This is a genomic window from Pseudomonas sp. GW823-FHT06B06 (genome assembly GCF_058795195.1).
The window spans coordinates 1-112814 of sequence record NZ_JBXAHO010000009.1; the positions used below are offsets into that span (position 1 = coordinate 1).

At 59.4% G+C, this 112814-nt stretch carries 108 protein-coding genes and 4 pseudogenes (1 of these 112 running past the window's edge); 55 read left to right on the top strand and 57 right to left on the bottom strand.

Annotated features, from left to right (window positions below; genetic code table 11):
• Positions 1 to 188, top strand: a pseudogene (locus tag AC1Q8Q_RS10080) (hypothetical protein); the annotation flags it as partial.
• A 988-nt stretch (positions 189 to 1176) separates the two neighbouring features.
• Here AC1Q8Q_RS10080 and AC1Q8Q_RS10085 read toward each other — a convergent pair.
• The 20 genes from AC1Q8Q_RS10085 to AC1Q8Q_RS10180 form a co-directional block, all read right to left on the bottom strand.
• A complete protein-coding gene (locus AC1Q8Q_RS10085; RefSeq protein ID WP_492615010.1) occupies positions 1177 to 2049 on the bottom strand; it encodes a CsgG/HfaB family protein in 873 nt (290 codons plus the stop codon).
• Between the two features lie 30 nt (positions 2050 to 2079).
• A complete protein-coding gene (locus AC1Q8Q_RS10090; protein ID WP_083348794.1) occupies positions 2080 to 2499 on the bottom strand; it encodes a curli assembly protein CsgF in 420 nt (139 codons plus the stop codon).
• Positions 2496 to 2885: a curli production assembly/transport protein CsgE gene (gene csgE, locus AC1Q8Q_RS10095; protein WP_020796391.1), complete on the bottom strand. Its 390-nt coding sequence runs from the start codon at positions 2883 to 2885 to the stop codon at positions 2496 to 2498. The genes AC1Q8Q_RS10090 and csgE overlap by 4 nt, the downstream gene beginning before the upstream one ends.
• Entirely contained in the window at positions 2882 to 3421 is a 540-nt protein-coding gene (locus tag AC1Q8Q_RS10100) for a type II secretion system protein (protein ID WP_020796390.1), read from the bottom strand. The genes csgE and AC1Q8Q_RS10100 overlap by 4 nt, the downstream gene beginning before the upstream one ends.
• A complete protein-coding gene (locus tag AC1Q8Q_RS10105; protein WP_033042927.1) occupies positions 3396 to 3770 on the bottom strand; it encodes a type II secretion system protein in 375 nt (124 codons plus the stop codon). The genes AC1Q8Q_RS10100 and AC1Q8Q_RS10105 overlap by 26 nt, the downstream gene beginning before the upstream one ends.
• 4 nt (positions 3771 to 3774) lie before the next feature.
• Complete coding sequence (locus tag AC1Q8Q_RS10110) at positions 3775 to 4248, bottom strand: type II secretion system protein (RefSeq protein WP_020796388.1); 474 nt, start codon at positions 4246 to 4248, stop codon at positions 3775 to 3777.
• A gap of 2 nt (positions 4249 to 4250) precedes the next feature.
• Positions 4251 to 6083, bottom strand: coding sequence for a type II secretion system protein GspD (locus AC1Q8Q_RS10115; RefSeq protein ID WP_492615011.1), 1833 nt, complete (start codon positions 6081 to 6083; stop codon positions 4251 to 4253).
• Positions 6080 to 6598 carry a hypothetical protein gene (locus tag AC1Q8Q_RS10120; protein WP_492615012.1) on the bottom strand — a complete coding sequence of 173 codons (519 nt, stop codon included), beginning with the start codon at positions 6596 to 6598 and terminating at the stop codon, positions 6080 to 6082. Before AC1Q8Q_RS10120 ends, AC1Q8Q_RS10115 begins: the two co-directional genes overlap by 4 nt.
• Positions 6598 to 7146 carry a GspMb/PilO family protein gene (locus tag AC1Q8Q_RS10125; RefSeq protein WP_020796385.1) on the bottom strand — a complete coding sequence of 183 codons (549 nt, stop codon included), beginning with the start codon at positions 7144 to 7146 and terminating at the stop codon, positions 6598 to 6600. Before AC1Q8Q_RS10125 ends, AC1Q8Q_RS10120 begins: the two co-directional genes overlap by 1 nt.
• Entirely contained in the window at positions 7133 to 7678 is a 546-nt protein-coding gene (locus tag AC1Q8Q_RS10130) for a pilus assembly protein (RefSeq protein ID WP_033042925.1), read from the bottom strand. The genes AC1Q8Q_RS10125 and AC1Q8Q_RS10130 overlap by 14 nt, the downstream gene beginning before the upstream one ends.
• Position 7679: 1 nt before the next feature.
• The gene (locus tag AC1Q8Q_RS10135) at positions 7680 to 8483 is read right to left on the bottom strand and encodes a hypothetical protein (protein WP_033042924.1); all 804 of its coding nucleotides are present in this window, start codon (positions 8481 to 8483) and stop codon (positions 7680 to 7682) included.
• The gene (locus AC1Q8Q_RS10140) at positions 8464 to 10170 is read right to left on the bottom strand and encodes a GspE/PulE family protein (protein WP_083348792.1); all 1707 of its coding nucleotides are present in this window, start codon (positions 10168 to 10170) and stop codon (positions 8464 to 8466) included. Before AC1Q8Q_RS10140 ends, AC1Q8Q_RS10135 begins: the two co-directional genes overlap by 20 nt.
• A gap of 84 nt (positions 10171 to 10254) precedes the next feature.
• Positions 10255 to 10788: a response regulator gene (locus AC1Q8Q_RS10145; protein ID WP_042955259.1), complete on the bottom strand. Its 534-nt coding sequence runs from the start codon at positions 10786 to 10788 to the stop codon at positions 10255 to 10257.
• A 222-nt stretch (positions 10789 to 11010) separates the two neighbouring features.
• Positions 11011 to 11964 (bottom strand): peptidylprolyl isomerase, encoded by a 954-nt coding sequence (locus tag AC1Q8Q_RS10150; protein WP_489328029.1) that lies wholly within the window; start codon positions 11962 to 11964, stop codon positions 11011 to 11013.
• A gap of 14 nt (positions 11965 to 11978) precedes the next feature.
• The gene (locus tag AC1Q8Q_RS10155) at positions 11979 to 13529 is read right to left on the bottom strand and encodes a cytochrome c/ABC transporter substrate-binding protein (protein WP_492615013.1); all 1551 of its coding nucleotides are present in this window, start codon (positions 13527 to 13529) and stop codon (positions 11979 to 11981) included.
• A 9-nt stretch (positions 13530 to 13538) separates the two neighbouring features.
• Entirely contained in the window at positions 13539 to 14171 is a 633-nt protein-coding gene (locus tag AC1Q8Q_RS10160) for an SCO family protein (protein ID WP_489328027.1), read from the bottom strand.
• Positions 14168 to 14824 carry an SCO family protein gene (locus tag AC1Q8Q_RS10165; RefSeq protein ID WP_489328026.1) on the bottom strand — a complete coding sequence of 219 codons (657 nt, stop codon included), beginning with the start codon at positions 14822 to 14824 and terminating at the stop codon, positions 14168 to 14170. The genes AC1Q8Q_RS10160 and AC1Q8Q_RS10165 overlap by 4 nt, the downstream gene beginning before the upstream one ends.
• Before the next feature lie 13 nt (positions 14825 to 14837).
• The gene (locus tag AC1Q8Q_RS10170; RefSeq protein ID WP_168757839.1) at positions 14838 to 16790 is read right to left on the bottom strand and encodes a YncE family protein; all 1953 of its coding nucleotides are present in this window, start codon (positions 16788 to 16790) and stop codon (positions 14838 to 14840) included.
• Positions 16791 to 16945: 155 nt separating this feature from the next.
• A complete protein-coding gene (mnxG, locus tag AC1Q8Q_RS10175) occupies positions 16946 to 22774 on the bottom strand; it encodes a manganese-oxidizing multicopper oxidase MnxG (RefSeq protein WP_492615014.1) in 5829 nt (1942 codons plus the stop codon).
• A gap of 203 nt (positions 22775 to 22977) precedes the next feature.
• The gene (locus AC1Q8Q_RS10180; RefSeq protein WP_033044659.1) at positions 22978 to 23586 is read right to left on the bottom strand and encodes a lytic transglycosylase domain-containing protein; all 609 of its coding nucleotides are present in this window, start codon (positions 23584 to 23586) and stop codon (positions 22978 to 22980) included.
• 206 nt (positions 23587 to 23792) lie between these two features.
• Here AC1Q8Q_RS10180 and gspG point away from each other — a divergent pair, with 206 nt between their 5' ends.
• The 3 genes from gspG (at position 23793) to AC1Q8Q_RS10195 (ending at position 26226) form a co-directional block, all read left to right on the top strand.
• Complete coding sequence (gspG, locus tag AC1Q8Q_RS10185) at positions 23793 to 24227, top strand: type II secretion system major pseudopilin GspG (protein ID WP_020796371.1); 435 nt, start codon at positions 23793 to 23795, stop codon at positions 24225 to 24227.
• Positions 24228 to 24242: 15 nt separating this feature from the next.
• Positions 24243 to 25430, top strand: coding sequence for a type II secretion system F family protein (locus tag AC1Q8Q_RS10190; protein ID WP_492615015.1), 1188 nt, complete (start codon positions 24243 to 24245; stop codon positions 25428 to 25430).
• Positions 25431 to 25602: 172 nt separating this feature from the next.
• Positions 25603 to 26226: a hypothetical protein gene (locus AC1Q8Q_RS10195; RefSeq protein WP_492615016.1), complete on the top strand. Its 624-nt coding sequence runs from the start codon at positions 25603 to 25605 to the stop codon at positions 26224 to 26226.
• Between the two features lie 109 nt (positions 26227 to 26335).
• Here AC1Q8Q_RS10195 and AC1Q8Q_RS10200 read toward each other — a convergent pair whose 3' ends face one another.
• The 5 genes from AC1Q8Q_RS10200 to AC1Q8Q_RS10220 form a co-directional block, all read right to left on the bottom strand.
• Complete coding sequence (locus tag AC1Q8Q_RS10200; protein WP_168757836.1) at positions 26336 to 27220, bottom strand: LysR family transcriptional regulator; 885 nt, start codon at positions 27218 to 27220, stop codon at positions 26336 to 26338.
• A 187-nt stretch (positions 27221 to 27407) separates the two neighbouring features.
• Complete coding sequence (gene ycaC, locus AC1Q8Q_RS10205) at positions 27408 to 28034, bottom strand: isochorismate family cysteine hydrolase YcaC (RefSeq protein WP_020796367.1); 627 nt, start codon at positions 28032 to 28034, stop codon at positions 27408 to 27410.
• A gap of 70 nt (positions 28035 to 28104) precedes the next feature.
• Positions 28105 to 29943 (bottom strand): amidohydrolase, encoded by a 1839-nt coding sequence (locus AC1Q8Q_RS10210; protein WP_020796366.1) that lies wholly within the window; start codon positions 29941 to 29943, stop codon positions 28105 to 28107.
• A complete protein-coding gene (locus AC1Q8Q_RS10215; RefSeq protein ID WP_110753730.1) occupies positions 29940 to 30542 on the bottom strand; it encodes an antibiotic biosynthesis monooxygenase in 603 nt (200 codons plus the stop codon). Before AC1Q8Q_RS10215 ends, AC1Q8Q_RS10210 begins: the two co-directional genes overlap by 4 nt.
• 883 nt (positions 30543 to 31425) lie before the next feature.
• Complete coding sequence (locus AC1Q8Q_RS10220; RefSeq protein WP_020800188.1) at positions 31426 to 32346, bottom strand: LysR family transcriptional regulator; 921 nt, start codon at positions 32344 to 32346, stop codon at positions 31426 to 31428.
• Positions 32347 to 32503: 157 nt separating this feature from the next.
• Between AC1Q8Q_RS10220 and AC1Q8Q_RS10225 the strand changes: the two genes are divergently transcribed.
• Entirely contained in the window at positions 32504 to 32986 is a 483-nt protein-coding gene (locus tag AC1Q8Q_RS10225; protein ID WP_020800189.1) for a helix-turn-helix domain-containing protein, read from the top strand.
• On the opposite strand, the gene AC1Q8Q_RS10230 is transcribed toward AC1Q8Q_RS10225, so the two are convergent.
• Both AC1Q8Q_RS10230 and AC1Q8Q_RS10235 read right to left on the bottom strand, forming a co-directional pair.
• A complete protein-coding gene (locus AC1Q8Q_RS10230; RefSeq protein ID WP_020800190.1) occupies positions 32976 to 33800 on the bottom strand; it encodes an alpha/beta fold hydrolase in 825 nt (274 codons plus the stop codon). The two genes, AC1Q8Q_RS10225 and AC1Q8Q_RS10230, sit on opposite strands and share 11 nt — an antisense overlap.
• Positions 33801 to 33832: 32 nt before the next feature.
• Entirely contained in the window at positions 33833 to 34408 is a 576-nt protein-coding gene (locus tag AC1Q8Q_RS10235) for a flavodoxin family protein (RefSeq protein WP_033045231.1), read from the bottom strand.
• Positions 34409 to 34698: 290 nt separating this feature from the next.
• Here AC1Q8Q_RS10235 and AC1Q8Q_RS10240 point away from each other — a divergent pair, with 290 nt between their 5' ends.
• Positions 34699 to 37503 carry an ATP-binding protein gene (locus AC1Q8Q_RS10240; protein ID WP_492615017.1) on the top strand — a complete coding sequence of 935 codons (2805 nt, stop codon included), beginning with the start codon at positions 34699 to 34701 and terminating at the stop codon, positions 37501 to 37503.
• On the opposite strand, the gene AC1Q8Q_RS10245 is transcribed toward AC1Q8Q_RS10240, so the two are convergent.
• A complete protein-coding gene (locus AC1Q8Q_RS10245) occupies positions 37468 to 38970 on the bottom strand; it encodes an ATP-binding protein (RefSeq protein WP_492615018.1) in 1503 nt (500 codons plus the stop codon). The two genes, AC1Q8Q_RS10240 and AC1Q8Q_RS10245, sit on opposite strands and share 36 nt — an antisense overlap.
• Before the next feature lie 162 nt (positions 38971 to 39132).
• Entirely contained in the window at positions 39133 to 40083 is a 951-nt protein-coding gene (locus AC1Q8Q_RS10250) for a GlxA family transcriptional regulator (protein WP_492615019.1), read from the bottom strand.
• 182 nt (positions 40084 to 40265) lie between these two features.
• Between AC1Q8Q_RS10250 and AC1Q8Q_RS10255 the strand changes: the two genes are divergently transcribed.
• Positions 40266 to 40988, top strand: coding sequence for a pirin family protein (locus tag AC1Q8Q_RS10255; RefSeq protein ID WP_020800196.1), 723 nt, complete (start codon positions 40266 to 40268; stop codon positions 40986 to 40988).
• Between the two features lie 37 nt (positions 40989 to 41025).
• On the opposite strand, the gene AC1Q8Q_RS10260 is transcribed toward AC1Q8Q_RS10255, so the two are convergent.
• Positions 41026 to 41898 carry a LysR family transcriptional regulator gene (locus AC1Q8Q_RS10260; RefSeq protein ID WP_042955783.1) on the bottom strand — a complete coding sequence of 291 codons (873 nt, stop codon included), beginning with the start codon at positions 41896 to 41898 and terminating at the stop codon, positions 41026 to 41028.
• A gap of 112 nt (positions 41899 to 42010) precedes the next feature.
• On the opposite strand from AC1Q8Q_RS10260, the gene AC1Q8Q_RS10265 reads away from it, so the two are divergent.
• The 3 genes from AC1Q8Q_RS10265 (at position 42011) to AC1Q8Q_RS10275 (ending at position 45477) form a co-directional block, all read left to right on the top strand.
• Positions 42011 to 43225, top strand: coding sequence for a YbfB/YjiJ family MFS transporter (locus AC1Q8Q_RS10265; RefSeq protein WP_033045224.1), 1215 nt, complete (start codon positions 42011 to 42013; stop codon positions 43223 to 43225).
• A 108-nt stretch (positions 43226 to 43333) separates the two neighbouring features.
• Positions 43334 to 44335: an NAD(P)H-quinone oxidoreductase gene (locus AC1Q8Q_RS10270; protein ID WP_033045222.1), complete on the top strand. Its 1002-nt coding sequence runs from the start codon at positions 43334 to 43336 to the stop codon at positions 44333 to 44335.
• Positions 44336 to 44508: 173 nt separating this feature from the next.
• Entirely contained in the window at positions 44509 to 45477 is a 969-nt protein-coding gene (locus tag AC1Q8Q_RS10275) for an alpha/beta hydrolase (protein WP_432669395.1), read from the top strand.
• A 3-nt stretch (positions 45478 to 45480) separates the two neighbouring features.
• Here AC1Q8Q_RS10275 and AC1Q8Q_RS10280 read toward each other — a convergent pair whose 3' ends face one another.
• Entirely contained in the window at positions 45481 to 47286 is a 1806-nt protein-coding gene (locus tag AC1Q8Q_RS10280; RefSeq protein WP_033045219.1) for an ABC transporter ATP-binding protein, read from the bottom strand.
• Between the two features lie 5 nt (positions 47287 to 47291).
• Positions 47292 to 48332 (bottom strand): AraC family transcriptional regulator, encoded by a 1041-nt coding sequence (locus AC1Q8Q_RS10285; RefSeq protein WP_492615020.1) that lies wholly within the window; start codon positions 48330 to 48332, stop codon positions 47292 to 47294.
• A gap of 165 nt (positions 48333 to 48497) precedes the next feature.
• On the opposite strand from AC1Q8Q_RS10285, the gene AC1Q8Q_RS10290 reads away from it, so the two are divergent.
• The 9 genes from AC1Q8Q_RS10290 to AC1Q8Q_RS10330 all read left to right on the top strand — a co-directional run bounded on the left by AC1Q8Q_RS10290 (position 48498) and on the right by AC1Q8Q_RS10330 (position 55599).
• A complete protein-coding gene (locus AC1Q8Q_RS10290; RefSeq protein WP_020800204.1) occupies positions 48498 to 49349 on the top strand; it encodes a 3-hydroxybutyryl-CoA dehydrogenase in 852 nt (283 codons plus the stop codon).
• Positions 49336 to 49995: a TetR/AcrR family transcriptional regulator gene (locus tag AC1Q8Q_RS10295; RefSeq protein WP_042955777.1), complete on the top strand. Its 660-nt coding sequence runs from the start codon at positions 49336 to 49338 to the stop codon at positions 49993 to 49995. Before AC1Q8Q_RS10290 ends, AC1Q8Q_RS10295 begins: the two co-directional genes overlap by 14 nt.
• A gap of 91 nt (positions 49996 to 50086) precedes the next feature.
• Positions 50087 to 50500: a VOC family protein gene (locus AC1Q8Q_RS10300; protein WP_033045217.1), complete on the top strand. Its 414-nt coding sequence runs from the start codon at positions 50087 to 50089 to the stop codon at positions 50498 to 50500.
• Positions 50501 to 50638: 138 nt separating this feature from the next.
• Positions 50639 to 51067 carry a hypothetical protein gene (locus AC1Q8Q_RS10305; protein ID WP_033045215.1) on the top strand — a complete coding sequence of 143 codons (429 nt, stop codon included), beginning with the start codon at positions 50639 to 50641 and terminating at the stop codon, positions 51065 to 51067.
• Between the two features lie 357 nt (positions 51068 to 51424).
• The gene (locus AC1Q8Q_RS10310; RefSeq protein WP_168757826.1) at positions 51425 to 52201 is read left to right on the top strand and encodes an ABC transporter substrate-binding protein; all 777 of its coding nucleotides are present in this window, start codon (positions 51425 to 51427) and stop codon (positions 52199 to 52201) included.
• Positions 52202 to 52292: 91 nt separating this feature from the next.
• The gene (locus tag AC1Q8Q_RS10315; RefSeq protein ID WP_020800209.1) at positions 52293 to 52982 is read left to right on the top strand and encodes an ABC transporter permease; all 690 of its coding nucleotides are present in this window, start codon (positions 52293 to 52295) and stop codon (positions 52980 to 52982) included.
• Positions 52983 to 52996: 14 nt separating this feature from the next.
• The gene (locus AC1Q8Q_RS10320; protein WP_033045212.1) at positions 52997 to 53695 is read left to right on the top strand and encodes an ABC transporter permease; all 699 of its coding nucleotides are present in this window, start codon (positions 52997 to 52999) and stop codon (positions 53693 to 53695) included.
• An 8-nt stretch (positions 53696 to 53703) separates the two neighbouring features.
• Positions 53704 to 54816, top strand: a complete 1113-nt coding sequence (locus AC1Q8Q_RS10325; RefSeq protein ID WP_168757825.1) for a succinylglutamate desuccinylase/aspartoacylase family protein — start codon at positions 53704 to 53706, stop codon at positions 54814 to 54816.
• 18 nt (positions 54817 to 54834) lie between these two features.
• Positions 54835 to 55599, top strand: a complete 765-nt coding sequence (locus tag AC1Q8Q_RS10330; protein ID WP_492615021.1) for an ABC transporter ATP-binding protein — start codon at positions 54835 to 54837, stop codon at positions 55597 to 55599.
• Between the two features lie 129 nt (positions 55600 to 55728).
• On the opposite strand, the gene AC1Q8Q_RS10335 is transcribed toward AC1Q8Q_RS10330, so the two are convergent.
• Positions 55729 to 56454, bottom strand: coding sequence for a sulfite exporter TauE/SafE family protein (locus tag AC1Q8Q_RS10335; protein WP_492615022.1), 726 nt, complete (start codon positions 56452 to 56454; stop codon positions 55729 to 55731).
• 397 nt (positions 56455 to 56851) lie between these two features.
• Between AC1Q8Q_RS10335 and AC1Q8Q_RS10340 the strand changes: the two genes are divergently transcribed.
• Both AC1Q8Q_RS10340 and AC1Q8Q_RS10345 read left to right on the top strand, forming a co-directional pair.
• Entirely contained in the window at positions 56852 to 57760 is a 909-nt protein-coding gene (locus tag AC1Q8Q_RS10340; RefSeq protein ID WP_020800213.1) for a MurR/RpiR family transcriptional regulator, read from the top strand.
• A 115-nt stretch (positions 57761 to 57875) separates the two neighbouring features.
• The gene (locus AC1Q8Q_RS10345) at positions 57876 to 58148 is read left to right on the top strand and encodes a hypothetical protein (protein WP_020800214.1); all 273 of its coding nucleotides are present in this window, start codon (positions 57876 to 57878) and stop codon (positions 58146 to 58148) included.
• A 36-nt stretch (positions 58149 to 58184) separates the two neighbouring features.
• Here AC1Q8Q_RS10345 and AC1Q8Q_RS10350 read toward each other — a convergent pair whose 3' ends face one another.
• Complete coding sequence (locus AC1Q8Q_RS10350; protein WP_020800215.1) at positions 58185 to 58409, bottom strand: hypothetical protein; 225 nt, start codon at positions 58407 to 58409, stop codon at positions 58185 to 58187.
• A gap of 545 nt (positions 58410 to 58954) precedes the next feature.
• Between AC1Q8Q_RS10350 and AC1Q8Q_RS10355 the strand changes: the two genes are divergently transcribed.
• From AC1Q8Q_RS10355 to AC1Q8Q_RS10365, 3 genes are read left to right on the top strand one after another with little or no spacing between them, the layout of a single operon-like run.
• Positions 58955 to 60253: a sialidase family protein gene (locus AC1Q8Q_RS10355; protein ID WP_492615023.1), complete on the top strand. Its 1299-nt coding sequence runs from the start codon at positions 58955 to 58957 to the stop codon at positions 60251 to 60253.
• Positions 60250 to 60843, top strand: a complete 594-nt coding sequence (locus tag AC1Q8Q_RS10360) for a hypothetical protein (RefSeq protein ID WP_492615024.1) — start codon at positions 60250 to 60252, stop codon at positions 60841 to 60843. The genes AC1Q8Q_RS10355 and AC1Q8Q_RS10360 overlap by 4 nt, the downstream gene beginning before the upstream one ends.
• Positions 60844 to 60874: 31 nt before the next feature.
• A complete protein-coding gene (locus AC1Q8Q_RS10365) occupies positions 60875 to 62908 on the top strand; it encodes an LTA synthase family protein (RefSeq protein WP_033039420.1) in 2034 nt (677 codons plus the stop codon).
• An 11-nt stretch (positions 62909 to 62919) separates the two neighbouring features.
• Here the strand turns inward: AC1Q8Q_RS10365 and AC1Q8Q_RS10370 are convergent, their stop codons facing one another.
• From AC1Q8Q_RS10370 to AC1Q8Q_RS10385, 4 genes are all read right to left on the bottom strand, one after another.
• Complete coding sequence (locus AC1Q8Q_RS10370; protein WP_033039422.1) at positions 62920 to 63399, bottom strand: DUF6130 family protein; 480 nt, start codon at positions 63397 to 63399, stop codon at positions 62920 to 62922.
• A gap of 12 nt (positions 63400 to 63411) precedes the next feature.
• Complete coding sequence (locus AC1Q8Q_RS10375) at positions 63412 to 64086, bottom strand: NADPH-dependent F420 reductase (RefSeq protein WP_020800219.1); 675 nt, start codon at positions 64084 to 64086, stop codon at positions 63412 to 63414.
• A 220-nt stretch (positions 64087 to 64306) separates the two neighbouring features.
• A complete protein-coding gene (locus AC1Q8Q_RS10380; protein WP_168757823.1) occupies positions 64307 to 64834 on the bottom strand; it encodes a hypothetical protein in 528 nt (175 codons plus the stop codon).
• Between the two features lie 93 nt (positions 64835 to 64927).
• Complete coding sequence (locus AC1Q8Q_RS10385) at positions 64928 to 65398, bottom strand: anti-virulence regulator CigR family protein (RefSeq protein ID WP_020800222.1); 471 nt, start codon at positions 65396 to 65398, stop codon at positions 64928 to 64930.
• Positions 65399 to 65563: 165 nt separating this feature from the next.
• Between AC1Q8Q_RS10385 and AC1Q8Q_RS10390 the strand changes: the two genes are divergently transcribed.
• On the top strand, positions 65564 to 66298 hold the full coding sequence (locus tag AC1Q8Q_RS10390; protein WP_033044640.1) for a metallophosphoesterase: 735 nt from the start codon (positions 65564 to 65566) through the stop codon (positions 66296 to 66298).
• 92 nt (positions 66299 to 66390) lie between these two features.
• Positions 66391 to 66660 carry a hypothetical protein gene (locus AC1Q8Q_RS10395; protein WP_033044639.1) on the top strand — a complete coding sequence of 90 codons (270 nt, stop codon included), beginning with the start codon at positions 66391 to 66393 and terminating at the stop codon, positions 66658 to 66660.
• A gap of 69 nt (positions 66661 to 66729) precedes the next feature.
• Here AC1Q8Q_RS10395 and AC1Q8Q_RS10400 read toward each other — a convergent pair whose 3' ends face one another.
• Positions 66730 to 66909: a hypothetical protein gene (locus AC1Q8Q_RS10400; RefSeq protein WP_020800225.1), complete on the bottom strand. Its 180-nt coding sequence runs from the start codon at positions 66907 to 66909 to the stop codon at positions 66730 to 66732.
• 150 nt (positions 66910 to 67059) lie between these two features.
• Here AC1Q8Q_RS10400 and AC1Q8Q_RS10405 point away from each other — a divergent pair, with 150 nt between their 5' ends.
• Positions 67060 to 67263, top strand: coding sequence for a hypothetical protein (locus AC1Q8Q_RS10405; RefSeq protein WP_042955784.1), 204 nt, complete (start codon positions 67060 to 67062; stop codon positions 67261 to 67263).
• Between the two features lie 442 nt (positions 67264 to 67705).
• Here AC1Q8Q_RS10405 and AC1Q8Q_RS10410 read toward each other — a convergent pair whose 3' ends face one another.
• Entirely contained in the window at positions 67706 to 69385 is a 1680-nt protein-coding gene (locus tag AC1Q8Q_RS10410; protein WP_492615025.1) for an arylsulfatase, read from the bottom strand.
• 281 nt (positions 69386 to 69666) lie between these two features.
• Here AC1Q8Q_RS10410 and AC1Q8Q_RS10415 point away from each other — a divergent pair, with 281 nt between their 5' ends.
• Positions 69667 to 70677: a helix-turn-helix transcriptional regulator gene (locus tag AC1Q8Q_RS10415; protein ID WP_240963542.1), complete on the top strand. Its 1011-nt coding sequence runs from the start codon at positions 69667 to 69669 to the stop codon at positions 70675 to 70677.
• Positions 70678 to 70751: 74 nt separating this feature from the next.
• Here the strand turns inward: AC1Q8Q_RS10415 and AC1Q8Q_RS10420 are convergent, their stop codons facing one another.
• Positions 70752 to 72029 carry an OprD family porin gene (locus tag AC1Q8Q_RS10420; RefSeq protein ID WP_151144049.1) on the bottom strand — a complete coding sequence of 426 codons (1278 nt, stop codon included), beginning with the start codon at positions 72027 to 72029 and terminating at the stop codon, positions 70752 to 70754.
• A gap of 125 nt (positions 72030 to 72154) precedes the next feature.
• Positions 72155 to 73342, bottom strand: a complete 1188-nt coding sequence (gene pobA / locus AC1Q8Q_RS10425) for a 4-hydroxybenzoate 3-monooxygenase (protein ID WP_020800229.1) — start codon at positions 73340 to 73342, stop codon at positions 72155 to 72157.
• Positions 73343 to 73545: 203 nt separating this feature from the next.
• Here pobA and AC1Q8Q_RS10430 point away from each other — a divergent pair, with 203 nt between their 5' ends.
• Together AC1Q8Q_RS10430 and AC1Q8Q_RS10435 are read left to right on the top strand one after the other, a co-directional pair.
• Positions 73546 to 74430, top strand: coding sequence for a helix-turn-helix domain-containing protein (locus AC1Q8Q_RS10430; protein ID WP_020800230.1), 885 nt, complete (start codon positions 73546 to 73548; stop codon positions 74428 to 74430).
• A gap of 201 nt (positions 74431 to 74631) precedes the next feature.
• Positions 74632 to 75567, top strand: a complete 936-nt coding sequence (locus tag AC1Q8Q_RS10435; protein ID WP_168757819.1) for a SphA family protein — start codon at positions 74632 to 74634, stop codon at positions 75565 to 75567.
• A gap of 64 nt (positions 75568 to 75631) precedes the next feature.
• Here AC1Q8Q_RS10435 and AC1Q8Q_RS10440 read toward each other — a convergent pair whose 3' ends face one another.
• On the bottom strand, positions 75632 to 77479 hold the full coding sequence (locus tag AC1Q8Q_RS10440) for a sigma 54-interacting transcriptional regulator (protein ID WP_492615026.1): 1848 nt from the start codon (positions 77477 to 77479) through the stop codon (positions 75632 to 75634).
• A 344-nt stretch (positions 77480 to 77823) separates the two neighbouring features.
• Between AC1Q8Q_RS10440 and pchA the strand changes: the two genes are divergently transcribed.
• From pchA to AC1Q8Q_RS10505, 13 genes and pseudogenes are all read left to right on the top strand, one after another.
• Positions 77824 to 79308 (top strand): 4-hydroxybenzaldehyde dehydrogenase, encoded by a 1485-nt coding sequence (gene pchA, locus AC1Q8Q_RS10445; RefSeq protein ID WP_083348766.1) that lies wholly within the window; start codon positions 77824 to 77826, stop codon positions 79306 to 79308.
• A 53-nt stretch (positions 79309 to 79361) separates the two neighbouring features.
• The gene (locus AC1Q8Q_RS10450) at positions 79362 to 79697 is read left to right on the top strand and encodes a c-type cytochrome (protein WP_020800235.1); all 336 of its coding nucleotides are present in this window, start codon (positions 79362 to 79364) and stop codon (positions 79695 to 79697) included.
• Positions 79698 to 79707: 10 nt separating this feature from the next.
• On the top strand, positions 79708 to 80400 hold the full coding sequence (locus AC1Q8Q_RS10455; RefSeq protein ID WP_492615027.1) for a hypothetical protein: 693 nt from the start codon (positions 79708 to 79710) through the stop codon (positions 80398 to 80400).
• Between the two features lie 13 nt (positions 80401 to 80413).
• Complete coding sequence (locus AC1Q8Q_RS10460; protein ID WP_492615028.1) at positions 80414 to 81982, top strand: FAD-binding oxidoreductase; 1569 nt, start codon at positions 80414 to 80416, stop codon at positions 81980 to 81982.
• Between the two features lie 59 nt (positions 81983 to 82041).
• Complete coding sequence (locus tag AC1Q8Q_RS10465) at positions 82042 to 82413, top strand: c-type cytochrome (RefSeq protein ID WP_020800238.1); 372 nt, start codon at positions 82042 to 82044, stop codon at positions 82411 to 82413.
• 165 nt (positions 82414 to 82578) lie between these two features.
• Positions 82579 to 82977 carry a hypothetical protein gene (locus AC1Q8Q_RS10470; protein ID WP_492615029.1) on the top strand — a complete coding sequence of 133 codons (399 nt, stop codon included), beginning with the start codon at positions 82579 to 82581 and terminating at the stop codon, positions 82975 to 82977.
• A 105-nt stretch (positions 82978 to 83082) separates the two neighbouring features.
• Positions 83083 to 83478: a hypothetical protein gene (locus tag AC1Q8Q_RS10475; protein ID WP_020800240.1), complete on the top strand. Its 396-nt coding sequence runs from the start codon at positions 83083 to 83085 to the stop codon at positions 83476 to 83478.
• Between the two features lie 111 nt (positions 83479 to 83589).
• Positions 83590 to 83658 (top strand): annotated as a pseudogene (locus AC1Q8Q_RS10480) (DUF2933 domain-containing protein); the annotation flags it as partial.
• Between the two features lie 29 nt (positions 83659 to 83687).
• Positions 83688 to 84371, top strand: coding sequence for a methyltransferase family protein (locus AC1Q8Q_RS10485; protein ID WP_492615030.1), 684 nt, complete (start codon positions 83688 to 83690; stop codon positions 84369 to 84371).
• Positions 84368 to 84637, top strand: a complete 270-nt coding sequence (locus AC1Q8Q_RS10490; protein ID WP_492615031.1) for a DUF5676 family membrane protein — start codon at positions 84368 to 84370, stop codon at positions 84635 to 84637. Before AC1Q8Q_RS10485 ends, AC1Q8Q_RS10490 begins: the two co-directional genes overlap by 4 nt.
• A 26-nt stretch (positions 84638 to 84663) precedes the next feature.
• Entirely contained in the window at positions 84664 to 86835 is a 2172-nt protein-coding gene (locus AC1Q8Q_RS10495; RefSeq protein WP_492615032.1) for a heavy metal translocating P-type ATPase, read from the top strand.
• Entirely contained in the window at positions 86835 to 87053 is a 219-nt protein-coding gene (locus AC1Q8Q_RS10500) for a hypothetical protein (RefSeq protein WP_020798990.1), read from the top strand. The genes AC1Q8Q_RS10495 and AC1Q8Q_RS10500 overlap by 1 nt, the downstream gene beginning before the upstream one ends.
• A gap of 156 nt (positions 87054 to 87209) precedes the next feature.
• Positions 87210 to 87524, top strand: a complete 315-nt coding sequence (locus AC1Q8Q_RS10505; RefSeq protein WP_080725277.1) for a DUF2933 domain-containing protein — start codon at positions 87210 to 87212, stop codon at positions 87522 to 87524.
• A 135-nt stretch (positions 87525 to 87659) separates the two neighbouring features.
• On the opposite strand, the gene AC1Q8Q_RS10510 is transcribed toward AC1Q8Q_RS10505, so the two are convergent.
• Positions 87660 to 88304 carry a DUF2268 domain-containing putative Zn-dependent protease gene (locus tag AC1Q8Q_RS10510; protein WP_248678348.1) on the bottom strand — a complete coding sequence of 215 codons (645 nt, stop codon included), beginning with the start codon at positions 88302 to 88304 and terminating at the stop codon, positions 87660 to 87662.
• A gap of 186 nt (positions 88305 to 88490) precedes the next feature.
• On the opposite strand from AC1Q8Q_RS10510, the gene AC1Q8Q_RS10515 reads away from it, so the two are divergent.
• The 3 genes from AC1Q8Q_RS10515 (at position 88491) to AC1Q8Q_RS10525 (ending at position 90107) form a co-directional block, all read left to right on the top strand.
• Positions 88491 to 88925 carry a YeeE/YedE family protein gene (locus AC1Q8Q_RS10515; protein WP_168757814.1) on the top strand — a complete coding sequence of 145 codons (435 nt, stop codon included), beginning with the start codon at positions 88491 to 88493 and terminating at the stop codon, positions 88923 to 88925.
• Positions 88926 to 88927: 2 nt separating this feature from the next.
• Positions 88928 to 89347 carry a DUF6691 family protein gene (locus AC1Q8Q_RS10520; RefSeq protein WP_168757813.1) on the top strand — a complete coding sequence of 140 codons (420 nt, stop codon included), beginning with the start codon at positions 88928 to 88930 and terminating at the stop codon, positions 89345 to 89347.
• Positions 89348 to 89603: 256 nt separating this feature from the next.
• Positions 89604 to 90107 carry a hypothetical protein gene (locus AC1Q8Q_RS10525; protein ID WP_168757812.1) on the top strand — a complete coding sequence of 168 codons (504 nt, stop codon included), beginning with the start codon at positions 89604 to 89606 and terminating at the stop codon, positions 90105 to 90107.
• Positions 90108 to 90285: 178 nt separating this feature from the next.
• Here AC1Q8Q_RS10525 and AC1Q8Q_RS10530 read toward each other — a convergent pair whose 3' ends face one another.
• Entirely contained in the window at positions 90286 to 90600 is a 315-nt protein-coding gene (locus tag AC1Q8Q_RS10530) for a hypothetical protein (protein ID WP_151141774.1), read from the bottom strand.
• Between the two features lie 224 nt (positions 90601 to 90824).
• Complete coding sequence (locus AC1Q8Q_RS10535) at positions 90825 to 91043, bottom strand: hypothetical protein (RefSeq protein ID WP_083348758.1); 219 nt, start codon at positions 91041 to 91043, stop codon at positions 90825 to 90827.
• A 596-nt stretch (positions 91044 to 91639) separates the two neighbouring features.
• On the opposite strand from AC1Q8Q_RS10535, the gene AC1Q8Q_RS10540 reads away from it, so the two are divergent.
• On the top strand, positions 91640 to 92983 hold the full coding sequence (locus AC1Q8Q_RS10540) for a site-specific integrase (RefSeq protein WP_045155632.1): 1344 nt from the start codon (positions 91640 to 91642) through the stop codon (positions 92981 to 92983).
• Between the two features lie 63 nt (positions 92984 to 93046).
• Positions 93047 to 93784, top strand: coding sequence for a hypothetical protein (locus AC1Q8Q_RS10545; protein WP_045155631.1), 738 nt, complete (start codon positions 93047 to 93049; stop codon positions 93782 to 93784).
• 15 nt (positions 93785 to 93799) lie between these two features.
• On the opposite strand, the gene AC1Q8Q_RS10550 is transcribed toward AC1Q8Q_RS10545, so the two are convergent.
• Positions 93800 to 94855 carry a YagK/YfjJ domain-containing protein gene (locus AC1Q8Q_RS10550; RefSeq protein WP_492615033.1) on the bottom strand — a complete coding sequence of 352 codons (1056 nt, stop codon included), beginning with the start codon at positions 94853 to 94855 and terminating at the stop codon, positions 93800 to 93802.
• A 240-nt stretch (positions 94856 to 95095) separates the two neighbouring features.
• Positions 95096 to 95434 carry a helix-turn-helix transcriptional regulator gene (locus AC1Q8Q_RS10555; RefSeq protein WP_492615034.1) on the bottom strand — a complete coding sequence of 113 codons (339 nt, stop codon included), beginning with the start codon at positions 95432 to 95434 and terminating at the stop codon, positions 95096 to 95098.
• 154 nt (positions 95435 to 95588) lie between these two features.
• On the opposite strand from AC1Q8Q_RS10555, the gene AC1Q8Q_RS10560 reads away from it, so the two are divergent.
• The 6 genes and pseudogenes from AC1Q8Q_RS10560 to AC1Q8Q_RS10585 all read left to right on the top strand — a co-directional run bounded on the left by AC1Q8Q_RS10560 (position 95589) and on the right by AC1Q8Q_RS10585 (position 99773).
• Positions 95589 to 96005, top strand: a complete 417-nt coding sequence (locus AC1Q8Q_RS10560; RefSeq protein ID WP_492615035.1) for a hypothetical protein — start codon at positions 95589 to 95591, stop codon at positions 96003 to 96005.
• A 5-nt stretch (positions 96006 to 96010) separates the two neighbouring features.
• A pseudogene (locus AC1Q8Q_RS10565) lies at positions 96011 to 96978 on the top strand (DUF932 domain-containing protein).
• Positions 96979 to 97597: 619 nt separating this feature from the next.
• Positions 97598 to 97897, top strand: a pseudogene (locus tag AC1Q8Q_RS10570) (recombination directionality factor); the annotation flags it as partial.
• 53 nt (positions 97898 to 97950) lie between these two features.
• Positions 97951 to 98448: a RadC family protein gene (gene radC / locus AC1Q8Q_RS10575; protein WP_045155628.1), complete on the top strand. Its 498-nt coding sequence runs from the start codon at positions 97951 to 97953 to the stop codon at positions 98446 to 98448.
• A gap of 216 nt (positions 98449 to 98664) precedes the next feature.
• Positions 98665 to 99417, top strand: a complete 753-nt coding sequence (locus tag AC1Q8Q_RS10580; RefSeq protein ID WP_492615036.1) for a hypothetical protein — start codon at positions 98665 to 98667, stop codon at positions 99415 to 99417.
• Positions 99414 to 99773, top strand: a complete 360-nt coding sequence (locus tag AC1Q8Q_RS10585) for a hypothetical protein (RefSeq protein ID WP_492615037.1) — start codon at positions 99414 to 99416, stop codon at positions 99771 to 99773. The genes AC1Q8Q_RS10580 and AC1Q8Q_RS10585 overlap by 4 nt, the downstream gene beginning before the upstream one ends.
• A gap of 23 nt (positions 99774 to 99796) precedes the next feature.
• Here the strand turns inward: AC1Q8Q_RS10585 and AC1Q8Q_RS10590 are convergent, their stop codons facing one another.
• A complete protein-coding gene (locus AC1Q8Q_RS10590) occupies positions 99797 to 99952 on the bottom strand; it encodes a hypothetical protein (protein ID WP_492615038.1) in 156 nt (51 codons plus the stop codon).
• A gap of 66 nt (positions 99953 to 100018) precedes the next feature.
• Between AC1Q8Q_RS10590 and AC1Q8Q_RS10595 the strand changes: the two genes are divergently transcribed.
• The gene (locus AC1Q8Q_RS10595; RefSeq protein WP_492615039.1) at positions 100019 to 100561 is read left to right on the top strand and encodes a hypothetical protein; all 543 of its coding nucleotides are present in this window, start codon (positions 100019 to 100021) and stop codon (positions 100559 to 100561) included.
• Between the two features lie 99 nt (positions 100562 to 100660).
• Here AC1Q8Q_RS10595 and AC1Q8Q_RS10600 read toward each other — a convergent pair whose 3' ends face one another.
• From AC1Q8Q_RS10600 to AC1Q8Q_RS10635, 8 genes are all read right to left on the bottom strand, one after another.
• Entirely contained in the window at positions 100661 to 101356 is a 696-nt protein-coding gene (locus AC1Q8Q_RS10600) for an OmpA/MotB family protein (protein ID WP_492615040.1), read from the bottom strand.
• 6 nt (positions 101357 to 101362) lie between these two features.
• On the bottom strand, positions 101363 to 103510 hold the full coding sequence (locus AC1Q8Q_RS10605) for a methyl-accepting chemotaxis protein (protein ID WP_492615041.1): 2148 nt from the start codon (positions 103508 to 103510) through the stop codon (positions 101363 to 101365).
• The gene (locus AC1Q8Q_RS10610; RefSeq protein ID WP_045155623.1) at positions 103507 to 104751 is read right to left on the bottom strand and encodes a hypothetical protein; all 1245 of its coding nucleotides are present in this window, start codon (positions 104749 to 104751) and stop codon (positions 103507 to 103509) included. The genes AC1Q8Q_RS10605 and AC1Q8Q_RS10610 overlap by 4 nt, the downstream gene beginning before the upstream one ends.
• Positions 104751 to 105818: an ATP-binding protein gene (locus AC1Q8Q_RS10615; RefSeq protein WP_492615042.1), complete on the bottom strand. Its 1068-nt coding sequence runs from the start codon at positions 105816 to 105818 to the stop codon at positions 104751 to 104753. Before AC1Q8Q_RS10615 ends, AC1Q8Q_RS10610 begins: the two co-directional genes overlap by 1 nt.
• An 82-nt stretch (positions 105819 to 105900) precedes the next feature.
• Positions 105901 to 106032, bottom strand: a complete 132-nt coding sequence (locus AC1Q8Q_RS10620) for a hypothetical protein (protein WP_280528199.1) — start codon at positions 106030 to 106032, stop codon at positions 105901 to 105903.
• 115 nt (positions 106033 to 106147) lie between these two features.
• The gene (locus tag AC1Q8Q_RS10625) at positions 106148 to 109894 is read right to left on the bottom strand and encodes a helicase-related protein (protein ID WP_492615043.1); all 3747 of its coding nucleotides are present in this window, start codon (positions 109892 to 109894) and stop codon (positions 106148 to 106150) included.
• Positions 109878 to 111872 carry a phospholipase D-like domain-containing protein gene (locus AC1Q8Q_RS10630; protein WP_492615044.1) on the bottom strand — a complete coding sequence of 665 codons (1995 nt, stop codon included), beginning with the start codon at positions 111870 to 111872 and terminating at the stop codon, positions 109878 to 109880. The genes AC1Q8Q_RS10625 and AC1Q8Q_RS10630 overlap by 17 nt, the downstream gene beginning before the upstream one ends.
• Positions 111869 to 112814, bottom strand: partial view of a hypothetical protein gene (locus AC1Q8Q_RS10635; protein ID WP_492615045.1) — the 3' portion only. 269 nt of this gene lie beyond the right edge of the window; only the last 946 of its 1215 coding nucleotides appear in the window; its start codon lies off the right edge, out of view; it ends in the stop codon at positions 111869 to 111871. The genes AC1Q8Q_RS10630 and AC1Q8Q_RS10635 overlap by 4 nt, the downstream gene beginning before the upstream one ends.

Sequence of the window (112814 nt, forward strand, 5' to 3'; positions counted from 1 at the left end):
TCGCCGCGATGGGCCATCCTTGGCCCAGCGCGGCTAAACCGGCATCCATGCCGGTTTACCCACTGCGCAGAACCTCCTTTCGGCCTCTCGATGTGGCAAGAAAATCAAAAGCCAAAGCAGAGCAAAAGCCGAAGCGAGGCGGCCTGACAGCCGACCTGATTACAGGTGTGTCCGCGATCCCACTGTAGGAGCGAGCCTGCTCGCGAAAAACGACCTGACAACGCGATCATCCAGACAGGGCGCGTCATCGTTGACGTCCATCGCCAGCAGGCTGGCTCCCACAAGGAATTGAGGGGTATCTGCAAAAGTCAGGTCGGCTGTCAGGCCGCCTCGCTTTTGCTTTGGATTTGGGTGCCCCGTTAACCACGATGGCCGAACGCAGGTATTGCGCAGTGGGGAAACCGGTAGGACGCCGGTTTAGCCGCACTGGGCCAGGGATGGCCCATCGCGGCGACCCACGGCGCATTGCCTTCGTTACGGCATGCCGAGCCCTAGCGAGGCACCGAGTGGTGGGGCCAAGCCTTTTGCTTACTTTTTGCTGGGCCGGCACTCCGGCGTTTGAAAAAGAAGAAAAAAGGGGACAGATTTATTTTCATGATTTGTTTACATTGCTCGAATATAAATCTGTCCCCTTTTTCCCTTTTTCCTTTTCCCGAATATAAATCTGTCCCCTTTTTCCCGGTCCCCTTTTTCCCTCTTTTTCCGCTCTTTTTCCGGTTGTCCCCTTTTTCCGGTTCTGCGCAGTGGCTAAATCGGCATGGATGCCGGTTTAGCCGCGCTGGGCCAAGGATGGCCCATCGCGGCGGGCCCTGTAGGAGCGAGCATGCTCGCGAAAAACGCCAGAACAACACGGGCATTCAGATAGCCCTCGTCATCGTTGACGACCATCGTCGGAACGCCGCCCGGAGCATGCTCGCTCCTACAGGCTCTTCCAAGTGACTCGCCGTAAGGACGAAACCCTAGGTGGCCGTTACCGCAGGAATGGATATGTACTCCGTCAACAAAATCCAGGTCGTTTGTCAGGTCGCCTTCGCTGGCAGGCCAGCTCCCACAGTTGATCGAGTACAGCCGTGAGAGATGGGTCGGCTGTCAGGCCGCCTTCGCCGGCAAGCCGGGCTCCTACAGTTTGGATTGGGTACATCTGCAGGAGCCTGGTCGGCTGTCGGCCGCCGGGGCTCACTCATCCTCCCCCTCTCCCTCCGGCACCACCTTGTTCTGCGTCAGGTAGCGATCCAGGGTCTCATTCTGCGCAGGCTGGGAGTTGTCCCCCGCCACCTGCCACAAACGTCGCTCGATCCCCTGCGCCAGCATATGCCCCACCGCCGCCTCGATCGCCGACAACACACACAACTGCGCCGGTTCGTTGGTGGTGTAGCCCACCTCGGCCTCAAGCAATTTCTTGAACTCGATGAACTTGAACACGCCAGCACTACGGGCCACGGAGTAGATGGTCTTGCTGGTCATGACGTTGGACAGCACCTGCCCGCTGCGCACGTCCACTGCCCGCAGGTTCACCGTGACCTGGTCGACGCGATACTCCCGGGCAATGTCGATGCCCAGGTAGCGCGCGCCTTCGCCGCCGCTGCGTACGTTGGTGTCGTAGGCGATGATCCCGCCTTCGAGCATCATGTTCGCCGCTTGCAGCGGTGGCAGCTCACCCTGGATGTTCACCGGGGTATTGGGTTTCTTCTGCGAGGCGCGGATGATCTTGCGCTCGGTCAACAGGTTCTGCAGCCCTTCACGCTCGAGCACCACGAACCAGCCGCTGGCCTGCAAGGCGTCCATCAGCATGCTCGCCGCGCCCTGGGTGACGCTGGTGGAAAACGAGCTGGCCGGGGTCGGCTTGTATTGCCCGGTCTGGTCGCGGAAGCCGTAGACCACCGCCATCAACCGGCCCTTGGGTCGTGGCATGTTGATCAAGTCATAGTAGGTCGAGGCCCTTGGGGTCAGGGTCGGGGTTTTGGAGTCCTGCTCGGCCGGCATCGGCTCGCGCAGACTGCACCCTTGTAATGCCGCCAACATCAGCCCTAGCGCTATTATTTTTTTCATGTCCTTAACTCCCCATTGTCCCGATTCCCCTCAAGGGGCCAGTCCATTCACCTGGATTTCCGAAACTTCGCCCGTGGCCCGGTCGGTCACGTTGATCGTCAGCGCACCGGAGTCGTCGACCACGTCGACGATGAAAGCGTCCGTGGACAGGCTCCCCGTGTTGCCGGTGGAGATGTTGTCCAGCAGTTGACCCAGCAAGCGCGATTGCAACTGGGCGCTGAAGCGCTCCAGGGCTGAGGTCCCGGCCGCCGAGGTACGATCCTTCAAGTCGGGATCGTCGTAGTCGTTCTGCGCCTGGGCGTTGTTGAGCAGCCAGGTGCCGTTCAACGGGTTGCCGCCAAACGAAGGGTTGACGGGCGTGTACACCAGTTCCGTGCCCTGGACCATGGCGCAAGCACCCAGGCCGAGCATGCATCCACCGGCGCGCTGCAAAAACGTTTTCGCTTTCATAGTTCGTCCCTCTCAAGGTCCGTGGTGTCCTGCAACAAGGCTTCCAGCTTGCGCTGGACAATCTGCCCGCGTACCCAGTCGGCGGCGGCATAGGCCTCGTCCTTGAGCTCCACGGTGTTCGGCGGCAGGAAGCGCCGGTAAACCAGGCGTTGTTGAAACTCCACGGTCACCAGGCTGCCCCAGCGAGCCGAAGGTCGTTCGCGTACCACCAGGTTGAAATCCATCGGGCTGGTGGCGCGCAGGCGTTCACTGAACGAGTAGTAAAATTCGTGGCCGATGTGCGAGATCGTGTCGTCGACGATGAAGCCGAGCATCTCGTCCTCTTCAGCGGCCCAGGTCACGCAGGTGCTCAACAGCAGGATCATCGCCAGGCAGAAGCGCTTCATGGCTGCAATCCCTCCGGCACTGCGGACTGGCCTTTGGCAGGGCCCGAGGTGCCATCGAGGAAGGCTTTTTCGGCCACGAATTGCCAGTCCTTGTAGCTGGCCATGCCGTTGAAGTCCGACCACTGGCTGGGGAAGTCCGCCTGCTTGAGCGGCTTGTCGGTGGACGAGCTGCTGATGCCGGTGATGCGTCCGTCGAAGCCGCGCATCAGGAACCATTCACCGCCGCCGATCGGGTCCGGGTATAGCTGGCGTATATGGTGTTTGGCGCTGGGGAAACGCTCGTCCTGCAACAGGTCGGCGAGTTCCTTGGGGTACTGGGCCAGGCCTGGCGAACTGCGGTAATAGCTGCGCAGTGCCTGGGCGTACTGGGTGCCGACCCAGAGCAATTGGCGTTCGCGGTCGCGCCGTGAAGCGGTGGACCACAACTCGCCGGCACTGGCCAGGCCCATGCCCATCACCATGATCAGGAACAGCACACCCAGGTAGGTGAAGCCGCCTTGTGCCGCAGGCTTACCACTCGGAATAAAGGCTGCCATCACGCGCCCTCCCTGTGGCACCACTCTTGATATCGGCGACACCGCCGGCCACGCCGTCAGGCGGTGCAACCAAGACCCAGGCGTCCTTGCGTTCGACAATCGGGTCCATCGGCGGATTGCGCAGGTAGCGCTGTTCAACCAGTTGCTCGATGGAGTCGGGATAGCGTCCGGTGTCACCGTAGTAGTGATCCAGTGCTTCGCGCATCGCCGACAGGCTCTGGCGCAGGGTGGTCTCCTTGGAGGCCTCCAGGCTGTTGAAATAGCGCGGCAAGGCGATGGTCATCAGGGTGGCGATGATTGCCATGACCACCATCAGTTCCAATAGGGTAAAACCCCTTTCCCGACGCATATGCTCACCACTCCCGGTAGGCGATGCCGTTGAGACCCTTGCCCCGGGCCTTGGAGTAGACGTCGAAGACGTCCTGGCCTTCCCGCGGGTTTTGAGCCGTACTGTCGTAGGAGCGCAGGCCCCAGCCACCTTCGTCGTCGCGCTTGACCGGTGCCAGCGGGTCATGGGGTACGCGGCGCAGGAAATAGAACTTGGCACCCTTGGCGCTGCGCACATCGCGCACCCCTTCCACCAGCACCTGCAGGTTCGGCGGGTAGCCGCTGCTGTTGAGCGATTTCTCGATGTACCCGGCGTCGAAAGCACGCTTGTAGGCGTCGATGGCATCGCGGATCTGGTATAGCGCGGTACGCAGTTCCTGCTCTTTGCCCCGGCGCACCACGGTCTCGGTCAGCGGCGCGGCCATGCCGGCCAGCAGGCCGATCAACGACAGCGTCACCACGACTTCAATCAAGGTAAAACCGCGTTGCGAGGCGTTCATGATCAAGGCTTCCCAACAGTAACGGTGGTAGCGATCGGTGCGCCCATGCCATTGGCCTTGACCTCTTCAACCTCGACCTTCGAGCGATCCGGCGCCTGGATGTGCATGCTGGTTTCGGTGCCCGTGGTGAATTCCATGTCCGACGGACTCTGGTACGGCAGGTTGCGCACGATCCGCGGGGTGATCGACAACACCAGCTCGGATTTGCTCACGTCGTCCTTGTTGCTGCCGAACAGGCGGCCGAGGCCAGGAATATCGCCAAGACCGGGAATCTTGTTGCCGGTGCTGCCATGGTCGTTGCGCATCAGGCCGGCGAGAATCTGCGTTTCGCCGTCATGCAGGCGCAGGGTGGTCTGCGCGTTGCGGGTATCGACCTGGACCGGAATCGTGCCCTGGCGGGTCGGTTCCAGTGGCGTGGCGTTGCTGACTTCCAGGGCCACCTTGATCGCCACTTCGTTGTTCAAGTGCACGGTGGGCTGCACTTCCAGTTTCAGACCGACGTCCAGGTAAGTCACGCTTTCGGTGATCACCGGTCCCTGGGTCGACGGCACCGACGTGGCGCTTATGATCGGCACGCGCTGGCCGATGTGGATGCGCGCCTGTTCGCGGTTGCTGACGCGGATCACCGGGCTGGCGAGGGTATTGATGTCCTTGTCCTGGGCATTGATCTTGGCCTGTGGCGAGGGCTGGATGGTGATCCGGCTGGAATTGATGCCCTTGAGCTGATCGAGCAGGGTCACCGCCGAACCGTCGCTGTTGACCACGCCGAAGGTGTTCGGCCATTGCAGGCCCAGGTCGAGAATCCGCTGGGTGGCGACCTCCATCACTTCCACTTCCAGCACCACTTCGGGGTTGGACTGATCCTGCGATTGCAGGAGCTTCTCGGCCATGCGCACGGCGTCACCGGTGTCGCGCATGGTCAGGGTGTTGAGGCGTTCGTCGACGAACACGTCGCGGGTCTTGAGCATGGTCTTGACCATGTTCAGCGCGGTATTGGCATCGATACTGGTCAGGTAGAAGGTGCGCATCACCAGCTCCTGGTAATCCTTGAGCTTCTGCGGCGAGTCCGGGTAGATCAGCAGGGTGTTTTCGTTCACCACTTTCTGGTGCAGCTGGTTCTGTTGCAACAGCAGTGCCACGGCGTCTTCGATGCGCACGTCGCGCACGAAGATGGTGGCTTTCATGTCCGGGCGCAGGTCCTTGTCGAAGATGAAGTTCAGGCCGGCGACCTGGGACAGCACTTCGAAGATGGTCTTGAGATTGGCGTCGCGAAATTCCAGGGTTACCGGCTTGTCCAGCTTGGTGCGCAGTTGCGGATAGGCCACCACGTTGCGGCTCTGCACCAGGCGGATATTGCCTTGCAGTTCCAGGGCGCCTTCGTTGTTGGGGTCCAGTTCGAGAATCTGCCTGACCTGACGCTCGGCGCCGTAGATGTCGCCACGGCGCAGGTCGCCACGGGCCAGTTCAAGTTTTTCATCGAGGTTGCGCATGTGTTCGAGCTGACGCATGGCGTCCTGGGCGCGGCGGTTGTTCGGTTCGATGGTCAACACCCGGCTGTACCCCATGCGAGCGGACGCGAAATCACGCTGGGTGCGATCCATGTCGGCCTGGGTCAGCAGCGCCGTGATCGCACGGGCACGAGCGCTATTGAGGGCAATGTGCAGTTCGGTGTCGCGAGGGTTTTCCCGCAGGCCCTCCTCGATCCGGGCCAGGCCGGCTTCGTACTGGCCCTGTTCGATCAGCTCAGAGGCTTCTTCCTTGGCCACCTGCGCCGAGCTGCAGGCAGCCAGCCCTGCACAGAGGCAGAGGCTCATCAGCAAACGGGACTTGTTCATTGCGCGCTCCCCACAGACAAGGTCTGGGACAAATGCAGAGGCAAATAGACCAGGCTCAGTTCCAGATCGGAAATGCCCTCGATCTTCCATGTTTCGTCAATCACATCCCCTTTACGCACGACGTAGATCTTTTCGCCGTTTTGCAAAAACACTTGCAGGTCGGTGCGATCGTCCATCCGGCCGATGAACTGGAACGGCATGGGCGGTGCAGTGGGGACCTGCACCACCGGTGCAACGTTGACCGGTTGTTCGGTGACGCTGGCCAGGGTGGGTGCGGCCTTCCAGCTGCGCGCGGCGAACAGGTCGCCCGCCGGGCTCAGGTCCTTGATCGCCACGGGCGCAGCAGAGGCCTGCGCGGCTGGCAAGGCGCCGCGTTGCTTGCCTTTGACGGGCGTGGCCACAGCGGCCACTTCGACGTCACTGTCGTCAGCCTGTTTTAAGTATTCGGGCACCCAGGTCAGCGCCGCGGCCACGCCGAGGAACGCCACCCAACCCACTGCACGTTTGTTGTTCATCATGACCTCGACAGGTAAAGGGTCATGCGGATCCGCCCGTTCAGGTCGGTGTCGGCGATCTTCTTGCGCGAAAGCTCCAGGTCCTCCACCACCACCGCCGGCAACTGGCCGAGCAAGGCATGCATGAAGCGCCGCAGTTGCGGGTAGCTGCCCCGCACCGGCAACAGGATCTGATAGCGCGCCAGGTGGGTCTTGGGATCGATGCCCAGCGAGTATTCGCCCCTGGACAGGGTGATGCGTTCCTGGGCGGCCAGCGCGTAGATCTTGTCGATGGCGACGGTGGCCTGGGGCTGGGTTGGCAATTTGCTGCGGAAGTCATCGAGCTGGCGTTGTGGCACGACCGGAGCGGCGATCGAGCCCTCCTCGACCTTGGCCAGGTACTCGCGGGCGTCCTGGGTCTGCTGGCTCAGGTGCTGCAGCGCCTGCCAGTCCGGCAACAAGCCGAACAGGCCGTAGGCCAGCGCCAGCACCAGCAGGGCCAGCCCTGCCAGGCCCGGCACGCCGAGGCTTTGCAGGTATTCGTGGACGATCAATCTAGGGATTTGCATCGCCAATCTCCCAGGTAGCCGACAAGTTGAATTGCACCGGGTGCTCCGGCACGTTGGCGACGATTTCGTGGCTGAGCAACGACACGTCGGAAAGCTCGTCGCAGGCTTCGAGGCGGCGGTGGAAGTCGAGCATGGCGTCCAGGTCGCGTGCCTCGGCGCTGATCCGCACCTGGCCCTTGCGGGCATCCGGGGTCAGGGTCAGCAAGGCAATGTTGTCGCGCGGCATGGCTTCCAGGGTGGCGAACAGGCGCTCCCAAGGGCGGCGCAACTGCTGCGAGACCTTGCGCATCTCGGCCAGGTTCTGCGCCTGCTCGCGGGTTTCGGCCGGGGTCAGGCTGACCTTGCTGCCGGTGTCGCCAGTAAGTACCCGTTGCGTGGTTTGCAGGTGACCTTGCTGTTGTTCGGCCTCCCCACTTACCTGTTGTTGGATGACGATGCAGGTCAGCGCCAGCACCACGCCACCGACCAGCAGGCTCCAGCCCAGGGGACTGGAGCGGCGGCGCGGCTGAAAGTCGAGCATCAGGGGGCGCATGTCAGGCCACCGTCCGGGACATGACGTACAGGCTGTCGCGTACGCTGGTCCGGCCTTCTTCGAGGGTGCGCAGCTGTACGCCTGGCACTTCAGGGTGCGAGTCGATACGCGCTGGCGCATGCAGGTAGATGTTCAGTGGCCGCTCACTGATGGACGCCTGCAATTGGCATTCGCGACCGACCAGCGCGCTCAGTGCCGCATCGCTGTCGCTGCTGCCCACCGAGCGCACTGCCGTCCAGCGACCTTCGCGCGCCAGCAGCATCACACTGCGCACCGGTTCTGCGACCACGAACAGGAAGTCGCCGGCGTCGAAGCTTTTGTCGAAGTGGTTGAACGCCGCCATCAGGTACGGTTGCACCGAACGCAGGCGCAAGCCACGGCCACTGACCAGGGCACGCAGGCGTTCGATCAGGTCTTGCGGCAGCGCGCTGGCGATCCGGTCGTAGCCGGCGGGTTCGGCCGACAGCACCAGGCTCCAGGGTTGGTTGGCTGCCCCGTAGAGGTCTTCGAAGCACAGCTGGGCAAACCCGCGCAGTTCGTCGGGGCTGCTGATCTGCTCGCTCCAGGGCACCAGGCAAAACCGGCTGAAGTGGCCGGAGACCACCACAGTCAACTCGGCACCGGCGCGGGCATGTTCGCCCAGCAGGCGGTCGAGGGTTTCCAGGGCGACCGTCCAGGCCATGAACCCTTCATCGATGAAGCCGACGCTGCCCAGCCACAGGGTGTCGCCACCCTGGCGCTGACCGAGGCCGACACCACTGGCGCCGAGCACGGCGACATAACGCTCACGAGATAAAAGTGACACGATTGATCTCCTCGAGAGTGGTACGGCCTTGTTGCACCAGTTCCAGCGCCGATTCGCGCAGCAGGCGCAAACCGCGTTTGCAGGCGTGGGCCTTGATTTTCGAAATGGGTTGGCGCTCGACGATCATTTGCCGCAGCTCGTCGTCCAGGTGCAGCAGCTCGGCAATCGCACTGCGTCCGCGGTAGCCGGTGCCACGGCAATGACCGCAACCCTTGCCATGGACGAAGTGGTAGTGCGCGACCTGTTGCGGGTCGAGGCCCGAGCTTTGCAGCTCTTCTTCGGTCGGTGCGTAGGGCGTGCTGCAAGCGCTGCACACCAGGCGGATCAGACGCTGGGCCAGCACCGCATTGAGCGCGGAGACCAGGCTGTAGGGGTCGATTTCCATCTGGGTGAAGCGGCCGATCACGTCGAACACGTTGTTGGCGTGGATAGTGGTGAACACCAGGTGCCCGGTGAGTGCCGATTGCACGGCGATCTGCGCGGTGTCGGGGTCGCGGATCTCGCCGACCATGATCTTGTCCGGGTCGTGGCGCAGGATCGAGCGCAGGCCGCGGGCGAAGGTCAGGCCTTTCTTTTCGTTGACCGGGATCTGCAGTACGCCGGGCAGCTGGTACTCCACCGGGTCTTCGATGGTGATGATCTTGTCCACGCCGTGGTTGATCTCGGTGATCATCGCGTACAGCGTGGTGGTCTTGCCGCTGCCGGTGGGGCCGGTGACCAGCACCATGCCGTAGGGTTCGGCAGCCAGGCGGCGCAGTTGACGCAGGGTTTCCTCTTCAAAGCCCAGGGCCTGCAGCTGCACGCCGCAGACCTTGTCGGCCAGGTCCTGCTTGTCGAGCACCCGCAGCACAGCGTCCTCGCCGAAAATGCTCGGCATGATCGACACCCGGAAGTCGATCTGCCGGCCGCTGATGCCGATCTTGAAGCGACCGTCCTGGGGCACGCGTTTTTCGCCGATGTCCAGTTCGGCCATGACCTTGACCCGGGAAATCACCTGTTCGGCGAACTCGCTGCCCTGGATCTTGCTGATGTTGTTGAGCACGCCATCGATGCGGTACTTGATCACCAGGCCGCTGCCGGTGGTGCCCAGGTGGATATCGCTGGCGTGCATCTTCAGCGCGTCGTAGAGGGTCGAGTTGACCAGCTTGACCACCACGCTCGAGTCTTCGCTGATACTGGTCAGGGACAGGCTCTGCAGGGTGTCGGTCTCGGTGTTGCCATCAGCCTGGGCGTTGAGCGATTCCACTGCGTGGAAGCTCTCTTCGTGGCGTGCCAGGTAGGCTTTCAGGTCGTCGGCATGCACCAGGTACAGCGGCGCGCCGTGCAGGCAGTCGTCGATCCAGGCCAGGCGAGCGCTGTCGAAGGGGTCGGCAAACACGCCGATGACCGCATCGTCGTGACGCAGCAGGATGAATTCGCGCTTGAGGCATTGGGCCAGGGTGACCCGGTCGAACACCGGGGTGGCTTGAAACAGGCTGTCGGTGTCGAGCACCGGGTAGTGCAGGGTCGCGCCCAGGCACTGGATAAAGGGCATGGGAGCCAGTTCGCAGAGCGCCCCGAGGGCTTCGAGCATGCGTTCGCCGGAACTGCCAGCCCGGGAGCGAGCCTGGGCCAATTGCTCACTGGTGAATCGAGTCGGTACACAATCGCGCGTTGGCACATCGACGACAAGGGAAAGACGGTCCATGGCTTGCTCTCCAACACCCGGGGCTTAGAGCCCTGTCGGCGCGGCGAGCAATTGCGGCGGATGCCGTAACCTCTTGTCGCGCCATTACTCCCCGGTGAGCAATCGTTCGTCGTCTGGCGCTGTGGAGGCCGTGTTACTTCGTCGGCGATCTGCAAGCACCCAACTACCGTCGTACAACTGCAGCGGGAAACTCTCGTTCCTGCTCTGGCGTCGTTCGACAAAGCCTTCGCTACTGCTCACACCCGCTTTGGGTTCGCGCTGGCGCCCCAGAAGGTCAAGTACTGCACGCGCCAGTTCCGCCAACGGAAACGGTTTGAACAGGATATGGCTGACTCCCAGTTGCCGGGCCCTTTCGCAAACCTCTGCGGTGGGGTGCCCCGTGATCAGCACAAAATGACACTTCCTGTTCTGGCGGACGGCATCGAGCACCTCAAAGCCTTCCATATCGGGCAAGCGGTAATCGAACACCATCACATCGGGTGCGAAATCGTCAGCTTCTACGATTCCTTGCGCACCGTCGTGAGCAATCCGGACTTCCAGCGCTTGCGCCTGCAGGTAACCCTGGAGGTTTTCCGCCAGCAGCTGTTCGTCATCGACAACCAGTACTTTGTTTAACAAGGTGGACTCCTTGAAACCGCAGATCCGAGTTCCGAACCTGGTGGAGTGCGCGTCCTTGATAGGACTAACGCACACTTCATGCCAGGCTGAGAGCCGGTAATTTTATGTATTCATGTCCTTGAATTTAAAAGCAATGCCTTTGCGTCCACATGCCCCACCCCCCAAAAGCGGGGAAAAGCGAACGGATGTGTATCGACGCTTTCCCCCACTTTTGGGGAAAGCTCATTCGTCGTCAATGCGTTCGATTCGATTGCTTGCGCGCAGCTGAGCCAGCGCCTGTAGACGTGCCTGGACCTGTTTCTGTCGGGTAAGGTAGACCCGAACCATTTCAAGTCCCTGCTCTTCTGGGACATCGGCAGCCTCCAATCGGTTCTGCAGCAAGATCAAATGCCAGCCAACCGTCGTGCGCACCGGCTCGCTGATGGCCCCTGGCTTGAGGGCAAAAGCCGCCGCTTCGAACTCCGGCAGCATGCGCCCACGGGTGAAGTAACCCAGATCGCCGCCGGCACTGGCCGAAGCGTCTTCGGAACCGCTACGGGCCACACTGGCAAAATCGGCGCCCTGATCAATCGAGGTACGCATTGCCTGCAATCGTAGTCTCGCGGCTTCGACTGTGGAAGCATCCGCACCCTGAGGGACTTTGATCAGGATATGCCTGACCTGGATTTCCTCGGGCCGATTCATCTCGGCGCGGTGTTCCTCATAAAACGCCCGCACCTGTGTTTCGTCCGGCTGTTGCGCCCTGGTGAGTTCGGCAAACATCTGCTGCGCCGCCAGGTCACGACGGGTGTACTCGATGTAGGCGGCCTCATCGAAACCGGCGTCTTCGAGGCGCCGGGCGAACACCTGTGCGCCCCCCATGGCCTGGCGGGTCCGGGCCACCTGGTCTTGCACCGTGGCATCGCTGACCACCACCCCGCGCTTGACCGCTTCCTGCCAGAGCAGCTCCTTGTCGATCAGGGCGTCCAGCGCCGCCTTGCGCAGCTGTTTGTAGGCGCTGGGACTGCGAATGCTGGCGACCGCCCGGCCCTGATCCTCCAGATATTCGGCGAAATAGCGCTCCAGGCGCAGCTGGGAAATTTCCTCGCCATTGACCCTTGCTACCGCCGGGCCATTACTGGAAAACGCAGCGGGCACCCATAGGATCAATAGCACCAGCACAGTCATGAGTTTCATGTTCGGCCTCCGGATCAGGGCATGGCGGCAATAGGTTTGTAGGGGGCGACCAGATAGAAGCGCTGGTCTGGCAGGTCCACGGTGACCACATGGGCGCCGTTCAGGCCCAGGCGTCGACCCGGCCCGAAACTGATCAGCGGGGTCAGGCCGGTGTCGAAGTCATGCAGGCCTTCCAGGGCACTGATCAGTTTTTCCCGGCTGGCATCGCGTCCCGCCTGTTTCATGCCCTCGCTGAGCAACAGCATTGAACTGTAGGCACCGACCTGCAGCACCGCGTGTTCGCCACCGAGCCTCTGGCGCTCGCGCAGCTGCATCAGGGCGATGCGCCCGGTCATCGTCCAGTCGCTTGGCACGAACGGATACGCCAGGAACACCCGTCGGGAAAAATCACTGGGCACCTGCAGCAGATCCCCTGCCACCTGATTCGAGGCGGCGAACAGGTACGGCACCTGCCCCGCGGTCTGCAGCCGCTCGGCCAGGCGACTGAAACCACCACTGCTGCCCATGTAGAACACCGAGCGCGAGCCCAGTGGCAACTCGTCCTGCGCCGACTCGTAGGGTTGCAGGCGCACTTTCTGCCAGTCGTTGTCCTGCAGGTACTGGGCAAGTTTCTCGGCCGCCAGGCGTTGGCCAGGTTCGTTCGGATAGGCAATCAACGTCGGGCCTTGCAGCACGCGCAGACTGGTGGCGGCATAGTTGGCCAGCGCGATCATCTGTTCGCGCAGCCCCGGCAACGGTTCGAAAATCTGCCGGCTGGCCTGGGCCGTACCTTGCAATGACAGCGCCCCGATCAGGGGCACGCCGGCCTGTTCCAGAAGCGGCGCCAGTTCGGCACCCAGCGCCGGCACCAGCGGTGCGACCAGCGCGAAAACCTGTTCCTGCTCGATCAACTGGTCCAGCGCCTGCTCGGCGCTGGCACGGTCGGGACCGGGATCCATGATGGTCAGGCGCAACTGCCGGCCATGAATCCCCCCCGCTTCGTTGATCCGCGCCACGCTGCCCCTGAGCACCGCCGCCACGGTGAGGCCCTCTTCGCCCAGCGACCCGCTGCTCGGCAGCAAGGTGCCCAGGTGCAGGCTGTCGGGGCTCAGGCCCGGATCGCGCTCATCGGCCAGGCGCTTGAGGTAGGCCGTCAGGTTGCGCTGATCGGTCATCGACAGCACGAACCGCGGCATCGCCGCGTCCAGCCGGTTGTTGCCCGGATCGCGTCCCTCCTGGACCGCACGGGCCAAAGTGCCCTCGGTATAGGCCGGGTAGGCACGCCCGTTGACCTGCTGTTGACCGTAGATACTGGTCAGCCGCGACCAGCTCAAATCCGGCGGGCGCACCCCGCCTTCCGGGCGGCCGAGGCCATCGCTGCCGTGGCAGTTGGCGCACGGCAGGCTGGTGGCCGGCAGCAGCATGCCCGCTGCCCCGATCCGGGCCATGATCGGCTCACCACTGGCCGATACTCCCTCGCGGTACAGCCGTTTGCCGGCGCTTTCACTGGGCGTCAGCGTCAACGCCTGGGTGTTCAGGCTGATGCCACCGAGAAGAAGCAGGCTGAGGATCAGGGCGTTTTTCATGGCCCGGACTCAGCGACCGGCCACGGGCATTGCCAGCAGCTGCAAGCGCTGGGCAATGGCGGCGGCCGGGGCATCGGGGCGGATCTTGCTCCAGCGCTTGTTCGCCACGTCACCGACGATCAACTGGGTGGAGTGCTGCTCGGGGGACGGTATGACTTGGCCAATGCGCCCAAGGACCAGGTCCATCTGCGCTTTGTCGCCGGTAAGAAAAAGCCAGTGGGGCTCATCGACGCCCTGCTTCAAGGTGTAAGCCTTGAGTACCGCCGGGGTGTCCCGCAGCGGATCACTGGTAAGGGAGATAAAGGTGATGCCGTCCGCCTTGTCGCCAAGCACTTCGCGCACTTGCTTGAGCTTCTGGGTGATCAACGGGCAGGCGTCCGTGCAACTGGTGAAAATCACATTGAGCAGCACCACGCGGTTGTGCAGCGCGTCGCTGTAGAAACGCAGGGTATTGCCGTTCTGGTCCTGCAACGGCGTGTCGGTGAACCAGGTCCTGGCATCGCGGGTGCCACCGGCCGGTTGCGCGGTGGCGGCCACCGTGTCGGAGGCCGGCGCCGCTTGTTCATGCCCTTCATGGGCCAAGGCCAAGGAGCTGGCGAGGCAGGCGCAGAGGCTCAGGGCGACCCAGTCGAGAAGTCTCATGGCTGATGCTCCATGGCGATGGCGGTGTGTTTGGCGTGGGCGTTGCGTTCACCGCTGAGCTTCTCCACTTGCCGGGTCAATACGGCCGGGTCGGTGAAGCCGTAGTAGCGGGTCCAGTGACGACTGTTGCCGTCCCCCACGAGGATCAGCGGTGCGTGATTCTTGAAGTCGCCACTGAAACTGCCCAGGCCCTTGAGGGTTTCGTTGACCGACTGCGTGGAGCCGGTCAGCCAGCTCCAACCCGGACCGTTCTGGAAGGAGCGGGCATAATCGTTGAGGCGCTTGGCGTCATCGCGCTGCGGATCGATGCTGATCGACACCAGCTGCACTTCGGTGCCGACCCGTGCCCCCAGCTGTTTCTGCACCTTGCCCATGATCGAGGACACCACCGGGCAGACCGTGGTGCAACTGGTGTAGATAAAGCTCATGACCACGATCTTGTCGGCCACCAGGTCTTTTTCCAGGCGCACGGTCTTGCCGTTCTGGTCCACCAGCGCGACGTCGGCGAACTTGACCTGAGCGGTCTCGGAACTGGTGCTTTTGGCGGCCATGTTGTGGCCAGCATGTTCATCGGCCGAATGGGCCAGGGCCTGGCCGATACTGGCAGTCAACAGGCAGAGCGTCAGCAGTCCGTGATGTGCGAGTCGGTTCATGTCGATGTCCTCTTCAATGAGCAATGCCGGGGGTCACCCGAACGCTGGCAAACGTCTGGTCGTCGAAATTCGCGCCCAGGGACGCCGCACGCACGTGCAGGTACCAGGCGCCTTGCTGGTCAAGGGTGACCGGGGCTTCATAGATGCCATTGCCGACGTCCAGTGCCGCGACGTACTGCGGCCGGGAACTGGGCGCCAGGAAGTAGCGCACCTGCACGTCCTTGACCCCGCTGCGCTGGACCTTCTGTTTGCCCTGGACGATGCGAAAGCGCACGACATAAGGGCTACCCAGGGCGGCCGTGGTTTTGTCGAGCATGAACTCGACTTTCGGGATGCCGGCGACGGGGCCCAGGCTTGCGTTCGGCTCAACCACGGCGCTGAAGCAGTGGATGATGTTGGGCTGGTTGAGCAGGAACGCCACGTCGAAGCGCCCCGCCGCCGGCAGCTTGATCCGCGCGCTGTACAGCCCCGGTTCGACTTCGCGCAGGCTGCGGTCGATGACCAGCGCCGCCCGCGCCACTTGCCCGCGATTGGGGTAGCCGGACATCGGCGCGTTCATGCCTTCGGCGTAGAAGTAGGTGGTGTTGTCCACCGGGTTGACCACAAACACCGCGTTGTCGTCCCGCGACACCGCCAGGCTCGAGGCCAGCGGCAAGTCACCGGCCAGGCGCGGCGGTTGCGGCCCGGCTTCAAAGCCCTGGCTGATCGGCTTGCGGCCCTCACCGAGGGACGCCAGGTTGATCATCGTGACCTTGGGCGAGGCCAGTCCGCGCACGTACGCATAGGCCTTGGTGAACACCACTTGATAGGGTTCGGCGGACACGTCCAGTTCATGGATCAGCGAATCGGTGGCGGCGTCGATCACCGCGGCCTGGTTCTCCAGGGTATTGAGCACGATGCCGAAACGGCCGTCGGCGCTGAAACCCATCGGGCCGAGGCCCTGCTTGATCTTGATCACCCGCCGCACCGACTGGTTCGCCGCGTCGACCACGGTCACCGTGCCGTCCTTGCCATCGGCCACATAGGCCGCGCCGGACAGTGTCGAGTACACCACCGACAGCGGGTGCGAACCGGTCTTGAGCTGCTTGGCGATGGTCAAGGTGGCGACATCGATGATGCTCAGGGTGCCGTCGTCGCGGTTGGTGACAAAGGCGAAGCGGCTGTCCTTGCTGAAGGCGATTTCGTGGTGGCCACTGCCAGTTGCCAGGTGCTTGAGGGTCTTGAGGCTGGCGGTGTCGATCACCGTGATCCCGGAGAGCTCGGCCGACGGGGCATTGTTGCCGACCCACAGCAGGCGCTCGTCCGGTTGCAAGGCCACGCGCACCGGATTGCTGCCCGCGGCCACCGAGTCGAGCAGCTTGAATTGCTCACTGTCGATCACCGCGACTTCACCCGCCGTGGGCATCGACACGAACACCCGTTTGTTGTCCCTGGGGGTGACCCAATCCATCGGCGGTTGCTTGATATCGATGCGGGTCATAGTGCTGGTGATGCCGCCCACCGAGACCGAGGGGTCGACCACCGAGACGCTGGCATCGCGGTTCATCACCATCAGGAAGTAGCTGTTGAGGTCGAGCAGCGGCCGTGCGCCGATACTTGATTTAAGGAACACCCCGACCCGCGCCTTGCAGCTCTGCTCGCGGCCCTGGGCCTGGTCAGCGGCGACGGTCTCTGGGTCGATCCAGGCGCCGGGGGCAACGCCCGCCAGCGGTTGGCCCGACGCCTTGTCGGTGACGTTGAAACGCACATCGGCAAATTCACCCTCGCGCAACACGCCGTCTGCAGCCAGCGGCCGCACTTCGAGGGCCACCGACACGCCGTCACGTTCAAGCGTCTGGCCGGTCCAGGTGTCGGGCAGCGCGATGTCGCCAAGCAGGGTCGGTGGCGACGTGCGCCACACCCCGAGCCAGATCAGCGCAACCCCTACGACCAGGGCAACACTGGCGATTTTGATGGTCCTGTTCATGTCACATCTCCCCTTCAGATCTAAGCCTGCTTCACCGCGTCCCCCTGTGGGAGCGAGCCTGCTCGCGAAGAGGCCAGCACATCCAGCATTGATGTGTCTGACACTCCGCCTTCGCGAGCAGGCTCGCTCCCACAGGTATTGCGTTGTTTCCCGCCCTACGGCGCCGGCTCCAGATCGTTGGTCACCCGCAACAGCCCCCACAACCCGGAGGTATTGCCGTAGGCGCCGTAGTCGCGGAACAGGTAGTCACCCGGTATCGCGTTGACACCCCCGGCGCTCGGCAGCATGAAGCTGAAGTGCGCTGCCGGCAGGACGCTCTCGCGGGCGCCGATGTACATCGACATCGGGTTGTAGCCGAACCGCACCGAACCCACCCCTGGCGTACCCATCGGATAACCACCGGTATCGCTCTTCTCTGGCTGGAACGGGTTGGTCGACCAGACGTGACCGTCAAGCTGGAAGATGGTGCCGCGACTGCCCCCGGTAGGCATCAGGATGTGCGTGCGGAACGGTTGTCCCGGTCTGGCGTACAGCACTGGCGTTTGTGGGTCACCGCCCACCAGCGCGTTGCTGTAGGCCATGTGTGCATTCACCATGTCGCCGTAGCCCGCGCCGTCGGCACGGCCGAACGGTGCATCCGGGGCCAGGCCGAAGCGGTACCACATCGGTTCGGTCTTGTAGTTGATGGCCATGCTGGAGTTGTCCTGCGGATCGTTCGGCACGCCGAACCCTTCCGCCGCAATCCCTTCCACCGGCCGACCATTGGCCCAGCGAATGTTCAAGGCTTTCTGCCAGACCATCGCAAAGTCGCGGTAGCTGGTTTGCCCAGGTGCGGTGACGGTGGCATTGACCTTGCGCGTGTCTTCCACCCAGGTGGCGCCCACCGGCAGGATGCTCATCGCCCCGGCCAGGCCCTTTTGCGACTGCTTGATCACGTCCGCCGGGGTGATGTTCAAGCCGCCGAACTCGATCGCCGTGGCGTTGATGTTGTCGACATTACGGCCCAGTTGAGTGATCGGTTTGCCTTCACGCTCCAGGTGGCCGGCGTAGTATTGGTAGGTACGGGTCGGGTAGGCCCCGCTGCTGCCGACACGCGGTGGCACGGTCTGGGTCGGGTTGGCGCCGACGTTGGTGCCGTCGGATTTGGTGATGTCGTACGCCAGCAGTTGCGCGTGCAGCCCCACGTGGCTCGACGGCCGCATCAGGTTGTTGCTGAAGGTGGTCGAACCGCTGCCGCTGTTACGATCGCGTTTGACCATGCCTTGCATCACCGCTGTCTGGGTCAGGTCCGGCATGACGCTCGGCAGCCGGTTTTCCAGGGTGATGTTGATGCAATCACCAGCCGCTGCGCGCAGCACCAGCGGTTCGACAGACACACCGGGCTTGAGCTTGCCGGTGGTTGGGTCGAGGTCGGCCTTGCGTACATACAGGATTGCGGTCGGGTCATGCAGCGGCCCGCTTTGCCCACCGATGGTGATGGTTTCACCGTCTTCAGGGTCGGTGACGGTGACCTGGGGAATGCTCACAGTCCGCGAGTTGAACACCAGGGTGCCACCGGCTGGATTCAGCGGCCCGCCCACATGCTGTCCAAGCCCCGCCGGATCACCAATGGTCAGGCCGAGCGGATTGGTCAGAATGTCGTTGGCCAGCGCCGCGACCACTTCATAATTGCGTTGCGGAGTCGGCCGGGTGCCGATGCCATTGGGGTTGGCGCCATACCTTGGGCAAACGCCGTCGAAGGCCACGGTGTTGCGCATACCCGTCGGCTTCGGATTGGTCGGCAAGGCAAACAGATCGTTGCGCTGGGTGGTGTAGTTGCGCATCACACCCCAGATCCCGCTCCAGTAGCCTTCAATCGAAGCGTCCATCGAGTACAGGTAATCCCCGGTGGTCGCAGCCGAACTGGACAGCATCGAGACCGGCGCAATGAAGCCCATCTGCTCGGAGATGCCGATCATCTGCGACGCGCGCCAGCCGGAGTTGGAGCTGTTGCCGAAACCGGAACCACTTTGCAGCCACTTCACGCCGTGCAGGGTGACGTTATGCTCCTCTTCGTGTCCGCCGGCATGCACCCGCAGCCGCACATTGTCGCCGGTGTAGGTACGCAGCATCGGGGTGAACGGATCGCCAGGTTCGGCGCCGCCCTTGTTGATGTGCGGCGGGAACAGCGTGGTGCCGCCGGTGGGGCCGGTGGCCGAGGTGATCAGGTTCGGCGCCAGGTTCATCGCCGGGATCGCACGGTCGGTACGGCTTTGCATGGCGTACGCCAGGTCGCCGCCGAGGCCGTCGGCCTGCATGCCGCGCTTGCCGTCCGGGCCGACCTTGTTCGGGTCGTATACCCGCAGGGCCAGCGGTTCGTTACGGTAGTTGACGACGAACATGCCAGGGTCATCGACCGAGATGGCTTGCGGGCATGGCCGGCTCGGGCAACCCGGAAGTATCCCGCCCTGCACTTCGATAATACCGTCCAACAGGGTACTGGCGTTGTTGCGCACTGGTGGGTTGATCGCGTAGCGGAAGCTGTCGGCGGTGGCCGGGAAGCTTTGCGCATCGGGTTTACCGTCAGGTCCGGCGCCCACGTACACGCCGGCTTCGTAGGCGTGCTGGAAGTCGCTGTATTCGAGGAAGAACTCACGGAAACTGTCGTTCTTGCCGTCGCCATCGATGTCACCGGTAGAAATCACCGCTTGCCACGAAGTCGGCCCGCCGTCCTGGCGCCCGCCGCTGTACAACGGCTCGCCGGTTTCGGCGTGGAACCAGGTGGAACCGGCAGGTTCGGCCAGCACGGTGGCGTACAGGCCAATCTGTTGGTGCGTCGATGGGCCGAGGTGGTCGTGGGTAAAGATGGTGCCCAGGCCACGGTCGACGCCTTTGGCGTTGACCACAGGGTCGACGAACCAGCGCTGCATCGCCGTACGTGCACCCACCCAATCGGCCCGTCCAAACTGGCCGAAGTACGGGTGGTTCTTGGCTTTCGGGCAAGCCGGCGTGCCATCACGCGGGTCGCTGCCCTGGCACTGGTTGAACTCGCGGATGGCCTGGATGCGTTCTTGCACCGCGCCTGGAGAGAGTACGCCGTCTTCGTAGTTCCAGCCGTTGGACGAGCCATCGGCAGCCACCAGGTCCCACTTCGGCAGGTGAATGTGCTGGCCGATCACGTCGGTCGGCGTGCGCACCTGATAGTCGTCCATCTCATAGGTGGCCGGCACCAGGTTGGTTTGCTGGTACTGCACGCAGTCGAAGGTGTTCATGCGCATCACCAAAGGTTCTGGCGGACGCTGCTTGGTGATCACCGGCCAGGCGTCTTCCCAGAGCGCCAGGATGCGCGCTTGCGGGAAGTGGTAGCCAACCTTGTTGTACACCGCGTCGAACTGGATGTTGGCCGCTTTGTAGATGCGCGGACGGTCGGCGGTGAAGCTCGAGGAGCCGATGAAAGACATGCCGTCGAGCCGCTCGCCGCTGTTGAATTCACCGGTGCCGGCGCTGCTGCTCAGGCGTTTCTGGCGGTCGTCCATGCACGGCTCGTAGAACGGCGCACCGGCCATCGGCAAGGCACCGTTGGTGCGGAAGGCCCGTGCCACGATTTGATTGCCCGGCAGCAGGGCGAAGCTTGGGTGGTCCTTCTTGGCGTGGAATGCCATGGCCGCCTGCTCGACTTCGGTGCCCTCTTCCGGCAGGTAAATCGGCTTGGCGCGGGTCACCGTCTTGGAGAAATCCAGTGACGTGGTAATGGTCTCGGCCTCGCCACCGGCAGACACGCCGTCCAGCGCATGGCGGCCCAGGCCTCCGTCCCAACCACCGGACTGCGCCGGATCAAGGTTGGCCCACAAGGCTTTGCCCGTCGATTTCAAGGCCTGCGCCGTGGCGGCGTCGAGCATGTCCAGCGGCGGAGTCGGCGGGCGTTGGCCGACCGAGCTTTCCATGCCGCCGATCCAGAATGGATAGCCAGGGTTTTTCAGCGTGCCATCGGCATTGCGGTTGGCTTCGCTGCGATCCACCAGCGCCAGGGAACCGATGGCCTGTGCACCACCGCTGCCGCCATGGTGCTCGCCGTCATCGTCGTCTTCTTCATCGTCGTCATCGTCGTTTGCGGCCACCAGGGTCTGGCCGATTTTCGGTACGACCGCAACTTTGCCGGGCATCGGTGCCATGGCTTTGCCGGGCAGCGGCACCACCGCCGGGATCGGCGTGCCGGCAACGATCTCGCCATCGGGCAAGGCGCGCGCGCCAGCAGCGGGTTTACCGCTGCGCAGGGCATAAGGCTCGCTGTGGAAACCGTCGGAGCCTTGTTGCGAGACTTCAAGCTTGGTGCCTTCTTCAAACACGTCGTGCACCCGCCACATGGCCCACATGCCCTGGGCGAAGTGCGGGTAAAAGTGGCAGTGATAGATCGCATCACCCGCTACACGGTTGCGGTTGCCCGAACCGCCGTTGGCGATTTCATAGGTGTAGCCTGCACCCGCGCCGATGCCCTGGGCGTCCACATAGTCGGAATTGTCATCGTTGGGGTTGAACAGCCACTGATGCCCGTGCAGGTGGAAGATGTGCTGTTCATGGCCGTTGTGGGTGTTGCGGAACTTGACGAAGTCACCGATATAGCTGTGGCTGACGTTGGACGGCTCTGATGGATACAGCGCCATGGTCGCCTTGACGCCCACCTGATCGGCGTTCGGTGTCTGGCCGGGGGTAATGCCTTCCAGGCCGGCGTTAGCCGGTACGTCCACCAGCATCGCCACGTCGCCGACGGTGTGGGAACTAAGGAAGAACTCTTCGTAGGCGCAGGACAGGCAATCGTGCATCGGGCCTACGCCGAGACGGTTGGCCACGACTTCTGCACCCATGCCGCCAGAGCCGTAGTTGATCATGAACGAATCGCGGGTCGGCTCCAGCACATGGGCCATCACTGGGTCAGCCCAGTAAGCCGGGAAGGCCTGGGTCGCGGCGGTTTCATCCTGGAACTGCGAGGCGAAATCGCGGAATGGCTCCAGTCGATTGGGAAGCGCCGGGTTGCGTTTGCCCATGGCTTCCAGCGGATAGGTCGAGGGCGGGAAGCTGCCATCGGCGTTGCTGCCCATGACGATCGCGTCACTCTCGCTGGAAATGATTTCATTGCCGTCGACCATATTGATGATCGGCGTGCCGGCCTTGCCTTCACGGATCCACGGCTCGCGCTGCGGGTAACGCGCCTGGTAATCGACGATCGGCTGACCGGCCGGGGTGCGGCCGGTGGTCGCCAGGCGCATTTCTTCTTCGGTCACGGTGTTGCGGTAAGTGCGCCCACCCTTGGGCACCACCACGACCTGGCCGAACAAGCCGTTGGCCACGTTGCCGGCCGCACCTTCGCCACCGAAGGTTGCGCCACGGCTGCTGGCGGCGAACACCCCTTCGCGTTCGGCATACAAGGTGTAGGAGCGGCTGGCACCCGGCGCGATCAAGCTGTTGGCATTGCGTCCGGTGAATGAAGCGATGTCATCGATGCTGTTGACCGCTTGCATGCCGTTGACCTGGAAACCGACATGGCGGTCGGCGACCTGTTCGTCGACCTTGAAGTTTTCGTTATTGCCGACCGGGATGCCTTCTTCCTCGCCCTCCACCTCCTCGCCACCGTCGTGGGAACCGGGGTTGGCCTGATAGGCCAGCAGGTTCTGCAGGTTGATGGTCAGGCAGTCACCGGCGGCCACCCGCAGCACCAGCGGACGCGGACGCTTGTCGGGGCGCAGCGACACCTTGCCCGGCACCGCCGCACCGCCCTGTGCCAGTGAGATGTCATGGTCATCGACCACATCGCGGCGCAGGGCGAACATCATGCCGTTGACGTTCTGCGCACCAAGGCGGTTGAACATCAGCGGCTGGTCCAGCGCCACGACGTTGGCCACCAGGTTGCGTTCACAACGTGCTGCCGCTTCGGCCAGCTCGATGCCGAACATCGATGCGGCCATCAACAGCCATGGAAGGACGGATGGAGCGTGAAAAATGCCGGTCATGATCACGGGCCTCACTGTGGGTGCTCACAGGAATAATTCTCGACAAAATCCTTTGAGCAATCTGTATGCCATAAAAATTCTTTATAACTATCAGTAAGTTAGAACAGCCATTTAATTCATCGGGGGATATTCCCCATTAATTCCCCACTTTTTTGCCGGGGCCACCATCCCCCAATGTTGGGGAAACCATCCCCTGTCTGCGATCACAACGGCGCATCGGCGGCCAGTCCCTGCAGACGCCGGTATTGGTTCAAGACGTTGGGCACATAACGCTGGGTTTCGGCGAATGGCGGGATCACCCCGCCACGGCTGATGACCGCCTGAGGCCCTGCGTTATAGGCGGCCACGGCGAGGGCGATGTCGTTGTCGAACAGGTTCATCAAGCGCTTGAGATATTTGGCCCCGCCCTGGATGTTGGCCTTGGGGTCGTAGACGTTTTTCACGCCCAACTCTCGGGCGGTGTCAGGCATCAGTTGCATCAACCCGCCTGCGCCTTTGGGCGATACGGCACCCGCGTCGTAGTGGGATTCGGCCTGGATCACCGCGTGCAGCAGCGCTGCGGGCAACTGGTTGTCCATGGCGGCCTTGGAGACCAGCTCGGCATAGGGTCGCGCGGCGATCATTTGCGGCTGCCGGTCGAGGCTGACCACCGCCGCCTCGACCTCACGGACCACCCGTTCATATTGGCGGCCGGGGCGATGGACGTTGGACAAGACGTAGTCGCCCTTGGCGTCCCTGGAAACGAAGACATCGGCCTGCGCAACGCCGGCCAGCAGCATCATGCCAAGCAATCCTGTGGTGAGAGTTTTCATTGTTCTACCTCCCCTGACCTGCCCCGAAAAATGGGGGTAATGCCCCAATTGCCGGTCGTGTAGCAGCCATACGCAAGCACTGTGCCGAAAGCGCCAGGGCCCGTGGCACGGGGAGTACAGAAGGATGCCCAAGCCTTTGTCCGCCATGTGCATGGCAATTGCATAAGCCTCTATCGCGACCCTTCTGCCGAATGTGTGAGGTCATCATGAAACAGCGACATGCTTTCGCCCTGCGCACGCAGCGCGGGTTCACATTGCTAGAACTGTTGGTGGTGCTGGTGGTGCTGGGGCTGTTGGCCGGCATCGTCGCGCCGAAGTATTTCGCGCAACTGGGCCGCTCCGAAGTGAAGGTGGCCAAGGCGCAAATAGAAGGCCTGGGCAAGGCCCTGGACCTGTACCGCCTGGAGGTCGGCCACTACCCGTCGACCGAGCAGGGTTTGCAGGCACTGGTCACCGCCCCCAGCGATGAAGCCCGCTGGACCGGCCCGTACTTGCAGAAAAAACTCCCGCAGGACCCGTGGGGCCGTAACTACACCTACCGCTACCCTGGTGAAAACGGCGAATACGACCTGCTGTCCATGGGCAAGGACGGTCAACCCGGCGGTGAAGGCGAAAACGCCGAAGTCACCAGTTGGCAATGATGGGGAATGGCGACCATGCGTTTTCACCTCAAGGCGGTAGGCAAGGCCGGTGTGGTTTCGCTGACGGTCGAAGCGCCGGGCGACAGTGAAGCCCGGCGCATCGCCGAAGACCAAGGGCTGCGGGTGGTCAGCCTGCACGCCGAACGACACTGGCGGGCATTGCGCGTCAAGCAGCGTGAAACCTTCAACCTGGTGTTGTTCAGCCAGGAACTGACCACACTGCTCAATGCCGGCCTGCCGTTGATCGATGCGCTGGAAAGCCTGGCGGAAAAAGAGAATGCGCCGCAAGCCCGCAAGACCTTGAGCGAACTGGTGCGCCTGCTTTATGAAGGCAAATCGTTTTCCCAGGCATTGGCCCAACTGTCGGCGGTGTTCCCGCCGCTGTATGTGGCGTTGGTCCAGTCCAGTGAGAAAACCGGTGCCGTGGGCGATGCGCTGGGTCGATATGTCAGCTATCGCCAGCGCATGGACGAGGTTCGCCAGAAGATCGTCAGCGCGTCGATCTACCCCATGCTGTTGCTGGTGGTGGGTGGTGGCGTGGTGCTGTTCTTGATGGGTTATGTCGTGCCGCGCTTCAGCCTGGTGTTCGAAGGGCTGGGGTCGAACCTGCCGTGGCTGTCGCAGATCCTGATGAGCAGCGGAATGTTCCTGCACGCCCACCAGGGCGAATTCTTTGGCGCACTGGCGACGATTGTCATCGCCCTCGCCTTCCTCCAGCGCCAACCGGCCTTTCGTCGAGGCCTGGACCGCCTGATCGAAAAACTCCCGGCGGTGCACCAGCGCATCTTCATGTACGAATTGGCGCGCTTCTACCGTTCCCTGGGGATCCTGCTGCAAGGCGGCATTCCACTCGTCACCGCCATGGGCATGGTCCGCAACCTGCTCACCCCGGCCTCTCGATTGCGCCTGGACCAGGCCTGCGAACGGGTGCGCGAGGGGCAGTCGTTGTCGACGGCGCTGGAACTCAATCACCTGGTGACCCCGGTGTCCCTGCGCCTGCTGCGCGCTGGCGAGCAGTCCGGCAACCTCGGACAGATGATGGAGCGCAGCGCCGACTTCTACGATGAAGAAATCAGCCGCTGGATCGAATGGTTCGTGCGCCTGTTCGAACCCTTGCTCATGACCTTCATCGGCCTGTTGATCGGGGTGATCGTGATTTTGATGTACATCCCGATATTCGAGCTGGCTTCCAGCATTCACTGAGCCCTCTGGTACGGGGCCTGGCGGTTTGTTGCAGGATTTATCAACGTTGCACCGAATAAAATTTCAAGTTGAGGTGTTAACCGACGTACCTACTGGATTTTCCCGACCGAACGAAGCAGCACGCGGCATGGTTTATCAACGTTGCAAATGAAAAAAGAAGACGGAGATCGATATGCACATGAACAAGCTTTTGTTGGCTGTGGCTATTGGCGCAGTTCTGTCAGCGTCTACCGTACTGATTCCGGACAACTTGTCGGGGGTTTCGAGCGCTCAAGCTAAAGAAGGCGGTAGTGGTGGCGGCGGCGGTGGCCACGGTGGAGGTGGCGGTCACGGCGGCGGCAGTGGCGGTGGCGGTGGCGGTGGCGGTGGCGGTGGAGGTCACGGCGGCGGCAGTGGCGGTGGCGGCGGTCACGGTGGAGGCAGTGGTGGTGGCGGCGGCGGCGGTCACGGTGGAGGCAGTGGTGGCAGCGGCGGTGGTAATGGCGGTGGCCACGGCGGCAATAGCGCCGGCAGCGGTCATGGCGGCAGTGACCATGCTTCGGGACATTCCGGCAGCACAGCCTCGAACTCCGGCCGCAGCGGCACCCATGCCGAACCGGGTGACGACCATGGCGTTCATCAGGCCGGGCATGACGACAAAGGCGTTCACCGCTCCGGCGAGGTAGGCGACGACCATGGCGTGCACCGTGCCGGCGAAGTCGGCGATGATCGCGGCCTGCATGCCGCCGGCGAGCCAGGTGACGATCGTGGCGTCCACGTCGGTGGCGAACCGGGTGACGACAAACGCGTCAACTGACCTGCTTCACCCCCTGTAGGAGCGAGCATGCTCGCGATAAACGTCCAGACAACGGGTGCATTCAGACAGCCCGCGTCATCGTTGACGTCCATCGCGAGCATGCTCGCTCCTACAAGGGGTCCAGGCGGTCACGCAAAAACTCGATCAACGCCTGCACCGGCCGCGAGGACTGCCGATGCTGCGGATACACCGCGGATAACGTTAGTGGTTGCGGTCGAAACTCATCGAGCACCGGCACCAACCGTCCATCCTTAATCGCCGAACCGACAATGAACGTCGGCAAATAGGTAATCCCCATCCCGGCAATCGCCGCGTCCCTGAGCACCTCGCCATTGTTGACCCGCATGCGCCCGGTGACATTGACCAGCAGCGGCTTGCCCTGCCCTTCGAAGCGCCATTGCACCTGACGCCCGTGGCCATAAGGCAGGCAGTCATGATGGTGCAAATCATCGGGTTTGAGCGGCGTGCCACGCTCCGCCAGGTAAGTCGGGCTTGCGCAATAGACACGCTGGACAGAGGCGATGCGCCGCGCGATCAGCGTCGAGTCTTCCAAGACTCCGATGCGCAATGCCAGGTCATAGCCTTCGCCGAGCAGATCCACCGGGCGATCGCTCAAGTCCACCTCCACGGTGACATCCCGATAGCGCTGCAAAAATTGCGGCAGCAGACACCCCAGGTGCGCCAGCGCAAACGACAGCGGCGCACTCACTCGCAGGGTGCCGCGCGGTTCGGTGGTCTGCCCGGCGATACCTTGCTCCACCTGCTCCACTTCACCGAGCAAGCGCAAGGCCGACTCGTAGTAACTCTGTCCCAGCGGCGTGACATCCAGCCGCCGGGTCGAGCGATTGAGCAGGCGCACGCCCAGTCGCTCCTCGAGTTGCATCAAGCGGCGGCTGACAAACTGCTTGGACAACCCCAGTTGATCGGCCGCGGCGGTGAAGCTGCCGGAGTCCATCACCTGGCAAAAAATTCGCATATCTTCGAACGGGTTCATTGTCATGCCTTTGGTTGACAGTCAGGCACTTTATAGCGACTTCTCCCCTTTTTATCACCCTACCACATAACAATGTGGGAGCGAGCCTGCTCGCGAAGACGACAGGCCAGACACTGTTGCAGTGTCTGTCAAACCGTTTTCGCGAGCAGGCTTGCTCCCACAAGGTTTAGCGTTTTGGCCGACGTTCTTACTTGGCGGTGAACGTGGTGTAGCTGTTGATCAGGTTGCGGTAGTTCGGCAGACGTTCGGACAGCAGGTTGGCCAGGCCTTCCATGTCGTTGCGCCAGTCGCCTTGCAGCTCGCAGGCCACGGAGAACCAGTTCAGCAGATGAGCACCGGCGGCCGACATACGGGCCCAGGCAGCCTGCTGCACGGTGGTATTGAAGGTGCCGGAAGCGTCCGTCACCACGAACACTTCAAAACCTTCGGCAATGGCCGACAGGGTCGGGAACGCCACGCACACGTCCGTTACCACGCCGGCGATGATCAGTTGCTTGCGACCGGTGGCCTTCACGGCCTTGACGAAGTCTTCGTTGTCCCAGGCGTTGATCTGGCCCGGACGGGCAATGAACGGCGCATCCGGGAACTGCGCCTTGAGCTCCGGCACGATCGGACCGTTAGGCCCTTTATCGAAACTGGTGGTGAGGATGGTCGGCAGCTTGAAGAACTTGGCGATGTCGCCCAGGGCCAGCACATTGTTCTTGAACTCGTTAGGCGAGAAATCCTGCACCAGCGAGATCAGGCCGGTCTGGTGATCGACCAGCAGCACAACAGCGTCGTCTTTGTTCAAGCGAGAGTACGGTACGTTGCTCATGAATAAACTCCTTGGTGGATGGTTGTCGCTTGCTGCGCTCGACCAGGAGGCCGGCGCTTATGGGTATTCGTCAAAAAGCAAAGCACGAGCAGCCGAAGGCGCCCCAGAAACCGGCAAAATCACTGACGGGTGCATTCGACAGGCGCGCCCGTTCATGGCTGTGCGAGTGCACCGCACAAGGACCGCTGCACTGGTGAACCTGCGCCTGCAACGGCGAGTTCGGCCGCCAGTGCCCCGGTACTTTGACCACCGGCGACCAGTCCGGAAGCACCGGCACGCTGGCAGGTCCCAGCTTCTCGAAATCCCCGGCGGCATACACCACCTTGCCGCCGACCACGGTCAGTACCGACTCGATCCATTTGATCGCTTCTTCCTCGACGCTGAAAAAGTCCGCGCTCAATGCGGCCACGTCCGCCAGTTGCCCAACCTTGATCTGGCCTTTCTTGCCCTGCTCGGAGGAAAACCAGGCGCTGCCATGGGTGAACAGTTCCAGCGCGGTCTGTCGCGACAAGCCCTCGGCGTGCAACGCCAGGCCACCGACGGTGCGACCGCTGACCATCCAGTACAACGAGGTCCAGGGGTTGTAACTCGACACCCGCGTCGCGTCGGTACCGGCACCGACCGGCACACCTTCGGCCAACATGCGCTGGATCGGTGGCGTGGCTTCGGCCGCCTTGGCACCGTAGCGCTCGACGAAATATTCGCCCTGGAACGCCATGCGATCCTGAATCGCGATGCCGCCACCCAACGCCCTCACCCGCTCGATGTTGCGGGGGGTGATGGTTTCGGCGTGGTCGAAAAACCACGGCAAACCGTTGAACGGAATGTCACGGTTGACCTTCTCGAACACGTCGAGCATGCGGCTGATGGATTCGTCGTAGGTGGCGTGCAAACGGAACGGCCAGCGCTGCTCGACCAGATGGCGCACCACCGGCTCGAGTTCGTCTTCCATGCTTTGCGGCAGGTCTGGGCGCGGTTCGAGGAAGTCCTCAAAATCCGCCGCCGAAAATACCAGCATTTCCCCGGCGCCGTTGTGCCGCAGGTAGTCGTCGCCCTGATGCAACTTGACGCTGCCGGTCCAGTTCTGGAAATCCGCCAGCTCTTCCTTCGGTTTCTGGGTAAACAGGTTGTAGGCGATGCGAATGGTCAGCTGCTGGTCCTTGGCCAACTGCTCGATCACCTGATAGTCGTCCGGATAATTCTGGAAACCACCGCCGGCATCGATGGCGCTGGTCAGTCCCAGGCGATTGAGTTCGCGCATGAACTGGCGCGTCGAGTTGACCTGATACTCCAGTGGCAACTTCGGCCCCTTGGCCAGCGTCGAGTACAAAATCATCGCGTTGGGGCGCGCCACCAGCATGCCGGTGGGGTTGCCATTGGCGTCGCGCACAATCTCGCCACCCGGCGGGTTCGGCGTATCGCGGGTGTAGCCGGCAACCCGCAGCGCCGCACGGTTGAGCAAGGCGCGGTCGTACAAATGCAGGACGAACACCGGGGTATCGGGCGCGGCCTGGTTAAGCTCTTCGAGCGTCGGCATGCGCTTTTCGGCGAACTGGAATTCATTCCAGCCCCCGACCACCCGCACCCATTGCGGCGTTGGCGTCCGGTCGGCCTGCTCCTTGAGCATGCGCAGCGCATCGGCCAGCGACGGCACACCTTCCCAGCGCAGTTCGAGGTTGTAGTTCAAGCCGCCACGGATCAGGTGCAAGTGCGAGTCGTTGAGCCCGGGAATCACGCAACGGCCCTTGAGGTCGATCACTTGCGTGCCCGAGCCACGCAATGCCATGGCCTCGGCATCGCTCCCCACGGCGACAAAGCGGCCATCACGGATGGCTACCGCACTGGCGTGTGGGTTCTCTCGGTCGACGGTATGAAATTGGCCATTGAACAGAATCAGATCGGCGTTCATCGCGTTTCCTTGGGCGAAGTGGATGAGGACAGCCAGGGCGCGAACAAGCGCGTCGCCATCGGCATGAACAGGTACACCACCGACAGCACGATGGTCAGGGTGATCAGGAATGTCGCGACCACGTATTGGGAGAGAAAAGCGTTGAGTTGCAACAACGGCCCCCAGAGCAACGGCACCAGCAAGGTATGCGGCAGAATCACCAACAGCGTGACCACGGCCTGCTTCCAGCGCGGCGGCGGCGAGCCCGTCTCGGCCTGCGGGGCGAACCAGAATTCGTTGACCGGATTGACCTCGGTCTGGTCGCCGTCGGCCAGCATCGGCGTGGCTTCTTTGACCAACGCCTGGCGTTGCGGCGAATCAAGCCAGCGCTGCATCGCGCCGGGGGAACAAAAACGCAAGACGCAGGTGTACATGTCGAGGCCGGCGTTCTTGCCGCGCATCACATCCACACCCAAGTGCCCTTCCTGCTGTCCGGCGACACTGACAATATTGCGCAGCCAAGCCTCGTAGGGCACTTCAAAACCGGCTTTGACCCGGTGTTTGATAACCAGGGTCACGACCTCCTCGAAAGGCGAGTCGGGCACGTTGGAATCAGGCATGACGCAGGGCTCCGGCGAAACGATAGGGGGGGCGAACAGACAACCACGGGAGCTGATCGCCGCTATTGAGTTGGATAGTGCCGTTGCGGAGAAGAAAAAAATTGAATGTACGTGCTGTCTTTGCGAGGGGACGCGCAGCCACGGGACAACAGGGGTCGTTGTGGTCGCGCGCTTGCTCGCGATGGCGCAGCGTGTCAGTGAATATAGCTGTTGAATGACGAACCGCCTTCGCGAGCAGGCTCGCTCCCACAGAGGGTCCGTGTACATCTGCAGGAAACAGGTCGGCTGAAAGGTCGCCTTCGCTGGCAAGCCAGCTCCCACAGGGGGTGGGTACAACTGCTAGATATATTCCGGCTGGCAGGCCGCCTTCGCGAGCAGGCTCGCTCCCACAGTGGGTACGTGTACATCTGCAGGAAACAGGTCGGCTGTAAGGCCGCCTTCGCTGGCAAGCCAGCTCCTACAGAAAAGCAAAAGCAAAGCGGCGTACACCACCCCGCTCTTCACCACTCATCAGGCCGAGCGTTAGCTCGCCTTCAGCTCTTGATCTTGATCTGCCCGCCCCTATCGGGAGGCCTCGTTCCGGTGTTCATCCGGGGAGTGGCGCGCAGCGCCGTTCGACGCAGTCGAACACGCTGCATGTAGGTGCAGCGAAGCCAACCGGAGGGCAGTGTCCCCGGATGGATACCGGAGCGAAGGAACGCCGAGCCTCAGCGAGGGGCCGGACGCTGGGGCAAGACTTTTTGGTTCCTTTTGGCTGGGCCGGCACTCCGGGCGTTTGACAAAAGGGACTCGCCGTAAGGGCGAAACCCTAAGCCGCCGTTACCGCAGCAACGGATATGTACTCAAACAACCAGCAACCTGGTCGGCTACCAGGCCGCCAAGGTCAAGCCAGAACAGCCAAAGGCTCAGACATGAACTGACTGATGCGCGACCGCAACCAACGCTCCGCCGGATCATTGTCATGCACCCCACTCCACGCCATCGACAACTGCGCCGCTGCAATCTCGAACGGCGGATCTTCAGCGCGCAAGCCACACCCCTCCACCAACGCACAAGCTGCATAATCGGGCACCGTGGCAATCATCTCGGTCCCGGCGAGCAACGCGCGCAAACCACTGAACTGCGGAACCCCCAGCACCACTCGACGGGTACGACCAACCTTCGCCAGATCCAGATCGATATTGCCGCTCAGGTCCCCGGAAAACGAGACCATCGCATGGGGACGCGCACAATACTCATCCAGGGTCAGCGTTCCCGGTCGCTTGTCACCGCGCAGCACTTTGCAGGGAATATCGCGCAGTTTCTTGCGCTTGGCATTGGCCGGCAACTCGGTGGTGTAGCTGACGCCCACGGAAATTTCCCCCGACGCCAGCAAGGCCGGCATCAGCAGGTAATTGGCCCGGCGTACCACCACGACAATGCCCGGTGCTTCTTCCTGCAGCTTGCTCAGCAGTGGCGGGAACAACCCGAACTCGGCATCGTCCGACAGGCCAATGCGAAACACATCGCAACTGGTCGCAGGATCGAATTCCTTGGCGCGACTTACCGCGCCGGAAATGGTATCCATCGCCGGTTGCAACTCCTTGAGAATCGCCAATGCCCGCGCCGTCGGCTCCATGCTTCTACCGTTGCGCAACAGCAAAGGGTCATCGAACAGATCGCGCAACCGTCCCAGGGCCGCGCTCACGGCAGGCTGGCCCATGAACAGTTTTTCCGCGACGCGGGTCAGGTTCTTCTCGAACATCAAGGCTTCGAAAATCACCAGAAGGTTCATGTCGACACGGCGCAGATCGTTACGGTTCATAGGCACGGTTCCTTTTTGTGTTGAGCCAGGCGCGAGGCAGCGATTGTGTCTGACTTTACGCAAGAGTGCCCGTCATGGACGAGGAATTAACAACGTTTAACTCGCAACCCAGAGCCCTGGAGTTCAAGAATGAAGCCTACCGACACGGACATTCGCCATGGCTCAGTTGCAGCAAAGCGCCGCCCGCGCGGCAGTCGCACAAACACAAGGCAAAAGCACCAGCGGCCTCAGTCCGCAGCGCGAGCGGTTGGTCAAACGACTGATCCTCGAGCGCCTCGGAGAAACCCTGCAAGTGACCGAACTGGCCCAGGCCTGTTCGCTGTCGCGCAGTCATTTTTCCCGGGCGTTCAAGTGCAGCACCGGTTGCTCACCCCAGGAATGGATCCGCCAACAACGCATCGCCCGGGCCAAGCTGCTGATCCAGCACACTGACCTGAGCCTGACGCAAATCAGCCTCGAATGCGGCTTCTGCGACCAGGCGCATTTCTGCCACATGTTCACCCGCAGTGAAGGCATCAATCCGTTTGCCTGGCGTTGCCGCACAGTACGCGCCCTTCCCGCCTCACCCGCACAAACAAACCTGCTGGAGCCGGCGATGGCGACTTCACGGACGCCATCGCCGGCATACATCAACCCTTGAGGAATGCCAGCAGATCGGCGTTGAGCTGATCCTTGTGGGTGTCTGTCAGGCCATGGGGCGCGCCAGGGTAGACCAACAGCCGCGAATTTTTCACCAATCCTGCCGACGCGATACCCGCGGCCTCGATCGGCACCACCTGATCGGCGTCGCCGTGCACCACCAGCGTCGGCACGTCGAATTTCTTCAGGTCTTCGGTGAAATCGGTTTCCGAGAATGCCTTGATGCAGTCGTAGGCGTTCTTGTGGCCGGCGGCCATGCCCTGCATCCAGAACCAGTCGATCATGCCCTGGGACGGGGTGGCGCCGGGCTGGTTAAAGCCGAAGAACGGGCCGCTGGCAAGGTCTTTGTACAGCTGCGAGCGGTTTACCAGCGAAGCCTGGCGAATGCCGTCGAACACTTCGATCGGCAGGCCGCCGGGATTGGCATCGGTCTTGAGCATCAGCGGTGGCACCGAGGAAATCAGCCCGGCCTTGGCCACCCGCTCGGTGCCGTGACGACCGATGTAGCGCGCCACTTCACCGCCACCGGTGGAAAAGCCGAACAGCACGACGTTGTGCAAGTCCAGGTGTTCGATCAATTGCGCCAGGTCATCGGCGTAGGTGTCCATGTCGTTGCCGAACCATGGCTGGCTGGAACGGCCATGTCCACGGCGGTCGTGGGCAATGACGCGGTAGCCCTGGGTGGCCAGGAACAACATCTGCGATTCCCAGCTGTCGGCATTGAGCGGCCAACCGTGGCTGAAGACGATCGGCTGACCGCTCCCCCAATCCTTGAAATAGATCTCGGTGCCGTCGCGGGTGGTGAACGTACTCATGGGGCGTGTTCCTTACGTGGGGTTGAGGTCAATCAATCGGATGTGCGGCGCATTCGCTCGGCCAGCCGCGCCACGCGCTCGCCCAGGTGTGCCGCGGTGCTGCGGTCCTCGGCGGGCGGTGCGAGGTCGGGGGACTGTTCGACATTCGACTGGGCCATGGCGCCCAACGAACTGCCCAGCCGGTTCATCTGGCCGTCGAACTCGCCCGTGGCGGAGCGTGCGGGCAGCAGGTCGAGGCCAACCCAGATCATCGAATGCTGGGCCGCGAAAACCGCCATCTGCAGCAGGGTGTTGAGCTTGTCGCCGCACAGGCAGCCGGAATTGGTGAAGCCGGCAGCCAGCTTGTCGCGCCAGGGTTGCGCCAGGTAAAACGCCGCCGTAGCCTCCATGAAGGCCTTGAAGGCTGCCGAAGCGCTGCCCATGTAGGTCGGGGCACCGAAAATGATCGCGTCGGCGTGGTGCAAACACGCCCAGTGTTCGTCCACGTCTTCGACGGCAATGAGTCGGCAGGTGCTACCCACGTGCCGTTGCACACCCTGGGCCACGGCTTCGGCCATGACCCGGGTGTGCCCGTAACCGCTGTGATAGACCACCACCACGTTGCTCATCTCCGGCGTCCTCCAGACATGTAGAATCCATTTAGGGTTCGCAGTCTTGGCGTAGACCGGACGCACGACGAGTTAAACGTTGTTAATTTTCCCAGGCACGCCAAAAGCCCCGGCGACCCGGGTTTAACGCTGCCTCGACCAATGTTCACGGGACCGCCCGCCATTACCTGATACACGACATTCAATGCGTTTGAGCAACAGTCATCCGCGCAGCGCATTGCAAGGCGGCAAAAACCTGAGGAATATGCTCGAAAAGCGCGTCCCAGACGCATGCATACAGGAGTAAACCGTTGACCCTCGCCCCCGAACAGGCTGTGCATTTCGGCCCCTACAGGATCTACCCCGGACAACGTCTGGCGATGGAATCCGAACGGCCCCTGCGCCTGGGCCGACGTGCCATGGACATCCTGTTGATCCTGCTGGAGCACGCAGGGAAAGTTGTCAGCAAGCAGGACCTGATGGCGCAAGTCTGGCCCGACAGCGTGGTGGAAGAGATCAACCTGCGGGTGCACATGGCAGCCTTGCGCAAAGCCCTTGGCGACGGTCAGGCCGGCCAGCGCTACATTGTCACCGTGGCCCAGCGTGGCTACAGCTTTGTTGCACCGTGCTCGCTGGAGCACAGCGGGCAAGACCTACACAGCGACGCCGGGAAATTGAGTGGCCATAACCTGCCCTTGCGCAGCACCCGTCTGATCGGTCGTCAGGTGCTGGTCGACAACCTGGTGGCGCAGCTGCCACGCCAGCGTTTCATCACCCTCGTAGGCCCCGGCGGTATCGGCAAGACCACCGTCGCCCTGCGCGTTGCCGAGCAACTGATCGGCCGTTACCGAGACGGCATCCGCCTGCTGGACCTGGCACCGATCAACGATCCGGCGATGGTCTGTGGTCACCTGGCGACAGTGCTGGAACTGTCCCTGCACGACAGCGAACCGATGAACAGCCTCGCCACGTTCCTGCGCGAACGGCATATGTTGCTGGTCATCGACAACTGCGAACACTTGATCGACAGCGTGGCATTGCTGTGTGAAAGCCTGCTGCGTGGCGCGCCGCAGGTGCATATCCTGGCCACCAGCCGCGAGAGCCTGCGAGCCGAAGGTGAATACGTGCAGCGCCTGGAATCACTGGACTGCCCTCCGCCCATTGCCGTGCTGGACCATACCCAGGCGCTGGGTTTTTCCGCACTGCAGCTGTTTGTCGAGCGGGCCATGGCCAACCACGACAGCTTTGAGCTGACCGACGCCAAATTGCCGCTGGTGATCGATATCTGCCGGCGCCTGGACGGCATTCCGCTGGCCCTGGAACTGGCGGCCGCGCAGGTCGCGAACCTTGGCCTGCAGGGTTTGCTGACGCAGTTGCAGCAAAGCTTTGGCCGACTGACCCACAGCAACCCGACGACCCTGGGCCGGCACCAGACCCTGCGCACGACGCTGGACTGGAGCTTCAACCTGCTCACTGCCTGCGAACAAACCTGCCTGCGTCGACTGGGCATCTTCCGCGGTGGCTTTACCCTTGAATCGGCGGCGGCGGTGATCGTGGGTGAACACATTGAACCGAGCGAAGTGTTTGGCTCGATCACGCAATTGGTGGCCAAGTCGCTGTTGAACGTGGACGTCGGTGACGAAGCGGTTTTCTACCGCCTGCTCGACACCACCCGCAATTATGCCCTGGAAAAACTCGAACAAAGCGCTGAATTGCCCGCCACCCGCGACCGCCACGCCCAGAGATGCCTGGTACTGATGCAGCAGGCGCAAAACGACTGGGAGCATATTCCCACCGGGCAGTGGATCGAGCGGTATGCCCGCTGCCTCGAAGACCTGCGCGCGGCGCTCGACTGGGGGCTGTCTGCGCCAGGCCCGCATGCGTTGGCGATCCGCCTGACCGCGACATCCACGCCACTGTGGCAGGAACTGTCGCTACTGAACGAGTACGGCGGTTATGTGCGCAAGGCCCTGACGCTGCTCGATGCAGCGCCCGAGCCCTGTCCGCGCTTGAAAATGCTGCTGAAACTGGCTTTGGGCAGTACCAGTTATCACGCCCAGGGCGGCACTGCGCAAACCGTCGAAGCCTTCGTCAGCGCACGGGCCCTGGCCATTCAGTGCAACGATGTGGCCGGTCAGTTGCGCGCCATTTCCGGGCACCTGGCCGTCAACCTCAGTTGCGGCCACTATCAAATGGCCCTGGAACAGAGCGAGCAATTCGACCGACTGGGGCTGCACAATGACGCCGCGCTGTCCTTGAGCACCCATCGCCTGCGCGTGCTGACCCTGCACTTTGCCGGCGACCAGCAACGGGCGCGGATGAACGCCGAAGAGGTGATCCAGCGCATGGCCCACAGCGGTCATCTCAATCGCTTCACCCATGGGTTTGGCGTGCAATACGACCAGAGCGTCGCCGCCCTGACCATCCTGGCCCGCATCCTCTGGATTCAAGGCCACCCCGAACAAGCCTGGCGTACGGCCCGCCAGGCGCTGGACGTTGCGCTGCAGATCAACCATGGCACATCGATCTGCTACACCCTGGCCCTGTCGGGCTGCCTGATCGCCCATTACAACGGCGACAACCAAACCGCTCGCGAACTCTTGCGCCTGCTGCTGGAACAAGCGCAGAAGCACTCGGTGCTGTTGTTCTATACCTGGGCTCGACACTATGCGCAGGTCATCGACAGTGCCGACGCCCAGGCGTCACCTCGTCCGGGTGCGGGTTTGATCAAGGAAATCATGGTTACCCTCGACAGCGGCCTGGTCGATGACGATTTACTGCAACGCGCCGAAACCGGCGCGGCAGGCTGGAGCACCGCGGAGATTCTGCGGGCCAGGGCCAATGCGCTGCTGGCGGCCGATTGCCCGGTGAAAAACTGTACCGCCGAGACCCTGTTGATCAAGGCGCTCAACATAGCAAAAGCCCAGGGTGCCCTGGCCTGGGAGCTGCGTAGCGCCACCTCGCTGGCGCGGCTTTGGCAACGCCAGGGCCGCTACCGACAAGCCCGGGACTTGCTGTCGCCGGTCTACCAGCGGTTTACCGAAGGCCATGCCACCCCGGACCTGGTCGCTGTACAACGGTTACTCGCAGAGTTGCAGGGCCACGTGCCTGGCTGATGGTCGGCGGCTGTGACTGACGTAGCCGGCGTAGCGCATTTCGTAGGTGCGCAAGGCCCCGCTCTGTTCGAGTTTTTCCAGGGCATAGCAGCGGGTCGTATTGAGCAAGCGATAACGGGTCACACCGCGGACTTGCTCCAGCGACACCAGCGATTTGAGCGCCAGACTCTCCATGATGCTGGCCAGACTCGACGGCGGCAGCATTGCGCAACTGATCACCTCCAGCGCCGCGTCGTCAGTAAACGCCGACTTGAACACCGCCAGACGCTGCAACACGGTTTGCTCCATCGGTGCCAGCCGCTCATAGCTCCAGTCCAGGGCCGCTTTCAGGGTCTGGTGCCGCGGGACTGCCGTGCGTCGCCCCTGGGTCAGCATCTGAAAGCAGTTATCCAGTTGCGCCTGCAGTCCCACCAGCGCCAGCGCATCGATCTGCGCGGCGGCAAGCTCGATGGCCAAGGGCAAACCATCGAGTCGCCGACAGATTTCGCGCACAGCCTTGAGGTCCTGCTCGCGCAGGGCAAATCCTTGCTGGCGAGCTCGGGCGCGGCTGACGAACAGCTGCACCGCCGAATAGCTCATGACCTCATCGAGACTGCACAATGCCGACGCAGGGGGTACCAACAGCGGCGGTAAAGGCAGGAGCACTTCGTCGGTGACCCGCAGCGGTTCACGACTGGTGACCAGGATCGACAGCCGAGGTGCCGACGCCAGCAACGTCTCGACCAGCGTCCGGCAGCCTTCCAGCAGGTGTTCGCAATTGTCCAGGACCAGCAATGCATGCCAGCGCCCCAGTGCGTCCACGTCCGCGCCGATGCCCAGCGGCAAGGTGCGCGTCAGATGCTCGACCAGTTGCGCCGGGTCATCGATCAGCGCCAGATCCACCCGCCACACGCCATCGCGATAGTGCTGCAACAGCAATTCAGCGACACGCAGCGCAACGGTGGTCTTGCCGATGCCACAGGGCCCGACCAGTGTCATGCAACGGCGCACCGGCAACTGGCGCACCAGACTGCCGACAACTGCGTCGCGACCAGTAATGGGCGTAAGCCGTGCTGGCAAATTGTGCGCCGGGCTCGCAAAGGCGTCGCAGGGCAATGGAGTCACCTCCAGCGCCTGTCGCACCGGCGCGACAAAGCTGTAGCCACGCTCAGGAATCGTGGCGATGTAGCAATGCCCGTCCTGTCCGTCACGCCCGCCCTGTCCGTCACGAAAAACCCGACGCAGCGCCGCAATGTGCACGCGCAAGTTGATTTCCTCGACCACCGACCTTGGCCAGACCCGGGCAATCAGTTCGTCTTTGCTGACCACCGAGCCTGCACGCTCGACCAGCACCTGCAAGATATCCAACGCGCGCCCGCCCAGGCGCAACGGCTGATCACCCTCCAGGACCAGTCGCTGCTGGAGGTGGAACGCGTAGGGACCGAAGTGCAACACCGTGTCGCTGGTTACGTTTGTAAGGCTGTTCATCCACTGTCACCCGCTGGAAAACTGCTCGGCACGCGCAACCATCCAGGCGCTGCGTACCTTCATTGCAATGAGCTCAGCGGTATCTTGGCAGGCCCAGGTGACGGTACAACAGCCACGGGGGGAGCGTCACGGCCATTAGGGTGCGCACGACGGACAAGGGCGCTAGCTGAATTGCTCGCGATACTGGGTCGGGGTCAGGCCAAGCTTTTCACCGAACAGGAAACGCATGTGCCGCACGCTGCCGAATCCACTTTTGAACGCTACCGTCTTGAGCGGCAAGTCACCGGATTCCAGCAGGCTCCTGGCGCAGTCGATACGTGCGCTTTGCAGAAACTCCATGGGTGTCATGCTCACTTCCCGGGCGAAGACCCTGGCGAAATGCCGCGGGCTCATATTCGCGAGGCCGGCCATGCGCTCAATGCTGAAAGTTTCGTCCAGATGTTCGAGCACATGGTTCTGCACCCGGGTAATCGCCGTTTCGTGCGGAGCCACTGCCGCCATCAACGGGCTGAACTGCGCCTGGCCACCCTGGCGCTTCATGACCACCAACAACACCTTGGCCACATCCTGGGCGACCTTCTTGCCATGGTCTTGGGCGACCACTGCCAGCGCCAGGTCAATGCCGGCGGTGACGCCGCCGGAAGTGATGAGGTTGCGGTCCTGGACATAAATCTGGTCGGTCTCGACCGTCGCCTTGGGGAATGCCTTGATCAACCGGTCGGTGTAATGCCAGTGGGTGGTCACGCGATAGCCGTCAAGCAAACAGGCGTGTCCCAGCACAAACGCCCCGGTACAGATCGAACCATAGGTTTTCGATCGACTGACGTTGTGCTTGAGCCACTCGAGCAAGGGCGGATGTTTTTGGTTGTAGGCACCAGGCCCACCGGGCACCAGCAGCAAATCGAAGCCATCACAGGCCTGATCGACAGGCAAGTCTGCCTGCACCTTCACGCCATTGGACGCCCTCAAGGCGCCGGGCTCGGTGCCAAGGGTCGTCAGTACATAGTGGTCATCGGGTTTCAGATAACGATTGGCAATGGAAAACACCTCCATGGGCCCGGCCATGTCGAGCAGGAGAAAGTCGGGGAACAGCACCATTGCTACGGTTTTCATGGGTTCAACATCACTGGAAAAAAAGGATATGTACTGCGCACTTGTGGGAGCGCGCCCTCAGACGCATTTTTGTCAACTTGAACGAGACAGTATTTCAATTTTCAGCTACTTATTGCATCAATAGATAAACATTAACCTTCTCCTCACTCGGACGAATTGACGTCCCCACAGGAGATTTCATCATGCTGACCCTTCGCAAAGCATCGGATCGTGGCCTGGCCAATCACGGTTGGCTGAAGTCGTTCCATACCTTTTCCTTCGCCAGCTATCGCAACCCGAAGGAACAGGGTTTTTCCGACCTGCTGGTGATCAACGATGACCGCGTGGCAGCCGGCAAGGGTTTCGGCCAGCATCCGCACCGCGACATGGAGATTTTCTCCTACGTGCTCGAGGGTGCGCTGGAACATAAGGATACCTTGGGCACTGGCTCGGTGATCCGTCCCGGCGACGTACAGTTGATGAGTGCCGGCAGCGGCGTGGCGCACAGCGAGTACAACCACTCGGACTCGCGGCCCGTGCACTTCCTGCAAATCTGGATCGTCCCTGACGTCAGCGGAGCCAAACCGCGCTATCAGCAAGAACACTTCAGCACGCAGAAGAAACGCGGTCGCCTGCAATTGATTATCTCCCCCGATGGCGCCCAGGGCTCGCTGAAAGTGCGCCAGGATGCGCGAGTGTATGCCGGCCTGATCGATGGCAAGGAAACTGCGACTCTGGAACTGGCCGCCAATCGCTACGCCTACGTGCATGTGGCTCGCGGTCGCGTCGAACTCAACGGCGTGCCGATGCAGGCAGGCGACGGTGTGCGGGTTCGCGAGGAACAGTTGCTGACCTTGAGCAATGGGGTGGATGCCGAGGTGCTGGTGTTCGACTTGCGCCCGCAAGAACTGCCAGAAATGCCATAACAGGCCTACACCAGCCCCTGTAGGAGCGAGCATGCTCCTACAGGTTCCCGGAAAAACCTTCGACAATCTCATCAATCACCGCACGGACCCTCGCGGTATGCCGAAGGTCCGCGTGGGTCACCAGCCACACGTCATACGGCAACGGCCGCGTGCGCTCCGGCCACAGTCGGACCAGCCCATCTTTCTCCCCCACATACACGGGAATCTCCCCGATCCCGATGCCTGCGGCAATCGAACGCCGCACCAGCAGGCTGGAACTCAGGCTCGCGGCAATCCGCCCGCGCACTACGGGTTCGTTGACCAGTGTCATGTCCTTGCCACCTTGCAAATACGGCTGGTAAACCACCAGGTCATGCCCTTCGAATGCCGATCCTGGCTCGGGAATACCGTGGGCATCCACGTAGGCTTGCGAGGCGAACAGGCCCACCGGCCAACGGGCGATTCGCCGGGCTATGAGGTCCGGGTTGTCCGGCCGGGTATTGCGCACGGCGATATCGGCTTCGCGTTTGGCCAGGCTGAGGATTTGTGTCGAGGCGTCCAGTTGCACCCGCACGTCGGGGTGACGTTGATGCAGGCGGGCGACGGCCGGGATCAGGAAGTCGATGGCCAGGGAGTCGGTGGTGGTCACCCTCACAATGCCCGTCAGCCGGTCGTCGAGGCCCTGGATGCGCCGCTGCAGTTCCAGAGCCGAATGCTCCATTTTCTCAACCGCGCGCATCGCCGCTTCGCCCACGGCTGTCAGCGCATACCCATCGCTGGTGCGCAGGAACAACGTGGCGTTCAATGATTTTTCCAGCGCAGTGATGCGCCGCCCCACCGTGGCCTGATCGACACCCAATACCCGCGCGGCACCGCGCAGTGTTGATTCGCGGCAGACCGCGAGAAACACCCGTGCGTCATCCCAATTCATTGGGTCCTCCATAAGATGCATTTATGCATCACCATAACGCGAAATCGCTGCATTAGTGCATCACAGAAGTTGGTTAAGCTGATCACCAGTAAAAATCTGCAGGAGAGCGTTTATGCTCACTCCCTCGAACACCCCACGCAATGCATTCTGGCTACCGATCCTTGCCGGCCTGTGCGCCAGCCTGGTCAGCATTGGCCTGGCACGTTTTGCCTATACGCCGTTGATTCCCTCGCTGATCCAGGCCCATTGGTTTTCCGCCAGCGACGTGGTGTACCTCGGTGCCGCCAACCTGGTGGGCTACCTGATCGGTGCACTGATCGGCCAGCCGCTGGCACGTCGCACGTCCAACAAAAGCGCACTGCGGCTGATGATGCTGGCGGTCACACTGTCGTTCTTCGCCTGTGCGTTCCCCTTGTCGGTGAGCTGGTTTTTCGGCTGGCGTTTACTCTCGGGTGTCGCCGGCGGCGCGATCATGGTGCTGGTGGCGTCGACGGTGTTGCCGCATGTGCCCGCCTCGCGCAGAGGCCTGGCCAGTGGCGCGATCTTTCTCGGCATAGGGCTGGGCATTGCCGGTTCGGGAACGATCGTTCCGCCGTTGCTGAGCCTGGGCCTGCAGCAAACCTGGCTCGGCCTCGGTTTGCTGGCACTGATCCTGACCGCCATCAGCTGGTTTGGCTGGCCGGCGGTCGCACACCAGGCAATGACGACAGAGACGCACCATGCCGCGCCGACCCGCACCCACCCGGGTGTCTACCTGCTGTTTGCCCAATACGCACTCATGGCGGCGGGGCTGGTGCCGGCCATGGTGTTCCTGGTGGATTACGTGGCTCGCGGCCTCGGCGCCGGGCAACATGTCGGCGCACTGATCTGGGTGATGTACGGCCTCGGCGCGATTGTCGGGCCGGTGAGCTATGGTTTTCTTGCGGATCAGTTGGGCGCCAAGCGCAGTATCCGCATGGTGTTGCTGGTGCAGGCGATTGCCGTGGCTGCGCTGTCGGTATCCAGCGCCTTCGCCTCATTGGCCGTGCTGGCGCTGATCCTCGGATCATTCCCCCCAGGCATCGTGCCGCTGGCACTGGCACGGGTTCACGAACTGGTCCCAGGGCATCATCAGCAACAGGTGGTCTGGAGTCGCGCCACTGTGTCCTTCGCCACCTTCCAGGCCATTTCCGGTTTCGCTTATTCGGCCCTGTTCAATGCCAGCGGCGGCCATCATGGGCTGATGTTCGAGATTGCGGCCGGAGCCATTGTGGTGGCGTTGTTGCTGGAGTTGGCGGTGCGTTTGATGAATCGACCTGACCCTGTTGTTCAGGCCAGTTGCCCATGAAGGTCAAAAGATCGCAGCCTGCGGCAGCTCCTACAGGTGTCTGCATTCCCATGTAGGAGCTGCCGCAGGCTGCGATCTTTTGATTTTCCACACAGGTAGGTATATGCAATGAATTTGCCTAAAGACATGACCTTGATTGAAATCACCCAACCCGGCGCTCCTGAAGTCCTGCAACCGCGCCAGGTACCCTTGCCCACGGCGGGCGTCGGTGAAGTGCTGATCCGCGTGCACGCCGCCGGGGTCAATCGCCCCGACGTGATCCAGCGCGCCGGCAAGTACCCGATGAAACCCGGCATGAACCCGATCCCGGGACTGGAAGTGGCCGGTGAAGTGGTCGCCGTTGGCGCGCAAGTCAGTGATTTTATCGTCGGCGACAAGGTCTGTGCGCTGACCAATGGCGGCGGCTATGCGCAGTACTGCGTGGTCCCGGCCAGCCAGGCCCTGCCGATACCCGAAGGCATGGACTGGGTGCACGCGGCGGCGGTCCCGGAGACCTTCTTTACGGTGTGGGCCAATCTGTTCGACATGGGCGGCGCCAGCAAAGGCCAGCGCGCGTTGATCCACGGCGGCACCAGCGGCATCGGCACCACCGCGCTGATGTTGTGCCGCGAGTTCGGCATCAAGGCATTCGCCACGGCGGGCAGTGAGGAAAAGTGTGCGGTAATCCGCCAATTGGGCGCCGAAGCGATCAACTATCGCGATCAGGACTTCGTCCAGGTCATTGCGGAAAAAACCGCCGGCAAAGGTGTCAATGTCATCCTCGACATCATGGGCGGCTCGTACCTGAACCAGAATATCGCGGCATTGGGCATGGAAGGTCGACTGGTGATGCTGGGCTTCCTCGGCGGTGCCTTCGGCAAGGATGTCGACTTGCTGGCGATCATGGCCAAGCGCGCCGTGGTCACCGGTTCGCTGTTGCGTTCGCGCACCCGGGAAGAAAAAGCCTCGATCGCCGAACAGCTGCGCGAATATGTTTGGCCGGTACTTGCGGCCGGGCGTTGCCTGCCGATGATCGACCAGGTTTACGCGCTCACCGAGGCGGCACAAGCCCATACGCGGATGGAAGCCGGCGACCACATCGGCAAAATCGTGCTTCGCGTGGACCTGTAGGAGCCGGCTTGCTGGCGATGGCGGTGTGTCAGACAGCATCAATGTCGACTGTGCCATCGCCTTCGTCGGTACGCCGCCTGGAGCAACCCCGCTCCCACAAGTCGCATTTTTCCCCACCCCGCGCGCGCATCTGTTAAAACGCGCACTTCATGTCCATACCGGTGAACCACCCGATGGCCACTGCCCTCCTCACTCGCCTGCGCCTGCGCTGGCTGCCGCTGCTGTGCATGGCCGCGCTGGTCGTCGGCCTGCCCGTGGGTTGCGGCGCACTCAAGTACAAAGAGCGCGAGTTGCTGTTTCGCATTGAACCGGGCACGGCCCGCTGGTATCGCGGTTTGCCTGGGGACGTGCAGGAATTCGACATCAAGCCCGTCGAGTTCAAGGCCGGGCAAAACCTGCATGCCTGGTGGTGGCCGGCCGCGCGCCGTGACGCGCCATCGATTCTCTACCTGCACGGCGTACGCTGGAACCTGACCGGCCAGGCCTTTCGCATCGAGCAGTTGCGAGCCATGGGCTACTCGGTGCTGGCGATTGACTATCGCGGATTCGGACAGAGCCAGGGCGACCTGCCGTCGGAAGCCAGCGTTTACGAAGATGCCCGGGCCGCCTGGGATCGTTTCACCGCGATGCAACCGGATGCCAGCAAGCGCTTGATCTACGGCCACTCCCTGGGTGGCGCGGTGGCCATCGACCTGGCGGCAGACCTGACCGCCCAGGCGAAAAAGGCAAAACGCCCGGTCCCGGTGCGCGGCCTGGTGATCGAGTCCACCTTCACCTCCCTGGGCGATGCCGTCACTGAAGTCGCGGGCAACAACCTGCCGGTGAACTGGTTGCCGGTGCGCTGGTTGCTGTCGCAGAAGTTCGACTCCATCGACAAGATCGTCGACATCGACATGCCGTTGCTGGTGGTCCATGGCCTGGCCGATCGGTTCATGCCGTCGCGGTTCAGTCAGCAGTTGTTCAATGCGGCCAATGAACCCAAGCGCTTGTTGCTGATACCCGGCGGCACGCACAACAACAGCATGAGCCTGGGCGGCAGCCAGTATCGCCAGGCGCTTGAAGGCCTGATGCGGGCAAAACCGCAGATAGCCGGGGCTAAGGTTTCACGGGGCATGGTGTCACGGGGCGCCCAGGATTCCTGAGTGTTATCGATAACCCCGGGCCTGCAGGTCGAACAGCTGCGCATAACGCCCCCCGGCCGTGACCAGCGTGGCATGATCGCCACGTTCAAGGATGCTGCCCTGATCCAGCACGATGATGTGATCGGCGTTGCGCACGCTGGAAAAACGGTGGGAAATCAGCAGGGTCATGCGACCTTGGGTGTGCTGGCTGAAATGCTCGAACACCGCCGCTTCCGCCGCCGGATCGAGTGCCGAGGTCGGCTCGTCGAGGATCAGGATATCGGCATCGCGGCGCATGTAGGCGCGCGACAGGGCGATTTTCTGCCATTGCCCACCAGACAGCTCCAGCCCTCCGGCAAACCAGCGCCCCAGTTGCGTGGCATAGCCGCGATCGAGGCGCTCGATGAACGGCGCAGCCATGCCTTCGGCGGCGGCTTGCTGCCAGCGCTGCTCATCCTTGAACGCCAACGTGTCGCCCACGCCGATGTTCTCGCCGACGGAAAACTGGTAGCGGATGTAGTCCTGGAAGATCACCCCAATCCGCCGGCGTAGCGCGTCTTCCTCCCAGGCTTGCAGATCGCTGCCATCCAGCAGGATGCGTCCTTGATCGGGCCGATACAGCCGGGTCAACAGTTTGATCAGCGTGGTCTTGCCCGAACCGTTCTCCCCCACCAGCGCCACACTGTGCCCCGGCACCAGATGCAGGTCGATGCCTGTCAGCGCGGCGCGACTGGCCCCCGGGTAACGAAAGCCGACGTTCTCGAAGCGCAGGCCGTCGCCAGGCACCGCGCCCACGGTCAGATGACCGGTGTCGGCAACCACGGGTTCGGCCAGGTATTCGTAGAGGCCCGACAGGTAGAGGCCATCCTCGTACAAACCACTGATGGCGCTCAGGCTGCTGCTCACCGCCGCCTGTCCTTGCTTGAACAACACCAGGTACATGGTCATCTGGCCGAGGCTGATACTGCCGTGGACCGCGTCGACCACCACCCAGGCATAGGCCAGGTAGAACGCCGCGGTGCCCAGCAGGCCGAGAGCAAATCCCCAGCCATCGCGACGCAGGGTCAGCCGCCGGTCCTCGGCGTAAAGCCTGGCAAAGGTGTCGCGGTAACGCTGCAACAGCAGCGGCGCGAAACCGAACAGCTTGACCTCCTTGATGTAGCCCTCATGGGAAAGCAATGTCTCGATGTAGTTCTGCTGCCGGCTCTCCGGTGCGCGGCGGGTAAACAGGCGAAAGGCATCGCCGGAAAAGTGCGCCTCGGCAAAAAATACCGGCAATGCACCGACCACCAGCAACACCAGGGCCCAAGGTGAAAAATGCACCAGCAACACACCGAAGCTGATCAGCACGATCAGGTTCTGGATCAGCCCCAGCGACTTCATCACCAACGCCAACGGCCGGGTCGAGGCTTCGCGCCGAACCCGCACCAGCTTGTCGTAGAACTCCGAATTCTCGAATTGCACCAGCGATAACGTCTGGGCCTTTTCCAGAATCATCGTGTTGACCTTCTGCCCCAGCTGCACCCGCAACAGCGACTGCTGTACCGACAGCGCCCGCTGGGTGGCGGACAGCAAGGCCAGCACACCCGCTTCCAACAACACGTAGCGCAGCACCGGCCACAACGGCGCACTGCCCTGCTGCGCGTGCAATTGCATGGCGAAGACCACTGCGTCGACAATGCGCTGGCCCAGCCATGCCGCCAGCGCCGGAAGTACACCGGCGACCAGCGTTGCCAGCACCAGCCCCAGAAACAGCCCCCGGGATGTACCCCAGACAAGGAGCAAGGCACGGCGTGCCTGGTCGAGGAGCGAGGTGACACGGTCAAACATCGGGCTCACCTGTCAGACTCCGCCGAGGTTTCGAGCCGCCCCTCCTGAAACCGCGCCCGATACCGCCCCGGGCTCTCTCCCGTCCACTTCTTGAAGGCCCGGTGAAATGCACTCGGCTCCTGGAAACCCAGTTGTTCGGCGATATCGCCGATACTGGCCTGGCTCCCGCGCAACTGTTCGAATGCCACCGCGCGTCGCACTTCGTCCTTGATCTCCTGATAGGAGCAGCCTTCGCGTTCGAGTTTTCGGCGAAAGGTGCTGGGGCTCAGGTGTTGTTCGAGGGCAAAGGCCTGCAGGGTCGGCCATCCGCTGTAATGGCTGTTGCGCAAGCGCTGGTGTACCTGCGACGCCAGGCCGTGCTGGTTGCGAAAGCGGATCACCAGCCATTGTGGCGCGGTGCGCAAGAACACTTTGAGCGACGCCAGGTCCTGGACCACCGGCAGGCGCAGGTAATGACTGGCGAACTCGATTTCGGTGCGCTCGGCACCAAAGGTCAGGTTCGGCCCCCAGAGCAAACGGTCATCGCTGAGTGACAGGCGCGCATGGCGAAAGTCCGCGCGGTCGATCGGGATGCGCCTCCCACCCAGCCAGCAGAGCAGGCTGATCATCAACACCAGGAACGTCTCTTCGCCGAATCGGCTGACGTCTTCGTTGGCCGCCTGGCTGTCCAGACTGATGACCGCCCGCTTGCCGCGCACGGTCAGCGTGCCGCGAAAATCCCGGAGGAACAGGGCGAAGTTGGCCAGGCACTGGCGCATGGCCTTGTGCAGGTCCGGCTCCTGGATCAAGGCGCGACAAATCAGGGCGAATGCGCCCGGCGGCATGCCATGGGAATCGAGCCCGAAGAACTCGTCATTCAGCTCGCGGATCTGAATCAGCCACAACGCCGCAAAGGCATTGGCCGACACCCGCGAGGTGGGGTCCTGCATCAGCGCCGGATCGATACCGGCCTGTTCCAGCACAGCCCGCACTCGCTGTGGATCGTCCCCCAGCCCGTGGATCATCGCCTGCACGAAGTAGGCGGCTACCGAGTCCTTTTCCCGCATGCGAACGCTTCGCTCCCCATCACCCGAAATGGCAAAAAACATCAGTGCCGTTGAACAGTTTCGGCATAGGCCAACCACTGCGCCGGCTCTAGACTCGCGGCAATAGTACGCTTTCGGCCATCACGACGGCCAAGGTATCGCAAGGTTTATCGAAAGGACGGCAACATGAATCTGCAAAACATTGGGGTGATCGGCGCCGGCACCATGGGCAATGGTATCGCTCAGGTCTGCGCCCTGGCCGGTTTCAACGTGACCCTGCTGGACATCAGCGAAGTTGCCTTGCAAAAAGCCCTCGCCACCGTCGGCAAGAACCTTGACCGGCAAGTCGCCAAGGAAACCCTGAGCGTCGAGCAAAAAAACGCCGCCCTCGACAAGATCCGCACCAGCACCGACTACAGCAGCCTGCACGATGCGCAACTGGTGATCGAAGCCGCCACCGAGAACCTCGACCTGAAACTGCGGGTGCTGCAACAGATTGCCGCGCAGGTCAGCGCCGAGTGCGTGATCGCCTCCAACACTTCGTCGCTGTCGATCACCCAGCTGGCGGCCAGTGTCAGCCAGCCTGAACGCTTCATCGGCTTGCACTTCTTCAACCCGGTGCCGGTGATGGGCCTGATCGAAGTCATTCGCGGCCTGCAAACCAGCGATGCCACCCACACCCTGGCGCTGGACATGGCGACCCGCCTGGGCAAAACCGCAATCACCGCCGGCAACCGCCCGGGGTTCGTGGTCAACCGGATCCTGGTGCCGATGATCAACGAAGCGATCCTGGTACTGCAGGAAGGCCTGGCCAGCGCCGAGGACATCGACGCCGGCATGCGCCTGGGTTGCAACCAGCCTATCGGCCCGCTGGCCCTGGCGGACCTGATCGGCCTGGATACGCTGCTGGCGATCATGCAAGCCTTCTACGAGGGCTTCAACGACAGCAAATACCGCCCGGCGCCATTGCTCAAGGAAATGGTCGCCGCCGGTTACCTGGGACGCAAGACGGGGCGCGGCTTCCATGCCTATGCCTGAGCGTTGCTCGCGTTTCGCCGAATACCGGGACAAGGTGCTGGAGCTGTTCGCCAGCAAGGGTTTCGGTCAGGTGGGCATGCGCGAGCTCGCGACGTGCCTGGGGCTTTCCCCGGGCTCGCTGTATCACCATTACCCGAGCAAACAGCACCTGTTGCTGGATTTGATCGAAGAGTTCTACGAAGAGCTGCTGGCCACGCTGGGGCGCATCAAGCAACAGGCGCCGGCCAAGCGCGACCGACTCAACAGCCTGATTCGCGCGCACCTGAATTTACATCGCGACTTGCCCTGGCATTATCGCCTGGTGGAGCGCGACAGCAGTTGCCTGAACGAAGAGCAGCAGGCTCGGGTGCAAAAATTGCGCGAGCAATACGAGCGCCAGTTGATGGTCCTGCTCGGCGCTCGTTCGAGGTTCAGTGAATCAGGTCTCCTGGCGGCCGGCCATGCCATCGCCGCCCTGCTTAACAGCGCACCCAGCTGGCTGACCGCCCATTCGCTGGACGAAAGCGAGCACGATGAACTGCTGGAGAACCTGGTCGGCGGTGCCATCGAGCGCGTGCTCGCGCCGAGGCGCACGAGCGAGGCTATAAGCCTGGCGCGCCCTATCGAGAAAATATCTAAAAATACCCAGGCTGCCTCCGCGTTTTAGCGCTTTGCTTGCCCAGTCGATGCCATCGGAATTCGCGCTTGAACCCAGCGTCCAATTCAATGTGTACCTTCCACTGACCGGGAGCGCAATCATGAAAATCAATCCCTACCTGATCTTCAACGGCGACTGCAAAGCCGCATTCACCTTCTATGCCGAAAGCCTCAAGGGCCAGCTCGAAGCCATGCTGACCTTCGGCGAAACACCTGCCGCCGAGCACGTCCCCAAGGATCTGCACAACCTGATCATCCACACCCGGCTGGCCGTGGGGGACCAGGCGATCATGGGCTCGGACACCACTCCCGATCGCCCCACCGATGAGATGAGCGGTTGTTCGATTTCGCTGAATGTCGACAGCATCCAGGAGGCTGAACAGGTGTTTTCAGCCCTGTCCGAAGGTGGCAAGGTGCAAATGCCGCTCGAGGCCACTTTCTGGGCCGCGCGTTTTGGCATGTTGGTCGATCGCTTTGGCGTGTCGTGGATGATCAACTGCGAAAAGGACCAGTAACAGGATCGCGCACAGCGACGCTGTTCAAGTCTTCGAACAGCTCCGGCCTGGAACGGTCGGGCACTCTGGCAACTCCCGGGCCGTCTGCTACCGTCAACAAGCCACCCGTGTGACAGCGGCCCTTCGGAGGAAACCACCATGCACACCCATGACCCGTCATGGTCCACCCGTCTCAAACTGTCGCTGCTGGCAGGAGGGCTCGCCGCCGCCCTGCTGGCACTCAGCGGTTGCGCGACAGTCGATGCCCAGACCACCGCCTACGTTGGCGTGGAACATCCCGCACCGACACTGCCCAGTGAAGTCGTCGTATTGCGCTCCGAGCCCCTGCGCCCGCACGTTCGGCTGGGCGAAATATTGATCGACGCCAGTGTTGACCCGGCCCCGCCCATTACCGAGGTCGAGCAGAAACTGCGCGAAGAAGCCGCCAAGCTCGGTGGCGATGCCGTGGTGGTGGTCTATGACCATATCCAGCCGGTAGGTGCCTATCTCAACGGGCCGCTATGGGCTCGCGACGTACAGACCGTCAATGGCCGCAAACTCAAAGGGATCGTGATCAAGTACAAGTGAACAGCAGGTTTTTTCGCTGAAATTGACAACGCGGGGCGCAGTTTCCCCGCGAGTCAGCGGTCGCATTCGTGTCCGCTTACCACCCCTGTCCCCTCCCCAGATCTAGAAAAAACGGCTATCGACAATCAGGCCCGCCTGCGTGGTTGCACGTGAGACTTGCTTGGGCCTGACCTGCCAATAGTGACAGTGACGCTCCGGCATTTTTCGCCCGGCACTGATATGTTTTTTTTCATTTGTTTGATTTATGAAATTTTATGTGCCATTTATAGCCTCGAAAATCCACGGAGCGGTCCCCTTCGACAGATCGGACGATCGCTGCGCGCAACACCCAAACACCTCATCCAGGGAGTCAACAATATGAACAAGACAGAACTTCTAGGTACTCTGGCACTGTGCGCCGCAAGCTTGCTGGCACATGCCGACGACGACAGCCTGCGCATCGGTATCGAAGCCGCCTACCCGCCCTTCTCCTTCAAGACGCCGGAGGGCAATGTCAGTGGTTTCGATTACGACATCGGCAACGCGCTGTGCGAAGAAATGAAGGTCAGGTGCGAATGGGTCATCCAGGAATTCGACGGCATGATCCCCTCACTGAAAGTGCGCAAGATCGATGCCGTGTTGTCGTCGATGTCGATCACTGAGGACCGCATGAAATCCGTCGACTTCAGCAAAAAGTACTACCACACGCCGGGCAAGTTCGCGATGAAGGCCGGTAACGTGATCAACGACCCGCTGGTCGATCTCAAGGGCAAGAAAGTCGGCGTCCAACGTTCCTCGACCTATGACCGTTTCGCCACCGAGCAGCTTGAGAAAGCCGGCGCCTCGATTGTTCGCTACTCCTCACAGAATGAAGCCTTCCTCGACCTGGCGGCGGGTCGCCTGGACGCCACCCTCGCCGACGTCGTCAACACCAACGAGAGCTTCATCAAGACGCCATTGGGTAATGGTTTTGCCCTGGTCGGACCCGACATCAACGACCCCAAATACTTCGGCAAAGGCGCCGGGATTGCAGTGCGTAAAGGCGACAGCGCGAACGTTGCGCGCCTGAGTGCGGCGATTGACGCCATCCGCAGCAATGGCAAGTACCAGCAAGTGATGGCCAAGTACTTCGCGTTCGATATCTACGGCGAATAAGCCTTTACCCCAGACCCTGGCGCAGGCCTGTGCAGGCGCCACTTGTGGCTTGTCTCGTGCGCCTTGCGGCGCTCGCTTGAGGAACTTCAACATGCTCCACGGCTACGGATCGAGCATTCTCGATGGCGCCTGGCTGACCATCAACCTTGCCCTGACCTCCATGACCCTGGCCATTGCCCTGGGCCTGATCGGCGCCGCCTTCCGGTTGTCGCCGTTCAAATGGCTGGCGGTACTGGGCGAAGGCTATACCACCCTGATCCGCGGGATTCCCGACCTGGTGTTGATCCTGCTGATCTTCTATGGCGGCCAGGATCTGGTGAACCGCCTTGCCCTCGCACTGGGCTACACCCGCTACATCGACATCAATCCGTTTATCGCGGGCGTCTGCACCATGGGCTTCATCTTTGGTGCCTACCTCTCGGAAACCTTTCGTGGCGCCTTCATGGCGATCCCCAAGGGCCAGGGCGAGGCCGGCGCGGCCTATGGCATGAGCGGCCTGCAGGTGTTCTGGCGGATCCTGGTGCCGCAGATGATTCGCTTCGCCATTCCCGGCTTCACCAACAACTGGCTGGTGCTGACCAAATCCACTGCGCTGATCTCGGTGATCGGCTTGCAGGACATGATGTTCAAGGCCAAGAACGCGGCGGACGCCACCCATGAGCCGTTCACGTTTTTCCTCACCGCTGCCGCGCTCTACCTGATGCTGACCAGCGTGTCGTTGCTGGTGCTGCGCTATCTGGAAAAACACTACTCGGTCGGCGTCAAAGCCGCCGAACTGTAACGGGGAGCACAGGCATGATTCTCGACTACAACCTGATCTGGGAAAACCTGCCGCTGTATTTCAATGGCGCGCTGGTGACCCTCAAAGTCCTGCTGATTTCCCTGGCCATTGGCCTGGTGCTGGCGATTCCCATCGCGTTGCTGCGCGTATCCCGTTCGCCGCTGCTCAACTTCCCGGCCTGGCTCTACACCTACGTGATTCGCGGCACGCCGATGCTGGTGCAATTGTTCCTGATCTATTACGGGTTGGCGCAGTTCGAAGCGGTACGCCAAAGCGCGCTCTGGCCGTACCTGTCCAGTGCAACTTTCTGCGCTTGCCTGGCCTTTGCGATCAATACCAGTGCCTACAGCGCCGAACTGTTGGCCGGCAGCCTGAAGGCCACCGCCTACGGCGAGATCGAAGCCGCCAAAGCCATGGGCATGTCGCGCTTGACCCTGTACCGGCGGATTCTCCTGCCGTCGGCCCTGCGCCGGGCGTTGCCGCAGTACAGCAACGAAGTGCTGATGATGCTGCAAACCACCAGCCTGGCGTCGATCGTCACGCTGGTCGATATCACGGGAGCCGCGCGAACGGTCAGTTCACGGTTCTATCTGCCGTTCGAGGCGTTCATTACCGCGGGCCTGATCTATCTGGCCCTGACCTTCATCCTGGTTCGTCTGTTCAAGTTGGCCGAGCGCCGCTGGCTGGCCTACCTGGCACCGCGCAAGCACTAAGGAGTCTCATGCAACACATTCAATACCTGTTGCCGTGGAGTGCCTCGGGCACAGAACGAAAGCTCTCGCTGTTCCGTTTTGGCAGCGGCGCGCGCAAGGCCTACATCCAGGCTTCCCTGCACGCCGATGAATTGCCGGGAATGCGCGTCGCCGTCGAACTCAAGCGCCGCCTGCAGGCGCTGGAAGAGCAAGGTCGCCTGAACGGGGTGATCGAATTGGTGCCAATGGCCAATCCGATCGGTATCGCCCAGATGTTCCAGGCCACGCACCAAGGTCGCTTCGAGTTCTCCAGCGGGAAGAATTTCAATCGCGACTTCCCGGAACTCGGCAAGGAAGTCGCGCAGCGACTGGAAGGTCAATTGGGCGACGATGCCGATGCCAACGTCGCCCTGATCCGCCGCGCCATGGGCGATGCCCTCGCCAACTTGCCGGCAGCGACCTCGGAGCTCGACGGTTTGCGTCGCCTGTTGCTGCAGCATGCCTGCGACGCCGATGTGGTGCTGGACCTGCACTGCGACTTCGAGTCGATCATGCTGTTGTATGCCATGCCGCAAAACTGGCCACGCCTGCGCTCGTTGGCCGCCCGCCTGGACGCCGGCGTTGCCCTGTTGGCCGAGGCTGCGGGCGGCAGCGCATTCGATGAAGCCTGCGCACTCCCCTGGCTGCAACTGGCCAAGCGCTTCCCTGAAGCCAATATTTCGCTGGCATGTGTAGCCACCACTATTGAATTGCGCGGCATGGCTGACACCGAACGCGAGACGTGTGTCGACAGCGCGCAAGCCATTCTCGGCTATCTCGCCGAGCAAGGCCTGATCAGCGGTGACTGGCCTGCGTCGCCACCAAGCAGGTGTGAAGCGACACCGTTCGCCGGTGCGCAGTACGCCTACGCGCCACACCCGGGGGTGGTGAGTTATCTGCAACCGCTGGGGGCCCGGGTCAAGGTCGGCGATCCGCTGTTCGAAGTGATTGATCCGCTCACCGACCAGCACAGCGTGGTGCGTGCCAGTACCGACGGCATTCTTTACGCCCGCGAACGCCTGCGCTTTGCCCAGCCCGGCCTGTGGCTGGCGAAAATTGCCGGCAGTACCCCCATTCGCCAAGGCCGCTTGCTCAGCGACTGATAACAGAGAGTCAGAACCATGTACAAGCTGGAAATAAAGGACCTGCACAAAAGCTACGGCACCCATGAAGTACTCAAGGGCGTGTCCCTGGAGGCGAAAGCCGGTGACGTCATCAGCATCATCGGCTCCAGCGGCTCGGGCAAAAGCACCTTCCTGCGTTGCATCAACCTGCTGGAACAACCCAACGCCGGCAACATCGCGCTCAATGGCGAACAGCTCAAGCTGGTGAGCAACAAACTCGGCGGGCTCAAGGCTGCCGAACCCAGGCAGCTGCAACGCATGCGTTCGCGGTTATCGATGGTGTTCCAGCACTTCAATCTCTGGTCGCACATGAGTGCCCTCGAAAACGTCATGGAAGCACCGGTACATGTACTGGGCATCGACAAGAAACAGGCGCGGAAAAAGGCCGAGCACTACCTGGACAAGGTCGGCGTGGCACACCGCATGGACGCCTGGCCGGCGCATATGTCCGGAGGTGAGCAACAGCGGGTGGCGATTGCCCGGGCACTGGCCATGGAACCTGAAGTAATGCTGTTCGACGAGCCCACGTCGGCACTCGACCCCGAACTGGTCGGCGAAGTGTTGAAGGTCATGCAGGACCTGGCGCTGGAAGGCCGGACCATGGTGGTCGTGACCCACGAAATGGGCTTTGCCCGCGAGGTGTCGAACCAGTTGGTATTCCTGCACAAGGGCCAGGTCGAGGAACGTGGCGACCCGCGCGAGGTGCTGGTCAACCCGCAGTCCGAACGCCTCCAGCAGTTCCTGGCTGGCAGCTTGAAATAAGCCTTCCGCGCACACCGACTCTTGTCCCGTTGCTGCACACCGAGGGTCGGCTTTGGAACGCTCCGGCCGGGATGTTGCCCACCCAAAAAGTTCTTCACGGAACCGCCTGAAACAACGAGCTCATCTCCCTCAGTTCAATCCTCCTGCTATCAAAGAAAACCCCGAAAGCAGCATTAAAACATCCAGGAGCCTTTGAAATGTCGTCATGGAGATTTTCAGCGTGATGAATTTGCCAATCGACATGCCTGCAGCGAGCGAGATTCCGATCAGCAGGCCTTTCAATACGACGGTCAGGGGAAGGCCTCCAATCGCTTTGAAAGTGATTGTCTTGCTCAAGTAAATAACAAACGAGGCGGCTGCTTCGGTTGAGAGCAATGGGCCTTTCAATAACCCGTATGCAGAAAAAATTGGAATGGTCAGCGGCCCGGTAGAAAGAACAATACCCGTGAGGTAGCCGACAAAAGCCCCTGTGATTAAGAGCTGCCAAAGCGAAAGAGTGAAATTTCTTGATTTTGCCCAGTGGCGATAGGGAATCATGAGCAGAAAGAACGTCCCGAGGGCTATATCAATCCAGGTTGCTTTCAGGCTCCAGAGTGTGTGTGCACCAAGAGCCGCTGCGGGTCCCCCTGTCACCGAATAGGCTAAAAACGCCTTCCAGTGAATATCCTTTCGCCAAAGAATAACTCTTGAAATATTGCCGACGATTGCTGCCACCGCCATGATCGGCACCGCCTGCTTGGGGCCGAAACAAAGGGCGAGCGCAGGCAGAAGCATGATCGAGGCCCCCGTACCGATTACCCCACTGACGACGCCTGAAATGACCCCGATAAACAAAACGAGTAAGTATTCTGTCATTTGTCTTCCAGAGCGAATGTTGGTTTTTTTACTATTTCAACGCCGCTCCAACACACCGATAACTTCACTAACTTAGTAAGTTGATTTTTTCTCAGGGTGATTGCGGATTCGATAAACCAAGCCACCGTGCCAGGCTTCGATTAATTTTTGTATGTGGATGACTTGAGAGATCTTTCTTTATATTTTGTAGGAGTTTTCGCTGACTTTGTTGCATGGTCGTAGTGAAGCCTGAGTACTGCAGCAACTTCAGGCGCGAGTAGCTTGAAATAAATCATCTGCGCACAGCGAGGGTCGGCTTCGGATACACTCGCGAGCAAGACCTCTGTAGGAGCGAGCATGCTCCTACGGGTCATTCGCCCCACCCCACCTCCAACCCCCAGGACATGTTGAGCCGGATATGCCGACCCCTTCGAAAGACACCACGGTCTATGCCGCGCCAGTGATGCGCAAACTGGCGGAAATCGTTTCCGACCTGCCGCCGTCACTGCGCAAAGTGGCGGACTTTGTCCTGCGTCACCCGCTCAGGGCCGCGACGTTGACCATCGAAGAAATGGCTCAAGAGACATCCACCTCGCCAGCAGCGGTCAATCGACTGGCCAAGGCGCTGAACCTGGGTGGTTACACCGGCATGAAAGCCGAGCTGGTCGCGACGTTGCAGCAGATGGTGTCGCCGGTCGATAAGTTGCGCAACGAACTGGCGCATCGACCGGGTGGTGCATTTGGCCTGCATGAGCAAATCCACAGCGCCAGCAGCAATCTCGCCACGGCGGCGACCAACAACCATGCCGAGACCTTCGAGGCCTTTGTCACTCGCCTGATCGAGGCGCGGAAAATCTACATCCTCGGGTTTGGCAACAGCGTGTACTTCGCCGGTCTCGCCGCCTCTACCCTGATGCCCTTCTGCGCGGACGCAACCGCCATCAGCATGGAGGGCGGCAACGAAAACGCCGCTTACCGGCTGGCTGCCATCACTGATGAGGACGTACTGCTCGCGATCTCCCTGCCGCGCTACTCCCTCGATACGCTGCAACTTGCACGTTTTGCCAACGCGCGCGGCGCCTCGGTATTGGCGATCACCGACTCACCCGCCTCCCCGCTCACCGCCATTGCCGAACACGTGCTGTTTGCCCCGGCTGACCATCCGGTGTTGACCAGTTCCAACATTGCCGTGCTTGCCCTGATCGAAGGACTGGTGGCAGGCGTGATGGCTCGCAACAAGGAAGCCGTGAAGCTGGCCACCGAACTGACCGAAAGCGTGATGTCTTACCTGCACATCCCCACAAGCAACAAATCGCCGAAAAAGTGATGGTTCCCGGGCGCCCGTTGCAACACTTCGGATCTGCCGCCCGTCTGCCACTGCGCACCTTCCTGTGAGCCGTGCTTCAAATACCGTACATCCCCTTGCACGGAAGACTCAAACGATGAACATCACCATTGTCACTCTCATGCTCACGGGCTTGTTGTCGGCTTCGCCGCTTTACGTGCAGGCCGCCGAGAAAACCACCGAGGATGCAACGATTCCACCTTCGGCACTTCCCGGGCTCAACCAGCCGGAATCCAACGAAGAAAAGGCAGATAAAAAGGGCGAGGAAGCAGCGGGTTCAAACGCCGGTGCCGACGCGCACTCCATAAAAAAAGACGCAGCATCGGAGGACGACGGGGAGAATCAAAGGGGTAGCAAGTCTGGCAGTTGACCAACCTCTACCCCTTTTTCAAAAGCCCCGGATGTATCAGTCGTCCCGGTCGTCACGATCGCGATAACGACGGTTGTCGCGATCATCGTCACGACGATCGTATCGATGGTCATACCCTCGGTCATCATCCCGGTCATAGCCACGGCGATGATCATGATCTTGATATCGACCGTACCTTTCTCCGTCTTCCCAGTGAGGTCCGCAGCCTCCCAGCAAGAGCAGGCTGGAAATGGCCAGGGTCATCATTACTGCGCGATTCATTTGAGCATCCTGAAGGTGGGGGGGGTGAGAGGGTTTCAGCCGCTGGAAAATCCCGCACGGTGTTGAAACCCTGTCTTTGACCATTCAGTAACTCAATGATTCCGCTGGCAAAAAAACTGGCCGGCACGCCCGTGGCGCGAGCTCCGGTTCGGCGTGGTTTAGCCTGGGAAATGCTGGTTGGCAATCACCTGCTCGGTGATCGGCGCAAGTGCCGCCACCGCCCACAGGCCATAAACCGGATGGGCGGTGGCGGCCTCAGGCTTCTTCATTGCGGGCTAATGAACTGCTTGAAGCCGTCAGCTCCCACCCCATCGGCTCGAACGAACCGATCTTGAGCCTGTTTTCAACGTGCCGACGAGCAGAAAACGGGTCGGCTGGAAACGGTCATGAACCCACCCGCTCCACGCCCTGAAAAAGTCGCCCTTGGAGCGCTCAGCCAAATTTTCAATCAACATCCCGCAAAACAAAAATTCTTACAATCCAATTATGTACTAAAGTAAGGGGTTGAGTGTTTTAATGGGTCTTGAAATGCCAAAGGCCCAATCATGCGCATCAAATTTTCCGGCATTCCTGCATTCGGCATCTACATTGCCCTTGTTTGCCTGTTCGCGGCTGCATGGATCACCCACCCGCCCCCCGAGCACTCGCCCTTTGCCCTGATCAATCCGGCCTCGGCGGTGGCGGATAAGGACGCTAAACCCATCTATACCAGCCGTTTCGCCTCCTCCGGGCTGGTGGACTTCGTGCATTCGGCGGCGGTCACTGCCTTGCCTGACGGTAGCCTGATGGCGGTCTGGTTCGCCGGCACCCGCGAAGGCGCAGCCGATGTTCAGGTGCGCTCCGCCCGTTTCAACCTGAGTACCGGCGAGTGGGGGGAGGAACAGGTCATGGCGACCCGGGACTCGACCCAGCAAAGCACGCGAAAGTACATCCGCAAACTGGGTAACCCGGTCATTGCCCTCGCGCCGGACAACCGCCTGTGGCTGTTCTACGTTTCCGTGTCCATGGGCGGATGGGCCGGTAGCGCGGTCAATGTGATGGTTTCAGACGATTTTGGCGGGCATTGGTCGGCACCACGCCAATTGATCACTTCACCGTTCCTGAACATCAGCACCCTGGTCCGGTCGGCACCGGTGTTCCATGCCGACGGTTCCATCGGCCTGCCGGTCTACCATGAGTTCCTCGGCAAGTTTGCCGAGTACCTGTACTTGAGCGCAGACGGTGATGTGATCGATAAATTCCGCATCAGCCATGGCAATAATTCATTGCAACCGGCGATCGTTCCGCTGGATGGCCAACGCGGCATCGCCTTGTTGCGTTATGCCGGTGACACCCACCACCGGGTCCTGGCGAGCCGCACGGAAGACGCCGGACAAAGCTGGAGCGAACCTTATCCGCTGGTTCCTTCGAACCCCAACTCCTCGTTGGCAGCTGTTGCGACGCCGGACCGCGGGTTGCTGGTAGCGCTCAATGACCTGCAGGATGGACGCTTCAAGCTGAGCCTGTATGGCACCGATGCGAAAATGGACGATTGGCGCCTGTTGCACGACCTGGACAAATCACCGGATCCAGAGGGCGATCCGTATACCCCTCTGGTCTACAAGGAAATCATCGGCAAACAATTCCGTGGCTCCAGTGGCAAGCTGCGCCAGACGCTGGAGGCGCAATTCCTCGCCAACCTCGACAAACGTGTGTGTAAACGCCAGGAATGTGAGTTTGAATATGAATACCCCTACTTCCTCCGCAGTCCCGACGGGATGTATCACCTGGTCTATTCCTGGAACAACACCTTCATCAAGCACGTCACCTTCAACGATGCCTGGCTGGCCGAGCGTCTCCAATGATTAATCTGTGGCAGGCCCATGCCAGTTTCGCGATGATCCTCTTCCTGTTCCTGCCGTCTTTTGGCCTGGGCAGGACCTGGCGCATCGCGCTGCTGCTTGCCTTGCTGGCCGCCAGCTTCATACCGCTGGGCGGGTTGTCGCTGGCCGCTTACCTGCGCAGCCATATCGACGACCTTGCGATCACCTCAATGGTGTTCATGGCCTGGGGATGTTTGCGCAGGCTAGGTCTGCTGCCGCCTGAGCGGCAGGGTCAAACCAGCGTATTGATCCTCTTCGCCGCGCTGGCCCTGGTGCTGTACCCCGCAACCCTGGGCCTGAGTGACCTGGACCCTTACCGGCGGGGCTACAGCCCGCGCCCCCTGTTGTTGTTCGTCGCACTGATGACGCTCGGCCTGTTCTACCTGCGCCATTACCTGGCCGTGGTGATGTTGACCTGTGCGACCCTGGCCTTCCTCGTCGGGATCAAACCCTCCCACAACTATTGGGATTACCTGGTCGATCCGTTGCTGGGCCTGTATTGCTGCGTGGCACTGCTGATGCTGGCGGCGCGTCGGCCGTATCGCCGGCTCATCACCCTGCGCGGCGCTTGAACTTCAATGAAATCTCAATAAGGAAACGGGCATGGGCTGGCTGAAATCGAGACGTCTGCATTACTGGCTGGGTGCAACAGCGATCGCCTTCGTGCTGTTCGCACTACTGCGGGTGGTGTTCTTTTTCGGCTTTTCCGGTTTCGACGCCAAAGCCCTGGGCGACGAACATGTGCTGACAACTCTGGGCATCGGCTTTCGTTTCGACTTGCGCCTGGCCATCCTGATCATGCTGCCGCTGGTATTGCTGGCCTGGATCCCGCGCTGGAACCTTGTCGGCAGCCGCCTCCTGCGCGGCATCGCCCGCCTGTACCTGGTAGCCGCCCTCAGCGTCGCGCTGCTGATCTACATCATCGATTTTGGCCACTACGCCTACCTCGGCGTGAGGATCAACGCCACAGTGCTGCGCTTCATCGAGGATGCGCAAATATCCCGTGACATGGTCTGGCAAACCTACCCAGTCATCTGGATCTCACTGGGTTGGTTGGCAACCGTCGCAATCGCGACACTGGCCCTGGTGCGTCTGGAGCGCGTCACGCTGGACCGTCCACGCAAAACCATTCACCCGCTCTGCGCGACATGGGGCGGTGCAGTGATGGTGGTGCTGGTGCTGCTGGGTATCCTGGGCCGTGTCGAACACCTGAACATCGAGAACCCCGTGCCGCTGCGCTGGAGCGATGCGTTCTTCTCGGGCAACAACCAGGTCGCCGCACTGGGCCTGAACCCGGTGATTTTTTTCTACGACACCGTCAAGGTCGGCCAGTCACGCTATGACGAGGCACAGGTGCGCGAACATTACGCGGTCATGGCTCACTATCTGGGCGTCGACAAACCTGATCCGCAGGCCCTCGACTTCGTCCGCCACCAGACGCCACAACCTTACAAAATCAATGGCTCGCGACCACCTAACGTGATGTTCGTCATGCTCGAGTCGCTGGGCACCAGTGCCGTCGGAGCCTATGGCAACCCGATCAATCCAACGCCCAACATCGATCGCCTGGCCACGCAGAGCTGGTTCTTCAAGCACTTCTATGTGCCGGTCACGGGAACGGCCAAAACTGTCTGGGCCAGCATTACCGGGGTACCTGACGTCACTCGACAGGAAACCGCGACGCGTAATCCACTTATCACCCGGCAAAACACGCTGGTCAATGCCTTCACCGGCTACGACAAGATCTACACCATTGGCGGCAACTCCGGCTGGGCCAACATGAATGCCCTGATCCGGCAAAGCATCGACGGCGTTCGCCTGTTCGACGAGCGCGACTGGAAATCCCCGGTGGTGGATGTGTGGGGCATTTCGGACCTGGACCTGTTCAAGGAAACCGACCAGATCCTGCAAGCGTTGCCCAAGGACAAACCGTTCTTCGCCTATGTGCAAACGGCGGGCAACCACCGCCCATTCACCATTCCAAAGAGCAATGACGGCTTCGAGGTCAAGCACCCTACCCTGGAGCAAGTCCAGGCCGCCGGCTCGCGCAGCGTCGAGCAATACAACGCCGTACGCCTGCTGGACTTCAACATCGGACGCCTGATGGAAATCGCCAAGGCCGGCGGCTGGTACGAAAACACCATTTTCGTGCTGTTTGGCGATCACAACACCCGTATCGCCCAGATCCCCTTCCTGGCCCCGGCCTACGAGCAACTGGGCCTGGAGAGCAACGCGGTGCCGATGATCATCCACGCGCCAGGCCTGATCGGAACACGCAAGGTCGAGGAAGCTGTCGGCCTGGTGGACCTGCTGCCAACCGTGGCAGGCATGGCCGGCCTGGAGTTTCGCAACAGCGGCATGGGCCGCGATATCCAGCAGCCCGCGCCCGAAGGCGAACGTGTGGTGCCATTGGTGTTGCGTGAAGGCACCTTCCCGCTGATTGCCGGCGTGACGCAACACTACATGGTGCAGATGGAACACGACGGCAGCTCGCCAACCCTGCATGACCTGGCCTCACCGACGCCGCTGGACAACGTGGCCGAGCAAAACCCCGAGGAGTTCAAGCGACTGTCACGGTTGACCCGCGCCATGCACGAAACCTCACGGTTGATGCTGTACCAGAACGTACGCGACTAACCACTCAACAGTTACGGTTTTACCGCGGGACCTGCGCCAGTGTGAGGGGCGACAGATGGCCCCTTCGGCGGAACAGTGAAACTCACTGTCGTATGGGTGAGGATCCTGTGCGTCGGGTCGGCTACTTCAAGCAGAACCTTGTGGGCGCCGGGGGTCAGTCCGACCAGGATGATCGGATCTTCACTGGTGTGCGCCCATGTACCTTTCCAGTCGTCGACAGTCACGTGAAGGTGGCCCAGTCGTGGGGATACATCGGCGGCCGCCTTACCGAATACCGGCATGATCCTGGCGTGCTCTGTTCGATACTGGATGATGACGACCCCGCGGGCGAGCGGCTCGGCGAGCGGCGGATAGGCAATGAGCCTTGGCGTCGTCTCGGATTCCAATGGCAATATTGCCGGTGGGTGATCGGTGTCGGCCGCCCCTTGACCGAACGCTGCCGTGCAAGACAACACACTCCAGGCAATGGCCAACAGATTTGCGGAAGCCATGGTGGATTTCTCCTAAAGACCGACTTTGCGCTTGAGTTCGGCTTCGTTCCAAAGGCCGCTGAGCGGGCCGCCCGGCAACCCTTCATTGGCTCGCGCCAGCGGGAAAATAACCGGTAAAAAACCGGCGTCGCGCACCAACCGGGCACCCATGTCCCGGGCCTGGGCGTCGTCGGCGAATACTGCAATCGCCTTGTCTTTGCCCGACTGGTCTTTCATCGATGCATAGCCTATGGCGTTGAACGCACGCACCAGGTGTATTCCGGGCAGATATTGCTGGTCCGCCGAGGCGACACCCATCTCCAGCGCCTTGCGCCCGACCTCTGCGTCACGGCCGCCGAACGGGTTGCTGGTGCTCAACACTACCTTGCCGTCCAGCTTGCCCTGGACCTTTTCGGACAGCTCTGGCATCGCGCCATAGGGAACACTCAACACGATCACATCGCCCCATGTGGCGGCATCGCTCACCGAGCCCGCCTGAGCGTTTGGGCCAGCGCTATTGACCAGATCCGTCAGCTCCTCGGGGTGGCGCGAGGAAAACATGACCGAGTGCCCGGCCTTTACCCAGAGCGTACCCAGCGTACCGCCAACGTTACCGGAACCGATGACGCCGATCTTCAGGGGGTCCGCCATAGCCTGGCTGACGCACATGACCATGCCGGCGAACATCAAAAAGAAAATTCTGGACATACGCTGTGCTCCTGCGATGGAAAGCAGTCTCCTCTCCACACGGAAAGCGCCTGCAACACCAAGTTGAAGACTAGCTGATTATTGTTATTGCTGATCCTCGAGAGCGCTGGGTAAAACGCTTACCGACCTGCAGTACAAAAAAAATCCCGGAAACAGACGTCTCCGGGATTTTTTTGTAGAAGCCTGGCCGCTAGAAAGTCGCTTGCCTGGCAGTTTCTGCTCAGTGGGATTTTTTTGGCGCGCCGGCTTTACTCAGTCCCTTCGAGTTGTGATCGCCCGGCGTCGATTCCGAAATGGCCCTGGCCTTGTCCAAGCCGCGCGTATCTTTGGAGTGTGCGATGCCTGAAGTCGTGGTGCCGTGCCCCTTGTCACTATTACGATCACTGCCGTAATGATTGCCACTGATGCCGTGGTCGCGAACGGCCTTGCCCGCATGATCACTGCTCAACCCCTTGCCGTGGCCGTTACTGCCGGAATGACCCGAACCACTGTGGCCGGCACCGTTACCGCCGCCATTACCACCGCCATGGCCACCGCCGTTTCCGCCACCATTTCCGCCGCCGTGGCCACCACCACCACCACCACCACCACCACCACCACCACCACCACCACCACCACCACCACCACCGCCACCTTCTTTCGCATAGGCGGCGTTCATGATGGACAGGTCAGCAGGGAGTAACGGGGCGGCTGCAAGCATCAGGGCGCATGACATTACAGCAACGAGACTCTTGTTTTTTAAAAGCATGATTGCTTCCGTGAGGGTTGATTACGCGTATTTTATGACGCGTAAACCCCCTGACAGTTCAAGTCCCGCGACGGACGGAGGCGCCAGCAAGAATCAATCGAAAGCGCCGTTAAGCACTTCATAGATCAGACCGGTAGCGATCGCCACCAGTATCAAGTCGGTGCCCGCCTGCTGCCATTCATACCCGTCATAATGCGGCAGCCTGCCGATCAGCCGGCCATCGAGCTTCTTGGCAATCCCCGGCGGAAGCGGTTTACCGCGGGCGAGGTTCTTTTGAATGCCGGGTGGTAACGCAGGTCCAGGGGCCCAGTAGTCCCGATACCCGTCCACAATGCCAAGAACGCTTCCCCGATTGATGCTTGGGCCATTATCCCAATCACCGCCGCCTGAATGCTTTCCCTTGTTGCCCTGGTTGCCCTGGTTGCCATGCTCCTGGCTGTCTTGCGAATTGCCCTTTGCGTTTCCTTGCCCCTTGCCATTCCCAGGATCGGCCAATGCCAGCGTCGAGGCACAAACCAATGCAACACAGGCAATAGCGGCAACAAACGAGCGATATCTGAACATATCCGTTCTCTCAGAAAGGAAGTACCCCTGGAATGTATACGCTTCGCGGCGAAGCCATGCCAAATTTTAAACAAACGGTTGTGACACGGCCCACAACCCTGGCGCATGCTTAAGCGGTGATCGACCAGCAACAAAGCAACACGTCCTGCCGTACCGGAGTACCCCATGACCACAACCATCGAGGTGCCGCGCATCCAGCGCTTTGCTGCAAACACTGCGGGTCGGGATTTCGCGGCAGGTGACATTCACGGGCACTTCAGCCGATTGCAAGCCGCGCTGGAAGCGGCTGGTTTCGATCCTGTTGTCGACCGCCTGTTCAGCGTCGGAGACCTGATTGATCGTGGACCTGAATGCCGGGACGCACTGGACTGGCTGGCCAAGCCATGGTTTCACCCCGTGCGCGGCAACCATGACGACTTCGTGGTTCACTTCGATACGTGTGACGTCTTTAGCTGGATCTGCAATGGCGGCTCATGGTTCACCGGTTTATCGCCACCTGAGCAGCAAGCGTTCGCGCTGCAGTTCGCCGAACTACCGATTGCTATCGAGATAGAGACGCCTGGCGGATTGGTCGGGATTATTCACGCCGATTGCCCAGTGTCCTCATGGGACCAACTTCGCGCCGAACTGCAATCGCCTGAAAGTGACAAGCAACTGCGAGCCGTACTGCTGCGCTGCATGTGGTCACGAACCCGGATTCAGGCGGGCGATACCCGCGGCGTCCATGGACTTCGCGCCCTGGTGGTTGGCCATACGCCACTCAGGCAGCCTGCGGTGCTGGGCAATGTGTACCACGTCGACACCGCGGGCTGGCTGGACGGTTATTTCACACTGCTGGATCTCACCACCTTGCAGTGCATCCCGCCAATCGATCCGGAACCCGGTTTCGACCAGGCCTGACGCGCCGTTCGTCCAAAGCCCGGCACTCACGATGCGCCGCTGTCTCTCATGTAAAAGCACGGGCATCCCGCGCCTCAGAACGGAGAGCCAGCATGGACATTGACGAAAATGCAGTTGGCAACATGTCACAGCAGGACGTAACGCGAACAACGGACAACGAAACCGGCCACGATCCCCGCAAAGATCAGCCGCAGGTGCCGCTGCCGCCGAACGATGAAGCGCCTGTCGATGACGATATGACAGATGTGGCGGCCAATAACTCGGTGTCGAGCGAGCATCCGCAAGCAGGCACAAGCGCTCAGGACGAAAATGACCAAGAGGCTCGCGGCTTACCCGCGAGTGACCCTGAATCAGGTGCCTGAATCTGTCAGGTTCATTCCAGTTGCCCGCTCAGTGCGGGCTTTCTTTTTTCTCGAATTTACCTGCCATGATCAGTCGTCTTCTTGATCTATCTGATCTAGATAATCAAGGTCATCATCCTCTTCGTCTTCATCTTCTTCATCGTCAAGAATGCCTTGAGCGTCTTGTTCAACCCATGCTTCTTCATCGTGGAATTCATGATCGAGCAGATGGTCGTGCTCGGGTTCTGGAATATCAATCTCATCGCTCATCTACATTTCCTGCATTGGCTGAACTGCGCATAGGGTACTGTAACTGCAGCGGCGCTTGTAACGGCGCGTTCGATGATCGCCAACCATTGCTCACTTGTATTTGTCAGGTTGATTGCGCACTGTTACTCCATCACTTCAGAAATGTTGAGCATGTCAAAGAAGCAGCAGACAAACACCCCTCCAGCATCCGCTGCGGACATTGAACGATCTATCCAGGCCCTGAACAAAATGGCTGAACGACTATGGGGAGATGGCCGGGAAGCTGAGGCAAAAGCCCTTCTCAATGCCCTGGACGCCTTAAACCGGGCGCTTGACCGGATCAGGATTGGAGAGAGTCGAAAGACGCTCCATTGAGAGAATGCCGGGCTTCACGTGATGGGCACACTCCCGTCACGCCTTCGTAACACTTGGCAAGCACACTGCAGTCAGCCAAAGGGATTTGGCCACGTGATTGGAAAGCCCGACCCAGTGTCGGGCTTTTTCTTCTGCGGTGAGATGATCGTTCCCACGCTTTGCGTGGGAACGCATCCTGTGACGCTCCGCGTCACCGTTGCGCATGGCTCATGTCATGCGTCGTCAGCGGAACGCGGATCGTCCCCGGCGGCATTCCCACGCCGAGCGTGGGAACGATCAGATCCCGGACAGACCTGCAATCAGGTCGACTGTCAGGCCGCCTCGCTCTGGCTTTTGATTTTCTCCTATTTGATTTCGCCATTGCGCTCCCACTAATTGCCGGTATTGCCAGTGTTCAGTTTCACGTTGTCGCCGCTCACATAGCGGGTTTCAGGGCACCCGCTTACTTGAAACAATATTCATAGAGGCACGTCTCGAACCCATACTTGAGGTCGAACTTGCCATCGAGCACGTTGTTTTCCTTCGCATACTGGTCCCACGCGACCAACATTTCCTTCATTTTTGCCGGCTCGGCCTGGGACAGGTCGCGGCTTTCGGTAGGGTCGGCCTTGAGGTTGTACAGCTGCCAGTTGGCGGTGCCGTAGGGTGGGTTGACCAGGGTGATTTTCCAATCGCCCTTGCGCAGCGCCTTGCGGCCGAACAATTCCCAGCCAATCTGACGTTCGGCCATCGCTTGCCCTTCCAGCAACGGGCGCATGCTCTTGCCACTGATGGTTTGCACCGGACGGCCGTGGAATGTTTTGCCCAGTGCCGGTACGCCGGCGAGGTCCAGCAAGGTCGGCATCAGGTCCATCACATGGACCATGTCTTTATTGACGGTGCCTTGCAGGCGGGCCTTTTTCAGCATTTTCGCGCTGATGATCGCCGGCGCACGAATTCCGCCCTCGTTGGTGAAGCCCTTGAACAGTGGGTACGGAGTGGAACTGACCTGGGCCCACTGAGCACCATAGTCGGCATACGAGCCTTTGTGACCGAGATTCTTCAGGCTGTTATCGAACTCGCTGGCGAACCACTCCTTGTTGCCTGGCAGGTCAAGCGGGCTGTTGCCGTCGGCACCGTTGTCGGAGATAAACACAATGAAGGTGTTATCCAGCTTGCCGGTTTTCTCCAGGTACTGGAGCAGTCGACCGATGTGATAGTCCATGTTGGACACCATCGCCGCATAGATCTCCATGTTGCGCGCCTCACGCTTTCGCTGCTCATCGCTCAACTGGCTCCAGTTTGGAAGACTCTTGGCCATGGGTGTGTTGGGCGTCGTATCCGCCGCGACGATACCCAGCTGTTTCTGGCGCTCCAGGCGTGCCTGGCGGATCGGTTCATAGCCTGCGTCGTATCGGCCCTTGTATTTATCCAGCCAGTCATCCGGAGCATGCAGCGGCCAATGCGGGGCGGTATACGACAAGACGGCCATGAACGGCTTGTTGCTGGCTTTGTCGGCTTCGATGTAGTCAATCAGCCGATTGGTGTAGAACTCACTGGAATAGAACCCCTTGGGCACTTCCACCTGTTTGCCGTCTTCGCGATAAATCGCTTTCGGGTCTTTCGCGATGATGGCGTGCTGGTCATCGAAATGACTGGAGCCGCCTTGTACCAGTATGAAGGAGCGGTCAAAACCACGTGCCTTCGGGCTGGTTTCTTCGGTGCGACCCAGGTGCCACTTACCGGTGGTATAAGTGTTGTAGCCCGCGTCCTGAAGCACTTGTCCGACCGTGACCATGCGTTCGTTCAAGTAACCTTCGTAACCAGGCCTGCCTTGCTGGAACGGCTGAAGCAGCTCGCCCATGTTGCCCAGGCCAGCCACGTGGCTGTCGGTACCGGAGAGCATCATCGCCCGAGTCGGCGAACAGGTGGGGGCCGTATGGAAGTTGCCCAGGCGCACACCGTCCCGGGCAAGCGAGTCGAGGCTCGGGGTGCTGATTTCACCGCCGAAACTGCCCAGGTCGCTGTAACCCAGGTCATCGGCGACAATTATCAGGAAGTTCGGGCGCTCGTCTGCGGCCATGGCTGCGGGGCTGCAAACGGCAACCATCAGGGCAAGCGTCAGATGGGTCATCCAGCTCATACGCGCGGTTCCTCAGTTGTTATTATTGGCTGAGCCACCAGTATGCCGAGAGCCCGACGCCGGCCGCTAACGCGGTTGCGCAAGCGCTTATCCAGCCGCGTCGTTATTTGCCCCGACAGCTGGGGAACCGGTCAGCCATCGTTCATCATCCCTGCCTTGGCGGGGGCACGGGACACCCGCTGTCGAGCCTGTTGTCCATGTACCGCAACAACGACACCGTTGATACAGCACTCATTAACCAGACGGGGCAACCCGGACAAACAAGAATAAAGGTTACGCTGATGAATACACCCTCTATCAGCGGCCCGCCTCCTTCAAGGAGCGAGGCTTGCCCTGCCAGGAACATTCCGTTTGCAGCGGAGCCGTTACTGCGCTCGCGCAATATCGAAGATGCCGAGGCGCTGCTCAACAACCATCTTGAAGAACGTCGGATCAGCCTCGGAAGACGAGGAACCCTGGACATTGCTTTCACCTTGCAGTCCTTGCCGCAGATGAAGTTGTTCGGGGCGCAATGGGGCGGTGAAGTCCGCGTGAGCTCTAGCCCCTTGAACAGCTGGCATGGGATTTTACCCTTGCAAGGTACCATCAGCAGTCGTCCCGACGGCCTGCAAGCCAATGGCGGAGAGCTTCTGGTATTCAGCCCTGGGCATGAGGTGGATGTCATCTGGCATGAGGGGGCCAAGGCAATCGTCATTGCCCTGGATGCTGCATTACTGCTCGATCACCTGGAGCGCCACCATCAGACCCACGAGCTGCGGCTCCCGACCCGGACACTGTTGTTCGATAGCAACCATCGCGCCCTGCAGAGCCTTGGCAGCTTGCTGCGCCTGGTGGACAGCGAAACCGGCAACACCTCGGGGTTGCTGGCCAACCCAACCAGCCAGTCTCATGTGCAGCACCTGTTTTGCGAGAACCTGCTGCAACTGATCCCCAGCTTGCATACGGAGCCACAACGTCGCCTGTTGCCGGGCACCGTGAAACGGGTGGTCGATTTTATTCATGCCCATCTCGACCAACCGCTGGACATCACACAGCTGGTAGCCATCAGCGGTACCAGCCGACGCAGCCTGGAACAGGCGTTTCGCAATGGCCTGGGGACCAGCCCGCAACGCTATATCCAGAGTTGCCGGCTGCAGGCGATACGCAAAATACTGCTAAGCCACCAACCTGGAGACCTGCAGTTATCGGCGCTGGCGTTTCACTGGGGTTTTGCGCAACCCAGCCACTTCACCGCGGCCTACAAGCAGGCCTTTGGTGAGTTGCCATCGCAAACACTGGCCAGGCCGGCTTGAGGTTTTACGTCGACTGCGTCCATACGTAGTCATGGCGGCCAGGTCGCTCCAGGCAGAGCGACCGTCACCATGACCTACCAGAATTTCCAGGTATAGGTGGTCATCACTCGGTTTTCATCATAGTCATTGCCATGCTTGAACTGGGCGTTGATGTTCCGCCATTCCATGCCCACATTCTTCAAGGGCCCACTCTGGATCACATACGCCAAAAACAGATCGCGCTCGCTTTCAGCGCTGTCGCTGAGGTCACCACCGCGATCGATGCCCGTGCCGCGCAGGTAACGGGTGGTCAAGGTCAAGCCGGGCACGCCCATGGCCGCGAAATCATAGTCGTATCGCGCCTGCCAGGAACTCTCGTTGGGTTTGATGAAGGCCACGGCCGACCAGTTCACCAGATAAGGTTGCGGCGCGAAGCCATTCAGGGTCGGGAACGTGCTGTCACCCAACATGCGTTGATAACCCACGCCAACACCGTGCCCACCCTTCCTCAAGGTAATCATGGCGCCATAGGAGTGGTTGTCGATTTCGCCGTACAGGGCCTGACCCGCTTCCTTGTTGTTGAAGTAGCGCAAATCGGTCTTCAGGCGATAGCCGCCACCCAGGTCCGAGTTGAGCGTCAGGCCCAGGTAATGCTGCCGGTAAATGTCCTCCAACTGCCCGTAAAAGTAGCTGGCCGAAAGGTTGGGACCGAAGGCGTAGGTGGCACCGGCAAAGTCCAGTCCGTCGCTGGTGTAGCGCGGCCCGCCAGGTTTGGTGAACAGGTACATCTTTTCCCTGTTGGAGGATTCACGGCTGCTGATCTCGGTGAATCGCCCGCCAGTCAGGGTCAGGTTGTCTATCTCGTTGGACTTGACCAGTACGCCATGGAAGGTCGTCACCAACTGCCGTGAGTCGTCCTGGAAGGCCACCGGCAACGTCGGCCGATGTTCACCGACTTTCAGCTCGGTCTTCGAGAAGCGAACTTTGCCGGTCAGTGCCGCCCGGCCGTAATCCTTGGCCTGCTCCCGGCTGCTTTGGCTATAGGGCAAGACACTGTCCGGGCCACGACCGCCGCCACCGTCAAGGCGATAGGCGTATTGCGCGGCCGCATCGAGACCGAACGCCAGCGGCCCCTGGGTGTAACCGGAGGTAAAGCGCAGGTCAAAGCCCTGGCTCCAACTGCCATCGCGCGAGGTTCTCGGGTTGTCGCCCTTGAAGTCGCGGTCGACATAAAAGTTGCGCAATCCCAGGTTCATCTGGCTGTCTTCGACAAAGTCAGCTTGCGCAGCCAACGGCATCATCACGCCGATCAGCCCCATGGCCTTCAGGTTTTTTGCAGCAGAGTAAGCGGACCGCGGCACAGCCGCGTGCATAGGATTCATGGACACCTCTACACATTTTTATTGTTGTTGTAGAGGTTCAGTATCCGCAGTCAGCCCACAGGCCGTTATCGTCTGCGCGTGACGACTAGCTGCGCAGCGCAGGTATTGCAGGCGTTCTACTCGATAGCTTCGTAGGGCAGCCCGACGTAGTTTTCGGCAATGTTGACCAACCCTGCGTGGGAGTTGAAGAAATACTCGCGGTCGGCCTGCTGCATCTTCTGGTCCCACGCGTCCTTGTGCTCGCCGAAGTCGTGCAACAGGTTGGTCATGAACCAGCTGAAACGCTCGCCCTTCCAGACACGGCGCAGTGCCACTTCGGAGTATTTTTCCAGCAGGTCGGTACGCCCCTCCCGATACACCTTGACCAGGATGCGATACAGGTAGCACACGTCCGAGGCGGCCAGGTTCAAGCCCTTGGCACCGGTTGGCGGCACGATGTGGGCAGCGTCGCCGAGCAGGAACAACTTGCCGTACTGCATCGGCTCGACCACGTAGCTGCGCAGCGGCGCGATGCTCTTCTCCAGCGAAGGGCCGGTCACCAGCTTGTCCGCCACCTCGTGTGGCAGACGTGCCTTGAGTTCACCCCAGAAACGCTCATCGGACCATTCTTCGACCTTGTCGGTTAGCGGCACTTGCAGGTAGTAACGGCTGCGGGTCAGCGAGCGTTGACTGCACAACACGAAACCCCGGTCGTGGTGGGCGTAGATCAACTCGTGGTTGACCGGTGGCGTGTCGGATAGAAGTCCCAGCCAGCCGAAAGGATATACGCGCTCGTAGTGGGTAAGCACTTCGTCAGGAATGCTCTTGCGGGCGACCCCGTGGAAGCCGTCACACCCGGCGATGTAATCGCAGTCGATTCGGTGGGTTTGGCCATCTTTCTCGTAGGTGACGTAGGGGCTGTCGCCCTTCATGTCGTGGGGCTGCACGTTTTCGACCGAATAGATGATCGGGGCACCCAGGGCGCTGCGGGCCTCCATCAGATCGCGCGTGACTTCGGTCTGCCCATAGACCATGACAGTCTTGCCACCGGTCAGTGTCTTGAGATCGACATGAATACGCTTGCCGGCCACCAGCAACTCGACGCCCTCGTGGACCAGGCCTTCGGCATCCATGCGTTCGGATACACCTGCTTCGCGCAGCAGGTCGACGGTGCCTTGCTCCAGCACCCCGGCACGAATTCGGCTGAGGACGTAGTCCGGTGTCTGGCGTTCGACGATGACGTTGTCGATGCCGGCGTTATGCAGTAATTGGCCGAGCAGGAGTCCGGAAGGACCAGCGCCGATAATAGCAACCTGAGTTTTCATTATTTTAATCTCTGATATGCGATTTCCAACCGTTTGCAGATGGCGGCCGGATTATTTTGTTTTATTTACCTCCTGCATTTTTACTGATGAAACTTGCAATAAAAGGTGATTTTTCAGGGTAAAATTGCACTTTTACAAATTTGGTTCGATTATCGAACGACCACACACACTGTACGTTTCCGTCCTCAAGGGTGCCGAACACGATGAAAAAAAGTGTCAATAACATCCCGGTGTTCAAGCTGTATGGTGAAAACAAGGCGTGGTCCACCCCGGACTTGCTGCACTGTGAATCCATACCCAAACGCAGCAGCCTGCACCATTGGGAGATCAAGCCGCACCGTCATGCCGACCTGTTCCAGTTGCTCTATGTGCAACGCGGCCAGGCAGTGGTCGAGATCGAGGGCAAGCGTAGTGACGTGTTGGAAGCGGCCATCCAGGTCATTCCGCCGCTGACCGTGCATGGTTTTCAGTTCTCGGAAAAAATCGAGGGTTATGTGCTCACCCTCGGCGCGCCACTGGTGGCCAAACTGGAGTCGCAATTGGGCGCGCCGTTGACCGTCCTGGCGTCTTGCGGGTGCTACCCGGTTGGGCGCGATCGTCGCTATATCAACACTCTGTTTGCCGCCCTGCTGGAGGAATACGAAAGCAGCGCACCGGCGCGCGACGTGCTGATGCACTCATTGGTCAGTGTGCTGATGGTCTGGACCAGCCGCCACAGTCAACTCAGCACGCCGCCAAGCAATCGTGGCGAACGCGACCAGCACTTGCTCAGCCGCTTCATCAAGTTGGTAGAGCAGCACTACCGCGAGCATCTGTCGGTGGAGGTGTTCGCCCAGCGCATCGGTCTCTCCAGCGTGCACCTGAACACCCTGTGCCGCGAACTGGCCGGGCAAACCGCGCTGCAGATCATTCACCAGCGCCTGCTGCTGGAAGCCAAGCGTAATCTGACTTACACCAACATGAGCATCAATCAGTTGTCCGACAGCCTGGGCTTCAGTGACCCGACCTATTTTTCACGCTTCTTTCGCCGTCTCGCTGGCCAGACACCGAATGCCTTCCGCCACGGCGTCGAGCAAAGCGGCGCGTGAACCGTCACGAACTTTGCGCACTCAGTCGAATTTTCTTAACAAGAAGCGTCACAGGTCGCTGCAACCATTAGCAGGGATAATCCATCTTATTGATTTAAAAGGAATAACAATAAAATCCAAGCTGGCACAATAGTTGAGTAGGACAACCTTGCGCAGGCAACAACTGCGGTCCACCACTCATAACAATAAGGTTGTCCTCCCATGCATCACAGACTCCCCCGCTGCACGCCCCTTTCGCTCAGCGCAGCCCTGTTGTTGGCCGGCAGCGCCTCACTGGCCGAGGCTACCGAAGGCGGTGTGTCGTCCTGGCCATTGGGCATTGAAATCTACGGCATGGGTATCCTGCCGCCGCCTGGCACCTACGGTCAGGTTTTCGTCGGCGACTACCTGGCCGATACCCTTCGCGACAACGCGGGCGACAAGGTGGCCGACATCGACCTGCGCGTCACCACCATTGTGCCTCGGTTCATCTGGGTCACCGAACAGCAGGTCTTGGGTGGCAGCCTGGGTTTCCACGCTTTGCTACCGCTCAATGACATGCGGCTGAACATCAAGAACGGCCCGCACGACCACAAGCGCGGCATCGGCGACGCTCACCTCGGCCCGGTGGTCGGGTTCCACCACAGTGACAAGTTCCACACCGCAGTGGGTATCGACTTCGTTCTGCCCACCGCCAGCGAATATGACAAGAACGACCTGATTAACCTCGGCACCAACTATTACACCGCACAAGCGGTGTATGCCATGACCTACATGGACCCCAAGGGTTTCAACGCCGATGTACGCCTGATGTACGATTACAACTTCGAAAATCAGGACACCCACTATCAGTCCGGCCGCGAACTGCACGCCGACTATACCCTTGGCTGGGGTTTGGGCAATGGCTGGGTCCTCGGCGTCGGTGGCCACGCTTACAAGCAGGTGAGCGATGACCAGTGCAGCGCTTCCAACTGCGCCGCCGCAGCCCAGGTCGATGCCGCCGATGGCAACCGTGGCAGCTCCTTCTCCATCGGCCCGGCGGTGCAATACGCCAGCCGGGACGGCTGGTTCCTCAGCGCCAAATGGCAAGATGAATCCGGTGTTCGCAACCGTACCGATGGCCAGGCCTATTGGCTGAAGTTCACTGTCCCGCTCTGAGCCCTGTCGCCAACAAAAATGCCCCGTGAGCATCGAGCCTCGGGGCATTGGGTTCAACCCGGCGCTAGCTTCCCTTGAGGCGATAGCTGACCTGGGCGCGACTCATGCCAAGCATCTGCGCCGCCGCCGTGATGTTGCCACCGGAGCGTTCCATGGCCAGGCGCACCAGGTGCAATTCGATTTCTGCCAGGGGTGTATTGAGCACCCGTTGGCTCCCGGAAACGAAGGCCTGCAGGCCTTCCAATACCGGCTCGCGAAGTGCGTCTGTGGTACCGCCCTCTTCGATGGGTGACCCTGCCTTGCCGGCCCCCTCATCACGGCGCTCGCCAGCCGACAAGCGCCCCTCTGGCGTCAGGCCGATGGCCATTGCCATCAACGGCGCGCCAATCTCGGCCAGATGCACGATATCAATGACCTCGCCATCACCGGCGGATATCACGCCACGCTCGATCAGGTTCTGCAGTTCACGAATATTGCCGGGAAACCGATAAGTCAGCAGTGCGTTGACCAGTCTGGTGCTGAAGCCCGCCAGCCGACGTCCGTGACGCTGGCTGAAATGACGCAGGAAGTAGCTCATCAGCAGCGGGATATCTTCGCGGCGCTCGCGCAACGGTGGCAGATGAATAGGGAACACATTCAGTCGGTAAAACAAGTCTTCACGAAAACGTCCCGCCTCAACCTCGCGACGCAGATCCAGGTTAGTCGCGGCGATGACCCGTACATCCACCCGGATCGGCGCCGTGCCACCGACGCGCTCGATTTCACCTTCCTGCAAGGCACGCAAAATCTTGCTCTGCGCACTGAAGCTCAACGTCGCTATTTCGTCGAGGAACAGCGTCCCGCCATGGGCCCGTTCGAAACGACCGGGACGCGAACGCTCAGCACCGGTAAAGGCACCACGCTCGACCCCGAACAGTTCGGCCTCCACCAGGTTTTCCGGCAAGGTCGCGCAGTTGAGCGCCACCAGCGGCTTGTGCTGCCTCGAACTGGATTGGTACAGCGAGCGGGCGAACAACTCTTTGCCGACCCCTGATTCCCCGGTCAACAACACCGTCGCCTGAGTCGGTGCGACCCTTTGCAGCAACTGAGTGGCAACCACGAACGCCGCCGAAATGCCCACCAGCGGTTTGCCATCGGCCGGCTCCTCCAGCTCGGCAATGGTGGTCTCGGTCCCCGAGGCGTAGGTGCTGCGACTGAGGAAGTCGCTCGGGTCCAGATAGGCCAGGTCGGCATCGATGTCGTCCCACTGATCGGCCGGTTTGCCAACGATACGGCAGGCCGGGTGACCCATCGAGCGGCACTCCTGCTCGCGAAAGACGACCAGCCGGCCGAGCAACGACGAGGCGTACCCGCTGGCATAACCGATCTCCATCCAGCAGGCCGGTTCGCCGCCCAGGCCATAGGCTGCAATGTGCTCGTCGTCTTCGAGTGAGTTGTGCCAAAGGAACTCGGAATAGAAGTGTCCAATGCCAGAGTCGATTTCGAAACGCACCACCTCGACATTGACCATGCCTTCGAGCATGTGCAGCCGTGGTCCGGCGCTGTACAGGCTGGTGTCATCACCCTCCGGCCATTGCTCGCTGACCTGGGCAGCGTCACGCGCGCCGGCTTGCCAGCCGATCCGCGTAAGCAGGCCACGTGCCTTGTCGAACCCCAGCGCATCGATCAGCTCGCGGCGGATGGCCCCGAACGCAGAACCTTGCAGCAGCATCATGCGCTGGCCACACAACCACACGCTGCCATCTTGAGGAGCGAAGGCCACCGTTTCCGCCAACTGCTCAGCAGTGGGAAAGCCGCTGCTGCCAAACTGGCTGGCGCGGTCGACGATCAGGCGCTTCTGCCGGCCAAGCATCTGCTTGAGAAAATCCTCACCGGCAGAGCGACCAGTCTTGGTGTGCGTAGTACGAGTCATGGGCAGTCAACAAGAGGCAGGTAGGTAACCTGTGAGTATGCCCAGCCCTCCAGCGGGGTCAATCCGCTTGCGATCGACTCCACTGCTCCTTGTCGTCCGCCTGCTCGATAACCGCACAGTTTCTGATGACGCTCACCTGGCGTCGAGCTTTCAACAGCGTGCGATTTTCTCTGCATAAATTTGCGCACAACTGCCTTCCAGTCCGCGCCACAGGCAGGATTCAGCGCGACCACGGTACAACTTAACTTATTGTTTATTAAGGAAATATACCTATTAAACAGACATGGCACGATAAATGTTAACAGGCACCTCTGCACATAAATAAAAAAAGAGGTGACCTCGTCATGACCACTACCCCTTTCGTTCGCCCTGCCTACCAGAACCTTGAATTGCAGCCACTCGCCGGACAATGGCGCGCCGGCAGCGCCGGTCGAACGTTGGACGTGTTCGACCCTTTCACTCAGACACGCTTGCTGCAGATCACCCAGGCCAATCGCGAAGACCTCGATGCCGCCTACCGCAAGGCGCGCGTCACCCAGCTCGATTGGGCCACCAAAGGGCCGGCCGAACGGGGCCAGGTGCTGCTCAACGCGGTGAAAATCTTCGACGAGCGTCGTGAAGAAATCATCGATTGGATCATCCGCGAGTCCGGCAGTACGCGCATCAAGGCGCAGATCGAATGGGGCGCCGCGCGCGCTATCACCCTGGAGTCAGCCAGCCTGCCCAGCCGCGTGCATGGGCGCATTCTTGCCTCCAACATCCCTGGCAAGGAAAGCCGCGTCTACCGCACCCCCCTGGGCGTGATCGGTGTGATCAGCCCGTGGAATTTCCCCTTGCACCTGACCGCACGCTCCCTCGCACCGGCCCTGGCGCTGGGCAACGCCGTAGTGGTCAAGCCGGCCAGTGACACCCCCGTCACCGGCGGCCTGTTGCTGGCGCGCATCTTCGAGGAAGCCGGCTTGCCATCTGGCGTGCTCAGTGTCGTCGTCGGTTCCGGCGCGGAAATCGGCGATGCCTTCGTCGAGCACCCGGTCCCGGCGTTCATCTCCTTCACCGGATCGACCCAGGTCGGCCGCAACATCGGCCGCATCGCCAGCGGCGGTGAGCATCTGAAGCACGTTGCCCTGGAACTGGGTGGAAACAGTCCGTTCGTGGTCCTGGCCGATGCCGACGTCGAACAGGCCGTCAGTGCCGCCGTGGTGGGCAAATTCCTCCACCAGGGGCAAATCTGCATGGCGATCAACCGCATCATCGTCGAACAGCCGCTGCTGGAAACCTTCACCCGGCGATTCGTCGAGCGAGTCAAGGCGCTGCCCTACGGCGACCCGAACAAAGCTGAAACGGTGATAGGCCCGGTGATCAACAGCAAGCAACTGGCGGGCCTGCAAGAGAAGATCGCCACGGCCCAAGCCGAAGGCGCCACGCTGCTGGTTGGCGGTGAAGCCCACGGCAACGTCCTGCCGCCGCACGTGTTCGGCAACGTCACCGCCGACATGGACATCGCCCATGAAGAAATCTTTGGCCCTCTGGTCGGCATTCAGTCTGCCCGTGACGCCGAGCATGCCCTGGAACTGGCCAACAGCAGCGAATACGGACTCTCCAGCGCCGTATTCACCTCCAGCCTGGAGCGCGGCGTGCAGTTCGCCCGACGCATCCACGCCGGTATGACCCACGTCAACGACATCCCGGTCAATGACGAACCCAACGCGCCGTTCGGCGGTGAGAAGAACTCCGGGCTCGGTCGCTTCAACGGCGATTGGGCGATCGACGAGTTCACCACTGACCACTGGATCACCTTGCAACATGCGCCAAGGGCGTATCCGTTCTGAGCTGCATGACGCCTCCCATGAACCCACCTGCCAATAAGAAAATGGAGTACGAAATGTCTTCACTCCTCAACAGCTCAGCTGTGAAACGGACCCTGTCTGCCTGCCTTGCCCTGCCCTTGATCGTGCTGGCTGGGAACGCCGCCGCCGATGGCGACGGCGTCTGGAAAGGCGGGGAAAACGTCTATGCCAAGGTGTGCGGCCACTGCCACGAAAAACAGGTCGGCCCGCAAATCACCGGCCGCCAGCTGCCAGCGCAGTACATCACTGCAATTGTGCGCAATGGATTTCGTGCCATGCCGGCCTTCCCTGCCTCGTTCATCGACGATAACTCGCTGCAACAGGTCGCCGAGTACATTTCCAAAACGCCTGCCCCGGCGGCCAAGCCTTGAGGAGCCTGCCATGAACGTCGAACGTCGCACGGTACTGAAGGGCTTGGCATTGAGCAGCCTGGCCGGCATAGCCGTGACCAGCTCCGGCCTGAGCATGGCCGGTAGTGTTCTGGGCGCTCAAGCCCAGCCTGTCTTGCCGACCCTGGTCTTGGTCAACAATGAGGTGACCGAGTCGGTCTTCCTCCAGGGCGTCAACGCCAGCCCGGGGGGCAAGCAGGTCAAGGTACAGCGTACCGACCTCAGCCTGGACTTCATCCTGGGTTTTGAAAAACGCCTGCGCAGCGGCCAGCCGCAACGCATCATCGGCCTGGTCGACGATGCCAGCGCCGCATTGATCGTCGACCTGGCACGCAGCGCTGGCGCGCGCGTGCAGTGGCTCGGCCAGCACCGCGCCACGCCCCACGCTTCACAGCACCGTCTGCTCAGCGCCGAAGCCGCCAGCGGCTGCGCCCCCCAACTGGGCCTGAGCCTGAACGCCTGTGGCAGCGGCTTCAGCCTGACCGAACAGCGTATGCACAGCCTGCAAGCGCCGTTGCAAGCGTCTGCCACCGCCCGCAACAGAGACAGCTCAGACCAATGGGCCGCCACGCTGGGCTACACCCTTGCAGCCCTTGGCACCACCAGCGACCGGCAGGCACCACTGATTGCCCGCCGACCCGTGCCGCTTACCGGCAATTTCGTTTCGTTTTCGATCGAGGCTTGAAGGAGCTAATCAAATGACTGAGCAAAACAACAAGACCCTGCTCCCGCGCGGCGTCGACAGCGCAAACTTCGAGCAAGCCATCGCCAAGTTCCGCAAACTGCTGGGCGATGACAACGTCCTGGTCAAAGACGATCAACTGATCCCCTACGCCAAGATCATGATGGCCGTGGACAATGCCGAGCACACGCCATCTGCCGCCGTCACCGCCACCACCGTCGAACAGGTGCAGGGCGTGGTGAAGATCTGCAACGAACACAAGATCCCGGTGTGGACCATCTCCACCGGTCGCAACTTCGGTTACGGCTCGGCAGCACCAGGCCAGCGCGGACAGATCATTCTCGACCTGAAGAAGATGAACAAAATCCTCCACGTCGACCCTGAACTGTGTACCGCCCTGGTCGAGCCGGGCGTGACCTATCAGCAGCTCTACGACTACATCCAAGAACACAACCTGCCTTTGATGCTGTCGTTCTCCGCGCCGTCGGCCATCGCCGGTCCCTTGGGCAACACCATGGATCGCGGCGTGGGTTACACACCCTACGGCGAACACTTCCTGATGCAGTGCGGCATGGAGGTTGTGCTGGCCAACGGCGATGTGTACCGCACCGGCATGGGCGGCGTAAAAGGCGACAACGCCTGGCAGGTATTCAAGTGGGGCTATGGCCCGACCCTGGATGGCATGTTCACCCAGGCCAACTACGGCATCTGCACGAAGATGGGCTTCTGGCTGATGCCAAAACCTCCGGTATTCAAACCGTTCGAGATCAAGTTCGAGAACGAATCGGACATCGCCGAGATCGTCGAATTCATCCGCCCGCTGCGCATTGCCCAAGTCATTCCCAATTCGGTAGTGATCGCTGGCGTACTCTGGGAAGCCTCCACCTGCAACACCCGCCGTTCCGACTACACCAGCGAGCCGGGCGCGACCCCCGACGCGATCCTCAAGCAAATCCAGAAAGACAAGAACCTCGGCGCCTGGAACGTCTACGCCGCGCTGTATGGCACCAAGGAGCAGGTCGACGTCAACTGGAACATCGTCACCGGCGCCCTCAAGCAACTGGGCAAAGGCCGGATCGTCACCCAGGAAGAAGCGGGTGATACCCAGCCGTTCAAGTACCGCGCTCAGTTGATGTCAGGCGTGCCTAACCTGCAGGAATTCGGCCTGTACAACTGGCGTGGTGGCGGCGGCTCGATGTGGTTCGCACCGGTGAGCCAGGCCCGGGGCAGCGAGTGCGACAAACAACAGGCCCTGGCCAAGAAGACCCTCAACAAACACGGCCTGGACTACGTCGGCGAGTTCATCGTCGGCTGGCGCGACATGCACCACGTCATCGACGTTTTATATGACCGCACCAACCCTGAAGAGACACAGCGCGCGAACGCCTGCTTCGCCGAGTTGCTGGATGTGTTCGAGAAGGAAGGCTACGCCGTCTACCGCGTCAACACCGCTTTCCAGAAGCGGGTGGCGCAGAGCTACGGCCCGGTCAAACGCAAGCTTGAACATGCCATCAAGCGGGCGCTGGACCCGAACAACATCCTGGCACCGGGCAAGTCGGGCATCGACCTCGCCAACTCATTCTGATTGTGCTTGAGGCTCCGCCAGGACTGTCCTGGCGGGGCTTTTTATCGACAGGGAACACAATGACCTACACACAATTTCTGGTGGCCGCCGCGCTGGTGCTGGCCGCCCCTCTGACACTGGCCCAAGGCGACGTCGCTCAGGGCCAAGCCCTGTTCAAGACTCAGTGCGGCTTCTGCCACAGCCCCGAAGCGGGCAAGAACCTGATGGGGCCGAGCCTGCACGGCGTATTCGATCGCACCAGTGCCCAGGCTCCAGCCTTTACCTATTCCGCCGCCCTGCAAGGCGCCAGCCTGAAGTGGGACGACGCCAATCTGGACAAGTGGCTGACCAGTCCTGCCAGCCTGGTGCCGGGCAATGTGATGATGTTTGCGGGGCAGGCCGACAGGCAGAGTCGTCAGGATCTTATTGCTTATTTGAAGAGTTTGAGGTGAGTAAATCAAGCGTCGGGTCATACATCTGGGCATTGCGCCCATCCCCGTGTTGGCGTTGTTGGGGAGCCTTCACAAGTGACCTGAGTTTGATTTGGATCAAACTCTCCATTGCTTTGCCAGCTAGACTGAAAATCAACACGACGTAATAAGTCGAGGTTGTACTTCATGTACTGGTTCCATCGTCACCGCCGCAGCCTATTGCACCTTACCCTCGCGGTATGGGTGCTGGCTGTGGCCGTGATGGCAATCCAGGGGTGTCTGGTACAGCCGATTCACAATTTGGCCACCCCACACACTATCGAGCAGTATGTGGTGGATGGTCATGCGCTCCACGCCAATGGTTGTCTTCAAAACTGTGAAGACACTGCCACGGCGATAAAACCTTCATTGCAGACGCCAGCAGCGGATCCTGTCCACTGGGCCGCCCTGTTACTGCTAACAGCGGCAGTCCTGATATTGGTGCTTGATCCTGAGCAAAAATCCTCTCTGGCCACCCTTGTACTAAAACGTCCCGCGCCACCAAAAAGCCCGGTACGGCTGACATTCGTCCGTTTCAACGATTAGCCCCCCCTACCTCAGAGTGGCAGAGCACAGGTTGCTCTGCCCTGCTGCGGCGCTTTTTCGCGACCAAGCCATTCTACTTATCCCTCACAATCTCAGGAGTTCATCATGCAAGTGCATTCTAAATGGGTTCTGGCTGCCGTCCTGGCTAGCAGTGCATTCATGGTCTCTGCCGAGGATGCCCATCACCCGGCCGACTCAACCGTGAGCACTGCTCCGGCATCGACGGCCGTGAACAATGCCATGACCGAGCAAATGCAAAAAATGCAGGCTGCACATGACAAAGCGGCAGCGGCTGAAACGCCAGCTGAGCGCCAGGCCGCCTTGCAAGAAGGCATGAAAGCGATGAAGGACAGCATGTCCATGATGAGCAAGGAACACAGTGCAATGGGTTGCATGGGCATGTCTGGTGCGAAGGACGGCGCAGGCAAAGGGATGATGGACATGATGATGCAGATGATGGACCAACAGTCGTCCATGATGGAAATGCCAATGAAAAAGTAAATGTGCGGTAGAGCCGCGGAATGTTCTGGGCCATGGGCGCTTTACAGTTCCTTGCAGCCAATTGAGCTAACAACTCAGGTACAGAGCGCCTTACCCTGCTTGTAACTAGCAGCCTGCCCACTTGTGCAACTGTTTATGCCCCACGACCAAGGTGATCATCAGCAAAGGCACGAACGGTAAACACACCAGGCAAGTGAGGAGTACCAACCATGAGCCATACTGAATCGGCCTACGGTCTCTGGTCGCTGGTCATTATCAACTCATTAGTGTTTATCTTGTTCGCCTTCAGCTTCACCCGGCCCAAGACGCGCCGCGATTGGCGCTCCTTTGGCGTGTTCTCGGCGTTCCTGGTGGCACTGTTTACCGAAATGTACGGTTTCCCGCTGACTATCTACCTGTTGATGCCCTGGCTCGCTCGTAACTTCCCTGGCATCGACTTCCTCTCGCACGACGCTGGGCATCTGCTCGAAACACTGATGGGCTGGAAGGTCAATCCGCATTGGGGGCCATTCCACATTTTCAGCAACCTGCTGATCGCTGGCGGCTTCTGGTTATTGGCAGCCGCCTGGCGTGTGCTCTACGAGGCCCAAGGTACTGGACAGCTAGCGGTCGACGGGCCCTATGCGCGGATCCGTCACCCGCAGTACGTCGGTTTCGTGCTGATCATGTTTGGCTTTTTGTTGCAATGGCCCACGTTGATCACCTTGGTAATGTTCCCAATTCTCCTACTGGTCTACATCAAGCTGGCGAAGCGGGAAGAACAGGAGATGCTTGCACAATTCGGCGATGCCTACCGCACTTACCGCGAACGGACACAGGCATTCCTGCCTTGGTCAGCCCGCCGCAGTCCCTCCCCTACTGGCGCCCCTCCGAACTCAGGAAAACAGCCATGAACGCCCCCTGGAAAACCGGCATTTCCTTGGCCCTGACCATGGCCATTTCCTACAGCATCTGTGCGCTGCTCTATGCGCTATGGCCGGTGCAGGGAATCGCCTTTCTCAACGCCTTGTTCCATGGACTCGACTTCGGTCGCCTGCAAGCTCCGCAAGACTACGGTGTGGCGACTTTCGTCGTGCCGCTGCTGGTCTTGAGTGTATGGGGAGCGATGGTCGGCACCTTGTTTGCGTGGTTGTCCGCCAAGCTCCATGGCAGGCCTTGATAGGCGCTTCGAATCAGGAGGCCGTGATGAACCAATCACACATGCAGCACCAACAGGCGCTGGCATCAGGAAAAATGGCAAAAGATCCGATCTGCGGGATGATGGTGGACAAGACCACCGCGTTGTCACGAGAACGTGGCGGGCGCAGCTATTACTTTTGCAGCGATACCTGCCTGCGCACCTTCGAGTCGCCGGAAAATGAACTGAAGGCGATGAAAACCCGCGTGACTATCGCCCTGACCGGGGTACTGGCTTTGGCACTGCTGCGTGCAGGCGCCTTCATTGCACTCGCCGCTGGTGCCACACTGCTGACTTGGGCGCCGATTCCGGCACTCCCCTGGTTCACATGGGGTATATGGCTATTCCTGCTGGTAACACCGGTGCAGTTCATCGGTGGCTGGGGTTTCTATAAGGGGGCGTGGAACGCCATTCGCACCCTAAACATCAACATGGATTTTCTGATCGCCCTCGGCACGTCCGTCGCCTATTTCTATAGCGTCGCGGTGTTGTTCTTCCCAGACGTCCTGCCGGTCAAGGTGTCCGAACGTGACGTCTATTTCGAGGTGTCGGCGGTCATCATCGCCTTCGTGCTGCTGGGCAGGTACATGGAGGAGATCATCAAGACAAAATCCTCAGCCGCAGTACGACGCCTACTTGATCTCAAGCCTGCGATTGCGCACGTGATTCGTGATGGACAGGAGGTCGACTTGCCCGCTGAAAACGTCATGGTCGGCGAGTTTTTGGTGGTCAAGCCTGGCGAGAAGATCCCCACCGATGGCGATGTCAGTGAGGGTCAGTCAACGGTCGATGAGTCCATGCTGACCGGCGAGTCGATGCCGGTCGACAAACACCCGGGCAGCCCGGTAATCGGAGGTACGCTCAATGGCAGTGGCGTGCTCACTTTCAAGGCGAGCAGGATCGGTGCCGACACCGCACTGGCGCAGATTATCAAGATGGTCGAGGAGGCGCAGACCAGTACGGCACAGATCCAGCGGTTGGCTGACCAGGTTACCGGCTACTTTGTGCCAGCAGTGGTGGCGGTCGCGTTGTTGGCCCTTGTCGGCTGGTCTCTTGTGGGGAATTTCCCGCAGGGGTTATTGGCCTTTATCGCGGTCCTGATCATTTCCTGCCCCTGCGCATTGGGCGTGGCGACGCCCGCCGCGTTAATGGTCGGTGTTGGCAAGGGCGCCGATAACGGCATCCTTATCCGTGGCGGTGAAGTATTAGAGCGAGCTGAAAAACTGAGTACGGTAGTGTTCGACAAAACCGGCACCATTACCCGAGGAGAACCCAACGTAACCGATGTGATCTCGCTTGGGACCGCGATGGAAAACGAGGTCTTGATGCTCGCCGCCGCCGTGGAGTCCGGTTCAGAACATCCGCTCGGCGCAGCGATAGTGCGCGCCGCACGGCATCGCGGCATCAGCCTGCCGAAGGCGACCGGCATCAGTGGGATCGCCGGTCACGGCATCGAAGGCAGTATCGACAGTCGCAAAATCTGGCTGGGCAACCGACGTTTGTTCGCCCGCCAAGGCATTTCGACCGAGGCTGCCGAGGAGCACCTCATCGGCCTGGAAGCCGATGGCAAGACCGCGATGCTGGTCGGGGTCGACGACCGCTTGCTCGGGGTAATTGCTGTGGCCGATACCATAAAACCTGAAGCGGCTGAAGCCGTTGCGGCATTGCAGGCCAGCGCCATCAAGGTCGTGCTACTGAGCGGCGACAACCACCGGACTGCCGAAGCGGTCGCGCGGCAGGTCGGCATCGAGCGAGTGATTGCCGAGGTCTTGCCCGACGACAAGGCCGCAATGATCCGTCAATTGCAAAGCGAAGGGCAGGTCGTGGCCATGGTTGGCGACGGTGTCAACGATGCACCTGCCCTGGCCACCGCTGACATCGGCATCGCCATCGGCTCGGGTTCCGATGTCGCCAAGGAAACTGGCGGCATCATCCTGCTCAAGAACGATGTACGCGACGTGGTCACCGCGATCAAGCTGTCGCGCGCAACCATGGTCAAGATTAAACAGAACCTGTTCTGGGCATTCATCTACAACAGTATCGGCATTCCAATTGCGGCCTTTGGCCTGCTTAATCCCATCATCGCTGCCGCCGCTATGGCGCTCAGTTCCTTGTCGGTAATCGCCAACTCCGCGCTGCTGAAACGTGCCCATATTGGCTTGAGTCAGGAGGTTACATAATGAATCGCGAAGTTCTGATTATCTGCCTCCTGGTGAGTGTTGTGGGCATCGCCACCGTGCTTTACCTGCTGGGGTTGACCGGAAAATCGTTTGTCATAGCAGCGATTTTCCTGCTGTGCCCGGTCGTGGTCGGGGTGCAACTTTTCCGAGGTGTCCGCCAATTCGACAAGGACATGGCCGGGGCCAATCGGCAACTGAAAAGGAAGAATCTGCCTTGATACTTTATGCGACTCACCACCCTGAATTTCCGACGCATTGGACACGTAAACCGATGCTCTGGCTCGCTATGCTCACACCTACGATAGCGCTTCAGCAAAATTGGAAGTGGCCTTGCGTCATGACCCTCTCTCCCGTTCCCTGCAAGGAGTGCCATCATGAATCAACATAACTTGCCCCAGCACCGCGCAAGGGGCACCCACTGGTACTTTTTAGGCTTCCTGGCCATCGCCGGCTATTTCCTGTTTGCCGAGCACAGGGCTCACGTCCTTCCCTATCTGCCGTTCCTACTGTTACTGGCCTGTCCACTGATGCATTTTTTCATGCATCGTGGGCATGGCGGACATAAACACGGTGAGAGTAATGAACATGCCAATTGCTGTGGACATCAGCACACCAGCGCTCGCAATGGCCAAGAGGCGCACGATGGTCTACCCGATAATCAGACGAAATATCCCGATCGCCCTGCATGACGATTCAACGTCTGTGCGTAATGCCATGAAGCCAGGTGCGCAGAGCCAGGGCGTCGGCTTGAACGCCTGGTTAGATGCACAATACGAGGCGTGTCCACAGTTCGAAGATCGATTGATGACCTGAGCCTGAACGTTTTAGATAACTGCGAGCACCCCACGAAACGCTTCGGCCTCCATCTCCACGAGACTGGAAGATGTACTGCCCTCATGCTCCAGCAGGAATCGTTTGACGAGATGAAATCCAAGAGAATAGCCCAACCATCTTGGGAGGTCAGATGCACCGAAGAACCACGCGTCGTGGCCATAATCCTTGCGACTCCAGTAGCTTGCCGCCATTGCGACATGGCGTCGAATGTCAGACACATCGAGGCGCTCCCATGGTTCAGGTAAACCACCACAGACTTCCTGTGCAAAAGCGCCCGCCAGTCCCTCCGAAACAAGCGCTTCACCTAAAGACGATCCATAACCTGGCCCATCCCATCGGGCGGCATGGTGTAGCTCATGTGCAAACATTCGTTCGAGCGACGCTTCTTGGTTGGCTCTGAAAATGTCACTTGCAGGATCTACGGTCAAAAAAATAAGGCCTGGTTCCGGCGTATATCCCAGATGCCCCTTTTCTGGAATGACATGAGTGCCAGCTTTCACGATCACATCAAGTGGGCGCAACGGCATCAACGCACTTGCCTTTGCGTAGGTTGCTAACAGGCGGGTGTGAAGCCAATCACGGTGATCGATAAGCGCGCCGCGCGCGTCGATGAAATGGAAATTTATGGATGTCATTATCATGCCTCCTTGCATAAAGCCTTGGGTAACGCGATAAGTCGTCAACTGGATTGTGCCGATCAGCCATGTTCAGACCGACCGAGTTGAGTTCGTTTATTGATCAGTACGAAAATGCATGACCGCTCCAAACATTAACACTTAGCACCCTTCGCTTCTGCCTACGTTTTGCGCCGGAGAAACTTCATGACTATCGACTGGCTCAACTTCACCCCCTGGTCATCCCTCGCAGGCGGCGCTTTGATCGGCTTGGCGGCCAGTCTGTTCGTGGTCGCCAACGGGCGTATTGCAGGCATCAGCGGTCTGATCGGCAGTCTTTTACAGCGTAGAAGCGAGGGGGTGAGTGAGAAAGCACTGTTTCTCCTGGGCCTGCTCATCGCGCCGCTGCTATGGGGCTTGTTCGCCACGCTGCCGCGAATTGAGTTCCACAGCGGCTGGTTCGGACTGATTATTGCCGGTGCATTGGTGGGCATCGGCACACGGTACGGTTCCGGTTGCACCAGTGGCCATGGAGTGTGCGGCATATCGCGCCTGTCGCGGCGATCGATGGTTGCCACTGCGTGCTTCATGTTCAGTGGCTTCGCCACGGTGTATGTCTTGCGTCATCTGCTGGGGGGCTGAACATGATCAAACTGAGCGCATTCATTGCCGGCTTGCTGTTCGGCTTCGGCCTTCTGTTGGCAGGCATGGCCAACCCGGGAAAAGTATTGGCGTTCCTGGATCTGACCGGTGCCTGGGATCCTTCCCTGGCGCTGGTCATGGTTGGAGCGATTGGCGTCGCCATTGCCCCCCTGACCTGGGCACGCCGACAATCCAGCTCGCTGCTGGGACGGCCAATGCAGCTACCGGTCAAGCGTGAACTGGACCCACGCCTGATTGGCGGCAGCCTGTTATTCGGCATTGGTTGGGGAATCGCCGGGATCTGTCCAGGTCCTGCTGTAGTCATACTGCTGACCGGGCACTGGCAAGCCATCGTATTCATGCTAGCCATGCTGGCTGGCATGCTCTTGTTCACTGCGCTGGAGTCCCGGCGCAGCCATTGATCGGTTGGTTGCCATGAAAGGTCGATGGCATGGGCACTGCTGCAGCGTTGGCTGGCGGGAAGATGCGTTTGCCATAGAACCCCTTCGGTATCTGATAAATATCAAGGTTGTTTTTGACAGCCCTGTTAACTATTGAAGGGTCACAGGCAATCGTCATGCTGAAATCCGTCATGTTGGCGAATGCGGGCTAACGCAAATTCCGCAATCGGTTAACTCAGAATTGGGTTCAGCTCACCCCCACCCAAGGCAGCCAGACATGAAAAATAGCAAATTGGCCGTGCTTTTCTTCGTCGCATCCCTAACCCCCGCATGGGCCCTGGCAGCCGAGCCATCTCAACCGACCCAGACGCAGCAACAAACGCCAAATGTTGCCGAGTTCGATAAACAGATGGCTCAGGCGCAAGACACCTTCAAGAAGATGCAGGCACAGATGGAGAAAATCCAGCAAACCCAGGATCCCCAGCAACGGCAAAAGCTCCTTCAGGAGCATTGGGAAACGATGCAACATGGGATGAGCATGATGAATGGCATGTGGGGGCCGGGAATGATGGGCAAAAAACACATGATGGGTGGCGACCACATGATGGGTGCTGGCCACACGATGGGCTGGCACGACTACTCGAACCTGACCCCGGAGCAAAAGAGTCAACGCCAGTACATGATGGAAAGGTACACCGGGATGCAACAGATGATGATGGATCACATGATGTGGCATCAAAACTACATGCAGGGGCAGCCGCCAGCCAAGCCCGGCCAATAAGAACAGCGCAATTACCGCTGTACCGTCGAACCACTGCATCTCGGTTACCTCGGCCCTGAGCGGTTCGACGGCAGCAACCTCTGGGGTTACGACAAAGCGGGCAGGACGACTGGGCGTGAACAGGCAGTTGCCCTTCCCGTCTTTCGCCGGACTGTCGAAAAAGCAACATGAAGTGAATCTAAACGTCGATCAAGCGAGGTGCCTGGTGCGAATCGATGATTGGAATCATGCCAGATGCCTGATTGTCCGCGATCCACTTCCTGGCCAGCTCCACGTCAAAGTGCCAGCCGTGGACTTTTATCAGCACAAGCGCCGCACCGGTGATTCGATAATGCCCGCACTTCGGACAGGCCCTCTCCAGATAATCTTCATCAGCATCAATTGCCGTTGCAGGCCCGTTGCAAATCAAGCAAGTCATGAGCTTCACCTGTTTGGCTGATTGCTCAAATGTAGCTGAACTCAACACCTGATCCTCACGGCGTCTGTAGTTCATTTTAGGCTACGCCTTGCGTTCAAATGTTCGCCTTGGGGACTGGCTGATGGATGAATGAGTTCCAGGCCTCACAAACATCGCGATGCCTCTGAACGGCCAGATCCCAATCGATCCCCGCCATGTCTCGTGATGAAACCAGCAGCATCATGCTTGTAGTTGAAGCATCCAACTCAAGCAGCAGCTCCGCTCAACTTGCTCTGGCTCAGCTACAAGGAGCCGTAAATTCAGGCAACCTTTAATGAGTCGACATGCACTCGCCCATAAGCCATGAGCTGAAGATACTCTCGCCATTTTTGGAAGGCTTCCTGCTGCCTGGTGGAGGCCGCGAGCCACTCTGCGCCACCGATTAGCTCGACCGAGATGGCCATCATCTGCTCAATAGCAAGATCAAGTTCATTTGCGAGCTCACGCCCATTCGGCAAATCGAGGATTAGCGGTCGCATAAGGAACCTTTCTTTTTTTGGGCTACTTCATCGACTTGCCAATTGGCTGATCGTGCGTAAGCACTGACGAACGGTTAGCTCCCCCCTCAACCCACTGCCGACCGCCGTGCGCGACATGGGGCATTCAATGAAAAAAGAAATCATCAAGATCAGTCGGTTTAAGCGCAGGCGCTGGAGCGGAAATGGAACCCCACAATGCCCACGGGCGACTGAAGCAGGCACAGACCACGGCCCCCTAAACGAAGGTTGAGGAACCGTATTTGAAGCGAGCGCTTAAGGAATCCAGGGAGGTGGCAAACTGCTACACGGGATGAGGGGGAAGGCGCAGACACAAAAAAGCCGATCTAGATGATCGGCTTAACTGTCTGATTTTACTCAGTAAATATGGTCGGGACGGAGTGATTCGAACACTCTACCCCTAGCACCCCATAAAGGTGAATACCAATCCAAAGCAATCCTTACAAATCTAACGACAACCTCATAACCCTTTATTTTACTAGCCACTAGCTATTTTACAGTCCGACCACATCCGATAGAATTCCGTCAAAGCCAATATCAATTGGCAACGAATTGGCAACTGGAGCAACGGATAGACAATGGCAAAGATCACCGACCGACAGATGACTGCGAAGCCAGGCAGTAATGATAAATGGCTGAGCGAGGTTGCCATCTGGGGGCACGGCAGTTTGGTAGCACGCATCACGCCCAGCGGTGAGCGCCTTTTCTACTTTCGCTACTCAAACAGCAGCGGTGACCGTGACACCTACCCAATTGGTACCTACAGTCGCGATGGACTAGAAGGCACTATGACGCTCGCCGAAGCAGGCCAGCGAGCAAAAGAGCTTGCTGGTCTGCACAAAGCAGGAACTCGCGATATCCGCGAGCATCTGGCTGCTGAGGAAGCCTCTCGCATTGCCGCACGCGATGCGGAACTAGACCGCCTAGCTTCAGAAAAGGCTAGTAAAGAAGCAGAACAAGCTCGGCAGGCTGCGAGGAAAAGCGTCACTGAGCTATTCGAGCATTGGGCCAAGGTTGATCTGATCAACCGCAAGGATAAAGGCGCAGAAGTACGTCGTATGTTTGAAAAAGACGTACTACCGCTCTTAGGAAACGTCGCTGTAGCAGACATTAAAAAAAGCCACATCACAGCAGTAACTGACACCATGCTGGCTCGCGGAGTCAATCGCGCAGCAAAAATTGCCTTTTCCCTGATGCGTCAAATGTTCCGCTTTGCAGTAGATCGCGACTTAATTGAATACGATCCAACCGCCAGTATCCGTAAAGCCAAGATTGGCGGCAAGGAAGTCGAACGTGACCGAGTTCTAAGCGATGAAGAAATTCGCACCTTAGCCAAGGTAGCCCCTGAAGCCGGTTTACTGCGCTCTACCGAGGCGGCGATTTGGATTGCGCTTTCTACGTGCTGTCGTATTGGGGAGCTTCTTGCCGCGCGCTGGATACATTTAGACCTTGTCAAAGGCACTTGGTTTATTCCTGCCGAGAATAGCAAAAATGGCAAACCCCACAGCATTACTCTGTCGTCGTTCGCAATCAAACAGTTCGAGTTTGTTCGAGCAATTAACGCTAACTCCGCCTGGTGTTATCCCAACACTGATGATAGCGGGCCAGTTTGCTCTAAAACAGTAACCAAGCAACTTGGTGACAGACAGCGCCAGCCAGAACAGGGCACAATGAGTCGACGAAGCTCTAAAGCCCAGGCACTACTATTGCCAGGCGGAAAGTGGACGCCTCACGACCTACGACGCACAGGTGCCACGGTTATGACCGCGCAGGGAGTCCTACCTGAGGTAGCAGAACGCTGCCTGAACCACACGGAAGAAAACAAAGTAAAACGCACCTACCAGCGTCACAGCTATACAACGGAGATGGCAGAAGCATGGTATAAGCTCGGCAAACATCTTGAGCTACTGATGCCACTCTGACAGTAGCGGTGACAATTATCAGGTTGCACTAGTAAATCACCGCCACAAAAATTAAGGAAGCACATGACAGTCTGCGATCAAAAATTTGAAGCCCATAACTTTAACACCACGATAGAGAAAACACTTAGCATATTGAGTTTATTGCACCACCGACTGGATTCTAAGTTCGACCTATCAGAACATTTGGCACGTATCCATCAAGAGATCATGGATGGCACCATCAATGCCAAGACCGTCGATCAAGAGCAAGACAATCGCACCACCCAGAGCAAAATCCGAGCCCCTTATAAAAGCCATTTTCATCATGCCTGCGTTTACACAGAGCTAGCAATAATCAATCAAAAAGAAGGCAATGAGAAGTCTGCGTGGTCGTTCATTGTCCAGGCTAACTATCAAGTTGGATTGACCTTCGGAATTCTGAGTTCATATCCAGGAGTAGATGAGGAGGAGGTACTGAGCAAACAAGGCCGCAAAGCCGCCCAAGCAAGACATTCGAAACATGACCCTGAACGACAGGAGGTTATCAGACTACTCTCCGCCCCTTCTTCTGGCGGATGGAAAAGCGAAAAGGAGGCACTTGAATCAATTATCGGACCGCTTAATAAAATCATCCTCCAAAGCTTAAAGACGCTAGGTGGGAAACGCTTTGACCTAGCAGATACCAATAAGCTTGAAACCGCGGTCAAACGTTGGCTCAAGTACGACAAGAAAAAAGCGAAAAAAGGCGAACCTCAAGACATGGTTCGCCAGACGTATGAAAAATACTCCAGCGAGTGGCTGACGATCCCCCATAATCATTGAGCGAGGAGCACAGTATCAGGCCACTACTCGTGGCCTTCCACGGCGTATATGGGGTATTTTCGGACGCACACCCTTTCCAAAGCATCTCACCCCTGGCACTGATAACTTGAAGTATTCATCGAGCTTGGTCATGTATAAAACGATCTCCCTTATCCCTTCACGCGCCAGCGCATCGGTGTGAGATATCATGCCAATTCCACAGCGCTCGTAACTTTTCTTGAAAGCATTACAGTTGTAGTAGCTCCCGCGCCCTTCGGTGACTACTGTATTCCAGTGTTCACCGATCATCCGAGCAAGGACGACATCCTGCCGAACCTGCGCCCCATCAAAAAATAAGAGCAGATGGTAGTGCAAGCCCTTGCGCCCCCCTTTCTCAAGTTTCCATGCGTAGCCCAATAGATGGCCAAACCGCCCCTTATTTAGATCCTTCAGCAGACTGCTGCGATGCTGCCAGGCATCGTCGAAAGTTATACCACCCTCGACACGAAACGCCTCCAGGTAGCTTAAATCAACTCTCAACACTAGCATGCGCGCATGGATATTGAATAAATCGTTCACATATGAATTCAGTTCATTGTAATTTTCCGTCACGGATCGTCGATAGCTCTTAAGTCGTTTCTTGAACGCAACACTCCTAACCTCGCACCTTATATCGTCCACGCAAGCATTGAGCACGCGTACAACTTCCTTTACGCGCGCACCCCACACACTGTTAATCAGGCCAATATGATTAAGTAAATCATACCGATTAATACATAAACTGAAGACTTCAAAATAGGGATTCAAGCAATATTCCGCATCATCAGCGATCTTCAAATACTCACCACGCACATACCTAATTAAACGTCGCCCTAATGACGTCGACTTGAGTTCATCCCAACGCGAATCTTTAGAATCAATAAAAAATAATTCCTCGTCAGAGGAGGTTATTTCTCGAACCAATGGGCCTACCTTAAGAGCCAGACCAACCCTGCGATCATACTCAACACCCGACACCAACTCCCCACTATTTGTTCGATCATAGCCCTCTATCAAAAAATAACTCTCAACAATCTTTCCATCTTCATCCACTTATAACCCCTCATTAAAAAACACCTATTAAGCCGCATCACACGCACATATAAAATCAATATATATTTTATATATTAAAAACTCCATTAATACCCAGACATTAAAAACCTTTCACCTCCAGCCAGAGACAGGCATGCAGAGCAAAAAAATAATTATCAACCCCTAAAAGTTAGCGTATTTTTAATACCACAATATTAAATGTTTGCCATCGAAAGAATCCTAACCATTGTCAAATACCCACTACGCAGCGAAGCAACTTTCAATCCATTCATTGATGCTGCTCTCTAGCCAGCCGACGGCCGACAAACCAATTTTCATGGGCTTCGGAAAGGACCTGTCATAACGTGGCGAACGCGGGTTCAATCGATCATAGATCGTCGACCGACTCAGCCCTGTCCGCTCCTGTACCTGCCTGATGCGCAATACTTTCAGTACGCGATTTCTATCTGCCATTTTGCCTCTCCAGACCTGCCTGAACGTAAGATTAGTTTGGCAAATGTTGATATGCAGCGCATTTGCGCCTGCATGCAAAAACCTGTCACATGCGCGCATTTTTTGATTGACAGCACTTAGATGCATGGCTCGAAAACTGTTCTTTCTCGCTTTAACCGAGGACAGGAGGCGCTGGGAACTAACTTTCTGGTGATGGGAACCAACTTTTTGGCCTTACTAGCCTTCTGAGCCACTCGATTGCACTTTCTTTCAAATCTATATCACTGCGCTGAACCCACTCATGGAACCCCAAACCATGTCATTACAGTGCTTCAGATACTCACCCACCAATACCTTTCCGCTCGCAGCCGCTGTGAAAATCGCCTGCGCCATTGTTCCACTCAACATCATTGTCCGCGGTCTAGGCCGCCTGCTACTCGGCAGCCCGCTCGTGCCAACAGCAGCTTTGCTGACCAATCCACTCCACAGCGAGCTGGGCGTGTTGTTCGGCTCGCTCCACGGCTACCTGACAAACCGCGTTACTCATCACCAGATCGGTACTCAGCCGCTCACTGCGCCGGCGAAATGTGTATTGGCAAACAGCCTCTGGCTGAGTGACGGCTATCACTTCAGCCAGCGATATCACTCAACGGGAACGAACCTCTCCCCTAAAACCTGCTGCGCCGCACGTATGCCCGCTTTCCCCAACAAGGAATAACAACCATGACTCATCAAATCGAACAAACGGCCTATGTCGGCGCCGCCCCATGGCACAGTCTGGGTAACAACCTTCCCTCAAAACAGCCCATCGAAATATGGCAACGTGAAGCTGGCATGAACTGGCAGATCAAAGAAAGCCCGGTCCATTTCCAATCTGACACCGCTGGTCACTTGGGCACCATCCACACTTTCCCAGAACAGAAAGTGCTCTGCCGCTCCGACACTAAAGTGCCGCTCTCGGTGGTATCTCAGCGCTACCAGATTGTGCAGCCACGGGAGGTGCTGGTGTTCTACCGGGATCTCACCGAAGTCTCCGGCTACGAGCTGGAAACCGCCGGTGTATTGAAGGGCGGTCGCAAGTTCTGGGCGCTGGCGCGCACCGGACAAAAAGCAGTGCTCAAAGGCAACGATCAGGTCAACGGTTACCTTCTGCTGGCCACGTCCTGCGACGGCACCCTAGCTACGACGGCGACACCGACCACTGTGCGGGTTGTCTGCAACAACAACCTTAACGTCGCCCTAGACGGCGCCGCCCGTGCGATTAAGGTGCCGCATACACACGTTTCGATTTTAAAGTGGTGAAAAAGCAACTCGGCATCGCTGTCTCGCAATGGGACGACTTCATGTACCGAATGGGCGCGCTGGCCGAGCGTAAGGTGCAGTGGCATGAGGCGCTGGGCTTTTTTATGAGCGTGCTATGCGAAACCAGCCCCACTGCCCAGATGCCGGAAGTGCTGCCCAACGAACGCGGCCTACGCAAAGTGCAAAGCTTGTACGAAGGGTATGGACGAGGCGCTAACTTGGCATCAGCCAATGGCACCGCCTGGGGACTGCTCAATGCCGTGACCGAGTTTGTTGACCATGAACGCCGAGCACGCAGTGCAGAGTATCGCCTGGACTCGGCTTGGTTCGGCCAAGGGGCGCAGATCAAACAACGTGCTCTAGACGCTGCCCTGCAATTGGTTGCATGACTGCCCCTATTTTCCTCAATCCGCAGAGCCCGGTCAGTCTCGCGCTGATCGGTTTTCTCTAAACACGCGAGGTGCGTGCTATGAAAGAAAATCCATTAAACAACAAGGACAAGATTGTAAGTCAGCATAAAAGACGGCGGATGACCACACGCCAAAGGATGCGCTCAATCTGATTTGTGTCCGGGGGCATCTAGCACCTCCTCCCAGAACTCTTTTGCGCTCAGCAAGGGCTCAATATTATTGAACGGTTAAGAGATAAATAACATGGCCACCCTACGCTTTATAACGTCAATATTCGCCTTCACCGGAGTACTTGCAGGCTGCATCGCGGCCGTCTTGTTACTGGCCTTGATGTGGCGCTTCCCACCTCTGCTGATGTCTGTCCTCGCAGCGCTATGGCTTTTCAGCCTGCTGCCTGAACAAAGTAGGCTCTAAAGCATCTTCGCAGGATACGTCTCCGCCCCTTACAAAAATCGTAACGCAGCTCCTTCCGCGCCATGCCTTCAACTATTTGCCTGCACAAACTCACGCGGTGATCGCGACTCAACTATTAAAGCGCCTGGTTAGCTTCTGCTGGCCGGGCGTTTTTATGCCGCACAGGAAAAAATCATGGGCACACAACGGACTGAGCCTAGAAAACGGCTTGCTAGAAGCCAAGAAATTGGACGAAGCCCGGCAAGCCTCCGGTTTTGACCAGAGCGCCTTGGACCATGCTGCCCAGCAGGGCTTTAACAATGGAGCCTTTGAGGACAGCGAGGAGGACACCGGCGCCGTCGTCGAGGAGTTCTTTCCTGTCATGGAATATCAGTCCAGCCCCGTAGAGCACCAAGCCCAACTGGCAGCGCCTGCGAAACCCTCACTTGCTCAGAAGCTGGAGTCGCAAGCCACGCAGCACAACAGCAGACATTTGGCCCAGTAACGTCCTTCTCAACCTCCCCAGCGTGCCCCCCTCATTCGTACAGGAATACCGTCATGAAATATCACAAACTCCGGGCTGGAGAAGAATCCGGCACCTATGTCATGGAGTCACCGGTCACTGAGGCCGACATATTGCAGATGGCTCAACAGCTAGCAATGAGTCGTCTGTCTAAAGGCCGGGCACTGACTGAGCCGAAGCAGGTTTTCAGCCACCTGCAAACTCTGCTGCAGTACCACGAGTACGAAGTCTTTGCTCTGCTACTGCTCGACAGCAAGCATCGAGTTATTGCCTTCAGAGAGATATTCAGAGGCACGCTAGATGCAGCCAGCGTTTACCCACGCGAAGTAGTCAAGATTGCGTTGGAACACAATGCAGCAGCCGCGATTCTGGTACATAACCACCCCTCTGGCGACCCGGAGCCCAGCGAATCTGATCGCATCCTGACCACTATCCTCAAGAACGCCCTCAACATGGTTGGTACCCGGATATTGGATCACGTGGTAGTAGGTCGTGAAGGCAGCGTGTCATTGGCCGAAATGGGTTATCTCTAATCTTACACCGTCCGATAGACTACCTCGGCTCAAGCCGGGGTGGTCATCAACAATGTGAGCTCGCCCTTATTTTTTTCATGATCCGCGCTTGTACTCAGCTCGTAAAACTGGCGAACGCAAGTGTTGGTGAGCTGATGCTAGGGCTATGGAATCGGGCGCCCACAGCGTCAGAAGTACTTTTACGATGCATGTTTTTAACCAAGGGGGGGGGAGTAGATGTCTGAAATAGATATTGCCGGTGACGAGCCGTTGCTTGCGCTGCTGCTGGCAGCCGAACCAGATGACGTTTGTTTATTGGTGGATTACATCACGGACGCAGGGAAAGGCCGGATCTCGCTTGCTGGTACGGTAAAGGAATTTCTGCACCAGGCTCGTGAAGACAAGGCCTTTGACAAAGATGTGCTGGCATTGCTGGTGCACGAGCTCCGCATGTTTGGCGGTAACAGTATTACCAATCTGTTCCGTAGTGGCGGCGTGACGTACAAAGAGATCGCCACCGACGTGCTTTCCCATGTCGGCGGAAAGAATACGGACTCAGACTACCTCGGCACGATTGAGCTAAAAGTATTGCAACGCCTATTGGACAAGGCATGGGACAAGATGTCCAAGGAAGCTCGTGCGCAATTTGCAGAGAAGTTTGGCGAGTCTGATGCCGCCAATCCTTTCTCATTCACCCACTTCTTGAACCGTATGGGCTTTGGGCATGCGGCAACACTGGATGTGACCTCATTTGTTTCCGCCTCCCTGGGAGCCAACCTTCTCGGTGCAGGTGCTGTGTTGGGAGCGGAGATGCTCATGGGCAGGTTGGCAGGCTTGGCCCTGGGTCCAATTGGAGTCGCTCTGGGTGCAGGTCTGGCAGGCTATTCTCTGGCGTCCCCTGCATTTCGGATCACCTTGCCTTGCGTGGTTCAAATCGCCTACATCCGACAGAAAGGCATGCAGCCTCGTTTACCTGGAGGTAAACCATGACTGGTGAAATTACTCGCATCAAAGGGCTCGCCAAACGGGACGATGGTGAGCAATGGCTGGTTGGCTCGAGCGAAAATGCTCCTGTGCTCTCGGTAAAGGCACTCTCGCTGCCAACTGCATTTGATCACGGTGACAGCAACCAGGTAGCGCAACTGGGTTTGAGCCGACTATCGCCCCTTCTCCAGTCTATACCCAACTTGATCACTACGGGCGTTGCAAACTCGAATCAGTATTTTCGAGTGGAGATCAATGGCCCATTGGCAGCGGCGAAGGATGGCAACGGTCTGCGTGCCTTCTCCAGATCTGCCGACGGCAAATTTACTGAACACGCCAGACTGTTTCAGGACAATACCTGACAAGCCTGGTCAATTCGGCTGCGTTATTTCAGATTGCCTCTGCCGTCGTCGCCCAACAGCACCTGGCAGACATCAGCGCCAAGTTGAGTGACATCCTCGCCGGGGTAGAGCGCATCGAGCAGTTTCAGCAAAACAAGCGAGAAGGCCAGATCACTGGCAGCATTGATTACCTGCGTCAAATCGCACCCGCGCTTTTGAACGGGAAACTTAATGACTCAGTCCCTGCTCAGCTTGAAGCTCAGGAAGTGCAACTTGGGCAAATCCAGAAGCATCTGGAACTCGAACTCGACAACATCACCAACAGTATTCGCACACTGAATGTTTCCACCACCTTCGGCACCAGCAAGTTGAAAGCGGCGCTGGAAAAAGAGCTGGAAAGGTTCAGTCATTCACTCGAACAATCACAGCTCTGCCTGGCTGCCCGAATGGTCGCGTGTCGCTTGCTCGATACCTTTCCGGGGCAAATGGAGTGGGTGCAAGTGCGCCTTGACGCCCTCACCAGCGTCGCCGAAAGGTTCGAGGGTAAACACGGCGCCATCGAAAAATTTCGCGATGCTTACAAGGAAAGAGCCAACAAGTTGTCCGCCCTTACCGAGTCCAGCGCGGAGCTCAATGCACGACGGCAGTCCTTGTTGAAGGCCCAAGACAAACGCCTGCTGAAACTCACGACAGACAGCACCGGACGCTTGCGTGAAATCAGCCAGGCCGTGCTGGATACGCGCAAGGTCATCCTTGAACTGAAAATGCAGGGTAATGAATGCGTGGGGGTCGCCAGATTGGCGAATTGAGCGTTCGCATCCCGGTTGCCGACCCTAAACAGCAGGCTGTCGGCAACCATTCTGTTCACGAGGCACGTTACCTGCGTGACGTGCCCTTCAAGACAGAGATCAGCGCCCGTCGAGCGAGCGATCCTCCTGAGACACCACCAACTGAACTTCAACGCGCCGATTTTCGGCGCTTGCCGGGTTCAGGCCGGGTTTTGGTCTGGAATCACCGTAACCCGCCACAATCACTCGCAGTGATTGCTGCCCGTCCAGGGCCAACACCAACAACTTGCGCGCCTCCCGTGCCCGAGCAGCGGAGAGCGTGTAGTTATCGTCATAGACCGTGCAGTACCGCGCATAATCAGTGACCGGACGGCTTACCGGCACATTGTCGGTATGCCCCTCGACCAATACCTGGCCTTGGCCGTAATCGTGAATGAAGGTAGCGACGCGAACGCTCAGTTGCGTGAGCGCCTGCCTGGCCTCATCGGTAATACAGGCGCTGCCACGGCCAAAGGCGTTGTCAGGCAAAGTCAGCCGGCGGTTCTTGATATCGACATCGATAAGTCCACCTTCACCGCCATGCGCAAGGTCCGCCTGCATCGCTTCAAGCAAAGCACTCAGGCGTGTTTGTTGAGTTGCCGCACCTTGGGCCTTTTCTGCCTTACGCGCCGCTTCCATCTGTTGCTTCTCGACTCGCATCGCCGCTTCGGCCGCCTTGTTCTGCAACACCGAAACCACAAGCATGAGCATCACGACCGCCATGACACCCGCCATGAGGTCCGAGATGGAAATCCATTCGCTGGGTTTTTCTTTCATGGTCGATTACGCCAGCTGAGCTTTATCGGTCTGCAAACCACTCGCAGGCGCAGGTTCATAGTCCGCCGTGAGTCGGCCCAGCAACATCACCGTCGACTGTGCCGCCTCGCTGAGTACCTGGATGCGATTGGCAAACTGCTTGTCGATATTGGCCGCCAACTGTTCAGGCAGAGCGTTCATGGTTTGCTGGCCTTGACGATGCGACTCCGCAATTGCCTTCACGTCCTGAATAACCGGGGGCAGCTGACGCGCCGAATCACATAATTGCTCAAGCAGTTTGACGCCTGCATTTAAAGGGATCAGCCTGGCCGGCAAGGCTTCCAGTGCCTCCTGGGTTTTAGCACCCTGGTCAGTCATGGTTTTGAATTGCACGTTGAGCGCAGTGAACTGCTCGGCGAGTTGCGGGAAGGTCACCAGCTTTTTCGCCACCGCATCCATCTTCTGCCCTGCCTCGGACGCCTCCTTCAGGCCCTGCGAAATACTCTTACCGAGCTCATCCATATTTGAGCTCATGACTTCAATCGCTTCGTTGAGCGTGGCGCTGGTGAGGGAGAACTGGGAGCTGGTTTTCTTCTGCATGTCCTTGGCGCTTTCAGTGGTCACCTTGACTTCGTTGACCACGGTGCCGACGTGCTCTGACAACTGATGGACCGCAGTGGAAATATTGTCGGTCGCCCCTTTCAGGTTGGCTGCCATGTCCTGGGTGTTCTGGGTAAAATCACGGCTCATCGTGCTAATGGTGCCGGTCAGGCTCTCTTCGATAGTCTCCATGACGGTGCCCAGCCGGGTGATGTTGCCATCCATGCTCACCTTCATTTCTACCAAGTGCCCGGCGAAGTCCTCATTCAGCGAGTGAATCGCGCCGCTGAGTTTTTCCTGCATGACCTGCACACCGCCTTTAAGCAGCCCAGCCGAATCAGCCAGTAGCGTGGCGGACTCGCCCATCAACTGTACCGCGGCCTCCTGACGTAGCAAGTTGTCGGTTTTGGCCTCCACGTAACCTTGCAGACTTTCGCGCGACGCCCTGGTGCTGTCCGCCACTTCGCCCAATTGCATCTCGAGCGTCTGCAGGCTCTTGAGGCTCTCTTCGACCTCAACCAAGCGGCTGAGCTGAGTACTCATCTCGGCGATTCGTGGAAGGTTTTCACTGAGTCTGGCGATCTCACCGAGCTGTTGATGATGGTCGGCAAGCCGGGTAGCCAGCGCATTGAAATGGCTCTCGGCCTGTTTACCGTTCTGGAATTCAACCGCCTTGAGCTGTTTGAGCTCGGTCGACAGCTGTAGACCCTGGGTGTTGAATGCCTCAATCAGCCGCGTACCGACATTTTCTAGTGCGGCCCGATTCACTTGCTCACTTTCCGTGCGCAGCGCCTGCGAGGCTTTACGGCCGAGTTCATTTTCGACTGCCAGACTGGCAAGCCTTTCACCCAGCGCTGTGAGTTGGCTTTCAGATTGTTTGCCGTTCTGGAACTCGACAGCCTTTATCTGCTTGAGCTCGGAGGCCACCAGCAGCCCTTGGGCATTGAATGCCTCGACCAGCCGGGTACCGACAGTCTCGAGGGCAGTCAGGTTCACCTGATCACGTTCGGCATGCAATGCAAGCGCGGCTTTTCGGCTCAGATCGATCTCAGCCTTCATATGCCCCAGGCACCAGTCCGTGCGCTTGCTTTCCGCCGACCAGGGTGCTGCTTCCCACAGCTTGATCATAATGAAGGCAATAATCCCCCAAGTGGAGGTTTTGAACTTGGTGCCCAGGTCTTTCATCATGCCGGTGAGCTGGGTCAGGGAACCGCTCATGGCGTTCAGCGAATCGTCATGTCCTTGAAGGATGGTCGATGCCTTGTCCAACGCCAGGCCCAGCCCCAGGAACGTGCCCAGAAGCCCGATGATCAGCAGCAACCCCGGCATATTGGAAGCAAAGCGCTCCCAACCGGAGGCGACAGCGTGGCTCAACTCACCGATGGATCCGTGCTCAATGTCCAGCGCGTTGATGCGAGCCCCGCCGCGCCAGTTTTTTTCCCACTTCGCCGGCTGACCGAAAACCTGTGAAGTAATCAGCGACAGCAACAGACCGAACAGGATGATGCTGAAAAAAAACACTTCCAGCGGATTGCTCAGCGAAGGGGTCAAGAACTGCAGGATCTCGCCAATCATGCCGCAACCTCAATCACTCTGAAGGCATCAGTACGCTTCTTGCAGTCGGTCTCGAAAATATTGGCGAAGCTGACAATCAGCGACTGCTCCTCTGGGCTCAGGCGTTCCCATTTCTCGCCGTTTTGAGCGCAACGCACCAGAATCTCGCCAACCCTGCCACCGTGGTCGATCAAATACTCCTGATCATCGGCCACGAGCTGTTCCTCGCTTTTCTCAAGCAGTTGCAGAAAGCCTTCCGCGGCGAACACATAATTACGCTTGGCGCGGGTCTCGTTGCCCAGCGCTTCAAGTTGAGCTTCGTCACGCGGCAACAGAATGCGCAGATCGTCCAGCATCCGCGCCTCTTCTGCTTCCAGTGGTTCCAGTTCCGCCTCCATCTCCAGGCGGCGCTTGAGCACTCGGTCCTTGACCACTCGTTTATTCAGCTCTTCCCAGGTTTTTTGAGCATTTTGCAAATCCAGGCCCCACACCAGGATCATCTCCTCGAACACAAACGGAATCACTGCCTTGTCAAAGTGCTTGACGGTCAGTTCATCCAGACGCTGCACGTCAGCATCGTTCAACTCTGCCCGCGCTTCGATCAGTTGGGCGGCGACATCGATAATGAACAGCGGCTCCTGGCTCAGGGAGCCGATGTCTTCAAGCTGGGTCATTTGTTCTTCGTAAACCTGCAGCAGCTTCTGCACAGCGCGAACGCGCAGGTAGTGGTCGAAATCCACGAACGCCTCCGTTTCGATCAGACGATTGGTCAATGCCTTGACCAAGTGGTAACGGTTGGTCAGTGCAATCGCCTGAAGTGCTTCGCGCTCTGGGCCTTGGGTTTTGGCCATGGCAGCATTCAGATCCCGCTCCCGCGCCTGCGCTTCAGCGATTTCCTGCTCATCCAGCAACTTTTTCTGCCATTCACGGGCTCGAGCGATCACCCAATCGATGGCCTGCTGCACCTTGGCGGCCAGCGGGTGGGTGTCCAGGTGCTCCAGTACAGCCAAGGCACGTTCCAGACCCAGACTCAAGGCTTTGACCCACGGCCAGGGCACATGGGTCGCCAGGGTCCGAAGCCCTACGCGCATGCTGGAAATGTAAGGCTTGGCTGCCTGGTAAAGCCGTTTGACTTCTCCGACAAAGGTTTCTGCTTCGTCGGCAAGCCATTTGACGGCTTTGCTGACTGTTTGTTTGACAGCACGAAACGCCGACGACACGGCGTTTGAAACCGTACTTACGAGAGAATCAAACCAGCCCATTAACTATCGCTCCTTTGATGAATGCCCAATGCTTTACGTGTCGCCGCGACGGTGCCGAGATCGACCTCGGGTCGCGAAGTGTGAATGTCTTGACGCGCAGCCAATAGCTGAGCGAGTGCTTCCTGTAGATGAGCCTGGTGCAGTACCCCGTTGCCATGGGCCAGCAGGGGCTTGGGCAAAGCCAGTCTCAAACATGTGCGTATTTCACGACCCGACAGTCCCCCAGACACTGCGGCGAGGACGTCAAGCACCCCTTCGCGCTCCTCTGCCAGAGGAATTCCGGGTACCAACATGCGTGCCCATAGTGCTCGCCGCTCACTTTCGCCAGGCAGTTCGAAACGGATGTGCTGAGAAATGCGGCTGACAAAGGCGCTGTCATAGTTGCGCGCAAAGTTAGTCGCAAAAATCACGATGCCAGTGTGCTTCTCCAACTCGATAAGCAGTGTGGAGCGCATGGCATTGACCTCGTTATCAATGCCCTGGGTGACCGACGACAAGCGTTTACCCAGCAAGGTATCGGCCTCGTCGAGGAACAACACGGCGTCTTCAGCACGCGCCGACTCGAACAACTGCGCAATATTCTTTGACGTATCGCCCATGAACTTGCTTTCTAGGTCGGCAATGCTGGCGCTGATAAGCCGTTTGCCGATACTCCCGGAAAATGCCTCGGCCGTAAGCGTCTTTCCCGTACCCGGCGCGCCATGAAAGTTCAGGATCGTGCCGCTGCCACAAGGGTCGACCTCAGCGAAGCCCCAGGTGACGTAGATGGTGTGATGGTGGTGAATTTTCACCAAGGCTTCATCGAGCTGTTGCTTGACCTGCGGCGAAAGCACTACGTCCCGCTCCAGTGTGAAGCGAGGCAATGTGCTTCGCGATGCGGACGCAGTCTTGGCGGGAGGTTCTTCGGTGGCGGCCAACAGTTCAGGCCGTAACTTCTGATAGAGATAGTCTCTGGAGGACACTGTAATCACCAGTCCATTGATTTGAGCTCTTGGGCTTTGCAGCCTTGCAAGAGAAGCTTGCGGAAGTCCGAAGGCAGTGTCTTCATTGAGCCGCTGGAAACCCATCGGCGCATCAGAAAGCTATCGGACAGCAGACGTCGAACTTGAAGATTTTTTGGATCAATTAAAAAGCCAGGCAATTAGCACATCACTCCCCGCCGGAGGCCGACTTGCGCCAGGTATCATTCTCTCGCTCCATCTGTTTGTACTTCAGATACAGATCAAAGCTCGCTTTGAGCACCACGGCCAAACCGATGGTAGCCAGCACGTTCTTCAGCATTTCGCATCCCTCTCTTGTGGTCTGTGCTCAGCCTACGAGCCGGTCGCGACAGATTGTGTCGGGGCCGAACAGCAGATTCCAAAGGCACGAAAAATACTCAACCTGGCGGTGATACTCAGTCGTCGTCCCCGATTTCCCCTTCCTGCCCCATCAATACGTGCTCAAGCCTGTCTGCCTGAGATGCGACCTGATGGGCAATGTGCATCAACTCTTCATCATTCAGATGTTGCACTGGATGACACGCACGCACGCTCAGCTCCTCGTCCTGGTCGACATGGAAGTCCACCAGATCGAATCGGCAATTGCGTCCAAGCGTGTGCTCCACCAGCGGTGACTGGCTGAACCGTTTGAACATCGCCAATTTTCTGGTCCATTTGTGATCGACAACCTTGGAGGTGAACACCACGTACTGGCCCTTGAACCCCCACCTTACCAATTGGTATCGCCCCTCCAGTTTGAAATGGAACTCAAGCCTCCACGTCGAAAGCCGCCTTACGCTCATGCGCTCAGTGTCGTGTACGAGTCTGTCTACCATCCCGTGGATGCGCGCGACCGTTTCCTCGGTGCGTTTGCTGGATGTAGAACTCGAGCCTGAGACACGCCGATAGACGTCGAGAATTTCGTCACCGACTAGAACACCGTCGCTGCCCGCATAATTTTCGGCGTTGTACTGCAAAGCGAATCGCTTGGTTTTTTCGGCTGTCGGCGCCAGCAACACCCGTCTGAAGGGGTCTGCTTGCAGGGTCTTGAGGAAGCGGACGCGGCCGATGGGGCTAAGGATATCGCCTGGTTCGTCGATATCGCGGGGTATCGTCGCGGCTACCAACAATTCAGCCATGCCAACAGCGCTGCGCACGGTAACGCTCGGCGTGTCGAAATCCGCCGTCGACAGATGCCAGCCGTCTCCAGCGTCCCTCACGAAAGCCTGCGGATCGCCAGTCAGATCTCTGAGCGTGGTTCCCAATTGGGTTTTGACATGCGCCAAACGCCGCGTCATGACACTGGCCTGATTGCTTATCGCCTCACTGCGGTCATCGCCCTGAAGGTCTTCGTCAGTGATTTCATAATGGCTGGTGAGAAAATCGAGGATCTGCGGCTTCACGGGCGCCTGGTCCACCAACTCCTCATGCAGCTCCACTTCGCGCTTGAACCGGGGTCCCTGGTGGCCCACGGCATGCAGCGTTTGAATGAATGCGTTCATGTTGGCCGCAGCCTGGCGTACCTGATAGAACTCCATGCTTTGACGGATGTGAGGAAAGCCCACCTGAATGAAGTGCTCAGCATAACGGTTACCGGCCGAGAGCATGCGCCGATGTGCCAATGAACCGACCCGGTCAACACGACCGACCTTTTGTTCCAGAGCGATGGGGCTGGAGGAGATACCGTAATGCACGACGCTGTCGCAGAAGGTATGCAGGTCTTCCCCTTCTTGAAAGACATCGGTGGATATCAGCACCCGTGGATAACCTGGCATGCGAAACAGCGTGGCAATCGCTGTCCGGCTGGCGCTGTTCTCACCGGTCGCTCCGCGAATCGGTGAAGTGGAACGGACCTGGGTGGCCAGGTACTTGGTCAGGCCACTGACCGGCCTTGAGTAGATCTCCGGAAAGTTGAGTTTGATCAACAAATCCAGGTTCAAGACGGTATCGCGCAATATCTGATAGCTGCTGAACGGGCTGTGGTTCGCTCGCTGAACGTCCAACAGCCCGACGAGTGCCTCGATGAACAGTCCGTCGGCGTCACCGTCCTTGCGAGCGTTCCTGAGCGAATACAGATCAATAAAAGGATGATCCACGCGGCACAGGGCACCCAGCAGCTCCTGATGGGTACTCAGTCTGCGTAACAGCCGATCAACAGCACCATTGTTCAAAGTGGCAAGTTGGGTGAATACCTCTGGGCTCCATTGGGGTGCAAGTACGGCAAGTTCGTCATGGCGCCGCAGGCTATCCCAGAGTGTTGAACGCTCCAGCTCACGGGCAAGAACTGAAGGATCAGCCAAGTCACAAGTGGCCTGAAACCCTTCGAACAACACATTCAACACGCACTTGGCGACTGTCGCGGCTGCATCGTCACGCGTTGCGACTGCCCGCAGATACGCATATTGAGCCAATCGATAACGTTGGCCGGGGCTGGCGACAGACTCGCTCTTGCCGATCACGCTCCAATCGATTTTCAACGACGTCATGGCGGGCATGCCCGGCAAAGATAACCAGTTAGCCTCGAACAATCGGCTCTGCAACAGCGTGCTACGGAAGTTGTGGGGCAACTGCCCCAGGCCCTTGATGCTGGCCAGCTCCGGATTCTGACCACGATAGAACCAGGTAAAGAAATTGTCGCTGCTTGCCGGTGCATCGAACACGTCAGCGACATCGTTTTCGATCAGGGAGTGACTACGTTCGACCGTGCGCGTTCGGTATAGCTGGTAACTTTTGACAACGGCATAGTCGCCGACGATGTAGCCACTAATCCAATCGTCGTAGGCTTCTTCGAGCTTGAACTTCAGCTCGGAAACGCTGCGCACACGGCGGACGAAAATCAATTGTTTCTTGCCTTCGACAAACGCCAGACGATGCGTCTGTTGACTCACACTGTCCATTTTTGGATGCGGTGGTCTGCGTTTGAAGGAGTTCTCGTAATCGTCCACCAGATATTCAACGACGCTGCGGTCTGCCGCATCCCGTAACGAATCGCCTTCGTCCGCGGCCTCATGACCATCGAACTCTACCGGCCGGTTTTTTTCGCCAGGCAGGTAACTCTCGAACGACGCCAGCATACCCAGCTCAAAACGATTAGAGCAGTTCTCCTGCAAGTGCTCGCTCACCTTCTTTTGCAGCAGAGCGGCGAACAATTTTTGCGCTACGGTCATCTTCACTTCCGCAGCCTCGCCGCTGCGATGCTCACGACGATACATGTTGCGGGTGTGAGCCACCTGATCAAGCGTGAGCGTGTTCAGGCGACGTACGAACAAGCGACTGAGCGCCGCGTGCATGTCGGGGTCGGCCGGATCGCCGCCCTCCGGCAGTGCCGCATACCCCTGGAAGCCGAACAACGCGAGTTGGTTGCGCAACTGTTCAAGATGGCGGTCGTAGGGTGTTGCCGACAGTAGCAAAAGGCGCTTGATACGCTTGTTGTCGCCCAGCAAGGTCGCCAACAAGCGATTACGGTCGCTGCTTTCACGGCCAGCACGCAGGTTGTGCGCTTCGTCCACTACCACCAGATCGAAGCGGGGCAACATCTCGCCCAACGCCTTCACCCAGACATCCTTGACCTGCCGCTTGAGTCCCCCAGGATTGCTTCTGCCGTCCATAGTGTTCAACTGCCTGACGATCTTCTCCAGAAGCTTGCGATGTTGAGGCATCAACTCCTCAAATCGCTGTGTCCAACGCAGCATGTCGGCTACGGTATTTCCCATTGCAAAGCTGAAGGCTGATGTGCAGATAAATAGATCGCGCTCGTTGCCACTCGCCACTGTCTGAACCACCTCAGACAAATTGTGACAGGCTCTGAACGGAGTGACCGGCTCCCCCCCCAGGCCTTTGACCGCCATATCCTCAAGCCGGTAGTTGCTATGTACAAACGCCCGATAGTCCTTGATCCATTTGTCGCGAACGTTGTTTTTTGGCAACAGATACAGGACACGCAAACCGGGGTTGAAATGCCGCATCAATGCAACGACACCGAGGCCGATGTAAGTCTTGCCCATCCCCACTTCATCGGCGAGGTACGCCACCTGATGGTCCGCGAGCTTGTTGTACAGGGCGACCGCGCCCAACAGTTGCTGCTCAGCCAATCCCTTGAGTTCAGGGTTGCCACCTGAAAAATCGATGACGGTCCCGGCCGTAGCTTTATTGATCCGCTGCATGAGAGACATCCTTCTTCCGTGAATTTGCAGGGGTCAAGGGACGTTGAAATTGAGTCCTGAACCATTCGAGAAAACGCGTACCTTCGGCCTCGTCGAGATGACACAACAGCTCGTCATTTTCCAGTTCAGCGATGAGTGCCTGTACGCGCCTGGTCAGGGTCGCGCAGCTGTGCTGCGGATATCGGGCCAACAAGCCTTGCATGCTGACCAGCGTCAAATAGCGCACAACCACCGTTTCCTCATCACCGCCCCCCGCTTCCACGCTTTCCAGCATGGCTTTCAAAGAGTCGGGCTGACAGCCAGCGAGGTAGTACGCGAGTTTTTTTGCGCTGTTCTCGTCTGCCGCCAGTGCAAGGGTGCGTTCCAATTGCCAGAACGCGCCATTGACCTGCGAGAACTCCGCGAAGAAGCTTTTGGCTTCACTCGCGTCCATCATTTCCGGCAGTTGTTCATCCGTCGAACCCAGTGTGGCACGGAGGTTAAGCATCTGTTGAGCCAGCTCACCGAACTGGCTGATTTTTTTGGTAAGGCGCATCTCGATGAACAAACGCAATAGACTTTGCAGGTCCATCGCCGGCAACTGGCTGGGACGACAGTAAATGTTGCGCTGCGTAACCATCAGGTAACGCTCCACGCACTCGGCACCTGACTGCCATCGCACCCTGACCAGAGAAGAGCGTTCCAGATGGTCGCGCAATGCAGGCAGCAACGCAGTGCCCGAAGTTGTCTGTGCGAAAACTATCGAGCCAAGGCTTGGCCTCGGGTTGTCCAGCAATGTCAGCTCACCGCTGATCGATTCCTGTGCTGTCACTTCCAGCCATTGACTGTCCCAGTCGTATGCCAGGCGCAAGACCGGCATTGCCAGTCCTTCCGAAGCTTCAGCGCTATGCAAATCCGAGTCTGGGGCAAACCCCGAAGGCAGGGCCGTCAAAGGCTCCAGCAACGACGGGAAATCGCCTCCTTGCAGAAGAAAACCAGCCTCGACATTTTCCCGGAATGCCTTGTGGCTGAAATTCACTGAACCCACAAACTGCCACGACCGCTTGCCGCGCCCTTGGAATATCTTTGCATGTACCCGGCGAAAGGGGGCCCCGATGACCTGGTGGCTATCGTTCCAGGCAGAGGCCCAGCCGCACCATTGATCGGTATTAAACGCGTCAAATACCCCAGGTTCGACAAGTGCCCGCTCCTCCTCATCCCGAGGCAGCAGCAAACGGACTGTCGAGAACAAGCTCATCAGTTTCTGAGTATCGCCACTGTCCGGTTTCTCGCCGAAGAAAGGACTGACGATTTCCAGCGTGGCTGCATTTTTGGCAGCGGGCAACGTATGTGGGCGCTGGCCAATGAAGTCGAGGAAAGCTAAACGGTTAGAAGCAGCCCCAGAGAAATAGAAGCTGCAATCGGGATCATCGGCGCTCGCCAACCATCCGGCCTGCACATTTACGATTTGATCCAGGACAGGGGTGGGCGCGGCTGCCTGAAAAAATCGCAGTGCACGGCGCATGGGTTCAAGAATATTGGCAGGCGCACGAGTCGCTTGCAGCTCGACAAAATGACCAACCTCGATGTTGTCCCACCACCCCGCCTTCGTCAGGTTGAACGACCCTGCCACCAGCAGAATCGTCGGTATCTGATCGCCCTTTTCCTGTAAAACCAATATTGCCATCTTGGCGTGTTGACACCCCCCGCCGATCCGCACGGGCAAATAATCGACTTCGAGGCGACTGCCTGCCGTGGGGTTGAATACATCCACGTCATGCACCACGGCAAAGCGCCTGCCCTTGTCCTGCATCAATGCCTGCAGCTGGACCGAGCGAATATCGCTCTGGCTTGAAAGTGCCTGATCGCCCAGTAGCAGCGGGATGACCTCAAGCTCAAAGAAGTCTGGCTCGAAACTGTAGGTTGTGAAAAAAGCCGAGGTCACTTCGCGTTCACCAATACAGGCCCGGAACGCGTCACTGATGGTGTGTGCTTTCATTGTTGACCTGCCTTGGCAATGGTCAGGAAGGAATGAAGAAAAAAACTGTAATCCCAGGTTTTTCCGCAGTGACTGGAAAGATCCTCAGGCAACCAGGCGCGATCCACGGGAACCCGAACCCTGAGTTTGTCTGCCTCCCAGTAAAGCCACGCGGCTCCACCTCTCTGGCCCATCACTGCGCTGTTCTGGATGACGATCTGCTCGATTACCGAAGAGGCATCGCCGCCGTTGGCAGCCTCTACGAGGCTCTGCAGGAACGATAGATGCGGCAACCCCGGCCTGCTCCAACCCAACGGTAGAAATGGCGCCGCGAGCCGTGGACTCAAGTCGTCGATCAAATCGCTGCGGCTGCGGCCTTTCTGGCTTTGCAACCAAGCAACAAGCGTATTGGCAAACACCAGCACCGGCTGCAGCAGCAAAATTTGCTTTAGAACATCCTGCAATTGGGGGTCGACACTCTGCTCGGTCAACGCCCACTGAATGAAATCGCGCACTGAAGATTTATCGCCAGGCAACAGGAGCCACACGTTAACCGCCTCGAACAACGCGACTTGCAGGGGGCCAGCCCCTTGGTAATTCAGCAGCGCCAGGACGATGTGCTTGCGTACGCTTTTGTCATTGAGCAGCGCGGCAAAGTCGGGCGCCAACAGGGACAGTTGCGCCCGGGTCACATTGTTCCGGCCGGCTAAATCCTCGAAGCGTTGCCACCGAGAGTCACCAAACACCTGCAACATAAGATCCGTGAGCGCCACACCTCGGTCAGTCAGTCGTCTTTCACTGCCTTTGATAAGACCCGCTGCCTGTAGTGCGGAGGAATACAGCCCCCACAGCCCATAGCTGAGTTGATTGCTGAGGATTTGCGCCTTCTTGTGTATGCCCAATTCCATCGAGTCGCGCTTGAGATTGGCGATAGCAAGCTGGCTTCCCAGTGGCCCTGCTTTA

Coding starts and splice junctions, on each gene's coding strand:
- AC1Q8Q_RS10330 (WP_492615021.1), top strand. CDS start 54,835: ATGTACAAGCTGGAAATAAAGGACCTGCACAAAAGCTACGGCACCCAT.
- AC1Q8Q_RS10430 (WP_020800230.1), top strand. CDS start 73,546: ATGAAAAAAAGTGTCAATAACATCCCGGTGTTCAAGCTGTATGGTGAA.
- gspG (WP_020796371.1), top strand. CDS start 23,793: ATGAAACAGCGACATGCTTTCGCCCTGCGCACGCAGCGCGGGTTCACA.
- pobA (WP_020800229.1), bottom strand. CDS start 73,342: ATGAAAACTCAGGTTGCTATTATCGGCGCTGGTCCTTCCGGACTCCTG.
- AC1Q8Q_RS10510 (WP_248678348.1), bottom strand. CDS start 88,304: ATGACATCCATAAATTTCCATTTCATCGACGCGCGCGGCGCGCTTATC.
- AC1Q8Q_RS10390 (WP_033044640.1), top strand. CDS start 65,564: ATGACCACAACCATCGAGGTGCCGCGCATCCAGCGCTTTGCTGCAAAC.
- AC1Q8Q_RS10535 (WP_083348758.1), bottom strand. CDS start 91,043: ATGCGACCGCTAATCCTCGATTTGCCGAATGGGCGTGAGCTCGCAAAT.
- AC1Q8Q_RS10125 (WP_020796385.1), bottom strand. CDS start 7,146: ATGCAAATCCCTAGATTGATCGTCCACGAATACCTGCAAAGCCTCGGC.
- AC1Q8Q_RS10555 (WP_492615034.1), bottom strand. CDS start 95,434: ATGCATCTAAGTGCTGTCAATCAAAAAATGCGCGCATGTGACAGGTTT.
- AC1Q8Q_RS10410 (WP_492615025.1), bottom strand. CDS start 69,385: ATGAGCTGGATGACCCATCTGACGCTTGCCCTGATGGTTGCCGTTTGC.
- AC1Q8Q_RS10280 (WP_033045219.1), bottom strand. CDS start 47,286: ATGTTTGACCGTGTCACCTCGCTCCTCGACCAGGCACGCCGTGCCTTG.
- AC1Q8Q_RS10180 (WP_033044659.1), bottom strand. CDS start 23,586: ATGAAAACTCTCACCACAGGATTGCTTGGCATGATGCTGCTGGCCGGC.
- AC1Q8Q_RS10160 (WP_489328027.1), bottom strand. CDS start 14,171: ATGAGACTTCTCGACTGGGTCGCCCTGAGCCTCTGCGCCTGCCTCGCC.
- AC1Q8Q_RS10165 (WP_489328026.1), bottom strand. CDS start 14,824: ATGAACCGACTCGCACATCACGGACTGCTGACGCTCTGCCTGTTGACT.
- AC1Q8Q_RS10630 (WP_492615044.1), bottom strand. CDS start 111,872: ATGAAAGCACACACCATCAGTGACGCGTTCCGGGCCTGTATTGGTGAA.
- AC1Q8Q_RS10245 (WP_492615018.1), bottom strand. CDS start 38,970: ATGAACAGCCTTACAAACGTAACCAGCGACACGGTGTTGCACTTCGGT.
- AC1Q8Q_RS10320 (WP_033045212.1), top strand. CDS start 52,997: ATGATTCTCGACTACAACCTGATCTGGGAAAACCTGCCGCTGTATTTC.
- AC1Q8Q_RS10310 (WP_168757826.1), top strand. CDS start 51,425: ATGAACAAGACAGAACTTCTAGGTACTCTGGCACTGTGCGCCGCAAGC.
- AC1Q8Q_RS10620 (WP_280528199.1), bottom strand. CDS start 106,032: ATGCTGAAGAACGTGCTGGCTACCATCGGTTTGGCCGTGGTGCTCAAA.
- AC1Q8Q_RS10490 (WP_492615031.1), top strand. CDS start 84,368: ATGAACGCCCCCTGGAAAACCGGCATTTCCTTGGCCCTGACCATGGCC.
- AC1Q8Q_RS10610 (WP_045155623.1), bottom strand. CDS start 104,751: ATGGGCTGGTTTGATTCTCTCGTAAGTACGGTTTCAAACGCCGTGTCG.
- AC1Q8Q_RS10325 (WP_168757825.1), top strand. CDS start 53,704: ATGCAACACATTCAATACCTGTTGCCGTGGAGTGCCTCGGGCACAGAA.
- AC1Q8Q_RS10270 (WP_033045222.1), top strand. CDS start 43,334: ATGAATTTGCCTAAAGACATGACCTTGATTGAAATCACCCAACCCGGC.
- AC1Q8Q_RS10625 (WP_492615043.1), bottom strand. CDS start 109,894: ATGCAGCGGATCAATAAAGCTACGGCCGGGACCGTCATCGATTTTTCA.
- AC1Q8Q_RS10615 (WP_492615042.1), bottom strand. CDS start 105,818: ATGGGTTTCCAGCGGCTCAATGAAGACACTGCCTTCGGACTTCCGCAA.
- AC1Q8Q_RS10600 (WP_492615040.1), bottom strand. CDS start 101,356: ATGAAAGAAAAACCCAGCGAATGGATTTCCATCTCGGACCTCATGGCG.
- AC1Q8Q_RS10525 (WP_168757812.1), top strand. CDS start 89,604: ATGAAAAATAGCAAATTGGCCGTGCTTTTCTTCGTCGCATCCCTAACC.
- AC1Q8Q_RS10455 (WP_492615027.1), top strand. CDS start 79,708: ATGAACGTCGAACGTCGCACGGTACTGAAGGGCTTGGCATTGAGCAGC.
- csgE (WP_020796391.1), bottom strand. CDS start 2,885: ATGAAGCGCTTCTGCCTGGCGATGATCCTGCTGTTGAGCACCTGCGTG.
- AC1Q8Q_RS10360 (WP_492615024.1), top strand. CDS start 60,250: ATGATTAATCTGTGGCAGGCCCATGCCAGTTTCGCGATGATCCTCTTC.
- AC1Q8Q_RS10560 (WP_492615035.1), top strand. CDS start 95,589: ATGGAACCCCAAACCATGTCATTACAGTGCTTCAGATACTCACCCACC.
- AC1Q8Q_RS10580 (WP_492615036.1), top strand. CDS start 98,665: ATGTCTGAAATAGATATTGCCGGTGACGAGCCGTTGCTTGCGCTGCTG.
- AC1Q8Q_RS10505 (WP_080725277.1), top strand. CDS start 87,210: ATGAATCAACATAACTTGCCCCAGCACCGCGCAAGGGGCACCCACTGG.
- AC1Q8Q_RS10275 (WP_432669395.1), top strand. CDS start 44,509: ATGGCCACTGCCCTCCTCACTCGCCTGCGCCTGCGCTGGCTGCCGCTG.
- AC1Q8Q_RS10315 (WP_020800209.1), top strand. CDS start 52,293: ATGCTCCACGGCTACGGATCGAGCATTCTCGATGGCGCCTGGCTGACC.
- AC1Q8Q_RS10155 (WP_492615013.1), bottom strand. CDS start 13,529: ATGAAAAACGCCCTGATCCTCAGCCTGCTTCTTCTCGGTGGCATCAGC.
- AC1Q8Q_RS10495 (WP_492615032.1), top strand. CDS start 84,664: ATGAACCAATCACACATGCAGCACCAACAGGCGCTGGCATCAGGAAAA.
- AC1Q8Q_RS10395 (WP_033044639.1), top strand. CDS start 66,391: ATGGACATTGACGAAAATGCAGTTGGCAACATGTCACAGCAGGACGTA.
- AC1Q8Q_RS10585 (WP_492615037.1), top strand. CDS start 99,414: ATGACTGGTGAAATTACTCGCATCAAAGGGCTCGCCAAACGGGACGAT.
- AC1Q8Q_RS10460 (WP_492615028.1), top strand. CDS start 80,414: ATGACTGAGCAAAACAACAAGACCCTGCTCCCGCGCGGCGTCGACAGC.
- AC1Q8Q_RS10370 (WP_033039422.1), bottom strand. CDS start 63,399: ATGGCTTCCGCAAATCTGTTGGCCATTGCCTGGAGTGTGTTGTCTTGC.
- AC1Q8Q_RS10100 (WP_020796390.1), bottom strand. CDS start 3,421: ATGGCAGCCTTTATTCCGAGTGGTAAGCCTGCGGCACAAGGCGGCTTC.
- radC (WP_045155628.1), top strand. CDS start 97,951: ATGAAATATCACAAACTCCGGGCTGGAGAAGAATCCGGCACCTATGTC.
- AC1Q8Q_RS10345 (WP_020800214.1), top strand. CDS start 57,876: ATGAACATCACCATTGTCACTCTCATGCTCACGGGCTTGTTGTCGGCT.
- AC1Q8Q_RS10435 (WP_168757819.1), top strand. CDS start 74,632: ATGCATCACAGACTCCCCCGCTGCACGCCCCTTTCGCTCAGCGCAGCC.
- AC1Q8Q_RS10500 (WP_020798990.1), top strand. CDS start 86,835: ATGAATCGCGAAGTTCTGATTATCTGCCTCCTGGTGAGTGTTGTGGGC.
- AC1Q8Q_RS10290 (WP_020800204.1), top strand. CDS start 48,498: ATGAATCTGCAAAACATTGGGGTGATCGGCGCCGGCACCATGGGCAAT.
- AC1Q8Q_RS10130 (WP_033042925.1), bottom strand. CDS start 7,678: ATGCGCCCCCTGATGCTCGACTTTCAGCCGCGCCGCCGCTCCAGTCCC.
- AC1Q8Q_RS10450 (WP_020800235.1), top strand. CDS start 79,362: ATGTCTTCACTCCTCAACAGCTCAGCTGTGAAACGGACCCTGTCTGCC.
- AC1Q8Q_RS10350 (WP_020800215.1), bottom strand. CDS start 58,409: ATGAATCGCGCAGTAATGATGACCCTGGCCATTTCCAGCCTGCTCTTG.
- AC1Q8Q_RS10400 (WP_020800225.1), bottom strand. CDS start 66,909: ATGAGCGATGAGATTGATATTCCAGAACCCGAGCACGACCATCTGCTC.
- AC1Q8Q_RS10515 (WP_168757814.1), top strand. CDS start 88,491: ATGACTATCGACTGGCTCAACTTCACCCCCTGGTCATCCCTCGCAGGC.
- AC1Q8Q_RS10300 (WP_033045217.1), top strand. CDS start 50,087: ATGAAAATCAATCCCTACCTGATCTTCAACGGCGACTGCAAAGCCGCA.
- AC1Q8Q_RS10420 (WP_151144049.1), bottom strand. CDS start 72,029: ATGCACGCGGCTGTGCCGCGGTCCGCTTACTCTGCTGCAAAAAACCTG.
- AC1Q8Q_RS10115 (WP_492615011.1), bottom strand. CDS start 6,083: ATGAACAAGTCCCGTTTGCTGATGAGCCTCTGCCTCTGTGCAGGGCTG.
- AC1Q8Q_RS10255 (WP_020800196.1), top strand. CDS start 40,266: ATGCTGACCCTTCGCAAAGCATCGGATCGTGGCCTGGCCAATCACGGT.
- AC1Q8Q_RS10200 (WP_168757836.1), bottom strand. CDS start 27,220: ATGAACCCGTTCGAAGATATGCGAATTTTTTGCCAGGTGATGGACTCC.
- AC1Q8Q_RS10110 (WP_020796388.1), bottom strand. CDS start 4,248: ATGAACGCCTCGCAACGCGGTTTTACCTTGATTGAAGTCGTGGTGACG.
- AC1Q8Q_RS10285 (WP_492615020.1), bottom strand. CDS start 48,332: ATGCGGGAAAAGGACTCGGTAGCCGCCTACTTCGTGCAGGCGATGATC.
- AC1Q8Q_RS10250 (WP_492615019.1), bottom strand. CDS start 40,083: ATGAAAACCGTAGCAATGGTGCTGTTCCCCGACTTTCTCCTGCTCGAC.
- AC1Q8Q_RS10305 (WP_033045215.1), top strand. CDS start 50,639: ATGCACACCCATGACCCGTCATGGTCCACCCGTCTCAAACTGTCGCTG.
- AC1Q8Q_RS10220 (WP_020800188.1), bottom strand. CDS start 32,346: ATGAACCGTAACGATCTGCGCCGTGTCGACATGAACCTTCTGGTGATT.
- AC1Q8Q_RS10105 (WP_033042927.1), bottom strand. CDS start 3,770: ATGCGTCGGGAAAGGGGTTTTACCCTATTGGAACTGATGGTGGTCATG.
- AC1Q8Q_RS10530 (WP_151141774.1), bottom strand. CDS start 90,600: ATGAACTACAGACGCCGTGAGGATCAGGTGTTGAGTTCAGCTACATTT.
- AC1Q8Q_RS10365 (WP_033039420.1), top strand. CDS start 60,875: ATGGGCTGGCTGAAATCGAGACGTCTGCATTACTGGCTGGGTGCAACA.
- AC1Q8Q_RS10090 (WP_083348794.1), bottom strand. CDS start 2,499: ATGAAAGCGAAAACGTTTTTGCAGCGCGCCGGTGGATGCATGCTCGGC.
- AC1Q8Q_RS10170 (WP_168757839.1), bottom strand. CDS start 16,790: ATGAACAGGACCATCAAAATCGCCAGTGTTGCCCTGGTCGTAGGGGTT.
- AC1Q8Q_RS10540 (WP_045155632.1), top strand. CDS start 91,640: ATGGCAAAGATCACCGACCGACAGATGACTGCGAAGCCAGGCAGTAAT.
- AC1Q8Q_RS10355 (WP_492615023.1), top strand. CDS start 58,955: ATGCGCATCAAATTTTCCGGCATTCCTGCATTCGGCATCTACATTGCC.
- AC1Q8Q_RS10085 (WP_492615010.1), bottom strand. CDS start 2,049: ATGAAAAAAATAATAGCGCTAGGGCTGATGTTGGCGGCATTACAAGGG.
- AC1Q8Q_RS10230 (WP_020800190.1), bottom strand. CDS start 33,800: ATGAGTACGTTCACCACCCGCGACGGCACCGAGATCTATTTCAAGGAT.
- AC1Q8Q_RS10380 (WP_168757823.1), bottom strand. CDS start 64,834: ATGCTTTTAAAAAACAAGAGTCTCGTTGCTGTAATGTCATGCGCCCTG.
- AC1Q8Q_RS10470 (WP_492615029.1), top strand. CDS start 82,579: ATGTACTGGTTCCATCGTCACCGCCGCAGCCTATTGCACCTTACCCTC.
- AC1Q8Q_RS10190 (WP_492615015.1), top strand. CDS start 24,243: ATGCGTTTTCACCTCAAGGCGGTAGGCAAGGCCGGTGTGGTTTCGCTG.
- AC1Q8Q_RS10385 (WP_020800222.1), bottom strand. CDS start 65,398: ATGTTCAGATATCGCTCGTTTGTTGCCGCTATTGCCTGTGTTGCATTG.
- AC1Q8Q_RS10225 (WP_020800189.1), top strand. CDS start 32,504: ATGGCTCAGTTGCAGCAAAGCGCCGCCCGCGCGGCAGTCGCACAAACA.
- AC1Q8Q_RS10545 (WP_045155631.1), top strand. CDS start 93,047: ATGACAGTCTGCGATCAAAAATTTGAAGCCCATAACTTTAACACCACG.
- AC1Q8Q_RS10210 (WP_020796366.1), bottom strand. CDS start 29,943: ATGAACGCCGATCTGATTCTGTTCAATGGCCAATTTCATACCGTCGAC.
- AC1Q8Q_RS10440 (WP_492615026.1), bottom strand. CDS start 77,479: ATGACTCGTACTACGCACACCAAGACTGGTCGCTCTGCCGGTGAGGAT.
- AC1Q8Q_RS10485 (WP_492615030.1), top strand. CDS start 83,688: ATGAGCCATACTGAATCGGCCTACGGTCTCTGGTCGCTGGTCATTATC.
- AC1Q8Q_RS10375 (WP_020800219.1), bottom strand. CDS start 64,086: ATGTCCAGAATTTTCTTTTTGATGTTCGCCGGCATGGTCATGTGCGTC.
- AC1Q8Q_RS10235 (WP_033045231.1), bottom strand. CDS start 34,408: ATGAGCAACGTGGTGGTGGTCTATCACAGCGGTTACGGGCACACCCGG.
- AC1Q8Q_RS10120 (WP_492615012.1), bottom strand. CDS start 6,598: ATGAACAACAAACGTGCAGTGGGTTGGGTGGCGTTCCTCGGCGTGGCC.
- AC1Q8Q_RS10405 (WP_042955784.1), top strand. CDS start 67,060: ATGTCAAAGAAGCAGCAGACAAACACCCCTCCAGCATCCGCTGCGGAC.
- pchA (WP_083348766.1), top strand. CDS start 77,824: ATGACCACTACCCCTTTCGTTCGCCCTGCCTACCAGAACCTTGAATTG.
- AC1Q8Q_RS10475 (WP_020800240.1), top strand. CDS start 83,083: ATGCAAGTGCATTCTAAATGGGTTCTGGCTGCCGTCCTGGCTAGCAGT.
- ycaC (WP_020796367.1), bottom strand. CDS start 28,034: ATGAGCAACGTACCGTACTCTCGCTTGAACAAAGACGACGCTGTTGTG.
- AC1Q8Q_RS10335 (WP_492615022.1), bottom strand. CDS start 56,454: ATGACAGAATACTTACTCGTTTTGTTTATCGGGGTCATTTCAGGCGTC.
- AC1Q8Q_RS10265 (WP_033045224.1), top strand. CDS start 42,011: ATGCTCACTCCCTCGAACACCCCACGCAATGCATTCTGGCTACCGATC.
- AC1Q8Q_RS10260 (WP_042955783.1), bottom strand. CDS start 41,898: ATGAATTGGGATGACGCACGGGTGTTTCTCGCGGTCTGCCGCGAATCA.
- AC1Q8Q_RS10415 (WP_240963542.1), top strand. CDS start 69,667: ATGAATACACCCTCTATCAGCGGCCCGCCTCCTTCAAGGAGCGAGGCT.
- AC1Q8Q_RS10195 (WP_492615016.1), top strand. CDS start 25,603: ATGCACATGAACAAGCTTTTGTTGGCTGTGGCTATTGGCGCAGTTCTG.
- AC1Q8Q_RS10295 (WP_042955777.1), top strand. CDS start 49,336: ATGCCTATGCCTGAGCGTTGCTCGCGTTTCGCCGAATACCGGGACAAG.
- AC1Q8Q_RS10605 (WP_492615041.1), bottom strand. CDS start 103,510: ATGATTGGCGAGATCCTGCAGTTCTTGACCCCTTCGCTGAGCAATCCG.
- AC1Q8Q_RS10465 (WP_020800238.1), top strand. CDS start 82,042: ATGACCTACACACAATTTCTGGTGGCCGCCGCGCTGGTGCTGGCCGCC.
- mnxG (WP_492615014.1), bottom strand. CDS start 22,774: ATGACCGGCATTTTTCACGCTCCATCCGTCCTTCCATGGCTGTTGATG.
- AC1Q8Q_RS10520 (WP_168757813.1), top strand. CDS start 88,928: ATGATCAAACTGAGCGCATTCATTGCCGGCTTGCTGTTCGGCTTCGGC.
- AC1Q8Q_RS10340 (WP_020800213.1), top strand. CDS start 56,852: ATGCCGACCCCTTCGAAAGACACCACGGTCTATGCCGCGCCAGTGATG.
- AC1Q8Q_RS10150 (WP_489328029.1), bottom strand. CDS start 11,964: ATGAAACTCATGACTGTGCTGGTGCTATTGATCCTATGGGTGCCCGCT.
- AC1Q8Q_RS10140 (WP_083348792.1), bottom strand. CDS start 10,170: ATGGACCGTCTTTCCCTTGTCGTCGATGTGCCAACGCGCGATTGTGTA.
- AC1Q8Q_RS10215 (WP_110753730.1), bottom strand. CDS start 30,542: ATGCCTGATTCCAACGTGCCCGACTCGCCTTTCGAGGAGGTCGTGACC.